This window comes from Enterobacter sp. AC1 (assembly GCF_050434705.1).
GTDB classification, from domain to species: Bacteria; Pseudomonadota; Gammaproteobacteria; order Enterobacterales; family Enterobacteriaceae; genus Enterobacter; species Enterobacter cloacae_L.
Genome location: NZ_JBNDIZ010000002.1, coordinates 288,358 through 403,700, shown reverse-complemented (window position 1 = coordinate 403,700; position 115,343 = coordinate 288,358). Strand labels below are relative to the sequence as shown.

The window sequence follows — 115,343 nt, the reverse complement described above, 5'->3', positions numbered from 1 at the left end:
TACTCTGAGCCAGCCGCAAGGTTGGCTTTTTTTTTTCCTGTTTTCAGGCATAAAAAAGCCCGGTAAGCTTAGCGCCACCGGGCATGATAACAGCAGGTTAATTACTGTTACTGCTGCGGATCTCTTTCCAGATCTGGTCGCAACGCTTCGCCACTTCCTGATCGTTACCGGTTTTACGCGCCTGGATACAGGCCTGGTAATCCATCACGCGAACATTTTCCTGCGTTGCGAACTGTTCATGCGCTTTCTCTTTTTTCAGCACATTCAACACGCTCTGGCAGGCCTGAATTTTCTCCGGCGAGCCTTCAGCGGTATTGATGCACGCGCTGTAGGCCTCCTTGAGACGGGAGTCTTCTTGAGGGGCCTGAGTCTGAGCACACGCCACCAGCCCCGACGCCAGCAGCGCGACAATTACGATTTTTTTTATCATGTGCAGTCTCCGGTCCGGCGGGCGCTAACCCGCCGGACGATTCATCAGAAGATGGTGAACGGTGCGATAACCATGAATTTCACGTCACGTTCGTCCTGGAAGATGTTGCCGTAACCGCCCGCATAGCTCGGGATATCGGAGTGGTTGTCATACTGGGTGAAGTGCAGTTTGAACATCGTGCCTTTCGCGCGACCATCCTGCAGGGTATAGATAGCATCCAGGCTGTAGGAGGACTCTTTCAGACGATAGTTTGGATCGTAGTAGGCATCCGGTGTTGCCATATCGGCAGGTTTTGCATCCCAGGCGTAAGCGTAAGAGGCACCCACGGCCCAGCCAGGCAGATTCCAGTTTTTGAGGTCATACATTGCGCCGAAGAAGACCGCTTTCTCGCCGTCGGCGTTGAAGTCGGAACGGTTATCCCACCAGATATCCAGGCGGCCGTTGGACGATGCATAGGTCGGGGTCATACGCTGCAGGAAGTACCCCTGCTGCCCTTCCGCCTTAACCCATGTGCCTTCCAGGCGCAAATCAACCTGACCGACCTTGTAGCCGAAGGTCAGCGCCTGTAACCACGCGGTGCCGTCATAAATATCATTGACGCCACCGTTGCTGACCTTGTCGCGCGTACCGTAGAACTGGTAGCTGGTGCTCAGCGGGCTACCCGCGACATCAAACTTATAGCTGGCCTTGGCAAAGTACTGATCGACATAATCTTGCGCCTGGCCAAATGCGGCTTCGAGAACCAGATCGTTTTTGAAGTCGTATTTCGCACCCAGCGAGTGCAGATAATCTACTTTGGTTTTCTTATCGTTCTGGTAGAACTTGTCCATTTCGATGTGCCATGGTGCTTTATACTCGTTGGTCCACATATAAGAGAAGCTCAACGCACCCGCATCACCGTAGTCAAAGTTCGCCCCGGCTTCTGCCCCCTGATAGGTACCCGGCATAAAGCTCCAGTGCGGCGCTAACAGCGTCTGGCCGGTTGGCTGAATATAGCCACCGCGCGCCCATACCGGGCCGTATTTAAATTTCGCTGCGGCCTTATAAAGGCTGATTCCGCTCTTATCCCCGGACCAGTCTTCTTTATAGGCTTTGTTGCTGGAGGAGAAGGCAATTTCGTTCGGGTGGCCGCTGTCGCCGTTTTCCGCCATTTCGATTGCGGTGAACGCAGCAATATCCAGACCGAACATATCCGCGGCATAACCCGACTGGAAGTCCAGGTTGGCGTTCCAGGTGGAGTGAGAAAGGTTAGTTTTGTATTTGTCTTCAGTGACGTCTTTACGGTCACGTTCACGCTGCCAGTAATAAATACCGCCCGTGAGGGTAGAATCTTCGATGAAACCCGCGGCTTTCGCCTCTGGTGTAACGACCAGGCCCGACATTGCTGTCACACCGGCAATAGCCAGCGCCAGCGCACTACGTTTGCCACTGAACGTACGCATAGATTATTCCTCTTTGACGAATTAAAACGCCTGAAACGGCGAAAATAAAAAAGACCAAATGGTCAGGGGTAGTTATAAATACCCTCGAATTAACTACCGTCTTTAGGTTATTTTTCGCGACGCGAATTATCAATGCTTTTCAGCGGACAAAAGTCAGGATTATGACGAAGTGCACATAATTGGTAGTGCTTTGTAACATTTACCGGAGGGCGAGATTTGGCGGGGCAAGCCATTAAATTTCAGAGGGTAAGATCGTTAATTGCTGTTACTTTTTACAAATTGCGTATTGATGATAAAAAACAAACTTTTTTCAGAAAAATAAGTAGCACCACATTGACCTGATATTTTCCACGATATTATTACCCCCCTGCTTTAACGATATGATCGTTAAATAAAAAAACGCCGCAATAAGCGGCGTTTGTCTCTCATTGACCAATGCAGCGTTATTATTCGCCGATTTTGGTCCAGGTATCACGCAGACCCACGGTACGGTTAAATACCGGTTTTTCCACCGTGCTGTAACGGCTGTCCAGGCAGAAGTAACCTTCACGCTCGAACTGGAACGCTTTACCCGCTTCAGCGGCTTTCAGGGAAGGCTCCGCATAACCCTGCTTGATCACCAGAGATTCCGGGTTGATGGTCGCCAGGAAGTCTTCAGCAGCACCCGGGTTTGGCACGCTGAACAGACGATCGTACAGACGAATTTCCACCGGCAGCGCGTGGGATGCGCTCACCCAGTGAATAACGCCTTTCACCTTGCGGCCGTCCGCCGGATCTTTACTCAGCGTTTCAGCGTCATATGAACAGAAGATGGTGGTGATGTTACCTTCCGCGTCTTTCTCTACGCGCTCTGCCTTGATGACGTAGGCATTACGCAGACGCACCTCTTTACCCAACACCAGACGCTTGTACTGCTTGTTGGCTTCTTCGCGGAAGTCAGCGCGGTCGATCCAGATTTCACCGCTGAACGGCACGTCACGGCTGCCCATTTCCGGCTTATTCGGATGGTTAGGCATGGAGACCAGCTCGCTTTCACCCTGCGGATAGTTCTCGATAACCAGCTTCACCGGATCGATGACCGCCATCGCGCGCGGTGCGTTTTCGTTGAGGTCTTCGCGAATGCAGGATTCCAGAGAAGCCATTTCAATGGTGTTGTCCTGCTTGGTCACGCCGATACGTTTGCAGAACTCACGAATAGACGCGGCAGTATAACCACGACGACGCAGACCAGAGATGGTCGGCATACGCGGGTCGTCCCAGCCCTCAACGTGCTTGTCGGTCACCAGCAGGTTCAGCTTACGCTTGGACATCACGGTGTATTCCAGATTCAGACGAGAGAACTCGTACTGACGCGGATGCACAGGAATGGTGATGTTATCCAGTACCCAGTCATACAGACGGCGGTTGTCCTGGAACTCCAGCGTACACAGGGAGTGGGTGATGCCTTCCAGCGCATCGCTGATGCAGTGGGTGAAGTCGTACATCGGGTAGATGCACCACTTGTTACCGGTCTGGTGGTGTTCAGCAAATTTAATACGGTACAGCACCGGATCGCGCATCACGATGAACGGAGACGCCATATCGATTTTGGCACGCAGGCAGGCTTTGCCCTCTTCGAAGCCACCGGCACGCATTTTTTCAAACAGCGCCAGGTTCTCTTCCACGCTGCGATCGCGGAACGGGCTGTTTTTGCCCGGTGCGGTCAGCGTACCGCGATATTCACGGATCTCGTCAGCAGACAGCTCGTCGACGTACGCCAGACCTTTGTTGATAAGCTCTACCGCATAGGCGTACAGCTGATCAAAATAGTCAGAGGAGTAGCAGATATCGCCAGACCAGTTGAAGCCCAGCCATTGCACGTCGTTCTTAATGGACTCAACGTATTCGATGTCTTCTTTTACTGGGTTGGTGTCATCGAAACGTAGGTTGCACTGCCCCTGATAGTCCTGGGCAATGCCAAAGTTCAGGCAGATAGATTTTGCATGCCCGATATGCAGGTAGCCATTTGGCTCCGGCGGGAAGCGGGTATGAATTGTGGTGTGCTTACCACTGGCCAGATCTTCATCGATGATCTGACGAATAAAGTTACTCGGGCGGGCTTCTGCCTCACTCATCGTGGATTCCTCAAAGCGTAAACAACGTATAACGGCATATGATCTTATAAGCCGGACGTAGTGACAACCCTTAAAACGGCTCTGAAGAAAATAATGGGGGCATTTGCTGCAAAAAAAAGCGGCGGAGGATATCCCCCGCCGCTTAAGGCATGACTCTACTCAGGAGCGATTACTTGCCTTTAATCTCATACAGCGGCGTTTGACCCGCAACCACCTGACCTTTCGCCTGGATGACCAGGCCACTGAAGTCGTCGATGTTGCTGCAAACCACCGGGCTTATCATGGAGCGCGCGTTGGCGTTCAGGAAGTCCAGATCCATTTCCAGAACCGGCTGACCGGCCACCACTTCAGCGCCCTCTTCCACCAGGCGAGTAAAGCCCTGACCGTTCAGCGCAACGGTATCGATACCCATGTGGACAACGATCTCCGCGCCATTTTCGGTTTCGAGGCAGAACGCGTGGTTGGTGTTGAAGATTTTCACGATGGTACCGGCAGCAGGAGACACAACGGTTTTGTCCGTTGGTTTCACCGCAACACCGTCACCGACCGCTTTGCTGGCGAACGCTTCATCAGGCACCTGCTCAATCGCAACGACCTCACCGGTGACGGGAGATACCAGCGCGGCAACCGTTTTGGCGTTAGGTACCGCCTGCGGTTTTGCAGCAGCAGGGGCCGCAGCGGGCGCAGCGCTTGCTTCAGCGGCTGCAACCGGGCCGGTCGTTTTCATTGCGTTGGCAATTTTTTCCGCAACGAAGCCGACGATAATCTGCACGCTGGTTTTGTTCAGGCGGATAACACCGGACGCGCCCAGGCGTTTTGCCAGCGCTTCGTTTACCAGAGAAGAATCTTTCACGTTCAGACGCAGACGGGTGATACAGGCATCAATGCCGGTCAGGTTGTCAGAACCGCCAACAGCTGCAATGTACTGACGCGCCAGGCCTGATACGTCCTGATCCTGAACACCGCTCACGTTCACATCCTGACCATCCGCTTCGCTACCGGCCACGGCCAGTTCACGACCCGGGGTCATCAGGTTGAATTTGGTGATAGTGAAACGGAAGACCATGTAGTAGATGGCGAAGAACACCAGACCTTGTGGGATCAGCATCCACCAGTGGGTTGCCAGCGGGTTACGGGAAGAAAGCACCATATCCACCAGACCCGCACTGAAGCCAAAGCCCGCAATCCAGTGCATGCTTGCCGCGATAAACACGGAGATACCGGTCAGCACAGCGTGGATCACGTACAGCACAGGGGCCACGAACATGAAGGAGAATTCCAGCGGCTCGGTGATACCGGTGAAGAAGGCCGCAAACGCGCCCGCCATCATAATACCCAGCACTTTCGCTTTGTTTTCTGGACGCGCGCAGTGGTAGATAGCCAGCGCAGCGCCTGGAAGACCAAACATCATGATTGGGAAGAAGCCTGCCTGATAACGACCGGTAATACCGACAACCGCTTTACCTGCTTCGATGGACTGTGCGCCACCCAGGAAGTTAGGGATATCGTTAATACCCGCAACGTCGAACCAGAACACGGAGTTCAGCGCGTGGTGCAGACCAACCGGGATCAGCAGACGGTTGAAGAACGCGTACACGCCCGCACCGACGGAGCCCAGTTTCTGGATGTGTTCACCGAAGTTCACCAGACCGTCGAAGATCACCGGCCAGATGTACATCAGGATGAACGCAACAAAGATCATCACAAAGGAGGTCAGAATAGGCACCAGGCGACGACCGCTGAAGAACGACAGCGCTTTTGGCAGCTCTACGCTACTGAAGCGGTTGTACAGTTCGGCAGAGATGATACCCACAAGGATACCGACAAACTGGTTGCTGATCTTACCGAATGCCGCCGGAACCTGGTCCGCCGGAATTTTTTGGATCATGGCCACCGCTGCAGGCGAGCAGAGAGTGGTTAACACCAGGAAACCGACAAAACCGGTCAGCGCAGCGGCACCGTCTTTGTCTTTGGACATACCGTAAGCCACACCAATTGCAAACAACACGGACATGTTGTCGATAATGGCGGAGCCTGACTTGATAAAGAACGCCGCCAGCGCGCTGGTGTTACCCCAGCCGTTGGGGTCGATCCAGTAGCCGACACCCATCAGGATGGCTGCGGCAGGCAGCGTGGCGACCGGCACCATCAGTGCGCGACCAACCTTTTGTAAATAACCTAGAATACTCACTTTCTTCCCCCTATGAGACCCCGTTTAAGGCATGTTCTCAGCTCTGTTTTTTATTGTGTCACGAACTCTATATACAGTTGATGATTCACTGGCATTGTGAGTGTGTGAAAAATTAATTCGTATCGCAAATTAAACGCGTACTTTTTGTGATTTTTGTCACCAAATATCGTTTATTACCCTCCCTTTCACTGGCTAACAACGAAAACTTATTTTATCATTCGAAAAATCAAGACGGATTGATCCGGCCTGAAAGGTTCCAGGTTACGCTTAAGCATCAGGTTCCGATAGCCATCCGCCCACTCTTCTACTTTAACTCTTGAGGTGAACAATGAGACTGATTCCCCTGGCAACTGCTGAACAAGTCGGCAAATGGGCCGCTCGCCATATCGTTAACCGCATTAACGCGTTCAAACCGACCGCCGATCGTCCTTTCGTACTGGGTCTCCCGACGGGGGGTACTCCGCTGACCGCGTATAAAGCCCTGGTAGAGATGCACAAAGCAGGCCAGGTTAGCTTCAAACATGTTGTGACCTTCAACATGGACGAATACGTCGGCTTACCGAAAGAACATCCGGAAAGCTACCATAGCTTTATGCACCGCAATTTCTTTGATCACGTTGATATTCCATCTGAAAATATTAACCTGCTGAATGGAAACGCGCCGGATATTGACGCAGAATGCCGTCAGTATGAAGAAAAAATCCGTTCCTACGGTAAAATCCACCTGTTCATGGGCGGTGTAGGCAACGACGGTCATATCGCGTTTAACGAACCGGCGTCATCTCTCGCTTCCCGTACGCGTATTAAAACGCTGACCCATGACACACGCGTGGCAAACTCCCGCTTCTTTGACGGTGACGTTAACCAGGTTCCAAAATACGCTCTGACCGTAGGCGTAGGCACCCTGCTGGATGCCGAAGAAGTGATGATTTTGGTCCTGGGCGGCGTGAAAGCGCAGGCGCTGCAGGCTGCCGTTGAAGGCAACGTGAACCATATGTGGACCATCAGCTGCCTGCAGCTGCATCCTAAATCAGTCATCGTTTGCGACGAGCCGTCCACGATGGAGCTGAAGGTGAAAACGCTGAAATACTTCAACGAGTTAGAAGCTGAGAACATCAAAGGTCTGTAATTGAATAACCGCCTCTTCATCAAGAGGCGGCCGCTTTTTTTAACCGGGGGTCGTTATGTACGCTTTAACCCACGGTCGGATTTATACCGGCCATGATATTCTGGATGACCATGCGATTGTTATCGCCAATGGCCTGATTGAACGTGTTTGCCCGCTGGCAGAGCTGCCGCCGGAGATTGAACAGCGCTCACTCAATGGAGCAGTAATCTCCCCCGGTTTCATCGACGTACAGCTGAACGGCTGCGGCGGTGTGCAATTTAATGACTCCGCCGATGCGGTAACGGTCGAAACGCTGGAGATCATGCAGAAAGCCAACGAGAAATCAGGCTGCACCAGCTATCTGCCAACGCTCATTACCAGCAGTGATGACCTCATGAAGCAGGGTATCCGCGTGATGCGCGAATACCTGGCCAAATATCCGAATCAGGCGCTGGGTCTGCACCTTGAAGGGCCATGGCTGAATATGGTCAAGAAAGGGACGCATAACCCGAATTACGTGCGTAAACCTGATGCGGAACTGGTTGACTACATGTGCGCGAATGCCGACGTCATCACCAAAGTGACGCTGGCGCCTGAAATGACCGGCACTGACGTCATCAGCAAACTGGCCGCCGCCGGGATTGTTGTATCAGCGGGCCACTCTAACGCCACGCTGAAAGAGGCCAAAGCCGGCTTCCGCGCGGGCATTACCTTCGCGACGCACCTTTATAACGCCATGCCGTACATCACGGGACGTGAACCGGGTCTGGTCGGCGCGATTCTGGATGAGCCAGACGTTTACTGCGGCATTATCGCGGACGGTTTACACGTCGATTACACCAACATTCGCAATGCCAAGCGGCTGAAAGGTGACAAACTCTGTCTGGTAACGGATGCCACCGCCCCGGCAGGTGCAAATATTGAGCAGTTCATTTTTGCCGGTAAAACAATATACTACCGCAATGGACTGTGTGTGGATGAAAACGGTACGCTGAGTGGTTCCTCTTTGACCATGATTGAAGGGGTGCGTAACCTGGTTGAGCATTGCGGGATTGCGCTTGATGAAGTCCTGCGTATGGCCACCCTTTATCCAGCTCGCGCTATGGGCGTGGATAAACAGCTTGGCGGAATTGCACCAGGTATGGTTGCAAACCTGACGGCATTCACACACGATTATAAAATTATTAAGACCATCGTTAATGGTAACGAGGTCGTCACTGAGTAAGTAAAAGTATGACACCTGGCGGACAAGCTCAAATTGGTAATGTCGATCTCGTTAAACAACTTAACAGTGCGGCGGTATATCGTCTGATTGACCAACACGGGCCAATCTCACGTATTCAAATAGCCGAACAAAGCCAGCTTGCTCCCGCCAGCGTGACAAAAATTACCCGCCAGCTCATTGAGCGCGGTCTGATCAAAGAAGTCGATCAGCAGGCTTCCACCGGGGGCCGCCGCGCGATCTCCATTATTACCGAAACCCGCAATTTTCAGGCAATTGGCGTCCGGCTGGGTCGCCATGACACCACGCTCACGCTCTACGATCTGAGCAGCAAAGCCATTGCGGAAGAGCACTATCCCCTTCCGGAGCGCACCCAGGAGACGCTGGAGCATGCGCTGCTGAATACCATCGCGCAGTTTATTGAAAGCTGTCAGCGCAAGATCCGCGAACTCATCGCCATCTCCGTCATTCTTCCCGGCCTGGTCGATCCGGAAAGCGGCGTGATCCGCTATATGCCGCACATTCAGGTTGAAAACTGGGGGCTGGTCGACGCGCTGGAGAAACGTTTCAAAGTGACCTGCTTTGTGGGCCACGACATTCGCTCACTGGCGCTGGCTGAGCACTACTTTGGTGCGAGCCAGGATTGCGAAGACTCTATTCTGGTGCGCGTTCACCGCGGTACGGGCGCAGGCATTATCTCTAACGGCCGAATTTTTATCGGTCGCAACGGTAACGTCGGTGAGATTGGCCACATTCAGGTTGAACCCCTCGGTGAGCGCTGCCACTGCGGCAACTTCGGTTGCCTTGAAACCATTGCTGCCAACACGGCCATCGAGCAGCGCGTTCGCCATCTGCTGGAGCAGGGTTATCAAAGCCGCGTCACGCCCGACGATTGCAAGATAGGCACCATCTGCAAAGCCGCCAATAAGGGCGACGCGCTGGCCTGTGAAGTGATCGAGCAGGTGGGGCGCCATCTGGGGAAAACCATCGCCATCGCCATTAACCTGTTTAACCCGCAAAAAGTGGTGATCGCGGGTGAAATTGTGGAGGCAGAAAAGGTGCTGCTGCCCGCCATTGAAGGCTGTATTAACACCCAGGCGCTGAAAGCATTCCGCCAGAACCTCCCGGTGGTTCGATCAAAGCTTGACCATCGCTCGGCGATTGGCGCGTTCGCGCTGGTCAAACGCGCCATGCTCAACGGGATCCTGCTCCAGCATTTGCTGGAAAGTTGATCGGGACTTATAGTAACGCCTTCTTTTTTTGATGCCGGATTGTCCATGACCATTAAGAATGTAATTTGTGATATCGACGGCGTGCTGATGCACGACAACGTTGCCGTGCCGGGTGCTGCGGAGTTTCTTCACCGCATCATCGACAAAGGAATGCCTCTGGTTCTTCTCACGAACTACCCTTCCCAAACCGGTCAGGATCTGGCAAACCGCTTTGCCACGGCGGGCGTCGACGTTCCGGACAGCGTGTTTTATACCTCGGCGATGGCCACGGCGGATTTCCTGAAGCGTCAGGAAGGGAAAAAAGCCTACGTCGTCGGTGAAGGCGCGCTGATCCACGAGCTGTACAAAGCGGGTTTTACCATCACCGATGTTAACCCGGACTTTGTGATTGTGGGTGAAACGCGCTCCTATAACTGGGAGATGATGCATAAGGCATCCTTCTTTGTGGCTAACGGCGCGCGCTTTATTGCGACCAATCCGGATACCCATGGCCGTGGTTTTTATCCGGCCTGCGGCGCGCTGTGCGCCGGTATTGAGAAGATCTCCGGGCGCAAACCATTCTATGTTGGCAAGCCAAGCCCGTGGATTATCCGCGCCGCGCTCAACAAGATGCAGGCCCACTCCGAAGAAACCGTTATCGTCGGCGACAACCTGCGCACCGATATTCTGGCCGGTTTCCAGGCGGGTCTGGAGACGATTCTGGTCCTCTCCGGCGTCTCTCAGCTTGATGACATAGACTCGATGCCGTTCCGGCCAAGCTGGATCTACCCCTCCGTCGATGAAATTGACATCATCTGATACCGAACCACGCCTCAGGGCGTGGTTCTTTATTTTTACGCCTGCAAAACACAACCCCATCTAACAAAAAAGCACTTTCATTGCATAATCATCAATAAATGTGCTCATGGCATACGCATTTTTCACCGATCCGCAACCGCCATTGCACTATTTCCGCTTTTACCCGTAAAACGCTTGCGCGCCCTGCCCCTTTGCGGCATTTTCATAAGCAAGCAACATTACAAAGCAACAGGGTTAACGGAGAAGGTTATGTGTTCAATTTTTGGCGTACTGGATATTAAAACTGACGCGGGCGAACTGCGTAAAAAGGCACTCGAACTGTCCCGCCTGATGCGCCATCGCGGTCCGGACTGGTCCGGCGTTTACGCCAGTGACAAAGCGATTCTGGCTCACGAACGTCTGTCTATTGTTGACGTCAACGCCGGTGCACAGCCGCTGTATAACGAGAAAAAAACGCACGCGCTGGCCGTCAACGGTGAGATCTACAACCACCAGGTGCTGCGCGCCGAGTACGGCGACCGCTACGCCTTCCAGACCGGCTCTGACTGTGAAGTCATCCTGGCGCTGTATCAGGAGAAAGGCCCCGAGTTCCTGGACGACCTGCAGGGCATGTTCGCCTTCGCCCTGTACGACAGCGAAAAAGACGCCTGGCTGATTGGCCGTGACCACATTGGTATTATCCCGCTGTACATGGGCCACGATGAACACGGTAACTTCTATGTTGCGTCTGAAATGAAAGCCCTGGTACCGGTCTGCCGTACTATTAAAGAGTTCCCGGCGGGAAGCTACCTGTGGAGTAAAGACGGCGAGATCCGTCAGTATTATCAGCGTGACTGGTTCGACTACGACGCGGTGAAAGACAACGTCACGGACAAAGCCGAGCTGCGTCAGGCGCTGGAAGATTCCGTTAAAAGCCACCTGATGTCTGACGTGCCATACGGCGTGCTGCTCTCCGGCGGTCTGGACTCCTCCGTGATCTCCGCGATCACCAAGAAATTCGCCGCGCGCCGCGTGGAAGATCAGGAGCGTTCAGAAGCCTGGTGGCCACAGCTGCACTCCTTTGCCGTGGGTCTTGAAGGGGCACCTGACCTGAAGGCCGCGCAGGAAGTGGCAAACCACCTGGGTACTGTGCACCATGAAATTCACTTCACCGTGCAGGAAGGCCTGGATGCGATCCGCGATGTGATCTATCACATTGAAACCTATGACGTAACAACAATTCGCGCCTCCACGCCGATGTACCTGATGTCGCGTAAGATCAAAGCGATGGGCATCAAGATGGTGCTCTCCGGTGAAGGTTCTGACGAAGTGTTTGGCGGCTACCTGTATTTCCACAAAGCGCCGAACGCTAAAGAGCTGCACGAAGAGACCGTGCGTAAGCTGCAGGCCCTGCATATGTTTGACTGCGCGCGCGCCAACAAAGCGATGTCGGCATGGGGTGTTGAAGCGCGCGTTCCGTTCCTGGATAAGAAATTCCTCGACGTGGCGATGCGCATCAACCCGCAGGATAAAATGTGCGGCAACGGCAAAATGGAAAAACATATCCTGCGTGAATGTTTTGAATCCTACCTGCCGGCAAGCGTTGCCTGGCGTCAGAAAGAGCAGTTCTCTGATGGCGTCGGCTATAGCTGGATCGATACCCTGAAAGAGGTGGCGGCAAAACAGGTTTCTGACCAACAGCTGGAAACCGCAAGCTTCCGCTTCCCATACAACACGCCAGGCTCGAAAGAGGCGTATCTGTACCGCGAAATTTTTGAAGAGCTGTTCCCGGTTCCGAGCGCTGCGGAGTGCGTACCGGGTGGTCCTTCCGTCGCCTGCTCTTCTGCTAAAGCGATTGAATGGGATGAATCGTTCAAATCCATGAACGATCCATCAGGACGTGCGGTAGGCGTTCACCAGTCAGCCTACAAGTAATCACTCAAATCGCACCAGGGCCCCTCAGGGGGCCCTATTTTTTTGCCTCACATTTCATCGCCAAAAACCGATTAATAACCAATAATTGCCGAATATTCGGTCACGCTGTTCGCAACCTAACCAAACAGTCACATTCCGGCTATTTTCGTTGAAAAAGGTGTTGACGCTGCAAGGGTCTATACGCATAATGCGCCCCGCAACGCCGATAAGGTAACGCGAAAAAAGATGGCTACGTAGCTCAGTTGGTTAGAGCACATCACTCATAATGATGGGGTCACAGGTTCGAATCCCGTCGTAGCCACCATCTTTTTTGCGGGAGTGGCGAAATTGGTAGACGCACCAGATTTAGGTTCTGGCGCCGCAAGGTGTGCGAGTTCAAGTCTCGCCTCCCGCACCATTCCCAGGTAAGCGTTGCACGGATGGGGTATCGCCAAGCGGTAAGGCACCGGTTTTTGATACCGGCATTCCCTGGTTCGAATCCAGGTACCCCAGCCATATTTCTTCGATTTTGCGGTTCTCCGCGGTATTGGGGTATCGCCAAGCGGTAAGGCACCGGTTTTTGATACCGGCATTCCCTGGTTCGAATCCAGGTACCCCAGCCATCGAAGATTGCAGTACTGGCTACGTAGCTCAGTTGGTTAGAGCACATCACTCATAATGATGGGGTCACAGGTTCGAATCCCGTCGTAGCCACCAAATTTAGATTGTCGATTTTTCGGTAATCAAGACAAATTGTTGGGGTATCGCCAAGCGGTAAGGCACCGGATTCTGATTCCGGCATTCCGAGGTTCGAATCCTCGTACCCCAGCCAATTTAAAAAGTCGTTAAGCAGTTTGTTTAACGCAATTGGGGTGTCGCCAAGCGGTAAGGCTCTGGTTTCTGATACCAGCATTCCGGGGTTCGAATCCCTGCACCCCAGCCACTTAGTAACAAACAAGCCCGCTCTGCGGGCTTGTTTGTTTTTGTTGTTCGACATTGTGCGGCCTGATTCCCCCTCACCCTAACCCTCTCCCCAAAGGGGCGAGGGAATAGTCGGAGCAAAGATTAGAGGCCGAGGGCGTACTTCAGGGCCTGACGCTTCAGACCACCGGCGCGTTCCGCCGCCATTAAACCAATATTACGCAGAATGCGCACCGGGGCTAAATCATTGCTGAACCCGGCATAGAACAGATCCATTCCCGACTGCATGATAAAGTTATCCGCCATGCGACGCGTCTGGTAACGCTTCAGAACCTGATGGCTGGACCAGTTTTCCGCATGCCCGCGGGCGCTGCTCAACACATCCAGCAACGCCTCAACGTCACGATATCCCAGGTTCACACCCTGCCCGGCCAGCGGGTGAATGGTGTGTGCCGCATCCCCCACCAGCGCCAGCCCTTCACGGGCATACTGCAAAGCGTGACGACGCGTGAGCGGGAATGCCCCTGCAGCGACCGGCGTAACGTTGCCCAGACGGCTCGGGAAGTTCAGATGGATTTCCCGCTGCAATTGCTCCATTGAAAGCCCCTGCAGCTGGCGAATGCGCGCCGGTTTGTCGTACCACACCAGCGACGCCCAGTTATCGAACAGCGGTAAAAAGGCGTGCGGACCATTCGGGGTAAAGTGCTGCCAGGTGCTCTCACCGGGCGCATTTTCACACTGAACGGTGATCAGCATGCAAGACTGCTGATACTGCCAGGCATGAACGCCAATGCCCGCCATCTGTCTGACCTGCGAATTGGCACCATCCGCCCCCACCACCAGCTTCACGGCCAGCTCATCGCCATTATCCAGCGTCAGCACATATCCACCCGGTTGATGATGCAACGCCTTGAGTGAGTCAGGAACTCGCAGCGTTACCTTCGGGTGCGCCTCCAGCGCCTGCCAGAGCGCCCGCTGGAGCACGTTGTTTTCCACCATATAGCCCAGGCGCGGTAGCTTCAGCTCAGCGGCATCAAACGCGACGTGGGCATTTTCCCACTCCCAGGTTTCAAGACGGCTGTAAGGATGGGCGCGCATCGCCAGCACCGCCTCCCATACGCCCAGCCCGCGCAGAAGATCAACGGAGGCGGCGCTGATAGCGGAGATGCGCACATCCGGATTGGCCGCCGGGTCGTATTGCGCAGGCACCGACAGTTCAATTACCGTTACCTCAAATCCCTGCTGCGCCAGCCCCAGCGCCAGCGCGCCGCCGACCATACCGCCGCCGACAACGGCAACTTCGGTGTGTTGGAGTGTCATGGTCAATTTTCCTTATTGGAGAATCCCTTAAGTTTACCGGATTTTTTCGGTCCTGAGACACATAACCTTCATACTGGTCACAACCCCACCAAAGCATTACAATACGCGGCTTGCAATCCTGAGCTGAGCAAGTCGATGACTAAAAAACTCCATATAAAAACCTGGGGCTGTCAGATGAACGAATACGATTCATCCAAGATGGCCGATCTGCTGGATACCACCCACGGATACCAGCTGACTGAAAATGCGAAAGAAGCGGACGTGCTGCTGCTGAACACCTGTTCCATTCGTGAAAAAGCGCAGGAAAAAGTCTTTCACGTATTAGGTCGCTGGAAACTCCTCAAGCGAAAAAATCCGGACCTGATCATCGGCGTGGGTGGCTGCGTCGCATCGCAGGAAGGCAAGCTGATTCGCCAGAGAGCCCCCTATGTGGATATTGTCTTTGGGCCGCAGACCCTGCACCGTCTGCCTGAGATGATCAATCAGGTTCGCGGCAATCGCAGCCCGGTCGTTGACGTCAGCTTCCCGGAAATCGAAAAATTTGACCGCCTGACGGAGCCGCGCGCCGATGGCCCGACCGCCTTCGTCTCCATCATGGAAGGCTGCAACAAATATTGTACTTACTGCGTGGTGCCGTACACCCGCGGTGAAGAGGTCAGCCGCCCGGCAGATGACATTCTGTTTGAAATCGCGCAGCTTGCCGCACAGGGCGTCCGCGAAGTGAACCTGCTGGGCCAGAACGTTAACGCCTGGCGCGGAGAGAACTACGACGGCACCACCGGCAGCTTTGCTGAACTGCTGCGTCTGGTGGCCGCGATTGACGGCATCGACCGCATTCGTTTTACCACCAGCCATCCGATGGAATTTACCGACGACATCATCGACGTCTATCGCGATACGCCAGAGCTGGTGAGCTTCCTGCACCTGCCGATTCAGTGCGGCTCTGACCGCGTGCTGAACCTGATGGGCCGCCCTCACACGGTGCTGGAGTATAAGTCGACCATCCGTAAGCTGCGTGAAGCCCGTCCGGATATCCAGATAAGCTCTGACTTTATCGTCGGCTTCCCTGGCGAAACCGCTGATGACTTCGAGCGCACCATGAAGCTCATCGGCGAAGTGAACTTTGACGTCAGCTACAGCTTCATCTTCTCCGCGCGTCCGGGAACGCCCGCGGCCGACATGGTTGACGATGTGTCTGAAGAAGAGAAGAAGCAGCGTCTGTATATTCTGCAGGAGCGCATCAACCAGCAGGCCAACGCCTGGAGCCGCCGCATGCTCGGCACCGTTCAGCGCATTCTGGTAGAAGGCACTTCGCGCAAGAGCATTATGGAACTCTCTGGCCGCACCGAGAATAACCGCGTGGTGAACTTTGAAGGCACCCCGGACATGATCGGTAAATTTGTGGACGTTGAGATTGTCGACGTGCTGACCAACTCGCTGCGCGCAAAAGTGGTACGCACCGAAGACGAAATGGGCCTGCGTATTGCAGAATCGCCGGAATCCGTGATTTCGCGTACCCGCAAAGAAAACGATTCTGGCGTGGGAATTTACCAGCCTTAATCCTCATGGCCTGCCTTTCCGGCAGGCCTTGTATTTCCTCTTATCGTCCCCAATATCATCCGCAACGCTTGCGCCTTTATTCTATGGCGTGAATAATTTCGGTAATGACCGTTTTATTACGCCCTGTCGCAACGGATCAGTTAACCAATCAAAGAGGAACAGTTTGAACATAGATACGCGTGAAATTAGCCTTGAGCCAGCAGACAACGCTCGCCTGCTGAGCCTGTGCGGGCCGTTTGATGACAACATCAAACAACTGGAGCGACGTCTGGGTATCGAAATCAATCGTCGCGATAATCATTTCAAACTTACCGGACGCCCTATCTGCGTCAATGCCGCCGCGGACATCCTGCGTAGCCTGTATGTCGATACCGCCCCGATGCGCGGCGAAATTCAGGATATTGAACCGGAACAGATCCACCTCGCCATTAAAGAGGCGCGCGTGCTGGAACAGAGCGCGGAAAGCGTGCCGGACTATGGCAAAGCCATTAACATCAAGACCAAACGTGGCGTGATTAAGCCGCGCACCCCAAACCAGGCGCAGTACATCGCCAACATTCTTGACCATGACATCACCTTTGGCGTGGGTCCGGCAGGTACGGGTAAAACCTATCTGGCCGTTGCCGCTGCGGTTGATGCGCTGGAGCGCCAGGACATCCGGCGCATCCTGCTGACCCGCCCTGCCGTTGAAGCAGGTGAAAAGCTGGGCTTCCTGCCGGGCGACCTGAGCCAGAAGGTCGACCCGTATCTGCGCCCTTTATACGATGCGTTGTTTGAGATGCTGGGCTTTGAGAAGGTCGAGAAGCTCATTGAGCGTAACGTTATCGAAGTTGCTCCGCTTGCCTACATGCGTGGCCGTACGCTGAACGATGCGTTCATCATCCTCGATGAAAGCCAGAACACCACCATCGAACAGATGAAGATGTTCCTGACGCGTATCGGCTTTAACTCTAAGGCAGTCATTACGGGTGACGTGACGCAGATTGACCTGCCGCGCAGCACCAAATCGGGCCTGCGCCACGCCATTGAGGTGCTGGCCGAGGTCGACGAAATCAGCTTTAACTTCTTCCACAGTGAAGACGTGGTACGCCACCCGGTGGTCGCGCGTATCGTTAACGCTTATGAAGCCTGGGAAGAGGCGGATCAGAAGCGTAAGGCCGAACTGGCCGCAGAACGTAAGCGCGAAGCGCAGGAGCAAGAACAGAAATGAGTCAGGTGATCCTCGATTTACAGCTGGCCTGTGAAGATAATTCCGGCATGCCGGATGAGGCACAGTTTCAGAAATGGCTGGATGCCGTTATCCCCCAGTTTCAGGAAGAATCAGAAGTCACGATTCGCCTGGTGGATGAAGCAGAAAGCCACGAGCTTAACCTGACCTACCGCGGGAAAGATAAGCCGACCAACGTGCTCTCTTTCCCGTTCGAAGCGCCGCCGGGTATCGAGATGCCGCTGTTGGGCGATCTGATCATCTGCCGTCAGGTGGTTGAACAGGAAGCCAAAGAGCAGCAAAAACCCCTTGAGGCCCACTGGGCGCACATGGTGGTACACGGCAGCCTGCATCTGCTCGGCTACGATCATATCGAAGACGACGAAGCGGAAGAGATGGAGTCCCTCGAGACAGAGATAATGCTTGCTCTGGGCTATGAGGATCCGTACATTGCCGAGAAAGAATAGTCCGTCACCTGACGGACTAACATGCCGCCACGAAAGGACATCGCGTGGCGGTAAACGTTGAACTAACAAGAGAACCCTTAACAAACGCCATGAGCGACGACAATTCACACAGTAGCGACACGACAACCAGTAAAAAGGGATTTTTCTCCCTCATTCTGAACCAGCTTTTCCACGGCGAACCGAAAAACCGTGATGAACTGCTGGAGCTGATTCGTGATTCCGGGCAGAACGACCTTATCGACGAAGATACGCGAGAAATGCTCGAAGGGGTTATGGACATTGCCGACCAGCGCGTCCGCGATATCATGATCCCCCGTTCGCAGATGATTACCCTGAAACGCAACCAGACCCTGGACGAGTGCCTCGATGTGATCATCGAATCCGCCCACTCGCGTTTCCCGGTCATCAGCGAAGACAAAGATCACATCGAAGGGATTTTGATGGCGAAAGATCTGCTGCCGTTTATGCGCAGCGATGCCGAAGCCTTCAGCATGGAAAAAGTGTTACGCCAGGCCGTGGTCGTGCCGGAGAGTAAACGTGTGGATCGGATGCTGAAAGAGTTCCGCTCTCAGCGTTACCACATGGCGATTGTTATTGATGAATTTGGTGGCGTGTCCGGTCTTGTCACGATCGAAGATATTCTTGAGCTGATCGTGGGCGAAATCGAAGATGAGTATGATGAAGAAGAAGATATCGACTTCCGTCAGCTCAGCCGCCACACCTGGACCGTGCGCGCACTGGCCTCGATTGAAGACTTCAACGATGCCTTCGGTACCCACTTCAGCGATGAAGAGGTTGATACCATTGGCGGGCTGGTGATGCAGGCCTTTGGCCATCTTCCGGCGCGCGGCGAGACCGTTGACATTGACGGTTACCAGTTCAAAGTGGCAATGGCCGACAGCCGACGTATTATACAGGTTCACGTCAGAACGCCGGATGATTCACCGGTGCCAAAACTGGAAGATTAATGTAAATGGCATTTGCCTCACTTCTTGAACGCCAGCGCGTCCGTTTGCTGCTGGCGCTATTACTCGGAGCCAGCGGTACGCTGGCTTTTTCTCCTTACGACATCTGGCCTGCGGCCATTCTCTCCCTGATGGGGCTACAGGGTCTGACCCTGAATCGTCGTCCGGTACAGGCTGCCGCCATCGGCTACTTCTGGGGGCTGGGGCTGTTTGGTTCCGGCATCAACTGGGTCTACGTCAGCATCGCCCAGTTTGGCGGTATGCCGGGCCCGGTTAACGTCTTCCTTGTGGTGCTGCTCGCTGCATATCTCTCGCTGTACACCGGTCTGTTCGCAGGCATCCTTTCTCGCCTGTGGCCAAGAACGACCTGGCTGCGCGTCGCTATTGCCGCGCCGGTGGTCTGGCAACTCACCGAGTTCCTGCGCAGTTGGGTGCTGACAGGCTTCCCATGGCTGCAGTTCGGCTACAGTCAGATTGACGGCCCGCTGAAAGGGCTGGCGCCAGTGATGGGCGTTGAGGCCATCAATTTCCTGCTGATGGTTGTCAGCGGCCTGCTGGTCCTGGCGCTGGTCAAGCGCTGCTGGAAGCCGCTGGTTGTGGCGCTGGTGCTGTTCACTCTGCCCTTCCCGCTGCGCTATATCCAGTGGTTCACCCTTGAGCCCGAACGCGCCACGCAGGTTTCTATGGTTCAGGGAAATATCCCGCAATCCATGAAGTGGGACGAGAAAGAGCTGCTGAATACGCTGAAGATCTACGCCAACGCCACGGAAGAGGTGATGGGTAAATCACAGCTGATTATCTGGCCAGAGTCGGCGATCCCCGATCTGGAGATTAACCAGCAGCCGTTCCTCAACATGATGAACGACCTGCTGCTCTCGCGTGGCAGCACGCTGATCACCGGGATTGTTGATGCGCGTCTCAATCAGCAGAACCGCTACGACACCTACAACACCATCATTACGCTCGGCAAAGACAGCGAGTACAGCTACAACTCCACTGACCGGTACAACAAGAACCACCTGGTGCCGTTTGGTGAGTTTGTTCCGCTGGAGTCGATTCTGCGCCCGCTGGCACCGTTCTTTGACCTGCCGATGTCCTCTTTCAGCCGCGGGCCATACGTTCAGCCCCAGCTGCATGCGCATGGTTTTGCTCTGACGGCGGCCATTTGCTATGAGATTATCCTCGGCGAGCAGGTGCGCGATAACTTCCGCCCGGACACGGACTTCCTGCTGACTATCTCTAACGATGCCTGGTTTGGTAAGTCAATTGGCCCGTGGCAGCACTTCCAGATGGCGCGGATGCGCTCCCTTGAGCTGGCGCGTCCACTGCTGCGCAGCACCAACAACGGCATCACCGCCGTGATTGGACCGCAGGGTGAAATTCAGGCCATGATCCCGCAGTTCACCCGGGAAGTGCTGACCACAAAAGTCACGCCGACATCCGGCCTGACGCCATACGCCCGTACCGGTAACTGGCCGCTGTGGATTTTGACCGTGCTGTTCGGCTTTGCCGCAGTGCTGATGAGCCTGCGTCAGCGTCGTAAATAACCTTACCTCCTTTGCCGGGTGGCGCTGACGCTTACCCGGCCTACATTTCGTTCCCGTAGGTCGGGTAAGGCGTAGCTGCCACCCGACAGTTCCCTCCAAAGTTCAATTCTGGCACGCCTATTGCTTTGTTTATTCAGGTAAACGCAGTTTGGCTTAATGTGCAACTTAGTCGCACCAGCGTAGATCATCGGTAGCACCGAAACGGTGCAACGGGAGATATTTGCCTCTGAATGGTGCGGCGCGCTTCGCAAAAATAAACAATAACGCAGCAAAATCTTTACATTAAGCCAGACTAAATGTTAACAAGCTTGCATAACACTGCACTCGCATTGCGCGAGATATAACAACATCACAATGGGTATCAAAGCGTCACTGGCGCTGATAAAAAAAGGAGTTGGGTATGCAATTACGTAAACTGGCCACAGCAATGCTGGTTATGGGAATGTCTGCAGGCGTGGTTCACGCTGAAGATGCTCCGGCAGCAGGCAGCACTCTCGACAAGATTGCCAAAAACGGCGTCATCGTGGTCGGCCACCGTGAATCTTCTGTCCCGTTCTCTTACTACGACAACACGCAAAAAGTCGTGGGCTATTCACAGGATTACTCCAACGCCATCGTTGAAGCTGTGAAGAAAAAGCTGAACAAACCTGACCTGCAGGTGAAGCTGATCCCAATCACTTCACAGAACCGTATTCCACTGCTGCAAAACGGCACCTTTGACTTCGAATGTGGCTCCACCACCAATAACCTCGAGCGTCAGAAACAGGCTGCCTTCTCGGATACCATCTTTGTTGTGGGCACCCGCCTGCTGACCAAGAAAGGCGGTGAGATCAAAGACTTCTCTGACCTGAAAGGCAAAGCGGTCGTTGTCACTTCCGGTACCACCTCAGAAGTGCTGCTGCACAAGCTGAACGACGAGAAGAAAATGGATATGCGAATCATCAGCGCGAAAGACCATGGCGACTCCTTCCGTACTCTGGAAAGCGGTCGTGCCGTCGCGTTTATGATGGATGACGCCCTGCTGGCGGGCGAGCGTGCGAAAGCGAAAAAACCGGACAACTGGGATATCGTCGGTACCGCGCAGTCGAAAGAAGCCTACGGCTGTATGCTGCGTAAAGACGATCCGCAGTTCAAAAAGCTGATCGACGACACCATCTCTCAGGTGCAGACCTCCGGCGAAGCGGAAAAATGGTTCGACAAGTGGTTCAAGAACCCGATTCCACCCAAAAATCTCAACATGAACTTTGAACTGTCTGAAGACATGAAAGCGCTGTTCAAATCTCCAAATGACAAAGCTCTTAACTAATTAGAACAACAGGGGCGGGATCTCCTGCCCTCTCGATTGTCGGGAAGCATGGACAGACTATACGTTGAGTGGTCGTTCCCCACTCAGCGCGAAAAATGAGCTTCTCACCAATCTTCGAGGGTAGCGCTGCTACCCTTTTTTTTCTGGAGTTTATTATGTCAATAGACTGGAACTGGGGCATATTCCTGCAACAAGCCCCGTTCGGCAACACCACCTATCTTGGCTGGCTGTGGAGCGGCTTTCAGGTTACCGTGGCATTATCGATAACGGCGTGGATTATCGCGTTTCTTGTCGGTTCTCTGTTCGGTATTCTGCGCACCGTCCCTAACCGTTTTCTTTCAACACTTGGCACCCTGTATGTGGAACTGTTCCGTAACGTTCCGCTGATCGTGCAATTCTTTACCTGGTATCTGGTTATCCCGGAACTGCTGCCGGAAAATATTGGCATGTGGTTCAAGTCGGAACTGGATCCGAATGTACAGTTCTTTGTTTCCTCCATGATGTGTCTGGGGCTGTTTACCGCTGCGCGCGTTTGCGAGCAGGTGCGTGCCGCCATTCAGTCATTACCCCGTGGACAAAAAAATGCAGGCCTGGCAATGGGCTTGACCCTGCCGCAAACCTACCGCTATGTGCTGCTGCCTAACGCCTACCGCGTTATCGTTCCACCGATGACCTCTGAGATGATGAACCTGGTGAAAAACTCGGCCATCGCCTCAACCATCGGACTGGTCGATATGGCTGCACAGGCGGGCAAGCTGCTGGATTACTCCGCGCACGCGTGGGAATCCTTCACCGCGATCACGCTCGCGTATGTTCTGATTAACGCTTTCATCATGCTGGTGATGAACCTGGTTGAACGCAAAATCCGCCTGCCGGGTAATCTGGGGGGCAAATAATGTACGAATTTGACTGGAGTTCTATCGTTCCATCCATGCCATACCTGCTTGATGGCCTGGTGATTACCTTAAAAATCACCGTTATTGCCATCATCATTGGTATCGTCTGGGGCACCCTGCTGGCCGTCATGCGCCTGTCGAGCTTTAAGCCTTTCGCCTGGTTTGCGACCGCCTACGTTAACGTGTTCCGCTCCATCCCGCTGGTGATGGTGCTGCTGTGGTTTTACCTGATTGTGCCCGGCTTCCTGCAAAACGTGCTGGGTCTGTCGCCGAAAACCGATATCCGCCTGATCTCCGCGATGGTGGCGTTCTCGATGTTTGAGGCTGCTTACTACTCGGAAATTATCCGTGCGGGCATTCAGAGTATCTCCCGCGGGCAATCCAGCGCCGCACTGGCGCTGGGGATGACGCACTGGCAGTCCATGCAGCTCATTATTCTGCCGCAGGCGTTTCGCGCCATGGTTCCGCTCCTGCTGACCCAGGGTATCGTGCTGTTCCAGGATACCTCCCTGGTCTACGTTCTGAGTCTGGCGGACTTCTTCCGTACCGCGTCAACCATCGGTGAACGTGATGGTACGCAGGTCGAGATGGTGCTCTTCGCGGGTGCGGTCTATTTTGTGATTAGTTTAAGCGCGTCGCTGTTGGTCAGCTGGCTGAAGAAAAGGACGGTATAATGATTTCCCTGAAAAATGTTTCTAAATGGTATGGGCACTTTCAGGTGCTGACCGACTGCTCCACCGAAGTGAAAAAAGGTGACGTGGTGGTAGTGTGCGGGCCGTCCGGTTCCGGTAAATCGACGCTGATCAAAACCGTTAACGGCCTGGAGCCGGTGCAGCAGGGTGAGATCGTTGTCAACGGCACCAAAGTCAACGACAAGAAAACCAATCTCGCCCAGCTTCGCTCTCACGTTGGCATGGTGTTCCAGCACTTTGAGCTGTTCCCTCACCTCTCCATTATTGAGAACCTGACCCTGGCGCAGGTGAAAGTGCTTAAGCGTGATAAAAAAGCGTCGCGCGAGAAAGGCCTGAAGCTGCTGGAACGCGTTGGGCTCTCTGCGCATGCCGATAAGTTCCCGGCGCAGCTTTCTGGCGGCCAGCAGCAGCGCGTGGCGATCGCCCGTGCGCTGTGCATGGATCCCGTTGCAATGCTGTTTGATGAGCCAACGTCGGCGCTCGATCCTGAGATGATCAACGAGGTGCTGGACGTCATGGTCGAGCTGGCGCACGAAGGGATGACCATGATGGTGGTGACCCACGAGATGGGCTTTGCCCGTAAGGTGGCTAACCGCGTGATCTTTATGGACGAAGGGAAAATTGTGGAGGACTCGCCGAAAGAGGAGTTCTTCGCGAACCCGAAATCCGAGCGCGCAAAAGACTTCCTCGCCAAAATCCTGCATTAATCTTCCCGGTGCGCAATCTGCGGATTGCGCACTGCTTCACGCTTTAGATTTCTTCCTCTATTCGGCGTCACATTGCAGCGTTAACCTTGTCACAAAATAACGCTATGAATGGAGAACGCTATGGCACAGCCGATCATTCTCGATTGCGATCCGGGTCATGATGACGCGATCGCACTCGTCCTTGCAGTTGCCTCCCCTGAACTCGACGTAAAAGCCGTCACCTCTTCTGCCGGAAACCAGACGCCGGACAAAACCCTGCGTAACGTTTTGCGCATGCTGACGCTGCTTAACCGTCCCGATATTCCCGTCGCCGGCGGAGCGGTCAAGCCCCTGATGCGCGAGTTAATTATCGCGGATAACGTGCACGGTGAAAGTGGGCTGGACGGTCCCGCGCTGCCGGAGCCAGGCTTCGCACCGCAAAACTGCACCGCGGTAGAGCTGATGGCAAAAATTCTGCGCGAAAGCGCCGAGCCCGTCACGCTGGTGGCGACCGGGCCGCAAACCAACGTCGCGTTGCTGCTGAACAGCCACCCTGAACTGCACAGCAAAATCGCCCGTATCGTCATCATGGGCGGGGCCATGGGTCTGGGAAACTGGACGCCGGCTGCCGAGTTCAACATCTTTGTCGACCCGGAAGCCGCCGAGATCGTCTTCCAGTCCGGTTTGCCCGTCGTGATGGCGGGGCTGGACGTGACCCATCGCGCGCAGATTATGGCGGACGACATTGAACGCTTCCGTGCCGTGGGTAATCCGGTCGCGACAACCGTGGCTGAGCTGCTCGATTTCTTTATGGAGTATCATAAAGCCGAGAAGTGGGGATTCCACGGCGCACCGCTGCATGACCCCTGCACGATTGCCTGGCTGTTAAAACCGGAGATGTTTACCACGGTGGACAGATGGGTTGGCGTTGAGACGCAGGGAAAATACACCCAGGGCATGACGGTGGTGGATTACTACTCGCTGACGGGGAATAAACCGAATACGACGGTGATGGTGGATATTGACAGGCAGGCGTTTGTGGATTTACTGGCGGAGAGACTGGCTTACTATAGTGCGGCCTGATGCCCTCACCCCAACCCTCTCCCACGGGGAGAGGGTGCAAACAGTTTTGCTTTTACCTAGGGTTCAAACGGCCGACGCTGGAACTGGTCGTGCCCGCACTTCGGACACAGCGGCAATACATCCGGCGTATAGACCGCAATATGGTGATGGCACTTCTCACACACCAGGTTGCCCAGCCCCACCACTTCGCCACTCTGGTAGACGCCGTGGTGGTTCAAATCCTGGAATACCTCGCGCCACTCCAGCTGCGTTTTATCGGTGATATCCGCCAGCTCCTGCCACAGACTCTCTTTAATCACCCGCATAAACACGCTGTCCGCGACCTCGTCCTGGCTCTCCTCGTAACTGCGCGCGAACTCTTCCAGGTCACGACGCACGGCGCGGGTCACCTCTTCCACTTCGGTTCGCGTTAACTCACCCGTTTGCGTCACGCGGGCACGTGCCTGCTCAACCAGCGCGTCAATATCGCGCTCGCCGTTACGCAGCCGTTCCGTCAGTGTCGCCACCAGTTCGCGGTAAAATTGAGCAACCTTGTTCATCATTTTGCCTCCCGGGTAAGTAACTATTTCTAATAATAGACCTTATTTCATCACCGCTTTGTCAGGTGAAGCACAGACCCGGTAAATTCCTGCAAAGCGCATTTGTGCGAAAGGCTGTTTTGACGCGGGCGTTTGGGCTATGCTATGCGGATCTGAATTACTACATCCATTGGCTACATTTGTAGCTGTATTGAAAACAGGACCACTGGCTGCCATGCAAGAGCAATACCGCCCGGAAGAGATAGAATCAAAAGTCCAGCAACACTGGGACGAGAAGCGCACCTTTGAAGTAACCGAAGACGAGAGCAAAGAGAAGTATTACTGCCTGTCGATGCTTCCCTATCCTTCTGGTCGACTACACATGGGCCACGTGCGTAACTACACCATCGGTGATGTGATTGCGCGCTACCAGCGCATGCTGGGCAAGAACGTTCTGCAGCCTATCGGCTGGGATGCGTTCGGTCTGCCTGCAGAAGGCGCAGCGGTAAAAAACAATACGGCGCCAGCCCCGTGGACCTACGACAACATCGCGTACATGAAAAACCAGCTCAAAATGCTGGGCTTTGGCTATGACTGGAGCCGCGAGCTGGCAACCTGTACCCCGGAATACTATCGCTGGGAACAGAAATTCTTCACCGAGCTGTATAAAAAAGGCCTGGTGTACAAGAAGACCTCTGCCGTTAACTGGTGCCCAAATGACCAGACCGTTCTCGCAAACGAACAGGTTATCGATGGCTGCTGCTGGCGCTGCGACACCAAAGTTGAACGTAAAGAGATCCCGCAGTGGTTTATCAAAATCACCGCTTACGCTGATGAGCTGCTGAACGATCTGGATAATCTGGACCACTGGCCAGATACCGTTAAGACCATGCAGCGCAACTGGATCGGCCGTTCTGAAGGCGTGGAAATCACCTTCAACGTTGAGAACTATGACCAGACCCTGACCGTCTATACCACCCGTCCGGATACCTTCATGGGCGCGACCTACCTGGCCGTGGCCGCAGGTCACCCGCTGGCGCAGAAAGCGGCAGAAAACAATCCAGAACTGGCCACCTTCATCGACGAGTGCCGCAACACCAAAGTGGCCGAAGCCGACATGGCAACGATGGAGAAAAAAGGGGTTGATACCGGCTTTAAAGCCATTCACCCACTGACTGGCGAAGCCATCCCTGTCTGGGCCGCCAACTTCGTTCTGATGGAGTACGGCACGGGCGCCGTAATGGCCGTACCGGGTCACGATCAGCGCGACTACGAATTTGCCACCAAATACGGTTTGACTATCAAACCGGTTATTCTGGCCGCCGACGGTTCTGAACCAGACCTGTCCGAACACGCACTGACCGAAAAAGGCACCCTGTTCAACTCCGGCGAGTTCAGCGGTCTGAGCTTCGAAGAAGGCTTCAACGCCATCGCCGATAAGCTGGCCTCCCTTGGCGTGGGCGAGCGTAAAGTTAACTTCCGTCTGCGCGACTGGGGCGTTTCCCGTCAGCGTTACTGGGGTGCGCCAATCCCAATGGTGACGCTGGAAGATGGCACCGTGATGCCAACGCCGGAAGATCAGCTGCCGGTGATCCTGCCGGAAGATGTGGTCATGGACGGCATCACCAGCCCGATCAAAGCCGATCCTGAGTGGGCAAAAACCACCGTCAACGGCCAGCCTGCGCTGCGTGAAACCGACACCTTTGATACCTTTATGGAGTCATCCTGGTACTATGCGCGTTATACCTGCCCGCAGTATCAGGACGGTATGCTGGACTCCGATGCGGCAAACTACTGGCTGCCGGTAGATATCTACATCGGTGGTATCGAACACGCCATCATGCACCTGCTCTACTTCCGCTTCTTCCATAAGCTGATGCGCGATGCCGGCATGGTGAACTCTGACGAACCGGCTAAACAGCTGCTGTGCCAGGGCATGGTGCTGGCGGATGCCTTCTACTACGTTGGCGCAAACGGCGAGCGTAACTGGGTTTCTCCGGTTGATGCTATCGTTGAGCGTGACGAAAAAGGCCGTATCGTGAAGGCCAAAGACGCCGCAGGTCATGAGCTGGTCTATACCGGCATGAGCAAGATGTCCAAGTCTAAAAACAACGGCATCGATCCGCAGGTAATGGTTGAGCGCTACGGCGCGGATACCGTGCGTCTGTTCATGATGTTTGCCTCTCCGGCAGACATGACTCTGGAATGGCAGGAGTCTGGCGTTGAAGGTGCGAACCGCTTCCTGAAACGCGTCTGGAAACTGGTGTACGAACATACCGCTCTGGGCGATGCCCCGGCACTGAACGCCGCCGCGCTGACGGAAGATCAGCAGGCGCTGCGTCGTGATGTTCATAAAACGATTGCGAAAGTGACCGATGATATTGGTCGTCGTCAGACCTTCAATACCGCAATTGCGGCTATTATGGAACTGATGAACAAGCTGGCGAAAGCCCCGCAGGACGGCGAGCAGGATCGCGCCTTAATGCGCGAAGCGCTGCTGGCGGTTGTTCGCATGCTGAACCCGTTCACTCCGCACGTCAGCTTCACCCTGTGGCAGGAGCTGAAAGGCGAAGGCGATATCGACAACGCGCCGTGGCCACAGGCTGACGAAGCAGCGATGGTGGAAAACACGACGCTGGTCGTAGTCCAGGTCAACGGCAAAGTCCGCGGTAAAATTACCGTGGCGGTCGATGCAACCGAAGAACAGGTTCGCGAGCGCGCGGGCCAGGAAACTCTGGTCGCAAAATATCTTGAGGGCGTTACCGTGCGTAAAGTGATCTACGTACCGGGTAAACTGCTGAATCTGGTCGTTGGCTAAGCGCGGGAGGAAACGTGCGACAACTGGCAACAATACTCTTATCTCTGGCGGTGCTTGTCACCGCTGGCTGTGGCTGGCACCTGCGCAATACTACGGCGGTGCCTGCTCAGATGAAAACAATGATCTTTGACTCTTCGGATCCAAATGGTCCGCTCAGCCGGGCAATCCGTAATCAGCTGCGTCTGAACGGCGTTGAGTTGATTGAGAAAGACACGCTGCGCCAGGATGTTCCGTCTCTGCGTGTTCTGGGGATGACGCTCGGCAAAGATACGGCCTCTATCTTCCAGGATGGCCGCACCGCAGAGTATCAAATGGTCATGACGGTTAACGCAGCCGTGCTGATCCCGGGTAAAGACATTTATCCAATCAGCACAAAAGTGTACCGTTCGTTCTTTGATAACCCGCAGACGGCGCTGGCAAAAGATGCCGAACAGCAGATTATCATCAACGAAATGTACGACAAGGCGGCGGAACAGCTGATCCGTAAACTGCCGACTGTTGCAGCGTCTAAGAAAGAAGGCTCTGACATCATCGAAAAACCGGACGCTAACACAGCTCCTGTTTCTACCTCCATGGGTAACTGATGATCAGGCTGTATCCTGAACAACTCCGCGCGCAGCTCAATGAAGGGCTGCGCGCGGCGTATCTGCTTCTTGGGAACGATCCGTTATTACTTCAGGAAAGCCTGGATGCCGTGCGCCATGCGGCGGCGGCGCAGGGCTTTGATGAACACCATACCGTCCAGATCGATAACAACACCGACTGGAACGCCCTCTTCTCACTGTGTCAGGCGATGAGCCTTTTTGCCTCGCGCCAGACGATTCAAATCCTGCTGCCGGATAACGGTCCTAACGCGGCCATTAATGAACAGCTCGCCACGCTGGTCAGCCTGTTACACAGCGATCTGCTCCTCATTGTGCGTGGCAATAAGTTGACCAAAGCCCAGGAAAACGCAGCATGGTTGACCCAGCTCGCCACCCACGCGGTGCTGGTCACCTGTCAGACGCCTGAGCAGGCGCATCTACCAAAGTGGGTGGCAGCGAGAGCGAAGCAGAACAACCTTCAGCTGGATGATGCGGCAAATCAACTGCTCTGCTACTGCTATGAAGGTAACCTGCTGGCCCTGGCGCAGGCGCTGGACCGACTCTCCCTGCTGTGGCCGGACGGCAAGCTGACCTTACCACGCGTTGAGCAGGCCGTTAACGACGCGGCGCACTTCACGCCCTTCCACTGGGTGGACGCGCTGCTGTCGGCGAAAAGCAAACGCGCCCTGCATATTCTGCAGCAGCTGCGTCTGGAAGGGAGCGAACCCGTCATTCTGCTGCGTACGCTGCAGCGCGAACTGCTGCTGCTGGTGACGCTCAAGCGACAGTCTGCCCATACGCCGTTGCGCTCGCTGTTTGATAAACATCGGGTGTGGCAAAACCGCAGGGCGATGACCACCGAGGCCGTTAACCGCCTGAGTCATGAACAGCTTCGTCAGGCTGTACAGCTTCTGATGCGCGCTGAGCTCACGTTAAAACAAGATTATGGTCAGTCGGTCTGGGCAGAGCTGGAAAGCCTTTCTCTGCTGCTTTGCCATAAGGCGCTGGCAGACGTTTTTATTGATGGATAGTATGCATTCCTTACAGGCCTTGTATGGCGGCACCTTCGACCCGGTACATTACGGGCATCTGAAGCCGGTTGAAATTCTGGCGAATCTGATCGGCCTTCAGCGCGTCATCATTATGCCCAATAATGTCCCGCCCCATCGTCCGCAGCCCGAGGCAACCAGCGAGCAGCGAAAAGAGATGCTCGCCCTTGCCATCACAGATAAACCGCTCTTCACACTAGATGAGCGTGAGTTGCGTCGTGACACGCCCTCCTGGACGTCTCAGACGCTTCAGGAGTGGCGAGCCGAACAAGGACCAGACCAGCCGCTGGCCTTTATTATCGGTCAGGATTCCCTGCTGAATTTCCCGACATGGCATCAGTATGAAACCATTCTGGAGAACAGCCACCTGCTTGTCTGCCGCCGTCCGGGCTATCCGCTGACCATGCGCGAAGCACAGTACCAGCAGTGGCTGGAAGACCATCTCACGGATAATGTTGAGGATCTCCACAATCAGCCTGCCGGGAAGATTTATCTGGCGGAAACGCCGTGGTTCGATATCTCTGCAACACTCATTCGCGAGCGTTTACAACAAGGTTTAGCATGTGACGATATGCTACCGGCCCCGGTGCTGGCGTATATCCATACACACGGTTTGTATCAGAAAAGCGCAGATGAATAGCCGGAGGGCATAAAAAGTGGCTTATTGTTTATCCTGCCTTGACAGGTTAAGCCATACTGTTATCCTCCGCTGCCAGACTTTCCCGCCGATCATTGCTTTACAGAAATTGTTTTACAAAAATGGCGATGCAATCTCAGGCGGAGGGTGGGATGATACCCGCCTTCAAAAGCCTGGCCGGAGACAGTTGTCCCGATACAGGCGTGAGTTCAGGTATACTGCCTGGCTACGAATTCAACGTTTTATAATCTCATTCACCCCAGGGGGAAAACTTGCAGGGTAAAGCACTCCAGGATTTTGTTATTGACAAAATTGATGACCTGAAAGGTCAGGACATCATCGCTATCGACGTTAAGGGTAAATCCAGTATTACCGACTGCATGATCATCTGCACCGGTACTTCTACGCGTCATGTGGTTTCGATTGCCGATCACGTGGTTCAGGAATCGCGTGCAGCAGGGCTGTTACCGCTGGGTGTTGAAGGTGAAGCGACGGCTGACTGGGTAGTTGTCGACCTCGGCGATGTGATTGTCCATGTCATGCAGGACGAGAGTCGTCGCCTGTATGAGCTGGAAAAACTCTGGGGTTAATGCGTGAAGTTGCAGCTGGTCGCCGTCGGCACCAAAATGCCGGACTGGGTACAAACCGGTTTTACTGAATATCTGCGTCGTTTTCCAAAAGACATGCCGTTCGAACTGGTGGAAATTCCCGCCGGAAAGCGCGGCAAGAACGCTGATATCAAACGTATTCTCGATAAAGAGGGTGAACTGATGCTGGCTGCCGCAGGCAAAAACCGCATCGTTACCCTCGATATTCCAGGGAAGCCCTGGGATACGCCGCAGCTGGCGCACGAACTTGAGCGCTGGAAGCAGGATGGCCGTGACGTCAGTCTGTTGATTGGCGGGCCTGAAGGGTTATCCCCTGCCTGTAAAGCGGCAGCAGAACAAAGTTGGTCTCTCTCCGCGCTGACGCTTCCCCACCCGCTCGTTCGGGTTCTGGTAGCGGAAAGCCTGTATCGCGCGTGGAGCATTACTACCAACCACCCCTATCACCGCGAGTAATGACTGACCAGGGTAGATTAAGCAGCGGATGAAACTACAGAATTCTTTTCGCGACTATACGGCTGAGTCCGCGCTGTTTGTGCGCCGGGCGCTGGTCGCCTTTACGGGGATTTTGCTGCTTACCGGCGTGCTGATCGCCAACCTTTATAATCTGCAAATTGTCCGCTTTACCGACTACCAGACGCGTTCAAACGAAAACCGCATTAAGCTGGTGCCTATCGCACCCAGCCGCGGCATTATTTACGATCGTAACGGCACTCCGCTTGCGTTAAACCGCACCATCTATCAAATAGAGATGATGCCGGAAAAAGTCGATAACGTTCAGGATACGCTGGAAGCGCTAAAGAGCGTTGTCGATCTTAACGATGACGATATCGCCGCCTTCAAAAAAGAGCGCGCTCGCTCTCACCGCTTCACCTCAATTCCGGTTAAAACCAATCTGACGGAAGTTCAGGTGGCCCGCTTTGCGGTGAATCAGTACCGTTTCCCCGGCGTGGAAGTGAAGGGTTACAAGCGTCGCTACTACCCTTACGGCTCCGCGCTGACGCATGTGATTGGCTACGTTTCCAAGATTAACGACAAAGACGTCGACCGCCTCGATAAAGACGGCAAGCTGGCCAACTACGCGGCAACGCACGATATCGGTAAGCTGGGGATTGAACGCTACTACGAAGATGTTCTGCACGGGCAAACCGGCTATGAAGAGGTTGAAGTTAACAACCGTGGCCGCGTTATTCGCCAGCTGAAAGAAGTGCCGCCGCAAGCGGGACATGACGTCTATCTGACGCTCGATCTGAAACTGCAGCAGTATATTGAAACCTTACTGGCGGGCAGCCGTGCAGCCGTGGTGGTGACCGATCCGCGTACCGGTGGCATCCTGGCGATGGTGTCAATGCCAAGCTATGACCCGAACCTCTTTGTTGACGGCATCTCCAGTAAAGACTATTCCGGCCTGCTTAATGACCCCAATACGCCGCTGGTGAACCGCGCGACGCAAGGGGTTTATCCTCCGGCATCCACGGTTAAACCGTACGTGGCGGTCTCGGCACTGAGTGCCGGCGTCATCAACCGTAATACCAGCCTGTTTGACCCGGGCTGGTGGCAGTTGCCAGGTTCAGATAAGCGCTATCGTGACTGGAAAAAATGGGGCCACGGCCATTTGAACGTCACCAAATCGCTGGAGGAGTCTGCGGATACCTTCTTCTATCAGGTGGCTTATGACATGGGGATCGACCGCCTGTCAGAGTGGATGAGCAAATTCGGCTACGGACATTACACCGGCATTGACCTTTCAGAAGAACGTTCTGGCAACATGCCAACGCGTGAATGGAAGCTGAAGCGCTTTAAAAAACCGTGGTATCAGGGTGACACCATTCCGGTGGGTATCGGCCAGGGCTACTGGACGGCAACGCCGCTTCAGATGAACAAAGCCATGATGATCCTCATCAATGACGGTGTGGTGAAAGTCCCTCATCTGCTGCAAAGTACGGTTGAAGACGGCAAAAAGGTGCCCTGGAACCAGCCGCACGAAGCGCCTGTGGGTGACATTCACTCCGGCTTCTGGGAAATCGCGAAAGACGGTATGTACGGCGTGGCAAACCGCCCGAACGGTACCGCGCATAAGTACTTTACCGGCGCACCGTACAAGGTGGCCGCGAAATCCGGTACCGCGCAGGTGTTTGGCCTGAAAGCCAACGAAACCTATAACGCACACCGCATTGCTGAACGTCTGCGTGACCATAAGCTAATGACGGCGTTTGCCCCTTATGATAACCCGCAGGTCGCGGTGGCGATGATTCTGGAGAACGGCGGTGCCGGGCCAGCGGTAGGGACCATCATGCGCCAGATCCTGGACCACATTATGCTGGGTGATAACAACACCGAACTGCCGGCTGAAAACCCGGCCGCCGCTGCGGCGGAGGACCAATAATCATGACGGATAATCCAAATAAAAAATCGCTGTGGGATAAAATCCACATCGACCCAGCCATGCTGCTGATCCTGCTGGCTCTGCTGGTTTACAGCGCTCTGGTTATCTGGAGTGCCAGCGGTCAGGATATCGGCATGATGGAGCGCAAAATCGGCCAGATCGCGATGGGTCTGATCATCATGGTGGTGATGGCGCAGATCCCGCCGCGCGTCTACGAAGGCTGGGCGCCCTATCTCTACATCTTCTGTATTATTTTGCTGGTTGCGGTAGATGCGTTTGGCGCCATTTCAAAAGGGGCGCAGCGCTGGCTGGATCTGGGTATTGTCCGCTTCCAGCCTTCGGAAATTGCCAAAATCGCCGTTCCATTGATGGTGGCTCGCTTTATCAACCGCGACGTCTGTCCGCCGTCGTTGAAAAATACCGCCATCGCGCTGGTGCTGATTTTCCTGCCGACGCTGCTGGTTGCGGCACAGCCTGACCTTGGCACCTCAATCCTTATCGCCCTCTCCGGCCTGTTTGTCCTTTTCCTGTCGGGACTGAGCTGGCGTCTGATTGGTATCGCGGTAGTGCTGATCGCGGCGTTCATTCCTATCCTCTGGTTCTTCCTGATGCATGATTACCAGCGCCAGCGCGTCATGATGCTGCTCGATCCGGAAACCGATCCGCTGGGCGCGGGCTATCATATTATTCAGTCCAAGATTGCGATTGGCTCCGGCGGTCTGCGCGGTAAAGGCTGGCTGCACGGCACGCAGTCGCAGCTGGAATTTTTACCGGAACGCCACACCGACTTTATCTTCGCCGTACTGGCGGAAGAGCTGGGGCTGGTTGGCATCTTAATATTGCTGGCACTGTACGTCCTGCTGATCATGCGGGGATTGTGGATTGCAGCACGCGCGCAAACCACCTTTGGTCGCGTCATGGCGGGCGGGTTGATGCTGATTTTATTCGTTTATGTCTTCGTAAATATTGGTATGGTGAGTGGTATTCTGCCGGTGGTAGGCGTACCGCTGCCGCTGGTGAGCTACGGAGGCTCGGCACTGATCGTGTTGATGGCCGGGTTTGGTATCGTAATGTCGATCCATACCCACAGAAAAATGTTGTCAAAAAGCGTATAAAAATAAGGGGATCGGAATGCGTAAGCAGTGGCTGGGGATCTGCATCGCGGCAAGTTTACTTGCGGCCTGCACAAGTGATGATGGTCAGCAACAGGCAACCGTCGCGCCGCCGCAGCCTGCGGTGTGTAATGGCCCGAACGTTGAAATCAGCGGTGCCGATCCCGTTTATGAACCGCTGAATGCCAGTGCGAATCAGGATTACGAGCGCGACGGCAAAAGCTACAAAATTGTTCAGGATCCTTCCCGTTTCAGTCAGGCTGGCTTTGCCGCCATTTATGATGCCGAGCCAGGCAGTAACCTGACGGCCTCCGGGGAAGCGTTCGACCCAATGCAGCTGACTGCGGCACACCCAACGCTGCCGATTCCAAGCTACGCTCGTATCACCAACCTGGCGAACGGCCGTATGATCGTCGTGCGCATCAACGACCGCGGCCCGTACGGGAATGACCGGGTGATTTCCCTGTCTCGCGCGTCCGCCGATCGCCTGAACACCTCGAACAATACCAAAGTCCGTATTGACCCGATTATCGTGGCGCAGGATGGCTCGCTCTCCGGGCCGGGCACCGCGTGTACGACGGTGGCGAAACAGACCTATGCCCTTCCCGACCGTCCAAATCTTGACGGCGGAATGGGAAGCGCCTCGTCTCCGGCAGCACCTTCACAGCCGGGTGGCGAAATCCGTCCGATCAGTAATGACACCCTGCAAAGCGATGATTCAACCGGCGCACCGGTAAAGAGCAGCGGTTTTCTGGGTGCACCGACGACCTTAGCCTCGGGCGTGCTTGAAGGCAGCGAACCTACACCAGCCCCTGCTCCAGTTACAGCTCCTGTTACAGCACCAGCGACCCAACCGGCTCCCGTAACGGCGCCGGCGACTACGCAAAGTGCAGCGGTGGCGGCTCCGGCAGCGGCCAGCGGCAGCTATGTGGTTCAGGTTGGCGCAGTGAGCGATCGGGCGCGGGCTCAACAGTATCAACAGCGTCTGAGCCAGCAGTTCGGGGTACCAGGACGCGTTGAACAGAACGGTGCGGTGTGGCGTATTCAGATGGGGCCGTTTGCCAGCAAATCGCAGGCAACGACCCTTCAGCAGCGCCTGCAGAATGAAGCTCAGCTTCAGTCATTTATCGCTGTTGCTAAGTAATTAATCGGCGGTATCCGAAATGTCAGTTTGTGTAAAACACATTCACAAACTCATGCTTAAAGTCGGATGCCTGCCTGAATAGCATTTGCTATAGTAAGGCACTTTTTTTAATTCCATCACGGATGTCGTAGTTCTGACCATGAAGACCACCTTTTCTGCTCGTTTTGTGCAGCGCATGGCGCTGACCACGGCCCTTTGCGCTGCTGCACTTTCTGCAGCTCACGCCGATGACCTGAATATCAAGACCATGATCCCTGGCGTTCCGCAAATCGACGCGGAATCCTACATCCTGATCGATTACAACTCTGGCAAAGTGCTGGCAGAACAGAATGCCGATGCCCGCCGTGACCCGGCCAGCCTGACCAAAATGATGACCAGCTACGTTATCGGCCAGGCGATGAAGGCAGGTAAATTCAAAGAGTCGGATCTGGTCACCATCGGTAACGATGCGTGGGCAACCGGGAACCCTGTCTTCAAAGGTTCTTCTCTGATGTTCCTGAAACCGGGTATGCAGGTTCCTGTTTCTCAGCTGATTCGCGGTATCAACCTGCAGTCAGGTAACGATGCCTGCGTGGCGATGGCCGATTTCGCTGCCGGTAGCCAGGATGCCTTCGTGGGTCTGATGAACAGCTACGTGACCGCGCTGGGTCTGAAAAACAGCCATTTCCAGACCGTACACGGCCTGGATGCAGACGGTCAGTACAGCTCCGCACGCGACATGGCCCTGATTGGTCAGGCGCTGATCCGCGATGTACCCAATGAGTACTCTATCTACAAAGAGAAAGAGTTCACCTTCAACGGTATTCGTCAGACAAACCGTAATGGCCTGCTGTGGGATAACAGCCTGAACGTTGACGGCATTAAAACTGGCCATACCGACAAAGCGGGCTACAACCTGGTGGCATCTGCCACTGAAGGTCAGATGCGTCTGATCTCAGCCGTGATGGGCGGTCGTACCTTTAAAGGTCGCGAAACCGAAAGCAAGAAACTGCTGACCTGGGGCTTCCGTTTCTTCGAAACCGTGAATCCACTGAAGGCAGGCAAAGAGTTTGCTTCTGAACCCGTCTGGTTTGGCGACAACGACCGTGCTTCCCTCGGCGTTGATAAGGATCTGTACCTGACCATTCCTCGCGGTCGTATGAAGGATCTGAAGGCCAGCTACGTCCTGAACAGCACCGAGCTGCATGCCCCGCTGCAGAAAAACCAGGTCGTGGGTACCATTAACTTCCAGCTGGATGGCAAGACGATCGATCAGCGTCCGCTGGTTGTTCTGCAAGAAATTCCTGAAGGCAATTTCTTCGGCAAAATCATTGATTACATTAAATTGATGTTCCATCACTGGTTTGGTTAAAAATTGAACACTTGAAAGTGTGATTTTGATCCCCATATACTAAGTATCCTGATAACTCCCACCTGACGTGGGAGTTATTCTTTTTGACGTTACGCCGGAGCTGACATGAAAACCAAACTTAACGAACTGCTTGAATTCCCTACCTCATTTACCTACAAAGTAATGGGTCTGGCGAAACCTGAGCTGGTTGATCAGGTGGTTGAAGTGGTACAGCGCCATGCGCCGGGTGACTACTCTCCGTCAGTAAAACCAAGCAGCAAGGGCAACTACCACTCGGTTTCTATTACCATCACTGCGACACACATTGAGCAGGTTGAGACGCTGTACGAAGAGCTCGGCAATATCGAAATTGTTCGTATGGTGCTGTAGTCCCTTTGCGGTTACCCGCTTTGCCGGGTAACCCCTCTTCCCCGCTGTGATATACTCCCGCACACCTTTTGTCCCTCGTCTTCGGAGACGCAGTTTTGTATCAGGATAAAATTCTGGTCCGTCACCTCGGGCTGCAACCCTATGAGCCTGTCTCCCAGGCTATGCATGACTTCACCGATTCACGCGATGACAGCACCCCGGATGAGATCTGGCTGGTGGAACACCTGCCGGTATTTACGCAGGGTCAGGCGGGAAAAGCGGAACATTTATTGATGACGGGAGATATCCCGGTTATTCAGAGCGATCGCGGTGGGCAGGTCACTTACCACGGGCCCGGACAGCAGGTAATGTACGTCCTGTTGAATCTGAAGCGCAGAAAGCTTGGCGTGCGTGAACTGGTTACCTTACTGGAGCAAACCGTCGTCAACACGCTGGCGGAATACGGTATTGACGCGCACCCACGGGCCGATGCGCCGGGTGTCTACGTTGGGGAAATGAAGATCTGCTCTCTGGGACTGCGTATCCGTAAAGGCTGCTCCTTCCACGGCCTCGCATTGAATATTAATATGGATCTCGCGCCTTTCCTGCGCATAAACCCCTGCGGCTACGCCGGCATGGAAATGACGCACATGCGCCAGTGGGTTGAAACTGCGACGCCAGAAACTATTCGTCCCGTATTTTTGAAGAACGTGTTAGCACTACTTAACAATCCCCCGCACGAATATATCCCTGCTTAATATATCGTACAACATGGCTCGCTAATTTGACGGGCCACTGTTTATTTACCGCTTTTGCGCTTTACAATAAACCCCAGATTCTATATTTTCGAAGCGCCCGAATATTACCGTTACATATTATTTAGCCTTACGCAAACGCGGCAAACACGGCCTAAGTAACGTGAGTGATAATCACACAACTGTTTGTTTTCGATAAACAAGTGAAACAAAACCAACACTTTACGAATCTCTACAAGCATAATAAATAAATTCAACTATCATTCATATTGTGAATGTATACGGAGTGAAAGCGTGGAGTATAATAATTTACCAGCCAAACGCCTGAATGACTCTGGTGGCGAAGACAAGCCGCAAATTTTTCGGACTTTACGTAATATTGATCTCAATTTACTGACTATTTTTGAGGCAGTATATGTCCATAAGGGTATCGTTAACGCTGCGAAAATTCTTAATCTCACGCCATCAGCAATAAGCCAGTCAATTCAAAAGCTACGCGCTATATTCCCCGACCCGTTATTTATCCGTAAGGGCCAGGGTGTAACGCCGACGGCTTACGCCACGCACCTCCATGAGTTCATCAGCCAGGGGCTGGAGTCGATTCTGGGCGCTCTGGATTTAACCGGAAGCTACGATAAGCAGAGAACCATCACCATCGGCTGTTCGCCTTCTGTGGGTGTACTGGTGATGCCTGCAATCTTCCAGGCCGTGAAAGAGCATGCGCCACAGCTTCTGCTTCGCAATGTGCCGCTCAATGAACCTGATATTCAGCTTGCCCAGTTCCAGACGGACCTGATTATTGAAAGCGGTAGCTTCAGTGCCAGAGCGCTGGGGCAAAATGTGCTCTATGCGGATAACCTGGTTCTGGTGTGCCGCCAGCAGCATCCCGCGCTCAGCGAGCCGTTGACCCTCGAAAACCTGCGCAACTACGACCACTCTTCTTTCATCACTGAGGGGCAGTCTAATCATGCTCTGCGCCAGCGTATCGATGAAATTTTCCCTGAGCGTCAGATCAGCTTCAGTAGTTACAATATGTTCACCACTGCATCCCTGATCGGCAGCAGCGACATGCTGTGCATCATGCCGGCACGCCTGTTTAGCCTGCTGCGGAAATGCTGGCCGCTGGAAAGCATCCCGCTAGGGCAACTGAATGCGGAATCTGTCGAGATTTCACTGCATTACAACAAACTGAGTTTACGCGATCCGGTACTGGAAAACGTCATCCGCATTATCCGTCAGGCCTTCTGACAGGTTATGCCAGCACAAGCCCCTGCGCTATGCAGGGCAAAAGGCACAAAACAACAACTATTTTACAAATTGGCGACGTGGCAGGCTGCTTTAACGACCGTTTCAATGATATACTGCCTGTCGTTCGTTCAAAAATAGTTGATAAATACAACATTCCCTTGAATTGAAACGCTTTCCTTCGATATTCGCAACTGGAACACGCACGCTATGAGTAAACCCATTGTGATGGAACGCGGTGTTAAATACCGCGATGCCGATAAAATGGCCCTTATCCCGGTTAAAAACGTGGCTACAGAGCGCGAGGCGCTGTTAAGAAAACCGGAATGGATGAAAATCAAACTTCCGGCAGACTCTTCGCGTATCCAGGGGATCAAAGCGGCGATGCGCAAAAACGGCCTCCACTCCGTCTGTGAAGAAGCCTCTTGCCCGAACCTTGCTGAATGTTTCAACCACGGTACCGCGACGTTTATGATTCTGGGTGCTATCTGTACCCGTCGCTGCCCGTTCTGCGATGTAGCTCATGGCCGTCCAGTTGCACCCGATGCTAACGAACCCCAAAAACTGGCGCAAACCATCGCTGACATGGCGCTGCGTTACGTGGTTATTACGTCCGTTGACCGTGACGATCTGCGTGATGGTGGTGCTCAGCACTTCGCTGATTGCATTACGGCCATTCGCGAGAAAAGCCCGAACATTAAAATTGAGACGCTGGTTCCAGACTTCCGCGGCCGTATGGACCGTGCGCTGGACATCCTGACCGCGACGCCACCAGATGTGTTTAACCACAACCTGGAGAACGTGCCGCGTATTTATCGCCAGGTGCGTCCGGGTGCAGATTATAACTGGTCTCTGAAGCTGCTGGAGCGTTTCAAAGAAGCGCATCCGCATATCCCGACCAAGTCAGGTCTGATGGTGGGTCTGGGTGAAACCAATGAAGAAATCATCGAGGTAATGCGCGATCTTCGCCGCCACGGTGTAACCATGCTGACCCTGGGACAGTATCTGCAGCCAAGCCGCCACCACCTGCCGGTACAGCGCTACGTGAGTCCGGACGAGTTTGATGAAATGAAAGCCGAAGCGCTGGCGATGGGCTTTACCCACGCAGCATGCGGCCCATTTGTTCGCTCCTCATACCATGCCGATATGCAGGCAAAAGGCGAAGAAGTTAAATAATGCTGTAATATTCGCTTACACTAATACAAAAAAACCGGCCTCATGAGCCGGTTTTTTTTCGCAAGCCCTCAGGCATTGCCGTCACTCTTTGTGGGAAAGCTTATCTGCCGGGACGGCATCCTCGGCGCTTTTCTTCGCAGCCGCATCATCGTCGTTCATCGCTTTCTTGAAGCCTTTAATGGCCGCGCCCAGGTCACCACCCAGCGTACGTAACTTCTTGGTACCAAACAGCAGGACGACCAGTGCGGCAACCACCAGCAGTTTGGTAATACTAATCTCACCCATAGATACCTTCTTTACTTAAAACAGGCTGCATTCAGCGCCAAAACCTGATTGTATTAACGGTCATTTAGCGCGTGCACACAATAGCAATCTGTAACAAGGTGAATCAAGCATTGTTGAAAAAAACATCACAATAATTGCGGTGGCGCAAATCGACGATTGCGAAGAACGGGTAATTGCTGACGGGCAAGCGCAATTCTGTCTAAGTTTATCTCCGCTATCAGCAAAACCGGGACTTCAGCGGCGGCGGCGATCGTCACTCCCAGCGGATCAACCACCCTGCTTTGCCCAATGTTTTTAGTACCACACTCTCCTGCGGCAACGACATAACAGGTTGTATCCAGCGCGCGCGCCGCGATCAGCGTTGACCAGTGGTGCTCTTTTGACGGTCCTTTGACCCACGCGGCAGGCAATACCAGCACGTCCGCGCCCTGTAGCGCCAGATGAAGCGCCAGCTCCGGAAAACGCAGGTCGTAGCAGGTCATCAACCCAACCTTCAACCCGTCAATCTCCAGCAGCGGTGGAATATGGTCTCCGGGGTCAACGCGCCGCGACTCCTGAATGCTGAAGGCGTCATAGAGATGCAGCTTGGCGTAACGTGCAACAATTGCCCCGCCACGAATCGCCACGAGCGTATTCACCGCACGACCCGGCGTAGAGGGAACATGCACCGTAAAAATAGTTGTCATCTCGTTGCCGACGCTCTCGGCCAGTAATTGCTGTAAAAACCCGCCGTCCAGAGGCTGTGCCGACTTCACCGACAGATCCGGGTCATTATCATCCCTTGCCAGCAGCGCTTCGGGGAGAACTAACAGCGACGCGCCCTTCTGCCGGGCCTGCATCATCAGGTTGACGCATTGGCTTGCGTTCTCATGCCAGTCAGGCGTGACCGCAAATTGCCCTACCGCTACATACATATTTGTCCCCTCATCATAATCGGCGTTAAACTCGCTACTCTAACAATCAAATAGCAGGTATTAAGCGTGTTACAACTACTTTTAGCCGTTTTTATTGGTGGGGGAACGGGTAGCGTTGCGCGATGGTTTCTAAGTATGCGGTTTAATCCCCTGCATCAGGCGATTCCAATGGGAACGCTTGCTGCAAACCTGATTGGTGCCTTTATCATTGGCATGGGCCTGGCCTGGTTTAACCGAATGACGCACATCGACCCCATGTGGAAGGTCTTGATTACAACAGGTTTCTGCGGCGGGTTAACCACCTTCTCCACGTTCTCTGCCGAAGTGGTATTTCTCTTTCAGGAAGGCCGTATCGGCTGGGCGCTGGCGAATATCGCGATTAACATGCTCGGTTCCTTTGCGATGACGGGGATCGCATTCTGGCTGTTTTCTACGGCAAGTACACATTAACGGACGGGACGTTAATGTTGGCTTAATTTTTCTCTGTCACTCTGAATGCAGTACTGAACGAGGGTGACAGAATGAAACAGAGTCTGATGAGCGCAGGAATGGTGTTGTTGAGCGTGCTGATCGTTGCCAGCTTCCTGAAAATGTATCTGCTTGGCTGATTCAAAACGAAAAAAACCCGCTCAGTGAGCGGGTTTTGAAATTCTTGCTGACGCGTCTGAATTACAGAGCGATTACGTTAGCAGCAGAAGGGCCTTTGGCACCGTTAGTGATTTCGAACTCTACACGCTGACCTTCAGCCAGAGTTTTGAAACCATTAGACTGGATTGCAGAGAAGTGTACGAACACGTCTTTGCTGCCATCTTCAGGAGTAATGAAACCGAATCCTTTGGACTCATTAAACCACTTAACGTTACCTTTAATCTTAGACATCAAAATTACCTTTACATTAAAAAACGACACAAATGCTGTGTCGGTTACCAGTACATCAATTGTGGAACCTTTTGTCCAGCGGATCTTTGATAAAAAGTGACTAAAGTCGCGTTAATTTTCACTGACAGATTTTTATCGTTTATGAATCAACGACTGCGCGTTTTTTCACCACCATGTAAAGTTTTTTCAGTTAAAACTGAAAACGCATCCAGGCGAAGTAAACGTTACCGTTGTTATAGGTACCCGGGATATAGGTCATCTGGAACGTTGCAGGGCCGTAGCCAATAGAGGCCAGCGGCAGCAGCACCGGAATCGGAATGTAGTTCCAGTTGTCACGTGCAGTGACCCCGGCGGTATAGCCCAAACCGACGTGGAAGTTCTCGTCCGCTAATGGTCGCCAGGTTTTCTCCCAGCCATAACCCCCAATCGGTTCCCATTTATTAAACGAGTCTTTAAAGGCCATCAGATAGATGCCATGCCAGTTTCCCTTTTCATCCCAGCGCGACTGGCCAAAACCCGCCCCCCAGGGACGCTCGTTGTATTTATCTGTTTTCTCTTTGTCATAAGCAAAACGCGCATGCCACGTTATCGCCGGAACATAGAGGTCATAATGTTCAGGAGCCGTCCAGGTTTGAGAAACATGATCAGTAAAGGTTGAGAACCAGCCTTTATCCGTCGCGTCGTCACCTGCCTGTGCAACAGAAGAAAACGTTAACTGCCCAAAAATAAACAACAAAATAGAGAAAAATGTATTACGTACGATCACAATGCAATTACCATTCTTAGTATTCGAGGCAAAGTTTACCATAAAGTAGTTGAATCAAAGCTTAACGACATCGGCGTTATTCCTAATTATTCGCTCTCTTTTCTGGAATATTCTTAATAAATCCGGGCAGTAAGTCTGAATACGCGCATACAAGGTGTGCCTTTTGCCGCTTTAACCTTCTTTATCAGTAACATGCCAAATTACACAAAGCATTAACAATCTGTTATCATTGTAAAGACATGTTGCGCTATTTCTGCTGGTCAAGGCTCTCATGACATAAATGTCTGGGCCATGGCAAAAACACGATTGTTCTGTTCTCTAGTCGTCTGTTTATTGATTTTAATCAGCAAGAACAGCCCATTTATTGGGCACATTTCATCCTTCTTTTTTTATTGATTTTTTGTGCTCCAGTGCAGCAAAGATACAGGGGAAATCATGCTTACGTTAATCGAACTCCTTATTGGAGTCGTCGTCATTGTCGGTGTCGCACGCTACATCATTAAAGGCTACTCGGCCACGGGCGTATTATTTGTTGGCGGGTTAACACTGCTGATTATTAGCGCAATAATGGGGCATCAGGTATTACCTGCCAGCGCAGCCAGCACCGGTTATACCGCCACTGATATTGTTGAATACATTAAAATATTGCTCATGAGCCGCGGTGGCGACCTGGGTATGATGATCATGATGCTGTGCGGTTTTGCGGCCTACATGACCCATATCGGCGCCAACGACATGGTGGTTAAGCTTGCCTCAAAACCCCTGCAGTACATCAACTCGCCGTATCTGCTGATGGTCGCTGCCTATTTCCTCGCCTGCCTGATGTCGCTGGCCGTGTCGTCCGCAACCGGACTTGGCGTGCTGCTCATGGCCACGCTGTTCCCGGTCATGGTGAACGTCGGTATCAGCCGTGGTGCGGCAGCGGCAATTTGCGCATCTCCGGCAGCCATTATTCTCTCCCCGACCTCAGGCGACGTTGTGCTGGCAGCCAAGGCTGCGGAGATGTCACTCATCGACTTCGCCTTTAAAACCACGCTGCCGATCTCGATTGTTGCTATTGTCGGGATGGGCATCGCGCATTTCTTCTGGCAGCGCTATCTCGATAAGAAAGAAAACATCAGCCATGAAATGATGGACGTGAGTGAAATCACCACAACCGCTCCCGCCTTCTACGCCATCCTGCCGTTCACGCCGATTATCGGGGTGCTGATTTTTGACGGCAAATGGGGTCCGCAGCTGCACATCATTACCATTCTGGTCATCTGTATGCTGCTGGCCGCCGTGCTGGAATTTGTGCGCGGCTTTAACACGCAAAAAGTGTTCACGGGTCTGGAAGTGGCGTATCGCGGGATGGCGGATGCCTTCGCGGGCGTGGTTATGCTGCTGGTGGCAGCTGGCGTCTTCGCTCAGGGTCTGAGCACGATTGGCTTTATCCAGAGCCTTATCTCCATTGCCACCTCGTTCGGCTCGGCCAGTATTATCCTGATGCTGGTTCTGGTGGTGCTCACTATGCTGGCGGCCATGACCACCGGTTCCGGTAATGCGCCATTCTACGCATTCGTGGAGATGATCCCAAAACTGGCCCACTCCTCCGGTATTAACCCGGCGTATCTCTCCATTCCCATGCTGCAGGCCTCAAACCTGGGTCGAACCATTTCGCCGGTATCGGGTGTAGTCGTCGCCGTTGCCGGGATGGCGAAAATATCGCCATTCGAAGTGGTAAAACGCACCTCAGTGCCTGTTCTTGTTGGGCTGATTATCGTGATTATCGCCACGGAAGTGCTGGTTCCTGGCGCAGCCTAAGCTAAATTACTGATATCCAAAAAGCGCCTGCGGGCGCTTTTTGTGCTTTAATAACCTCCAGAAATTAATCGTGTTCATTCGATCAGGAAATCATATGTTCAGGAAGGATATCGTTATCCCATCTGGCGCGATGGCGCTTGCACTCAGTGTCTTCTCCGCCCAGGCCGAACCGCTCAAGGCAACGCAGTATGGCGATTTCGATCGCTATGTTCTGGCGCTGTCATGGCAAACCGGTTTTTGTCAGAGCATGGTCGAGCGCAACCGCAATGAACCTGACGAGTGTCGCCTGCAAAAAGAGGCCGAAAACAAAGCCGATTTTCTGACCGTGCACGGATTATGGCCAGGTCTGCCGAAATCTATTGCCTCGCGCGGCGTGGATGAACGTCGGTGGATGCGCTTTGGCTGTGCCACGCGTCCCATCCCGAACATGCCGGAAGTGAAGGCCAGCCGCAAATGTGCCGCCGCCGAAACCGGACTGTCGCTCTCCGGCGCCGCAAAGCTCAACGAGGTGATGCCAGGCGCGGGGGGGAATTCCTGCCTGGAACGTTACGAATATGCCAAACATGGCGTCTGCTTTGGTTTTGATCCCGACGCCTATTTCGGCACGATGGTGCGGATGAATCAGGAAGTTAAAACCAGTGCGGTGGGTAAATTCCTCGCCAATAACTACGGAAAAACCGTCAGTCGTAGCGACTTTGACAATGCCGTTGCCAAAACCTGGGGCAAAGAGAACGTCAAAGCGTTCAAGTTAACCTGCAACGGCAATCCGGCGTATCTGACCGAGATGCAAATTTCGCTGAAGGCAGACACCATTAATAACCCACTTTCAGCGACGTCGTTTGCACCGCAGCCACATCCGGGTAACTGCGGAAAACAATTCATAATTGATAAAGCCGGTTACTGATCCGCCCCCGGTCGTACCATATCAAACCGGTTTTCATCACTGATGCCATAGTAAGCCGTCGGCCCACCCGCACGCAGGATGGGCTGCGCTTTCGCCGTCTGGTATATCCCCTCTTCCAGCAGCGTTTCGGCAATATGAATACCGACCACTTCCCCCAACACCAGCCACGTATCCACCGGCGTGCCGTCGGCTCCGGTAAGCTGAATGCACTGCGACAGGCGGCACTCAAAGTTCACCGGGCTTTCTGCGACACGGGGCGCATTAACCAGCTGGCTGGCCGCTGGCGTTAACCCGGCAAAGCTAAATTCATCCCGATCGTGGGGAAGCATTGCAGAGGTTTGATTCATGGCCTGGGCGAGGTCGCGCGTCGCCAGGTTCCAGACAAACTCTTTTGTCTCGGTGATATTACGCACGCTGTCCTTCCAGCCGTTACTGGAAAAACCGATGATCGGCGGGCGATAGTTAAAGCAGTTAAAGAAGCTATACGGTGCGAGATTCAACTGACCGGCACTATCGCATGAGGAGATCCAGCCGATCGGGCGTGGACCAATAATGGCGTTCAGCGGGTCATGCGGCAGGCCGTGTCCCTGAGACGGTTGGTAGAAATACATAGTTCTCTCTCGTTGGTGGGCAACGCCCGGGTTCAGGACGTTCAGCGTAACGCAATCCGCCTGGAATACAGACTGAATAAATTTCAGTGAAAATTCATATGGACCATGAATGTGACCTTCATCACTTCAAACTTGCGCGCTCAGCCAGTATCATCGGGAGAGTTAAACCCTCGCTGCCAGACGGCGAGGGTTTTCTTTTGGATTGGTTTCTGCGTGACACGCAGCATTAACGACATGGAGTAAAAATGTCCAGACCTACAATTATCATCAATGAGCTCGACGCAGAACGTATCGACAGGCTGCTGGAAAAAGCAGAGTTTGCTTCACTTCCGGTGGCCGACGCCCTGAATGAGGAGCTTGACCGGGCGCAGATGTGCACCCCTGAGTCAATGCCGCATGACGTGGTCACCATGAACAGCCAGGTAAAATTCCGCAACCTGACCACCGGTGAAGAGCTGACCCGCACGCTGGTTTATCCGGCACAGATGACGGACAGCAGCGAACAGCTTTCCGTTCTTGCTCCCGTGGGTGCCGCACTGCTGGGGCTGCGCACGGGCGATACCATCCACTGGGAATTGCCGGGCGGCACCTCTACCCATCTGGAAGTGCTGGCGTTGCTTTACCAGCCAGAAGCCGCGGGCGATTACCTGCGTTAACCTCTTCTGAACAAGCGCCCCCGCTTTGCACAGAGGATGCAGCCGCATCCTCTTTCCGCAAATTCACCCCATTTTCCTATATCGCGCGAAAAGGCCTTAATCCACGCTTAATCTGTTTTGGTGCCGCGGGGACGGTCATGAGTGAAATACTGGCTATCACACTCATTTTTCTGATTTTTGTGGCGATTATCGTCACGGCCGTACTCTACCTGGAACGCCACTGGTAAGCGGGCATTCTCACGCAACGCCCCCCGGAAAAGCATTGACCAGGCCTTTCACTTTTTGCTCTGCGGCCTCAGGCGTTTCTGCGCCAGGAACCAGAATGACCTTCCGGCACTCCTCCTCCCGTTTTTCAAAAATCTTATAGGCACGTTCCGCATCCGCAAGGGGGAGATAGTGGGTCACGATCTCTTCCGGCGTAAGCAGCCCTTTTTCGATAAGCGGCAGCAGCTCACCCAGCCAGGCGTGGACGTGCGTCTGGCCCATCTTAAACGTCAGCCCCTTATCAAACGCATCGCCAAACAGGAAGCCATGAATAAACCCGGCGTATACGCCAGGTACGCTGACCACCCCGCCGCGCCGAACGGCCGCAATGCACTGACGCAACGCTTTGCCGCTGCTGCCTTCAATTTTCAGATTGCTGAGGATCGTTTCCGTGGTGCTGCCTTTCGCTTCGAACCCTACCGCATCGATCACGGCATCAACGCCGCGCTGGCCAGCGGTCTGCCCGATGATTTTTTCCGCTGCATCATCGTCATCATCAAAGTTGATGGGGATCGCCCCGTAACGCGCCTCGGCAAATTGCAGCCGGTACGGGTGGTGATCGATAACAAAGATTTGCTCAGCTCCTAACAGCCGCGCGCAGGCAATGGTCAGTAGCCCCACCGGCCCGGCGCCAAACACGGCTACGCTTGAGCCTTTTTGAATCTGCGCATTTTTTGCCGCCTGCCATGCCGTAGGCAAAATGTCGGACAGGAAAAGCGCCTTATCATCAGAAAAAAGCTGCGGGACCTTAAACGGTCCAACGTTACCTTTTGGCACGCGAACGTATTCCGCCTGCCCCCCCGGCACGCCTCCGTAGAGATGGCTATAGCCAAACAGCGCGGCCGGCGCGGGGATTTGCTTTTTATTCAGCGCCGCGCCCTGTCCGGCGTTGGTGTTCTCGCAGGCCGCGTACTGCTGCAGGCGGCAAAAAAAACAGTCCCCGCAGGCGATGACAAAGGGGATCACCACCCGATCGCCTTTTTGCAAATTCTTCACCCCGGCACCGCACTCAACGATTTCTCCCATAAATTCATGGCCAAAAATGTCACCGTGCTGCACCTTCGGGATTTTTCCGCGATAGAGATGCAAATCGGAGCCGCAGATAGCGGTGGCCGTAACGCGCAGAATGATATCGTCGGGCTGTTCAATGATGGGGTCGGGGACATTCTCGACGCGAACATGGTGCGGACCGTGATACGTAAGTGCTTTCATGCGACCTCCGAAAGGTTCCAGGTAAGTGTATAAGGGTAGCTACCCCTGAAGCTCTCCCCGGGAATATGGGTCTTTTGAGATTTATCCTGGCGAGATAAGAAAACTGCCGGGGCGCTTACAGAAACCATTTGTATTTTGTGGTTGAATAAGTTCAGCGTTTATAAACAAGGAGAAACGGGTATGTATCAGAGAATCATAATGCCGGTTGATGTTTTTGAGATGGAGCTGAGCGACAAGGCCGTACGCCATGCGGAGTTCCTGGCGCAACAGGACGGCGTCATCCATCTATTGCACGTGCTGCCGGGTTCCGCCAGCCTGAGCCTTCACCGCTTTGCCGCCGACGTGCGTCGCTTCGAGGAGCATTTGCAGCACGAAGCGGAAACGCGCCTGCAAACCATGGTCAGTCATTTCAGCATCGACCCTTCGCGCATTAAAACGCACGTCAGGTTTGGCAGCGTACGCGATGCGGTAAATGAACTGGCGAACGAGCTGAAAGCAGACGTGGTGGTCATCGGTTCGCGCAACCCTTCCATTACCACGCATCTGCTGGGATCTAACGCCTCCAGCGTGATCCGCCACACCCACATACCGGTGATGGTCGTAAGATAAAAAAAGAGGCCACCTTTCGGTGGCCTCTCGCTCTTGCAGGTGTAGTCTTACTTTCTTTTATTATGCGGTTTTGGTGCGAATCAGATAGTCAAACGAACTCAGAGACGCCTTCGCACCTTCGCCGGTGGCAATGATGATCTGTTTGTACGGCACGGTGGTACAGTCGCCGGCGGCAAACACGCCCTTCACGCTGGTCTCACATTTCGCATCGATGATGATCTCGCCCATGCGGTTGCGCTCAATCGCCCCTTCCAGCCAGGTGGTGTTTGGCAGGAGGCCGATCTGCACGAAGATCCCCGAAAGCTGAACGCTGTGAACATCGCCGCTCACGCGGTCGCGGTATTCCAGACCCGTCACTTTGCTGCCGTCGCCCTTCACTTCCGTGGTCTGCGCGTTCAGTACGATGTCGACGTTTTTCAGGCTGCGTACTTTATCCTGCAGAACCTGGTCCGCTTTCATCTCCGGGGCAAATTCCAGCAGGGTAACGTGTTCAACAATACCCGCCAGGTCGATTGCCGCTTCCACGCCGGAGTTACCGCCGCCGATCACCGCCACGCGCTTGCCTTTGAATAGCGGGCCGTCGCAGTGCGGGCAGTAGGTCACGCCTTTGGTGCGATACTGATCTTCACCCGGGACGTTCATGTTGCGCCATTTCGCGCCGGTGGCAATGATAATGCTGCGTGCTTTCAGCACCGCGCCAGAGGCGGTTTCAATCTGGTGTAAACCACCCTCGACCGCTGCCGGTACCAGCCTGCTGGCGCTCTGGCTGTCGATCACGTCCACGTCGTAATCGCTGACGTGCGCCTTCAGCGCGCCGGCCAGCTTCTGGCCTTCGGTTTTCGGTACAGAGATGTAGTTTTCGATATCCACGGTATCGAGCACCTGACCGCCAAAGCGTTCGCCCATCAGGCCGGTGCGAATTCCTTTACGCGCGGAGTAAACCGCTGCCGCCGCACCCGCAGGGCCGGAACCGACAATCAGGACATCATACGCATCACGCTTGTTCAGCTCTTCTGCGGCACGTTTTTCAGCGCCGGTGTCCACTTTGGCCACGATTTCCGTCAGGGTCATACGGCCCTGGCCGAACTCTTTGCCGTTCATGTAAACAGCCGGAACGCCCATCACGTTGCGATCGGTGATTTCATTCTGGAAGGTACCACCGTCAATCGCCGTGTGCTTGATGCGCGGGTTCAGAACCGACATCAGGTTCAGCGCCTGCACTACGTCCGGGCAGTTGTGGCAGGAGAGTGAATAATAGGTTTCAAACTCGAAATCGCCGTCGATATCGCGGATCTGCTCCAGCAGCGCCTGGGCCTCTTTCGACGGATGGCCGCCGGTCCACAGCAGCGCCAGCACCAGCGAGGTAAATTCATGCCCCAGTGGAGAACCGGCAAAGCGCGGCCCCTGGTCAGAGCCTGGGTTAGTAATCAGGAAAGAAGGCTTACGAACGGCCAGCGCGTTATCTTCCTTGAACGTCACTTTCGGTGACAGTTCAGCGATCTCCGCCAGCAGTTCCTTGATCTCTGCCGATTTCGCGCTGTCGTCCAGCGTGGCAATCAACTCAACGGGTTTGGTCAGTTTCTCAAGGTAGGCCTTGAGCTGGGTTTTCATGTTTGTGTCGAGCATTGTTCTTCCCTCTCTTAAAACGTCATCATGCAAGCTGCCTTATACGGGCGGCCTGAATGCAACTTGCATCATGGTGCTGGAATGAAATGGGCGCGGGTGCGCCCATTGATTGCCGGGTGGCACTTCGTTTACCCGGCCTACGATACTGTAGGCCTGTGCAAGCGCAGCGCCGCCAGGCTTTACAGACTTAGATCTTGCCGACCAGGTCCAGAGAAGGAGCCAGCGTCGCTTCGCCTTCTTTCCATTTCGCCGGGCACACTTCGCCTGGGTGAGACGCTACGTACTGAGCGGCTTTCACTTTACGCAGCAGGTCAGATGCGTCACGGCCGATACCTTCAGCGGTAACTTCGATAGCCTGGATAATGCCCTGCGGGTCAACAACGAAGGTCGCGCGGTCTGCCAGGCCTTCATCTTCACGCATGTTGTCGAAGTTACGGGTCAGGGCGCCAGTCGGGTCACCGATCATCGCGTATTTGATTTTCGCGATGGTTTCAGAGCTGCCGTGCCATGCTTTGTGGGTGAAGTGGGTATCGGTAGACACAGAGTAAACGTCTACGCCCAGCTTCTGCAGTTCGTCGTAGTGGTCTGCCACGTCACCCAGTTCAGTCGGGCAAACGAAGGTGAAGTCAGCAGGATAGAAGAAGAACACGCTCCAGCGGCCTTCGGTATCTTTCTCAGTGACTTCAATGAACTCACCGTTTTTGAACGCCTGGTTTTTGAAAGGTTTAATTTTGGTATTAATCAAAGACATCTGTACTTCCTCCGTGTTTTCGTTGAGATGTAAGGTAACCAACTTTGCTCATCGGGGCTAATGCGTATGCTTTATCAAATCAATCAGCCAAACCTTACAACCTGAACAAGACAACGTGGTGAACTGAATAAACAAAAGCCCGAAAGTAAAAAGGCCGCCCTGGTGGGCGGCCCTGATACCTGAACTTTCCACAGGAACTTTCAGTGCCGGTAGTACTACCAGCGTTGCGTTGCGCTCTACTTACCTTTATATCAAGGTCGTAACAGCGACCCGATTACACCACCCGCAGCGTCACAGGGCAATGCAATAGAGAGGTAATCGTATCTATGGCTGCGATAGGTTTTATCGAACATTGTTGCAATCGGCGGAGAGCTCCCCCCATCGAAGAATAAAAACGAATGATAATTAAGTGGCGACATATAAATAAAAGTATTTTTACTCAAATTCAGATGACGTTTTAAAGATAAAATTATCTTAATGCCTGGTGAAGTTCTATTTCATTAATCCGCCATCATGATATATTAAGTTAGCGTGCAAATTAAATTAAGCGAATTAATCACAAGGATGGTAAATGGTTAACTTCGTTCTATAGTTATCAGTGATGTGATAACGCAATGCAACTCACTCTGGATGAAATATGGCAAATCTTTATGATCTCAAAAAATTCGACCTTAATCTGCTGGTGATTTTCGAGTGTATCTACCAGCACCTGAGCATCAGCAAAGCGGCTGAAACGCTCTATATCACACCTTCGGCAGTCAGCCAGTCGCTCCAGCGACTGCGTAATCAGCTCAACGACCCGCTGTTCATTCGTTCCGGGAAAGGGATCACACCGACCACTGTCGGGGTCAATCTGCATCATCATCTTGAGCAAAACCTGAACCAGCTTGAGCAGACCATTAACATTATGCATGGCTCAGATCTGAAGAAGAATTTTATCATCTATTGCCCTCAAGTCCTGACCACAGACAATCTCCTCAACCCTATGAAATTGTTGATGAGAGAGCATAATTACGAGATTATTCTCCATGATATGCTGCTCACCGCTGACTCGGCAGAAGATCTCCTTGCGTATCGTAAAGCAGACTTAATATTTTCTATTGCTCCGATCAACAACCGCTCGATGGTGTGTGTTCCCTATACTCAATTCGACATGATACTGGTGTGCAGCCAGGATCACCCCCGGATAAAAGATGCTGCCACCCTGGAAGAGCTTCAGAACGAGAAGTTTTCGATATTTCTCAGTGATGATACGGGGATCAGAGACTATCAATCCAGAACTGAGCAGGTCCACGCCAACCGAAACATCGGTTTCCGCTGCGACTCTTTGTTCTCCATTATTGCAATGATCAGTGCATCACATTTGCTTGGATATATTCCCAGGGTGCTTTTTGAGAAATACAGTGAGGTGCTAAGGCTTCAAAAGATTGATGCGCCCTTTTCTCTTCCTATCCTGGAAATATTCATGATTTATAATCGATCCGCGCTGAATAGCTCGATTTTTTCGAAATTCATAGGGCAAGTCTCCACCCAATAAATACTAAAGGCTGTGTTAATCACAGCCATTCACGCCGTCAAAAATATACACCGTAATTATAGATTGTAAAAACGGTACTTTTTTTTCATTTACCTGCCTTTATTTTTCACTACTATTACTCTCTTCTTGTATTGACACACCCATCCGGTATTTATTTCCAGGAGGAGCTTGCTTTTGTCAATGTACAAATATCCACTTGATAAAAACGTCCTTGAGGCCGCCACAGAGCGTATTGCCTGGGCTTTAGATAATTTGCCCAGAGTCTGCGTTTCGTTTTCTGGCGGAAAGGATTCCACCATTATGCTGCATTTAACGGCTCAACTGGCCCGGAAAAAGGACAAGAAAATACATCTGTTATTTATCGACTGGGAGGCGCAGTTCACGTTCACTATTCAGCATGTGAATAACATGAAGCAGCAATACGCCGATGTTATTGAGCAATGCTGGTGGGTGGCATTGCCGCTTACCACGCAAAATGCGCTGTCTCAGTATCAACCCGAATGGCAGTGCTGGGAGCCGGGCGTAACCTGGGTGCGCCAGCCCCCGGAAGAGGCGATTACCGATCCCGACTATTTTGCTTTCTACCAGAAAGGGATGACCTTTGAAGCCTTCGTTCGTGAATTTTCCGACTGGTTTTCCCAGAATCGCCCCGCGGCGGTTTTGGTCGGCATTCGCGCTGATGAGTCCTATAACCGCTTTCTGACTATCGCAAACGCGCGTAAACAGCGTTTTGCCGACGATAAACCCTGGACCACCACCGCGCCTGGCGGCCATGCCTGGTATATCTATCCGATCTATGACTGGAAAACGGCGGATATCTGGACGTGGTTTGCGAACACAGGCAACTGCTACAACCCGCTCTACAATCTGATGTTTCAGGCGAGGGTTCCGCCGCGTTATATGCGCATTTGTGAACCTTTTGGCCCCGAGCAGCGCCAGGGATTATGGCTCTACCATGTTGTCGAGCCGGAACGCTGGGCCGCCATGTGCGAACGGGTCAGTGGCGTACGTAGCGGTGGCGTCTACGCCGGGCAGGATAGCCACTTCTATGGCCACCGCAAAATCCTCAAGCCTGACCATCTCTGCTGGCGAGAGTACGCCATGCTGCTGCTTGACAGTATGCCGCAAAGAACCGCCGAGCATTACCGCAACAAAATCGCCATCTACCTGCACTGGTACCAAAAGCGAGGGATGGAAGATATTCCCGACACCCAGGAGGGCGACATCGGCACAAAAGATATCCCCTCCTGGCGACGTGTCTGCAAAGTCCTTCTGAATAACGACTACTGGTGCCGGGCGCTCTCGTTTAGCCCGAACAAACCCAGGCATTACAAGCGCTACAGTGAACGGATGAAATTAAAACGCCAGGAATGGGGGATCTTATGCAACAACGATTGATCAAAGAAATGGAAAGCTACCTGCAATCGCTCCCGGAAGAGGAGCGCATCAATGCCATCAACGCCTTTCGCCAGGCCATCCATGAACACAGCCCTTTTCGCGAGCAGCCTGTCGACTGCGTGCTGTGGGTCAAGCAAGAAAGCATTACCGCGAATGATTACAACCCCAACAACGTTGCGCCGCCTGAAATGCGCCTGCTCAGCACGTCGCTGGAGCTCGACGGTTTCACGCAGCCCATCGTGGTGACGGAAAATGGACTGCAGCATTACGAAATAGTGGACGGTTTTCACCGCCATGAGATCGGTAAAAACAGGGCCGCGATGAAGCGCCAGCTGAAGGGATATCAGCCGATCGCCTGCCTGCGTAAAGAGCGTCAGCAAAAACTCGACCGGATTGCAGCCACCGTTCGCCACAACCGCGCTCGCGGACGCCATCAGATCAACGCCATGTCAGAGCTGGTACGCGAGCTGGCGTTACTGGGCTGGAACGATGCGAAAATCGGCCAGGAGCTGGGAATGGACGACGACGAAGTATTACGTCTGAAGCAAATCAACGGTCTGCTGGAGCTCTTTGCAGACCGTCGTTACTCCGAAGCCTGGACGGTGAAATAATCAGAGCGCGTTAAGACGCTCTGCCGCCGCCAGCAGCGTCGATTCCTGTTTCGCAAAGCAGAGGCGAATCAGCTTATGCGGGAAGGGATCGGCGCAAAAAACGGATAGCGGGATCGCCGCAACGCCCGCCTCTTTGGTCAACCACTGGCAGAAGCTGACGTCATCCAGATCGGAAATGGCGCTGTAGTCCGCCAGCAGGAAGTAGGTCCCTTCCGAAGGCAAAATCTCCAGACGGCTTTTGCTCAGCGCAGACACGAACAGGTCCCGTCGTTCACGGTAGAAACGCGGCAGCTCGCGATAGTGCTCGGGTTCCGCACGCAGCATATCCGCCAGCGCCAGCTGGGCCGGCGTATTCACGGCAAACGTCAGGTACTGGTGCACTTTGCGCAGCTCCGCGCTAATGGCGGCCGGCGCCACGCTATAGCCCACTTTCCAGCCGGTCATATGATAGGTTTTACCAAATGACGACACGGCAATTGCGCGCTCGCGAAGCTGCGGATGGGCCAGCACGCTGGCGTGCCCTTCCTCAGCAAAGCAGATGTGCTCGTACACTTCGTCGCTCAGAACATAAATTTCACGCTCGGCAATGGCCTGCCACAACGCGGCGAAATCGGCTTTCTGCCACACCGTAGCGGACGGGTTGTGCGGCGTGTTCAGAATCACCAGACGGGTCTTATCGCTCAGCAGCGCGGTAAACGCCTGCCAGTCCGGGCGGAAATGCGGTGGCTTTAACGCCACGCGCTTCACCACGCCGCCGGAAAGTTCAACCGCAGGCGCATAGCTGTCGTAGCTCGGGTCAAAACAGATAACCTCATCGCCCGCGCGCACCAGCGCGGTGATGGCCGCATACAGTGCTTCGGTTGCCCCTGCGGTCACCGTAATGTCGGTGTTCGCATCGGGCTTATGGCCATAGAGCTCCGCCGTTTTATCTGCAATGGCTTCCCGCAGCGCCTGCACTCCGGTCATCGGCGCATACTGATTCGCCCCCTGCGCAACGTGGTACGCCAGGCGCTCCTGCAAATATGACGGTCCGTCAAAATCCGGGAACCCCTGCGAAAGATTTATCGCATTGTGCTGCTGCGCCAGGGCGCTCATCTGCGTAAAGATAGTCGTACCGAGATTCGGGAGTTTACTCTGCGGAATCAATGCGTTATTACTCATTGTGTTGTGCCTGCTTGTAATACTTATGTTGCTGCCACTATAACACGATGTTAGTCTTTGGCAATCAAGACGCTTAGACGTCTAAACAATATGAATATTCCTGGCCGAGAGGGTAAAAGGAAAATGACAGACAACCTGCAACTCACGCATCTGGTCGACGCCTGCCGCTGGATTGGCGCCAAAGGCTGGGCTCCCGCCACCGGCGGCAACATGTCGGTGCGCCAGGACGAACGCCTGTGCTGGCTCAGCGAATCCGGCAAAGACAAAGGTAGCCTGACGACAGCGGATTTTCTGCAGGTCGAGATCGCCACCAACCGTGCGCCGTCTGGCCGCACGCCCTCGGCGGAGACCGGGCTGCACACCCTCATCTATCGTCTGTTCCCGCAGGCCAACGCCGTTCTGCACGTTCACACGGTGAACGCCACGGTGCTGTCGCGCCTGGTGAAAGAGGCCGAACTGACCATCAGCGGCTTCGAGATGCAAAAATCCCTTAGCGGGCAGACCACACATCAGGCTACGGTGGCTATCCCGGTGTTTGATAACGACCAGGATATCGACGCCCTCGCCTCGCGAATCGCCCATTACGCGCGGGAACGCACGCTTAATTATGGTTTTCTTCTGCGCGGTCATGGCTTAACCTGCTGGGGACGCGATGTGGCCGAAGCCCGCCGTCATCTGGAAGGACTAGAATTCCTATTTGAATGCGAAATGCGTTTACGACAACTGGAGAGAGTATGATTCGCGCCATTGTGACGGATATTGAAGGGACCACCAGCGATATCCGTTTTGTCCACGATGTTTTGTTCCCCTACGCGCGTGAGCGGCTGGCGGCTTTCGTGACCGCCCAGCAGTACGCCGAGCCGGTCAAATCCATTCTGGGCAATCTGCGTGATGAAATTGACGCTCCGCAAGCCAGCGTCAGCGACCTTATCAATACGCTGTTCACCTTTATGGATGAAGACCGTAAGTCGACGGCGCTGAAGGCCCTTCAGGGAATTATCTGGCAGGACGGCTACGTCAACGGCGACTTTACCGGCCACCTCTACCCGGACGTGCTGCCTGCGCTTGAAAAATGGAAAGCGCAAGGCATTGATCTCTATGTTTATTCCTCTGGCTCCGTCGCCGCGCAGAAACTGTTATTTGGCTACAGCGACGAAGGTGATATTACTCATCTGTTCAGCGGCTATTTTGATACCCACATCGGCGCCAAGCGCGAGGTGCAGTCTTATCAGAACATTGCGACCCAAACGGGCATTGCCCCGTCGCAGATCCTGTTCCTGTCGGATATTCATCAGGAGCTGGACGCGGCTGAACAGGCAGGCTTTCGTACCCTGCAGCTGATTCGCGGTGATGATGACGGCGCAAGCCACCACCATCAGATCCACCAGTTTGACGAGATTAATCCGGAGCAGATCCCTTCATGAGCGCATTAACGATTTACTCTGATAAAGACGGCAGCAAGCATCAGTGGCACAGCACTAACGCGGACGAAATAGCCCAACAGCTCAACGCTAAAGGGGTGCGGTTTGAACGCTGGGCGGCCGATCGGGATTTAGGCCAGGATCCTGCGCCTGAGGTGGTGATCGAAGCCTACCAGCATGCGATCGACAAGCTGGTAGCGGAAAAAGGGTACCAGAGCTGGGACGTGATTAGCCTTCGCGCCGACAACCCGCAGAAAGACGCGCTGCGCGCGAAGTTCCTGAACGAGCACACCCACGGCGAAGATGAAGTGCGCTTCTTCGTAGAAGGCGCGGGGCTGTTCTGCCTGCACATTGGCGATGAGGTGTATCAGGTTCTGTGCGAGAAAAACGACCTGATTTCCGTGCCCGCGGGCACGCCGCACTGGTTTGATATGGGTTCAGAGCCGAACTTTACGGCGATTCGTATTTTCGACAACCCGGAAGGCTGGGTGGCGCAGTTTACCGGCGATGCGATTGCGGATGCGTATCCACGCCTGGCATAGGTGAAAGCAAAACGGCAGCTAAAGCTGCCGTTTTTAGTGTTTGCTCCCTCTCCCTGTGGGAGAGGGCTGGGGTGAGGGCATCAGGCCGCTCGAGCTTCAACGCTTCAATCCCTTCACATACCCCACCAGCTGATCCAGCACAATGCCCCACCCTTCGTGGAAGCCCATCTGCTCATGCTGCTCGCGGATGTCCTTCGTCGGATGGCGTGCAATCGCCGTGTAGCGGGTTTTGCCCTCGCCGACGTCTTCCAGCAGAAGGATCGCCGTCATAAACGGTTTCTCGGCCGGTTTCCAGCCTTCGGTATAACCGTCGGTAAAGACCAGCTTTTTACCGGGATCGATTTCAAGGAAGACGCCGCGGTTATCCATACGCTGACCGTCCACCTCAAACACGGTGTTGAACCGCCCGCCCACGCGGAGATCGAGATCGCACTCGGTCACCTTATGGGGAGCAGGAATGAAGAAGTTTTTGATGTGCTCCGGCGTGGTCCAGCACTGCCACAGCAGGTCGCGCGGGGCATCCACCACGCGCTCCAGTTTTAAGTCAGTTTCAGGATCGAGCGTCACGATATTGTCCTCTTAAGGGAAACCCTTAAAGGATAGCCGGACTCAGGCGAATTTCCCTTCCGCCACCTCTTGCGGCGTGACCACGCCCGTATCCAGTACCCAGCCGCTAATCAGCGAGGCAGGCGTAACGTCAAAGGCCGGGTTATAGACCCGTGCGTTTTCCGGCGCCCACTGCACCGCGCCAAAGCTCCCCGCCACGCCCGTGACTTCGCTGGCGGCACGCTGCTCGATGGGGATCGCGTCCCCGTTCGGGCAGGCCGGATCGAGCGTGGTATGCGGCGCGGCGACGTAGAACGGAATGCCGTGGAACTTCGCCAGCACCGCCAGCGAATAGGTGCCAATTTTATTTGCCACATCGCCGTTGGCGGCAATACGGTCTGCGCCCACCCACACGGCGTCTACCTCGCCTTTCGCCATCAGGCTGGCGGCCATGGAATCGGTGATGAGCTGATACGGCACGCCCAGCTCGCCGAGTTCCCAGGCGGTCAACCTACCGCCCTGCAGCAGCGGACGGGTTTCATCGACCCAGACGTTGCTGACGTTACCTTCCTGATGCGCACGGGCAATGACGCCAAGCGCGGTGCCGACGCCCGCGGTTGCCAGCCCGCCGGTATTGCAGTGGGTCAGCAGACGGCTGCCGGGTTTGACCAGCGCGCTACCGGCTTTCGCAATCGCGTCGCAGAGCTGTTTATCTTCTTCAACCAGGCGCAGCGCCTCAGCCACCAGCGCCGGCACAAAGTCTTCCTGCCACAGCGCCTGCTTCATGCGGTCAAGGTTGTTCATCAGGTTCACGGCCGTGGGGCGCGACGCGCGGAGGGTATTCAGCGCCACGGTCAGCTCGTCGCGGCTTTTGCCGCTTTCCGACAGCAGCGCCAGCAGCAGGCTTGCAGAGAGACCAATCAGCGGCGCGCCGCGCACCCGCAGGGCGTGAATATGCCCCACCAGCGCCTCTACCGTAGAGGAGTCCAGCCAGCGTTTATCCTGCGGAAGGGCCTGCTGGTCGAGAATAAAGAGCTGATTATCCGTCACCCGCAGGCTGGTCGTCTGTAATGTCTGCATGTCGTTAATTCCCTGTTGCGTTGTTGTAGCACATTGTGTCAGGATGAAATCCAGATGTATAGACGTCTACATGTCTTTATTAGCAAACCCGTGAGGAACAGGCCATGTCGCAATACCGTACCTTTACCGCCCAGGACGCCGTGGAGTATGCAAAGCAGTTCGGCGGCCTTGACGATCCTTCATCGCTGGTAGAGGCGCAGGAGGTGGGCGACGGTAACCTCAATCTGGTGTTTAAAATATTCGACAGCACGCGCGTGAGCCGCATTATCGTCAAGCAGGCGCTGCCCTACGTGCGCTGCGTCGGTGAGTCCTGGCCGTTAACGCTGGATCGCGCCCGCCTGGAGGCACAAACCCTGGTCGAGCACTACCGGCACAGCCCGCAGCACACCGTGAAAATTCACCACTTTGACCCGGAACTGGCGGTAATGGTGATGGAAGACCTCTCCAGCCATCGCATCTGGCGCGGCGAGCTGATTAAAAATAATCACTACCCGCAGGCCGCGCGCCAGCTGGGGGAATACCTCGCGCACGCGCTGTTCCACACCAGCGATTTCTCCCTGCACCCGCACGAGAAAAAAGCGCAGGTGGCGAAATTCATTAACCCGGAGATGTGCGAGATCACCGAAGATCTGTTCTTTAACGATCCGTACCAGATCCACGAGCGCAACAGCTACCCGGCCGAGCTGGAAAATGACGTAGCGGCCCTGCGCGACGACGCCCAGCTTAAGATTGCCGTGGCCTCCCTGAAGCATCGCTTCTTCTCGCACGCCGAAGCGCTCCTGCACGGCGATATTCACAGCGGGTCGATCTTCGTGGCGGACGGCAGCCTGAAGGCCATCGACGCCGAGTTTGGCTACTTCGGCCCGATTGGCTTTGACCTGGGCACCGCCATCGGCAACCTGCTGCTCAATTTCTGCGGCCTGCCGGGGCATCTGGGCATTCGCGATGCCGCTGCCGCACGCGAGCAGCGCCTGACCGATATTCAGGAACTGTGGAACACCTTTGCGGAACGCTTCCAGGCGCTGGCAAACGAGAAAACGCGCGATGCGGCGCTCAGCGCACCGGGCTATGCCTCCGCGTTTCTGAAAAAGGTCTGGCACGATGCCATTGGCTTCTGCGGCACCGAACTGATTCGCCGAAGCGTGGGGCTTTCTCACGTGGCGGATATCGATACCATTGCGGATGACGCCATGCGCCACGAATGCCTGCGCCACGCCATTACGCTCGGCAAGGCGCTGATTGTCATTGCCGACCGTATCGACAGCGCGGAAGAGCTGGTGGCAAGGGTGCGCCAGTACAGCTGATTTTCTCCCTCTCCCCGTGGGAGAGGGCCGGGGTGAGGGCATCAAACCGCACTCACCCCAGATACTCAATCACCGACAGCCCGCCGTTATAGTCCGTGCTGTAAATAATCCCCTGCGCATCCACAAACACGTCGCACGACTGGATCACCTGCGGGCGATTGGGCCGCGTGTCCATCATTCTCTCCGGCGCGGCGGGCACCAGTGCGCCGGTTTCCACCGGGCGATACGGATTGGAAATGTCGTACGCGCGCACGCCCGCGTTCTGATAGGTAGCAAAAATCAGCGTTGAGCTGACGAAGCTCCCCGGCCGGTTCTCGTGCAGGTTGTGCGGGCCGAAATGCGCCCCTTTCGCCACGTAGTCGGTTTCATCCGGCTGCGGGAAGGTAGAAATGCTCACCGGGTTCGCCGGCTCGCGGATATCAAACAGCCAGATCAGCTTTTCGCCGTCCTCCTGGTTATCCAGCACCGCCTCGTCGAGCACCACCAGCAAATCGCGATCCGGCAGCGGTAGCGCGGTGTGCGTCCCGCCGCCAAACGGCGGGCTCCAGTTGCGATGGCTAATCAGCGTCGGCTGCGCGCGGTCCTTCACGTCCAGCAGCGTCAGCCCGCCGTCGCGCCAGCTGCCGTAGGCGGTATCCCCGGCGATAATCGCATGGTGCAGCGCGTAGCGTTTGCCTTCCGGCCAGCCCGGCTGCTCGCCTTCGGCCTGGTTCATGCCCGGCAGCCACCAGCGTCCCGCCACTTCGGGCTTACGCGGGTCCGCAAGATCGATGGTCAGGAAGATGTAGTCGGTAAAACCGTCGATCAGCGCCGAGACGTACGCCCAGCGCCCGCCGACGTACCAGATGCGGTGAATGCCGATGCCGCTCAGCGACAGAAAGCCGATTTCACGCGGCCTGTCCGGGGTGGAGATATCAAAGACGCGCAGCCCGGCGCTCCAGCCTTTTTCCTGCACGTCGCTGACGGTCTCGCCCACCTGCCGTGTGTAGTAGACCTTCTCGTCGGCAAAACGCGCATCGGCAAACAGATCCCGGGCGTTGATCACCAGCAGCAGATCGTCATGCGCCTGAAGGTGCACGTTCCAGGTGCCGGGCGGCGCGGGCACATAGCCCGCGGGTTTCGGATTCTTCGGGTCGCGCACGTCCACAATGGAAAAGCCCTGCGACACCATATGGCCGATATAGGCAAAACCACGATGCACCATCAGCTGCACGCCGTCAGGGCGACCGCCCTGGTCGCTATGGCCAATCAGCCGCATATTGCGGCTGTATTCTGGAGGGGGTACTTGCGTCACCGTTAGCTCCTGTTGGTTTTCCCCCTCTCCCTGTGGGAGAGGGCCGGGGTGAGGGCATCAGGCCACACCTGACGCTACCCGGCTTGGTTTTATTTATTTTTCGCTTCCAGCGTCGCAAACCACGGGGCGATAAAATCTTCCGTCTGGCCCCAGCCCGGAATAATTTTACCCAGCGACGCCACGTTCACCGCCCCCGGCTGGGCGGTCAGCAGCGCCTGTGGAATGGCTGCCGCTTTGAAATCGTACGTCGCAGGCGTCGCTTCCCCGGCAATCTTGTTCGCCACCAGACGCACGTTGGTCGCACCAATCAGCTTCGGATCCACCGCCACGCTCACCTTCCACGAACTGCCCGGTTCGCGCATCAGCTGCAGATCCTGGTTGGAGATGTCGATGCTGTAGAGCTTGATCTCGGTGCGGCCGTTCTCTTTCAGCGCCTTATACGCGCCCTGGCTGAAGGCGTCCCACGTGCCCCAGATGGCGTCAATTTTGCCTTTCGGGTATTTCGCCAGGATCGCGCCCACCTTGTTGGCGGTGTCGCCCTGCACGTCAGAGGAGACGGCACCGATAGACTCCAGCTCTTTGATGTCCGGATACTGCTTTTGCAACTCTTTATACGCCGCCTGACGACGCTCCATCGGCGGGAAGCCCGCCACCCACAGCTTGACGATATTGGCCTTGCCGTTGAAATCTTTCGCCAGCTGGCCGAAGGAGAGATTCGTCAGGGAGGCATCGTCCTGCTGGGTCACGGTCACGCCCGGGATCTCGCCGTTCACGGCGGTATCAAATACCGAGACTTTGATCCCGGCATCCACCGCTTTCTTCACCAGCGCGGTGGAGTACGGATCGCGCCCCTGGGAGAGAATAATCCCGTCATATTTCTGGCTGATCGCCTGGTTCACGAAGTCCTGGAATTTGGCATCGTCCCCGTTGCTTAAAAAGGTGCTGACCTTAAAGCCGAGCTTCTTCCCTTCCTGAATTGCCCCGGCAATAAACTGCGTGGTGTTGTCGTCTGAGCCAAGGTTACGGATCACCGCGATGCGGATCGGGCCGTCATGGTTCGCAATGGCAGCCGGAAGCGGCGCGGGCGTAGCCGCGAAGCCTGGCAGAGCCGTGAGCAGTCCAAGCGCCACTAAAGAGAGTGCAATCTTTTTCATTTTTTATCCCGTTGTGTTGTCAGCGTTTTTGTATGTAGGTAATCGCCAGCGCTACCGCGAGCACCAGCCCTTTTATAATGTCCATGGCGTAATACGGTACGGAGAGCATCACCAGCCCGTTCGACAGCACGCCAAGAATGACCGCCCCGACCAGCGTCCCCAGCGCATTGGGCTTGCCGGACCCGGCCAGCGAGAAGCCGATCCAGGCCGCGGCTACCGCGTCCATCAGATAGCCGCCGCCCGCATTCACCTGCGACGACCCGATGCGCGACGCCAGCAAAATCCCGCCCAGGCCCGCCAGCAGAGAGGCAATCACGTAGGCCGCCACCTTGTAGCGTGTGGTCCGAATGCCGGAGAGGCGCGCCGCTTCCGGGTTACCGCCAATGGCGTACATCCGACGACCGTGGGTAGTGAGCGAAAGCCCAAGCTGCGCCAGAATCGTCACCACCAGCATGATGATGACGATGGTTGGCACCTGCCCCAGCAGGCTGAACGCCGCCGGAATAGTGCCTTCCGCCATGTCGCCGCTCGGCAGCACCATGTTTTCGGTAATCGACCCGCCGTAGCTGTAGGTCATCGCCACGCCCTGGATCACAAACAGGCTGGCAAGCGTCGCGAGCATGTCCGGAATACGCAGGATGACGATCAGAAAGGCATTAAACAGCCCCACCAGCGTGCAGAGCGCGAGGGTGATCAGAATCGACTCGGTGGTGCCGAAGCCGTGCCAGACGAAAAGCGAAATCACCAGCGCGTTCGCCAGCGACGCCGTTGACCCCACGGAGAGATCGAACCCGCCGATGGTCAGGGAAATCGACACGCCAATGGCTATCACCGTCACGATGGCAATCGAGCGCAGAATATTGATGATGTTGTTCGGGTCGAGGAAGTTGTCCGACGCCAGGCCAAAAACGGCCACCAGCGCGACGACGGTAAGCAACATGCCCCACCTGTAGAGAAAATCGAAAATCTGCTGACGGCCAGACGCCGCCGCGTTCACTGAAAGGGCCTTGCTCACGACGCCGTTCCTCCGGTTGAATAATAAAGTAATGTCTCTTCGCGGGCCTCGGCCCCGGCGATTTCCGCCACGATGCGCCCGTCCCACAGCACGCAGATGCGATCGCACAGCCCCACCAGCTCGGCAAATTCGCCGGAGGCGTAAATGACCCCTTTGCCCTCGCGCGCCAGGCCGTCAATCAGCTGGAACAGGTCGGTTTTAGCCTTCACGTCCACGCCCTTGGTCGGCTCGTCGAAAATCAGCACGCTGGCGTCATTGCGCAGCCATTTGCCGATGGCGACCTTCTGCTGGTTACCCCCGGACAGACGGCGCAGCACCTGCCCCGGCCCGCGCGCCCGAACGCCAACGCGGGCTATCACCTCTTCCGCCCAGCGCCACGCCTGACGATGGCCAAACAGGCTCCAGCGCGAAAAGCTGTTATCGGCGCACACGGCAAGGTTCATGCTCACCGGCTCGTCGATAAAGATCCCCTCTTTGCGCCGCTCCTCCGGCACCAGCGCCAGCCCGCGCAGTACGGAATCCGCCGGGTCGCGCGGTTTCCAGGATTGATGATTCAACTCGCCGTTTGCCACGCGACTTCTGGTGGCGCCAAACAGCGCCTTGCAGAGTTCGGTTTTGCCCGCGCCCGCCAGTCCGGCAATACCGAGAATTTCGCCTTTGCGCAGGTGCAGGGAGATATCTTTCAGCAGCGCGTCGTCGTGCAGTCCCTCCACGCGCAGCAGCGTTTCGCCGCCGTGCGGAGGGCGCGCGGGCGGATAGATATCGCTCAGCACGTGGCCGAGCATCTTCTCGACGATAGCCTCGCCGCTGAGGTCCGCCATCGGGCCGGACTCGATCAGCTTGCCGTCGCGCAGCACCGTCAGGGTGTCGCAGATGGCTTTCAGCTCGTGAATGCGATGCGAGATAAATACCACCCCGATGCCCTGCTGCTTTAAGCGCCTTACCACCGCAAACAGGCGCTCGCTTTCGTGCGCGTCCAGCGGCGCGGTGGGTTCATCAAGAATCAAAAAACGGCAGTGGTGGGACAAGGCGCGTGCCAGCAAAATCTGCTGCTTTTCGGCCAGCGAACAGCTGTCGATGGAACGGCGTACGTCCAGAGAGACATCCAGCTGCGCCAGCGCCTGTCTCGCCTGCTGGCGAACGCTGCGCCAGTTGAAGCGATGTCCCGGCTGCGCCAGCTGGTCGAGCATGATGTTCTCGGCGATGCTCAACCCCGGGATCAGGGCCACATCCACCTCCTGCTGCACGAGGTGGATCCCCAGCCGTTTGGCGTCCAGCGGTTCGCGGATCGTCACCGGCTGGTTGTTAATGCAAATCTCGCCCTCATAGTGGTTGTGCGTGCCGCACAGCACCGCCATCAGCGTCGATTTTCCCGCGCCGTTGGCGCCGGTCAGCGCATGCACGGATCCGCCGGTTAAGGTGAAATTCACGCGCGACAGCGCCTGAAAGCCGGAAAAGGCCAGGCTGATACCGCGCATTTCAAGGCGACTGGAAACCATCCGCGTAAATCCTTCATTACTCTTCTGATTTATCGAATTTTTCACAGCTCCGGTTGACTGACAACGACGGAAAAGGCATAAGATAAAGCGAAATATTATTAGCCATCCGGATGTCCAGACATAACATCGGGTTAGCGCTTCCAAAAAAAGGATACCTCCATGAGCAACACCGACATCCGCGTCGTACCCGGCCCGGCGAACTATTTCTCCCATCCCGGAAGCCTTGCGCATCTGCATGACTTCTTTACCCCGGAACAACTTTCCCGCGCGGTGTGGATTTACGGCGAGCGCGCCATCGAAGGCGCGCGCCCTTTCCTGCCGGAGAGCTTTAACGCGCCGGGGGCGAAGCACCTGCTGTTTAAGGGCCACTGCAGCGAGCGCGACGTCACCCAGCTGGTGAATGACGCCGGTAGCGGTGCGAGCGTGGTCATTGGCGTTGGCGGCGGCGCGGTAATGGATACGGTGAAAGCCGTGGCGCGCCGTTTAGGCGTTCCGTTCGTGGGTATCCCCACCGTCGCTGCCACCTGTGCGGCGTGGACACCGCTCTCCGTCTGGTACAACGATGCCGGTCAGGCGCTGCAGTTTGAGATCTTCGACGACGCCAACTTCCTGGTACTGGTGGAGCCGCAAATCATCCTCAACGCGCCGGCGGAGTATCTGCTGGCGGGGATTGGCGATACGCTGGCGAAGTGGTACGAGGCGGTGGTGTTGGCACCTGAGCCGAAGAACCTGCCGCTGACCGTGCGGCTCGGCATCAACGGCGCGCTGGCGATCCGCGACGTGCTGCTGGAGCACAGCGAGGAAGCGCTGGCCGACCAGCAGCGCGGTGACCAGACGCAGGCGTTCCGGGACGTGGTGGATGCGATTATTGCCGGTGGCGGGATGGTCGGCGGTCTGGGCGAACGCTATACCCGCGTGGCGGCGGCGCATGCGGTGCATAACGGCTTAACCGTGCTGCCGCAGACGGAAAAATACCTGCACGGCACCAAGGTGGCCTACGGGATTCTGGTGCAGAGCGCCCTGCTCGGCCAGGACGACGTGCTGGGTCAGCTGGTCTCGGCGTATCGGCGTTTTAACCTGCCGACCACGCTTCGCGCGCTGGAGGTCGATATCCATAACCGCGACGAACTGGATAAGGTCATTGCCCACACCCTGCGCCCGGTCGAGTCGATTCATTATCTGCCGGTGACGTTAACGCCTGAGGTTCTGCGCGCGGCGTTTGAAAAGGTGGAATCCTTCAGCCGTTAATCGCCCCGACCGTCTATACCTAATGATGATTCTCACCACTCTCGCAACGAGGTCATCATGCAGATCGATTTAACAGGTAAGAAGGCGCTGGTTACCGGCGCCAGCCGTGGGTTGGGTCGCGCTATCGCGCTGTCGCTGGCGCGCGCCGGTGCCGACGTGGTTATTACGTATGAAAAATCTGCCGACAAAGCCCAGGCGGTTGTCGATGAAATAAAGGCGCTTGGGCGGCACGGTGAAGCCGTGCAGGCGGACAGCGCCAGCGCGCAGGCGATTCAGGATGCCGTCACCCATGCAGCGCGCTCCCTCGGCGGGCTGGACATTCTGGTCAACAACGCGGGTATCGCGCGCGGCGGCCCGCTGGAGTCCATGACGCTGGCGGACATCGACGCCCTTATCAACGTCAACATCCGCGGCGTGGTGATCGCCATTCAGGAAGCGCTGGTACATATGTCCGACGGCGGGCGCATCATTAACATCGGCAGCTGTCTGGCTAACCGCGTGGCCATGCCGGGCATTGCCGTTTACTCAATGACGAAGTCCGCCCTCAACTCCCTCACCCGCGGGCTGGCCCGTGATTTAGGGCCGCGCGGCATTACCGTTAATCTGGTACACCCCGGCCCCACCAACAGCGATATGAACCCGGAAGACGGGGAACAGGCGGAAGCCCAGCGCCAGATGATTGCGGTCGGTCACTATGGCCAGCCGGAGGACATCGCGGCGGCGGTCACCTTCCTTGCCAGCCCGGCAGCCGGGCAGATCTCCGGTACCGGTCTGGACGTAGACGGCGGTCTGAACGCCTGATCGCATATTTTCTGTAAGCCTCTGTCGCCTGGCAGAGGCGTTTTCGAGCCGCTTCGACGGTTTGCGTTTTGCCTCTTACCTGCGTTTTTTCTCCGCTCTACAGTACCCCATAAGAAATTCGGAATTTATCTAATAGCCTTATTATTTCCTTATATTTTGTGTGGGCGTACAGTGGAGGTATGGATGAAGATTGTCTGGTCCAATGGTGCAAAGAAGGCGTTTTCAAAGATTGACGAGCGGTATCAGCGACGCATTGAGGTAAAGCTTACTGAGCTGGATGACCGCTCAGCTCCCCGGCCTGATATCAAAAAAATATCGGCGACAGAAGATCATTTCCGGCTACGCGTTGGCGATTACCGCATCATCTATACGCTTCGGGACGATCCCGACAACCATTGTTATATTTTGGCCGTCAAGCGCAGAACTTCAACGACTTACCTGCATGAGGAGAGTGCCAACTATGGCTGTACAGCTAATCAAGGACGATAACGGGAAAACGCAGTACGTCGTTATTCCCTATCACGAATATTTTCGTATGCTTTTACAGATGGCAGAAATTGACGACGAAACCGATGACGATCTGGAGGATATTGAGGTCGAACACGATAGTCTGGATGACGTGGAATTGCCGGGAGAAGTGTGCAGCATTATGACCTGGCAGAACGTCAGCCTGCAGGCCGCATGGCGCATCCTGCGCGGCATGTCCCAGCAGGAGGTGGCAGAGAAACTCGGCATCAGCCAGTCTGCCGTGTCACAGCTGGAAGCGCTGGACTCCCGTCCGCAAAAGCGCACCCGCGAAAAGCTCGCGGCAATCTACGGCTGTAAGCAGGAACAGATCAGCCTCTATTTACCGAAAGAGGGTTAACAGCACTTCGCCCCGCCCTTGCCGCCGTAGCGGGCGTCCTGGCGGTCGCGGAAAAATTCTTCGTAGGTCATGGGCGTCTGGTCCGGATGGTTGACGCGCATATGCTCGACGTAGTTGTCGTAGTCCGGCACGCCAATCATCATTTTTGCGGCCTGGCCCAGGTACTTACCTGCTTTGGAAAGGGTGTCGAACATAGGTCATTTCTCGTTTGTTTCCCCCTCACCCTAACCCTCTCCCCAAAGGGGAGAGGGAACTTACAACACCCTCTCCCCTTTGGGGAGAGGGCCGGGGTGAGGGGTATGTTTGATTAAATTAATGCGCCCCTTTGGCCTGGGTGACAATCTCTTCCAGGTTTTCAGGCATCGGCTCGTAAGGTGTCTCTTTCGCCGTTGGCTTGTCGACTTTCAGCGCCGCCAGCGCGGTCTTCAGAGAATACAACGCCAGCACCACGACCACCACCATAAAGAAGATGGTCAGCCCGGCATCCAGACGGTTGTTAAACACCAGCTGCGACAGCTGTGATTCCGTATACTGCGCCGGGATCTTGGCGCTGTCGATCATCGCCTGGAACTTGTTGGCAATCGCCAGGAAGCCCACCTTGTTGTCCGGGCTGAAGGCCTTCTGCCAGCCCGCCGTCAGAGTACAAATCAGCAGCCATGCCGTTGGCACCAGCGCCACCCACGCGTAGCGCTGGCGCTTCATCTTGAACAGCACTACCGCGCAGAGCATCAGCGCCATGCCTGCCAGCATCTGGTTGGCGATACCGAACAGCGGCCACAGGGTGTTAATCCCACCCAGCGGGTCGACCACGCCCTGATGCAGGAAATAGCCCCACGCCAGCACGCACAGCGCCGTCGCCAGCAGGTTAGCCGGGAGTGAATCGGTACGCTTCAGGTTCGGGGAGATCACGCCCAGCAGATCCTGCAGCATAAAGCGCGCCGCACGGGTGCCTGCGTCCACCGCCGTCAGGATAAACAGCGCCTCGAACAGGATGGCGAAGTGATACCAGAAGGAGACGTCCATCAGCCCGCCCAGCGCGCCGTGGAGAATGTAGGCCATTCCCACCGCAAGCGTAGGCGCCCCACCCGCACGGGAGATGATCGACTGCTCGCCCACCTCATTAGCAATGTGCGTGAGCGTTTCAGGGGTAATCGCAAAGCCCCAGCCACTCACCACCTGCGCGGCAGACGCCACGACGTCAACGGTGCCGGCAGGGGCCAGTACCGCCATCGGGCTGTTCATCGCGAAGTAGACGCCCGGGTCGATAATGCAGGCGGAGACCAGCGCCATGATGGCAACAAAGGACTCCATCAGCATGCCGCCGTAGCCGATCAGGCAGGCCTGATTTTCATTCGCCAGCATCTTCGGCGTGGTGCCGGAGGCAATCAGGGCGTGGAAGCCCGACACCGCACCGCAGGCGATGGTGATAAACAGGAACGGGAACAGGTTGCCGGTCCAGACCGGGCCGGTGCCGTCGATGAATTTAGTCAGCGCGGGCATGGTCAGGGTCGGGCGCATAATCAGAATGCCGATCGCCAGCCCGACGATGGTGCCGATTTTCAGGAAGGTAGAGAGGTAGTCGCGCGGGGCCAGCAGCAGCCACACCGGCAGCACCGCCGCCACGAAGCCGTACCCCACCAGCATCCAGGTGAGCTGTACGCCGGTAAAGTCGAAGAACGGGGCCCAGGTCGGGCTTTCCGCAACCCAGCCGCCGGAGATAATAGCGAACACGAGGAACACCAGGCCAATCACCGACACTTCACCAATGCGGCCCGGACGCAGATAGCGGATGTAGATCCCCATAAACAGCGCCAGCGGAATGGTGAAGGCAACGGTGTACGTCCCCCACGGGCTGTGGGTCAGCGCTTTCACCACGATCATCGCCAGCACCGCGAGGATGATCACCATGATCATAAAGGTCGCCACCAGCGCAATCACTCCGGCCGTCGCCCCCATCTCCTCTTTCACCAGCTCGCCCAGCGAACGCCCGTCGCGGCGGGTGGAGACGAACAACACCATAAAGTCCTGCACCGCGCCCGCCAGCACCACGCCGGCGAGGATCCAGATCATCCCCGGCAGGTAGCCCATCTGCGCCGCCAGTACCGGCCCCACCAGCGGGCCTGCCCCGGCAATCGCCGCAAAATGGTGACCGAACAGCACTTTTTTGTCGGTCGGCACGTAGTCCAGCCCGTCGTTATGACGCACGGCCGGCGTCATGCGCGTGGCATCGACCCCCAGGACGTTCTTCGCGATATAGCGGCCATAAAAACGATACGCGATCAGATAAATGCAGACGGAGGCGACAACGATCCACAGCGCGTTGATCTGCTCCCCCCGGTTGAGGGCGATATAGCCCAGGGCAAAGGCTCCCACAACGGAGAGCCCTGCCCATGTAAGGTATTTCCCTGAGTTGTTCATCGTGGTTATCCGTTGTTGTGAAACAGTGAGATGTTACATTTTGTTTCTAGAACAACCGGAAAAATTTAACAACTTTGAAACGCAATAATGCGTGGTCAAACCAGACATTTACACCACATTGTTAAGCCGATCACTTTCGTGGCGTCACCGGTCACACTTTTGCCTTTTTCATCCGTGCGCCGCCTTACGGAATGATTTGTATCATTTTTTTTGTTCATAACCTCGCCAGAATGATCCTGCGCAATCGCGTACATACAAGGAAAAGGATATGAACAGTTCAGTACCTCAGGAGAGTCAGGTCGGGCCGGGCGCGTACTTCGCCCTGGCGTTTGCAGCCGTTTTCTTCTCCGGCCTGTTAGGCGGAAAAGAGTGGTACGGCGTTTTTGATTTCACCACCCTTAACGGCGCGTTTGGCAAAGTGGTCAGTAAAGCCAGTCTGGATGACGGTACGTTAACCACAGCCAGCAGCGCCTTTCGCGGCACCGGCGGCAGCGGCGCGATGGACGGGTTTCTCTTCGCGCTCGGTTTAATTCCGGCCGTGATGTTCGCGCTGGGGATGATCAACGTGCTGGAACACTATGGCGCGCTGCGTGCCGCCCGCAAACTCTTAACCCCTCTGCTGCGCCCGCTCCTGGGCATTCCCGGCACCACCGGGCTGGCGCTGATAGGCAGCCTGCAAAGCACCGACGTCGGTGCTTCCCTCACCCGAAACCTGTCTGATGAGGGGCAAATCAGCGAAAAAGAGAAAGACGTTTTCGCCATGTTCCAGTTCTCTGCCGGGGCGATGATCACCAACTTTTTCTCTTCCGGCGCCATCCTCTTTACGCTGGTCGCCGTTGACGGCACGGCTGCAGTGCCCACCTCCATCGGGGCCTGCATCGCCGTCATGTTCATTATGAAAATCGTGGGCGCCAATCTGCTGCGATTGATCCTGTCTTTCACCGGTAAAGGAGGTGCCGCATGAGTGCCCCACAGTCCAATCCCGTCATTACCGATGTGTTTATCGAAGGCGCGCGCAAAGGCTGGAGCATCGCCACCAGCAGCACCCTGCCCAACGTGGTGATGGCCTTTATCATCATCAAGGCGCTGGAAATTACCGGCGCGCTAAAAGGGCTGGGCACGATCTTCGCCCCGCTGATGGGCCTGTTTGGCCTGCCGGGCGAAGCGGCCGCCGTGCTGATTGGCGGCTGGATGTCGATGGGCGGCGGGATCGGCGTCGCCATCGGCCTGTTTGATAAGGGCATCCTCACCGGCGAGCACCTGGCGATTCTGGCCCCCGCCATCTACCTGATGGGCTCGCAGGTGCAGTACCTGGGCCGCATTCTGGGGGTGATCGGCACCCGCGCCAAACGCATTCCGCTGATGATCGCCATCTCGGTCGTCAACGCATTTTTAGCCATGCTGCTGATGCGCATTATTCTCTGAACAGGACGTAAACATGAATCTTGACCACTACATTGAAGAACTGAAAACCCTGGTGAACGTGGACTGCGGAACCCAGACGATTGACGGCGTAACAGCCGTCGCAGGCATCATGCAGCAGCTCTGGCAGCGCGAGGGCTGGCACACGGAGCAGGTGAATTTGGGCGACAAGGTGGGCCCCGGCGTATTCGTCAGCAACAAACCGCAGGCAGAACGGTTCGACGTGCTGCTGGTCGGCCATCTGGATACCGTGTTTCCCGCTGGCACCGTGGCCGGGCGTCCGCTGAGCGAGGACGATACCCGCCTGTACGGCCCCGGCGTGTCGGATATGAAGAGCGGACTTCTGAATATTTTGTGGGCAATGCGCGGGCTTGACGCCGCAGACAACGAGCGTCTCGCGATTGCCGTCGCGATGAACCCGGACGAAGAGACCGGCTCTGTCCATTCCCACGAATGGATTGGCGAGCTGGCTAAGCGTTCCCGCTGCGTGCTGGTGTGCGAAGCCGCCCGCGCCGACGGCTCGCTGGTGAAAGCGCGTAAAGGGATGGCGGGCTATCACCTCACCTTCAGCGGCGTGGCGGCACACGCGGGCAACGACCCGGAGAAAGGTCGCTCGGCAATTACCGCGCTGGCAAACAGCGTCATCGCCATTAATTCGCTAACCGACTGGGATCGCGGCACCACGCTCAACATCGGGGTGATTCACGGCGGCAGCGCGGCGAACGTGGTCGCGGACAGCGCCGTGGCAGAACTGGACGTTCGCTTCTGGGAAAACGACGAGTACGACCGGGTGAACCAGGCGCTGGAGGCGTTATGTGAAAAAGGCTTTTTAGACGGCGTCACCACTACGCTTGCGCGGGTGAATCACAAGCCAGCGATGGCAGCAAGCATTGCGACCCAGGCCCTGATGCAGCAGGTAGAAGCTGCAGGAAAAGCGGAGGGTATCGACATTACCTGGCAGGCGGTCGGCGGCGGCAGCGACGCCAACCACACCGCCGCGCTCGGCATCCCGACGCTCGACGGCCTGGGGCCGGTTGGCGCCGGGTTCCACAGCCCGGCGGAGTGGCTGGATAAGGCGTCGATTGAGCCGAGGATTCGATTACTCAGACGTGTAGTCTCTATGCTCTAATTTTGCACTAAACCGTCCCCTCTCCCTGTGGGAGAGGGTTAGGGTGAGGGCAACAGACCGCACAAAATCAACCCAGCACCATCGTACTCAACCGACACGTACAGCACCGCCGCCCCTGCTCGTCGAAGACCACAATCTCCCAGCTCTGGCTGGAACGCCCCAGATGCAGCGGCTGACATACCCCGCGCACCTTGCCGTGCGACACCGCCCGGTGGTGCGTGGCGTTAAGCTCCGTTCCCACCACGCTCTGCCCGTCGCGGGTCATCAGATACCCGGCCATCGAGCCGAGCGTTTCCGCCAGCGCCGCCGAGGCCCCGCCGTGCAGCAGGCCAAACGGCTGGTGGGTACGCGCATCCACCGGCATCTCCGCTTCCAGCGTGTCGTCACCGATGCGGGTATAGACGATACCCAGATGCGCCACCAGGGTATTCAGGCTTGTCGCGTTCAGCTCCTCGAGCGGTAAGTGACGTTTCCAGATCATCTACGCCCCCAGCGTGGACCCGCCGTCCACCACGATATCCTGCAGGGTGATATGGCTGGCGGTATCGGAGGCGAGGAACAGCACCGTACTGGCAATCTCCTGCGGGCGGGCGATTTTGCCCAGCGGAATGCCGAGCTTAAACTGCTCGCCAAAGCCGCGAATGCGCTGCTGCTCCGCGTCGTCGCTTTTCCACAGGGTGCGCTGCATGTCGGTATCCGTTGAGCCCGGCGACACCAGGTTACAGCGCACGCCGCTGCTCGCCAGCTCCAGCCCGACGGTCAGGGCCAGGCTCTTCAGCGCCGCTTTCGACGCACCGTAGGCGCTCATGCCGATGCGCGGCGTATGTGCCGCGTCAGAGGCTACCGTCACAATCGCCCCACCCTGCTGACGGCGGAACTGGCCCATCGTCTGCTGGAACAGGTTGAACGCGCCGCCGACGTTGACCGCGAAGGTCTGCTGCCAGTCCGCATGCGAGAGCTGGTCCGTCGCCCCCATGCGCAGAATGCCCGCCGCGTTGACCAGCACGTCCAGACGCTCAAGGGTATTAAGCAAACGGCCACACACATCGCTGACCTGAGCAAAATCTGCCACGTCCAGCGTTTCGATGGCAAACGGATAATCTTCCTGCGGGAAGGCCAGATCGAAGCCGGTCACCTGCGCGCCGGCTTCGGCAAACGCCAGCGCCGTCGCGTAGCCAATCCCCTTTCCCGCGCCCGTCACCCAGACGGTTTTGCCGGTAAAATCAAAACCCATCACTTCACCTCGCGGGAGAGCAGCGCCCACCAGGCGTCGAGGGTGGGATTTTTGGCCAGCATCACGAAGTCGATATCGCCATGCACTTTGCGCCAGCGCGCGGCCAGCGCCATCATGCGTACCGAGTCCAGGCCGTAGTCGATCAGGTTTTCGTCATCCATCGGCTCGTCGGACTCGTCCAGCAGCGGCAGGATCAGCTCGCGCAGCGCGGCCTTCGAAGCCGGCACCGACGGCAGCAGCTCGTCGGTCATCACCACGCGGCCAGAGCGCCCGGCGACGTAGTTAAGGGACATCAGATGCTCGTCGCGGGTGAAATCCGCCAGCGCGTCGGCAATAAAGAACGGTTTGATGTCGCGCATAAAGGCATCGGTGGCGGTGGTCATGCAGCCGATGTGGGCGTAAACGCCGGTAATCAGCAGCTGGTTGCGGCCCGTCTCTTTCAGCATCTGTTCCAGCGGCGAGCGGTGGAACGCGCTGTAGCGCCACTTCACCAGCACGGTATCCGCTTCGTCCGGCGTCAGCTGAGCGACGATACGCTGCTGCTCCGGCGAGCGGGTCAGGCCCGGCCCCCACATGTCGTTCAGCAGGGCGCGGTCTTCGTCGCTCTGCTCTTTCGGCTGGGCGGTGTAATAGACCGGAATATGGTGCGCTTTGCAGTAATCGCGAAGTTTAGCGATGTTCGCCACCACCTGCTGCATCATCGTGCTATTTTCGCCCCAGAAGTTCAGGAAGTATTCCTGCATATCGTGGATCAGCAGCGCGGCGCGTTCAGGCTCAAACGCCCAGTTCACTTTACTGGTCGGCAGCTCTGCGGCGGTTGGCAGCGCGTAAGCGGTTAATTTTGGGATAGCCATACTCTTTTCCTCAGCCCCGGGCGCGTTCAGCAAGCCACAGGCGCAACTGTTTCTTATCGACTTTGCCGACCGGCGTCAGTGGGAGCGCATCCACGCTCTCCACGCGGTCCGGCAGCTTAAATTCGGCAACGCCCTGCTCGCGCAGGAAGCGACGCACCTCGACCGCGCGCAGGGGCTGTTTCACCACCAGATACGCGCAGCTTTTTTCGCCCAGCAGGTTGTCCTCCATGCTCACCAGCGCGGCGTGGATCACCGCCTCGTGGCGCAGCAGCAGGTTCTCGATCTCCTCGGCGGCGATCTTCTCCCCGCCGCGGTTGATCTGATCCTTCTCGCGCCCCTGCACGGTGATGTAGCCCTGCTCATCGATGGCGATCAGATCGCCGGAGCAGTAAAAGCCGTTGGCGTCGAAGGCGCTGGCGTTGTGTTCCGGACTGTTGAAATAGCCGCGGAAGGTATAGGGCCCGCGCGTCATCAGACGCCCGACCTCGCCGTGCGGCAGCGGGTTGCCGTGCTCGTCCGCCACCCACACCTCGTCGTCCGGGCACATCGGGCGGCCCTGGGTGTTGATGATGCGCTCCGGCGCGTCGTCGAGCGCGGTGTAGTTCACCAGCCCTTCCGCCATGCCGAACACCTGCTGCAGCTGGCAGCCAATCTCGGCCGGAATGCGCGCCGCCAGCGTGGCGGACAGGCGCGCGCCGCCCACCTGCAGCAATTTGAGCGATTTAAGCTGCGCGTTGCCCGCGCCGTCGGCGATGGCCTGCAGCCACAGGCTAACCGCCGGGGGCACCAGCGAGGTGACGTTAACCTGATGCCGTTCAATCAGCGGGAAGCAGAGCGTCGCACTCGGATCGTTCGCCAGCACCACGCACCCGCCCGCGGTAAAGACGCCTAACGATCCCGGGGAGCTCATGGCGTAGTTATGCGCCGCAGGGAGCGCGTTCAGGTAACGGGTTTCGGCGGTAATGCTGCAGATCTCGTTGCTGCGGCGGATGCTGTAGTCGTAATCGTTATGCGTGCGCGGGATAAGCTTGGGCGTGCCGGTGCTGCCGCCGGAAAGCTGGAAAAACGCCACCTCGTCCGCAGGGGTCGGGTTGGCAATAAAATTGTCCGCCGGGCGGGAAATCGCCGCCTCCAGCGCATGCTCGCCCCCGTCACCGCGCAGCAGGACGACGCGTACCGAACGGTGTTCATCCACGAAAGCGTTGAGGAAGTCATCGCCCACAAACAGCGCGTGGTCGCGATCGGCAATCAGCACGGCGGGTTTGATTTGCAGGGCGTAAGCGTTCAGCTCGCTGCGCTGGTGGCTAAAGAGCGCGTTCACCGGCGCCACGCCAATTTGCAGCAGCGCGAAGAAGGTGATGTAGAACTCGGCCACGTTGCCAAGCTGCACCAGCGCCGTCTCGCCGCGCTGCAGCCCCTGCGCCTCAAGGGCGGACGCCAGGTTGTTCACCGCCTGATTAAACGCGCGGTAGGTGATGTGCCGCTCGCCGTCGATTATCGCCACGGCATCGCTGTCCGCGCGATCCGTCAGGATGTGGGTCAGCGGCAGATCCTGCCAGTAGCCTTTTTCACGGTAGCGCCGGGCAAATTCCTCAGGCCAGCGGGTAAAGGGAATGGTCATCAGTCTTCCTTAGTGCAAACCAAAAACGTTGAGCATGGTGGAGAGCTTCACGCCGGTCTCGCGCCACTCGCCCACCGGGGAGGAGGCGGGCACAATGCCCGCACCGGCAAACAGGCGAACGCTATTTTTATGCAGACGCGCGCAGCGGATGGTCACCACCCACTCGCCGTTGCCTTCGCTGTCGCACCAGCCGACGATGCCGCCGAACAGCTCGCGGTCGAACGGCTCCAGCTCGGCAATCAGCTCTTTTGCCGCCTGATGCGGGAAGCCGCTCAGCGCCGGCGTCGGGTGCAGCAGGCAGGCCAGGGTCAGGGCGTTCTCGTTTTCACGCGCCTCGCCCTCCACGGGCGTCGCCAGATGCCACAGCGTCGGCGTGGTAATCAACTGAGGAGAATCCGGCATGCTGAGATGGTGGCTGCGCGGTGCCAGAATGGCCTTCATCGCCTGGGTCACCAGGTCGTGCTCGTGACGGTCTTTTTCGGACGCCAGCAGCTTGTTGCCCGCCTCGCGATCCAGCACGTCATCCGGCTGGCGGCGCGCGGAACCCGCCAGCGGCAGCGAGCTAAAGTGCGCGCCCTCTTTGCGCAGCAGCAGCTCCGGGCTTGCCCCGAGCAGCACGCCGCCGTCTTCCAGCGGCACGTGAAAGTTGAAGCTCGATGGGTTCTGGGCAATAAGGCGCTCCAGCAGGGCGCCGCTGTCCATGCGTTTGTCGGTCGCGATATCAATCAGGCGCGATAGCACCACTTTGTTCACCTGCGGCGTGGCGGTGAGTGCCGCGGCGCGGGCGACCATCTCTTCAAACACGGGCTGCGGCGGGATCTCGGTGCGTTGTTCCACCTTCAGCGCCTGCGAGCCGGAAAAATAGCGTGATGACTGCTGACGCGCGGGACGGGAAAAGGTCTGCCAGCGCTGCGGAATAAACAGCGACGAGGGCTTGCGGGTATCAAATGGGATCGCCCCCACCATCACCGGGTGAGCAATGCCGCTGGCTTTTGCATTCCGGAAGGCCTGGGCTAATTTTTGCTGGAACGGACCCGCCGGATCGTCGCCGCCGACGGCGGGTTCATTGAAGCGGGCAAAACAGCCGGACGCGGTAAAACTGCGGTAAGGCGACATAAAGAAAAAGCTGTCTGATTGCAGCGTAGTTGCGGTGTGCTGAACTTCCTCAGCCAGGGACGTATCCATATCATCCTCCTCAAAATGATAAAAGAAGCAATAATGATTATCATTTATATTTTCGTCGGCTAACCTAATCCCACAGCGCCCCGCTGTCAACCGTCGGTCAAACAACTTGTGCGACAAACGCTTGCATCCCTTCCCGGCAATCATGAAAATGAGAAGCATTAACTTCAACGATAACAGGATGCCGCTCAGTGAAATTCCCTGCCCTTTGCCGTAATGCCTTTCTTCTGACAGGCCTTTTTGTTTTAGGACTAACCTCAGCGACCGCCGCCGACTGGCCGCGCCAGGTGACCGACAGCCGCGGCGTGCATACCCTGGAGAGCAAGCCGACGCGCATCGTCTCAACCAGCGTGACCTTAACCGGCTCCCTGCTGGCAATTGACGCCCCGGTCGTCGCCAGCGGCGCCACCGCGCCGAACAACCGCGTGGCGGATGGGCAGGGTTTCCTGCGCCAGTGGGGGGATATTGCGAAACAGCGCAAGGTTGCGCGGCTGTACATTGGCGAGCCGAGCGCCGAAGCGGTTGCCGCCCAGATGCCGGATCTGATTTTGATCAGCGCCACCGGCGGGGATTCCGCGCTGGCGCTGTACGATCAGCTCTCCGCCATCGCGCCGACGCTTATCATCAACTACGACGACAAGAGCTGGCAGGAACTGCTGACGCAGCTCGGCACCCTTACCGGCCAGGAAAAGCAGGCCGCAGAGCGCATTGCCGCTTTTGATAAGCAGCTCGCGCAGGTAAAAGAGCAGATGAAGCTGCCGCCGCAGCCTGTGAACGCCATCGTCTACACCGCCGCCGCGCGCAGCGCCAACCTGTGGACCGCTGAATCGGCCCAGGGCAAGCTGCTGCACCAGCTGGGCTTTACGCTGGCGGAGCTGCCCGCCGGGCTGCAGACCTCTAAAAGCCAGGGCAAACGCCACGACATTATTCAGCTGGGTGGGGAAAACCTGGCGACGGGGCTGAACGGTGAAGGATTGTTTGTGTTTGCGGGCGATAAGAAAGACGTCGACGCAATTTACGCCAACCCGCTGCTGGCGCATCTGCCGTCGGTGAAAAACAAACGGGTTTGGGCATTGGGAACCGAGACGTTCCGCCTGGATTATTACAGCGCAATGCTGGTGTTAGACAGATTGAATGCGTTGTTTAAGTAGGCATTTTCCCTCCCTCTCCCTGTGGGAGAGGGTCGGGGTGAGGGCATCAGGCCGCACCGTCGTTCAACACACTCTCCTGCCTGAACCGCCGCAATTCCACCAGCGCCACGAACAACATCACGCCAACCATCGCTAACGCAAACCCGCAGCTGCTCGCCGAGGCCACCGGGGTCATCATCGCCCCCAGCCCGCCGAGGATCGCCGCGCCAATCGCATCCCCCGTCACGTTCTGCGCCGTCCACAGGCCGTTAATGCGCCCGAGCATCCCTTCCGGCGTCTGGGTCTGGATCAGGGTGTACTGCAAAAGCGAGCTGATGGCGCTCAGCCAGCCGAAGATCACCAGGCACAGCACGCCCAGCGCCCACACCGGCATCAGGCTAAAGAAGCCAATGGCGATAAACGACGCCAGCGTGGCAAGCAGCATAATCAACCCCGGCCGCGCGCTTTGCGCCAGGTTGCCGCTGGTCAGCGCTCCGCACGCCGCGCCGAGCGGAATGGCGGCGTACAGCACGCCAATCTCCGAGGCGCTCATCTGCCACTCTCCCGCCAGCGCCGGGTAGAGCACGCGCACGGCGCTCGCCATCGTCAGCAGGCCGCCGAGCAGCGCAATGCCGCCAATCAGCGGGTTGCTGAACAGGAAACGAATAGCGGCCATCAGCGATTTCAGCGGATGCTCGCGCGGCTGCGGCGGAGGCGGCAGCAGCGGCAGGCGCAGCAGGGTCAGGGTGGTGATAAAGGTCCCCGCCGCCGCCAGTCCGTAGTTCCACGCCACGTTGCCGGTCGCCAGCAGCAGCCCACCCACCATCGGCGAAATCACCGAGCCGAGGCGCACGGTGAGCATGGTGATCGCCCCCGCCTGCATCAGGTTCTCGCGCCCGACCAGCGCGGGCGTTGCCGCCAGCAGCGCCGTCACGCCCAGCGAGGCAAAGAAACCGTCCCACAGGCCAAGGGCGTAAATGGCAATCAGCGACGGCTCCGGCAGCAGGGCGTTCAGGCACAGCCCGATAAAGCCCACGCCGCAGGTGCCGCGCGCCAGCAGGATCAGCTTTTTACGCTCGTAGCGGTCCGCCAGCACGCCGCCGACCATCAGGCCGATGAACATCGCCCCGCCGGTTAAGGTGACGGATAACCCCACCAGCCAGCTGGAGTGCGTCAGGGTCTGGATCTGTACCGGCACGGCCACGCCGAGCAGCCCGAGGGACAAAATGGAGATAAAGCGAGCGATAAATACGGCGCGATACGCCGGGTGCGTTTTCAGCAGGCTGAGGTTGAGCAGCCAGGATTTTTGATTCATGACAAAGCCTTGAGTCTATTTCTACCCTTTCCATGGGCGCACATGCTAACATAGCCAAATAAGATAGATAACGATAATCACTATCATTATCAAATCATGGATGTTGCTATGTCGTTTTCCTCTTCTGCGGTGCGCGCCGTTGCCGTGCCCGTTTTACTGCTGCTCCTGAGCCTTGCGGTTGCACTCAGCCTGCTGGTTGGCGCGAAGCCGCTGCCCGCGTCCGTTATCGTTGATGCGCTCTCCGGCACCTGCCGGAGCGCTGACTGTATTATCGTGCTCGACGCCCGGCTCCCCCGCACGCTTGCCGGACTGCTGGCGGGTGGCGCGCTCGGCCTTGCCGGTGCCCTGATGCAAACCCTTACCCGTAACCCGCTGGCGGACCCCGGCATTCTCGGCGTTAACTCCGGCGCCAGCTTTGCCATCGTGCTCGGCGCGGCGCTGTTCGGGTTGACCTCACCTTCCGAACAGCTGGCGATGGCCTTCTGCGGCGCGCTGGCCGCCTCGCTGGTCGTGGCCTTTACCGGCAGCCAGGGCGGCGGCCAGCTGAGTCCGGTCCGCCTGACGCTGGCGGGCGTGGCGCTCGCGGCGGTGCTGGAAGGCTTATCCAACGGCATCGCCCTGCTCAACCCGGACGTTTACGACCAGCTGCGCTTCTGGCAGGCCGGTTCGCTGGATATCCGCACCCTTGAAACGTTAAAAGTGGTGGCGATCCCAGTCATTATCGCTGCCGCCGTGGCGCTGTTTTTAAGCCGCGCGCTCAACAGCCTGAGCCTCGGCAGCGATACCGCGACCGCCCTCGGCAACCGCGTGGCGCGCACGCAGCTGATTGGTCTGCTCGCCATCACCGTACTGTGCGGCAGCGCGACCGCGGTGGTCGGCCCGATCGCCTTTATTGGCCTGATGATGCCGCACATGGCGCGCTGGCTGGTGGGGGCGGATCACCGCTGGTCGCTGCCGGTGACGCTGCTGGCCACCCCTGCCCTGCTGCTGTTTGCCGACGTGCTGGGCCGCCTGCTGGTGCCCGGCGAGCTGCGCGTCTCGGTGGTCAGCGCCTTTATCGGCGCGCCAGTGCTGATCTTCCTCGTGCGCCGTAAGCGCGGAGGTGGCGCATGATGGCCCCGTCCCGGCGTTTAGTCGCCTGCGTCTCGCTGCTGCTTATCGCCATTCTGCTGCTGGCGGTCTGGAGCCTGCGCAGCGGCGCGGTCACGCTCGATTTTGCGCAGGTCTTTAACGCCCTGCTCGGCAGCGCGCCGCGCAACATCACTATGGTAGTGACGGAGTGGCGACTGCCGCGCGTGGCGATGGCCATTCTGGTGGGCGCGGCGCTCGGCGTGAGCGGTGCGATATTCCAGTCGCTGATGCGCAACCCGCTCGGCAGCCCGGACGTAATGGGCCTCAACACCGGGGCCTGGAGCGGCGTGCTGGTGGCGATGGTGCTGTTTGGTCAGCACCTGACGGCGATTACCTTTACGGCGATGGCGGGCGGCATTCTGACGTCATTACTGATCTGGGCGCTGGCCTGGCGCAACGGCATCGACACCTTCCGTCTGATCATCATCGGTATCGGCATACGCGCCATGCTGATGGCCTTTAACACCTGGCTTTTACTGCAGGCCTCGCTGGAAACCGCCCTCTCCGCCGGGCTGTGGTATGCCGGCTCGCTCAACGGCTTAACGTGTGGCAAAACCTGGCCCGCCGCGCCGCTGATTGTGCTGATGTTTATCGGCGCGCTGCTGCTGGTGCGACGCATGCGCCTGCTGGAGATGGGCGACGACAGCGCCTGCGCGCTGGGGGTGGGCGTCGAGCGCTCGCGCCTGATGCTGATGCTGGTCGCCGTACTGCTGACTGCCGCCTCTACCGCTATCGCCGGGCCGATTTCGTTTATCGCCCTCGTGGCACCGCACATCGCCCGCCGCCTTAGCGGGACGGCGCGCTGGGGATTAACCCAGGCGGCGTTCTGCGGCGCATTGTTGCTGCTGGCCGCCGATCTCTGCGCCCAGCGGCTGTTTATGCCTTATCAACTGCCGGTGGGCGTGGTGACCGTCAGCCTCGGCGGGATTTACCTCATCGTCTTGCTCGTTCAGGAGTCACGCAAGAAATGACAGATTCAACCACCCGCTTGCGCGGCGAAAATCTTACCCTCGGCTACGGCAAAAAAATTATTGCCCGTGACTTATCCGTCGCCATTCCGGACGGCCATTTTACGGCAATCATCGGGCCGAACGGCTGCGGCAAATCGACCCTGCTGCGCACGCTGAGCCGCCTGATGACGCCGGCTGAGGGTAGCGTGTTCCTCGACGGCGAGCAGATCCAGCGCTTCGCGAGTAAAGAGGTGGCGCGGCGCATCGGGCTGCTGGCGCAAAACGCCACCACGCCGGGAGACATCACGGTACAGGAGCTGGTCTCGCGCGGGCGCTATCCGCACCAGCCGCTGTTCACCCGCTGGCGTAAAGAGGATGACGAGGCGGTGAACCGCGCGATGCAGGCGACGGGGATTACCGATCTGGCCCAGCAGAGCGTGGACACCCTTTCCGGCGGGCAGCGCCAGCGCGCGTGGATCGCGATGGTGCTGGCTCAGGAGACTTCCATCATGCTGCTGGACGAGCCGACGACCTGGCTCGACATCAGCCATCAGATTGACCTGCTGGAGCTGCTGAGCGAGCTGAACCGCACGCAGGGCTACACCCTGGCAGCGGTGCTGCACGATTTAAACCAGGCGTGCCGCTACGCCACGCATCTGATTGCGCTACGCGACGGCGAGATTGTGGCGCAGGGCGCGCCGAAAGAAATTGTGACGCCGGAGCTGATCGAGCGGATCTACGGCATGCGCTGCATGATTATTGACGATCCGGTGGCGGGCACGCCGCTGGTGGTGCCGCTTGGAAAGCGTGCGGTCTGATGCCCCCTCACCCTGACCCTCTCCCCTATGGGGAGAGGGCTGGGATGAGGGGCTGTTAACGTTACCCCAATATCTCCTTCAACACCGGCCCTATCTTCTCAAACGCCTGCGGTGAAATGATATCCACGTGGGCGCAATCCTGACTATACACCTCAAGCTCCGCCACCCACGGCGACCAGGCCTGCTGCGGATCCATCGTGCGCGTGCGCTCGGCGACAAACAGCGTCGCTTTGCCCTCAAACCGCGCGCTGTGGGTCGTGGTGAGCAGCCGCACCGCGTCGGCGTAGTTGCCCTCAATGGCGTTAAACAGCTCGCTGGAGCCCTGCCCCTGCTGCGCCGCGATAAACGCCTGACGCTCGCGCTCGATTTCCGCCAGCACCTCCGGGTCGAGACCGTTGGCCTCTTTCTCCGCCCAGTTCTGGGTTTCGGGCGGCCAGGTATCCAGCAGGCCGAGGAACGCGACCGCTTCACCCTGCGCGCGCAGACGCGCCGCAATACCCTGCGCCAGCGTGCCGCCGAGGGAATAGCCGAACAGGTAATACGGCCCTTGTGGCTGCTGCTTTCGCAACGTCTTCAGATGATGTTCGATTACTCCATCCAGGTCCGCGCACTGCTGCATCGGCCCTTCCGGGCGCGGTGACTGAATGCCCATGATGGACCAGCGCGGGCTGAGGTAGCGCGCCAGGACGCTGAACTGCCACGCGAACCCGGACGCCGGATGGAAGCAGAACAGCGTCGGGCCGTCGCTCTCGCGCAGCGGGAGCAGGGTTTCATACCCCAGGCGTTGCGCCTGCTCGTCGCTCATCTGCGAGTCCAGCAGCGTGCTGAGCTTGCTCACCGTGGAGGCGACCATAATCTGCCCCGGCGTGACCTTGCGGGCAAACGCGCGGCTGAGCTGTGCCGCGAGGCGCATCGCCAGCAGCGAATGACCGCCGAGGGCAAAGAAGTCGGCTTCGATATCGTTCACCTCGCAGCCCAGCAGCGCCGAGAACGCCTGCGCGACAGTGATTTCGGTTTCGCTTTCCGGCGAGCGGCCGGATGTTTTGCGGGTCAGCTCCGGCAGCGGCAGCGCCTTGCGGTCAAGCTTGCCGTTAGCGCTGAGCGGCAGCGCGGTGATTTGCAGCAGCACCACCGGCACCATGTGCGGCGGCAGCTGGGCTTTGAGCGACGCCAGCAGCGCGTCGCGATCCAGCGGTAAGCCGGATTCAGAGACGACATACCCTACCAGCTGACGGGCATCGCCGCCGGTTGCCGCCGCCTGGTTGAACACGCAGGCGTGGGCGACGGCCTGGGCGACGTCCGGCAGCGACAGCATCGCCCGGTCGATCTCGCCCAGCTCGATGCGCTGGCCGCGAATTTTCAGCTGATCGTCGCTGCGGCCGAGATATTCCACCGCGCCGTTGTCCAGCCAGCGGGCAACGTCGCCGGTGCGGTACATCCGCTCGCCGGGGGCAAACGGATCGGCGATAAAGCGGCTGGCGGTGAGGTCCGGACGGCCCAGATACCCCTGCGCCAGCTGGATGCCGGTGAGATACAGATCGCCCGCCACGCCGAACGGCACCGGGCGCATCATCGCGTCAAGGATGCGCAGCCCCGTGTTCCACACCGGGAAGCCGATCGGCACGCTGTTGCCTTCAACGGCCGCCAGCTCCGGGCCAAACGCCGGATACCAGCTGACGTCCACCGCCGCTTCCGTTGGACCATAGAGGTTATGCAGCGGCACATGGGTGAGCTGTTCCCACTCGCGGCATAGCCCGGTGGGCAGCGCCTCGCCGCTGCAGAACACCTGCTTAAGCGACGCGCAGCACGCGACGTTTTCCGGCGCCAGCGAGGCGACAAACGCCGCCAGCATCGACGGCACGAAGTGGGTGGTGGTCACGCCGTACCGCGCGAAGAAGCTCTGCATTGCCTGCGGATCGCGGTGCGCGTCCGGCTCGGCCATCACCAGCTTCGCCCCGGCGATAAACGGCCACCAGAACTCCCACACCGACACGTCAAAGCTGCACGGCGTTTTCTGCGCCACCACGTCAAACGCCGTCAGAGGGTAATGGTCCTGCATCCACTTCAGGCGGTTAACGATGGCGGTATGACCGACCATGACCCCTTTCGGGCGTCCCGTCGAACCGGAGGTAAAGATGATGTACGCCGTCTGCTCCGGCGTCGCCAGGCGCAGCGGTTCAGCATTCTCAGCCGGTAACAGTGTGTTGTAACTAAACGTCGTAATCGATAGGTCGCTAAAGCGCGGGAGCTGCTCGTCGGTGGTAATGAGCAGGGAAGGCTTCGCGTCCTCCAGCATCATCCGCAGGCGGTCGTCCGGGTAGCCGGTATCCAGCGGCAGCCACGCGGCACCGGCCTCGACGATGCCGTGCAGCGCCAGCGTCAGGAACACCGAGCGCGGGAGTGCCACCGCCACGCTGTCGCCCGGCTTCACGCCGCGCTCGCGCAACAGGTTTGCCAGCGCGACGACCTGCTCGCGCATCTGGCGATAGTTCAGCTCGATGTGCGCATCCGCCAGCGCAGGGGCGTCCGGCGTTTTGCTCGCCTGCTCCGCCACCAGATCCGCCAGCGTGGTAGACGGCAGCGCCAGCCCGGTATCGTTGATGCGGGCGAGCTTCGCGTATTCCTGTTCTGAAACGGTTTCCACTTCGCCGCAGCGCAGGTCCGGATTAGCCGAAAACTGCAGCAGCATCGCGTTCAGGCGCGAAACGTGGCGGGCGAGCGTGGCTTCGTCGTAACGCTGCTTATTGGCGAGGATCTCAATGCTTAATCCGCCCTGCTCGTCCGGGAACAGCGCCAGCTCGAGATCGTTCACCGGGCCGGTTGCCAGCGTGTGGGTGATGGCCTCCACGCCGTCGATATCCAGCTGATAATCGAAAACCTTAACGTTCAGCACCGGGCCAAACAGCGCTTCGTCGCCCGCGGCACGCCCGCTGTCGCGCACGATCTGCTCGGCGTCGTAGCGCTGATGGCGGCGCATTTTTTTCAGCTGGTTAGCCAGTCGCAGCGCCAGTGCGGGCAGGCTCTCCTGCGCGTCGATATTGACCGCCAGCGGCAGCACGTTCAGCACCGGCCCGGTCGCGGTGAGCGCCGCAGAACCCATGCGGCGCATAAAGATAAACCCGGCGGCGTAGTCCAGCCGTCCGGTGAGGCGGCCCAGCCACAGCGCCACCAGCGCAAGCGCCAGATCGGTGCGCTGCGCCTGCCCTGCCGCCTGCGCAAGCTGGCTAAAGGCCCGGCCGTCCATTGCAATTTTCAGGCGCAGAATGTCGGTAGTGGCGGCGCGTCCCGGCAGCGGCGCTGAAGAGAGCGAGACCGGAGAAGGAAGCTGCCTGCGCTGCTCTGCCCAGAAGGCACCGTCGCGCGCGTATGCCTCGCTGTCGCGATAGCGCTGATACTCGTCCACCACTTCGGCAAACGGTGTAAACGGGGATGCAGGCGTCGGTTCACCCTTTTTCCAGGCGGTATAAATCGCGGCGATCTGGCGGGTAATGGCCGGGAAGCTGAAGCCATCCACCACCAGATGGTGATAGCGCTGATACCAGTACCAGTGGCTTTCCCCCACCTGAATCAGCTGGTGAAACGCCAGCGGCTGGCCGCTGTCAACGCGCAGGTCCTGGTTGAGATCGGCCTCCATCAGCGCCACGGCGTCGTCGTGAGAGGTAGCGCGAACGATGGACGGCTCCGGCAGAACGAAGGTGTCATCCACCCACTGCCACACCTCGCCGTTATCCTCGGCGAAACGCATCCGCAGGGTATCGGCCTGCATCATGCCTTCCGCAATCGCTTTTGCCAGCAATGGCGCGTCAATGTCGCCTTTCAGTTCGGTGTAGTGCGCCACGCTCCAGGCGTTTGGCAGGGAGGAAAGCTGCTCCGCCATCCAGATACCCGGCTGGGCGGCAACGAGAGGAAGACGGTTCATGCGCTCCCCTCCGCAAAATGGGACGGGACAAGCGTTTGCCAATGCCCGGCAAGCCACTGCTGGCACGCCTCCTGGGACTGCGGCTCGCAGACAACGCGCCAGCCTGCGGGCAGTTCGCACTGCTGCGGCCACAGGCTGTACTGCCCCTGGTCGTTTTGCAGAATGGCGAACTGTCCCTGCGGATTATCGAAAGGATTGCTGAATTCCATACAGACTCCGTTAGTGAATAAGCGGCTGCCAGAGGGTCATCAGCCCCTGCGTCAGCCCACCGCGCCAGCAAAGCGCATCGTGCCCGCCGTCAACCTGACGCCAGAAAATCGGCTGCTGCGTGTGTAGTTCGGCGAAAATCGCCTGATTCGCGCGGAAGATAAGCGGCTCGTTGCGCCCGGCCTCGAGGACAATGCGCAGCCCGCGTGCGGTTTTTTCACCCGCTTTAAGTTGTTCGACGAGCAGCCCGTCCTGCTGCGCGCCGCGGTGCGGCCACCAGTAGGAGCCGGACTGGCTGAGGATGCAGCCAAAACGCTGCGGCCAGTTGAGGCCAGCATAAAGCGCAGAGAGGCCACCAAAGCTCTGGCCCGCCACGATGGTCCGATCGGCACGGTCGCTGAACGAGGCGGTTGTTTTCACAAGGGGAAGGAGTTCTTCCTGCACCGCCAGCCAGAAATCGGGATTACAGGGCAGTTCCCGGCTGCGATGTTCTGTGTCGATCGCATCAATTAAGACGAAGACCGCAGGCGGCAGTTTTCCCTCGCGGGTCAGCGACGCCAGCGCAGGCCAGACGGGCATGCTTTCGGCCCAGAACTGCCCGTCGAGCAGCACCGCCAGCGGGCGTTCCGGGTTATCGTCTCCGGTGGTGAAAATCCATACGCGACGGCGGTTTTTCAGGCGCGCGCTTTCCCATTCAATGCAGACCGGCGCGCTATGGGGTGTATCCGGATGATGCCAGCCCGGCTGAACCGGGGCTTCCGGCATCTCCAGCGCCGAGACGGCATGTCCGCGCCCGCCGCGCCAGCTCTGCGGATTCAGCGGGTCAGACACCGCGTGCGGCAGCAGCCTGCGCCAGCCTTCGCGCAGCGCCATACGGTCCGGCTGCTGGCCTTCGAATACCGCGTCGGCAAAATCGTTTTCATTCACGGAGGGTATAAAACAGTAGCTTCCGCGCCATTCGGGGCTGAACTCGCCCTGCCATTGCCAGACGTCGGTATCAGGAATGCGTTCGAGGGATTGCGGGCGGGCATTTTGATGGTGATCGGTCACGCCGGTGATATAGAGCCAGACGCGTTTGGTCGGTGACGAACGTTGGGTTCCTGCCGGGTCACGCCACCAGAACGTGACGCAATACTTTCCCTTTTCCGGCGTCCATTCAGGCCCGTTTTTCGACTGCCACCACGCTTCACTTCCCGTTGTTAACGTCGTCACCCTTATAACCTCATGTTTAGCGGTCTTTTTTGTCTCAGGACAAATTTTATTGATAATATTATTGATAACTATTTGCATTTGCAATAGCGTAGTGCCCGCGCTGTGGGAAGCGCGCTCAAAAAACAATCATGCCCACTTGCGGGTGACACCATGCCGCCTCCTCTCCCCTTCGGGAATGGAGCCAGGGGACGCGGCGCGAAAAGCAGGACATACAATGAATAAGAAGATTCACTCCCTGGCCTTGCTGGTCAACTTAGGGATTTACGGCGTCGCGCTGCCAGCCCTGGCAGACGACAACACCGCCTCCGCGCAGCACGAAGATACGATGGTCATCACCGCCGCCGAGCAGAACCTGCAGGCGCCGGGCGTGTCGACCATCACCGCCGACGAGATCCGTAAAAACCCGCCCGCGCGCGACGTGGCTGAAATCATCCGAACCATGCCGGGCGTTAACCTGACCGGGAACTCCACCAGCGGCCAGCGCGGGAATAACCGTCAGATTGACATTCGCGGCATGGGCCCGGAAAACACCCTGATCCTGATCGACGGCAAGCCGGTGACCAGCCGTAACTCCATCCGCCTGGGCTGGCGCGGCGAGCGTGATACCCGCGGCGATACCGGCTGGGTGCCGCCGGAGATGATCGAACGCATCGAAGTGATCCGCGGCCCGGCCGCGGCGCGCTACGGTAACGGCGCGGCTGGCGGCGTGGTGAACATCATCACCAAAAAATTCGACAACCAGTGGCACGGTTCCTGGAATACCTACCTGAATGCGCCAGAACACAAGGACGAAGGTTCCACCAGGCGCACCAACTTCAGCCTCAGCGGTCCGCTGGGCGGCGATTTCAGCTTCCGCATGTTCGGCAACCTGGACAAAACCCAGGCCGACGCGTGGGACATCAACCAGGGCCACCAGTCTGACCGTACCGGCGCCTACGCCGACACGCTGCCCGCAGGCCGTGAAGGTGTGGAAAACAAAGACATCAACGGCGTGGTGCGCTGGGACTTCGCGCCAATGCAGTCTCTGGAGTTTGAAGCCGGCTACAGCCGCCAGAACAACCTGTACGCAGGTGACACGCAGAACACCAACAACGACAACAGCTCCAGCGGGCTGGTGAAGAAAAACTACGGCAAAGAGACTAACCGTATCTACCGCCAGAACTTTGCGGTGACCTGGAACGGCGGCTGGGATAATGGCATTACCACCAGCAACTGGGCGCAGTACGAACACACCCGCAACTCCCGTCTGGGCGAAGGGCTGGCGGGCGGTCTGGAAGGATTGTTCAACAGCAATAAATTCACCGACACCGACCTGGCCGACGTGATGCTGCACAGCGAAATCAACCTGCCGATTGATTTCATCGTCAACCAGAACCTGACGCTGGGCACCGAGTGGAACCAGCAGCGCATGAAGGATTCCACCTCTAACACCCAGGCCCAGCAGGGCGGCACCATTCCGGGCATGAGCGACGACCGCAGCCCGTACTCCTCGGCGGAGATTTTCTCCCTGTTCGCCGAAAACAACATGGAGTTGACCGACAGCACCATGCTGACCCCTGCCCTGCGCTTCGATCACCACACCATCGTCGGCAACAACTGGAGCCCGTCGCTCAACCTCTCGCAGGGCCTTGGCGATGAATTCACGCTGAAGATGGGGATCGCGCGCGCCTACAAAGCACCGAGCCTGTACCAGACTAACCCGAACTACCTGCTCTACAGCAAAGGTCAGGGCTGCTACGCAAGCTCCGACGGCGTGGGCTGCTACATGATGGGTAACGACGATCTGAAAGCTGAAACCAGCATCAACAAAGAGATCGGCCTGGAGTGGAAACGTGACGGCTGGCAGGCGGGTGTCACCTGGTTCCGTAACGACTATCGCGACAAGATTGAAGCAGGCTACGCGCCGATTGGCCAGACGTCCACCAGCAAAGTCACCACCGATATTTACCAGTGGGAAAACGTGCCGAAGGCGGTGGTCGAAGGTCTGGAAGGCTCCCTGAACGTGCCGGTCAGCGACACCATTAACTGGACCAACAACATCACCTACATGCTGCAGAGCAAAAACAAGGAGACCGGCGACCGTCTGTCGATCATTCCTGAGTACACGCTGAACTCGACCCTGAGCTGGCAGGTTCATCAGGACGTGTCGCTCCAGTCGACCTTCACCTGGTACGGCAAGCAGCAACCGAAGAAGTACAACTACAAAGGTCAGCCGGTGACCGGGTCTGAGAAAGACGAAGTCAGCCCGTACAGCATCGTGGGCCTGAGCGCGACCTGGGACGTGACCAAAAACGTCAGCCTGACCGGCGGCGTAGACAACGTCTTCGACAAGCGCCAGTGGCGCGCGGGTAATGCCCAGACCACCGGGAACACCACGACCGGAGCGTATATGTACGGTGCGGGTGCGTATACGTATAATGAGCCGGGCCGGACCTGGTATATGAGCGTGAATACGCATTTCTAGGTAAAAGCAAAACGGCAACCCTGTTGCCGTTTTTAGTGTTTGCTCCCTCTCCCTGTGGGAGAGGGGCGGGGTGAGGGCGAGGTAAAAGCAAAACGGCAGCCCCATTGCCGTCTTTAGTGTTTGCTCCCTCTCCCTGTGGGAGAGGGTCGGGGTGAGGGCATCAGGCCGCACTATTCGTTGTTAAAGGAAATCCCATGCACGCTACCCACCGCACGTTTGCTCTCGCCAACCTCACCGTCCACCGCATTACCTTCGACCCCACCACCTTCACCGACGCCGATCTCCTCTGGCTTCCGCATCACGCGCAGCTCGGTGATGCCGGACGCAAACGCAAAGCCGAGCACCTGGCGGGTCGTATCGCTGCCGCGCACGCCTTACCGGATCACCCCATTCCCGGCATTGGCACCAGCGGCGAACCGCTCTGGCCGGACGGTATTTCCGGCAGCATCACCCACAGCGGCACGCAGGCCATGGCGGTCGTGGTCCGTGAGCGACAGGCGCTTATCGGCATCGATTGCGAAGCTATACTTCCCGAAAACGAAGCCAGAGAAATAAAGGATGGGATCATCGATGTGCAGGAAGAGCCTGTGCTTTCCCGCTCGGGATACCCGTTCGCCCTTGCACTGACGCTGGTGTTTAGCGCCAAAGAGAGCCTGTTTAAAGCCCTCTTTCCACGGGTGCAGGCTTATATGGGGTTTGACAGCGCCCGGGTGACAAAGCTTGACGATAAGACGCTTACGCTGGCGTTGACTCGTCAACTGGCAGGCTTTAACGAAGGCGCAGCCTTCACCCTTCACTGGCAACAGCAGGGTGAACAGGCGATCACCCTGCTGTCACGCTCTCCTGCCGACGGGCCTTCACGCTGGTGACCCCGAACGTCACGATAAACACCATTGCGAACAGCACTACGATGGTCGGCGCAGGCGCGCTGTCGAGATAAAACGACGCATATACACCGCTTACCGACACGAGGGCTGAAACGGCGACCGCGACCAGCAGCGCCATGTGAAAGCGTCGGGTGATCAGCACCGCCACCGCGCCGGGGGCAATCAGTAGCGAAATCGACAGAATAATACCCACCGCCTTCAGCGTCGCCACGATGGTTAGCGAGACCATGCACAGCAAGCCGTAGTGCAGCCAGCGGGTGCGCAGCCCGCTCGCCTGCGCCTGCTGGTAATCAAAGCAGAACAGCAGAAAGTCGCGCCACTTCAGGCCAATCACCAGCGCGATCAGCCCCGCCACGATCCCGCTTTGCAGAATGTCCATCCCGTTAATGCCCAGCATATCGCCGAACAGAATGTGGTCGAGATGCACCTCGGGTTTGACGGCGATATAAAGGATCAGGCCCGCGCCGAACATGCCGGAAAACACGATCCCCATGACCGTATCCTGCTTGATTCGGCTGTTATCCTTCAGGTATCCGGTGGCGACCGCGCAGAACAACCCGGCCACAAACGCCCCCAGCGCCAGCGGCAGGCCCATCATCCACGCCAGCACCACGCCGGGAAACACCGCGTGGCTCATGGCGTCGCCCATCAGCGCCCAGCCTTTCAGCACCAGAAAAACCGACAGCAGCGCGCAGGGCACGGCCACCAGGAGTGAAATCAGCAGCGCGTTGTTCATAAACGCAAACTGGAAGGGTTCAAGGAGCAGCGCCATCATGGGTGTGCCTCCTGTGCGAGACGTGCGCGACGGCGGCTGGCGAGCAGCCCGTGCTTCGGCGCAAAGACGAACGCCAGCAGGAACAGCAGCGTCTGGGCCACGACGATAATACCGCCGGTCGCGCCGTCCAGATAGTAGCTGGCCCACGCGCCGAGGAAGCTGGTGATGCTGCCAATGGCGACCGCAATCATCAGCAGGCGCGGAAAGCGGTCGGTCAGCAGCCACGCGGTCGCGCCGGGGGTGACCACCAGACAGATCACCAGAAACGCGCCGACGGTTTGCAGCGCCGCCACGGTAGAGACCGCCAGCAGGGTAAAGAAGAGGATTTTCAGGCGTTCAGGACGCAGGCCGATGGCGCGGGCGTGGTTCTCATCAAAAAAGGTCACCATCAGATCTTTCCATTTGAACAGCAGGATAGCCATCGACACCACGCCGATAATCGCCAGTTGAACGATATCCTCCGGGGCGATAGCCAGAATATTGCCGAGCACGATGGTCTGAATGTTCACCGAGGTCGGGTTGAGCGAGACCATAAACAGCCCGAGCCCGAAAAAGGAGGAGAAGATCAGCCCGATGATGGCATCCTCCTTCAGGCGGCTGCGCTGGTTGAGAAACAGCATGCTGCCCGCCGCCAGCCCGCCCGACAGGAACGCCCCCAGCGAGAACGGCAACCCGAGCATGTAAGCGCCCGCCACGCCGGGCACGATGGAGTGCGACAGTGCATCGCCGATCAGCGACCAGCCTTTAAGCATCAGATAGCAGGAGAGAAACGCGCACAGCCCGCCCACCATCGCCGAGACCCACATCGCGTTGAGCATGTACTCGTAGCCGAAGGGTTCGAGAAGCGCGTTCATTTTGCCTCCTGTCGGTGCGTCACGAAGGGGCGTTCATCGTCGGTAATAATGCGATCTTCCGAGCCGCTGAGCACCACGTGGCGCAGCACGCCGCTAAAGGCGCGCTCGAGATTCTCGGCGGTAAAGGTGGTTTCCGTCGGGCCGCTCGCCAGAACGGTGCCCTTGACCATCACCGTGTAATCACAAAACTCCGAGACCGAGCCCAGGTTATGGGTCGAGACCAGCATCGTTTTGCCCTCGTCGCGAAGCTCGCGCAGCAGGCTGATGATCCTGGCTTCGGTTTTGACGTCCACGCCGGTAAACGGCTCGTCGAGCAGGATCACCTCGCCCTGCTGGGCAATCGCACGGGCCAGAAACACGCGCTTCTTCTGCCCGCCGGACAGCTCGCCAATCTGCCGATGGCGCAGCTCGAGCATATCCACGCGCTTCAGGGCGTCGGTCACGATTTGTCTGTCGCGATCTGTGGGCCGACGCAGAAACCCCATGTGCCCGTAGCGGCCCATCATCACCACATCTTCGACCAGCACCGGAAACGACCAGTCAACCTCTTCCGACTGCGGCACGTAGGCGACCAGGTTCTGGCGCAGCGCCCGGTGAGGCGGCAGCCCCAGAATGGTGATAGTGCCGCTCGCCGCCCGCACAAAGCCCATCACCGCCTTAAACAGCGTGGATTTGCCGGAACCGTTCACGCCAACCAGAGCGGCAATCGATCCGCCCGGCACGCTGAACGACGCGTCGCGCAGCGCCGTGTGGCCGTTGCGGTAGGTCACGGTGACGTCTGAGACAACAATCCCCTCGTGCATGGTTACTCCTTCATGCCGTCACGGATGCCCTGCACCAGCGTGCGGGTGGTGACGTTCAGCAGATCGATATAGGTCGGCACCGGGCCGTTTTCCGCGCTCAGTGAGTCGACGTACAGCACGCCGCCGTAGTGGGTGTCGGTTTCCCGCGCCACCTGACGCGCGGGCTTATCGGAGACCGTATTTTCGCTAAACACCGCCGGGATATGATGTTTTATCACCTGGTCGATCACCTTGCGCACCTGCTGGGGCGTGCCCTGCTGATCGGCGTTGATCGGCCACAGGTAAAGCTCTTTCATCCCCAGATCCCGCGCCAGATAGGAGAAGGCACCTTCGCTGGTTACCATCCAGCGCTTGTCTTCCGGGATCTCTGCCACCTGCTTACGCAGCGGTTCGAGAGTGGCGGTGATCTTCTGCTTGTAGGCTTCAGCGTTGCGCTGATAGGTCTGTGCGTTGGCCGGATCGTACTTCACCAACGCGTCGCGGATGTTATCGACGTAAATCAGGGCGTTATCCGGCGACATCCACGCGTGCGGGTTGGGCTTGCCGTTATACGGCCCCTCGCCGATCCCCATCGGCGTAATGCCGTTAGTGACAATCACTTCCGGCACGCCGTTCAGGTGCTGATAAAAGCGCTGGAACCAGAGTTCCAGATTCATGCCGTTCGCCAGAATCAGCTGTGCCTTCTGTGCGCGTTTTATATCGCCCGGGGTGGGCTGATACTCGTGAATTTCAGCGCCCGGCTTAGTGATGGACGTCACGTCTGCGGCGTCACCCGCCACGTTTTTCGCCATATCAGCGATAACGGTAAAGGTGGTTATAACCTGAAACTTTTCAGCCGCCAGCGCGCCGGTCGTGGTCGCAGTCATGAGCAGCGCGCCGAGCAACAGACGCTTCAATCCTTGCCGTGGGTGCATCGCAGAAGTCTCCTGAGGTGATTAAATTCAAAGCAAAATTAGCCCCTGCTATAAGGTATAGCACAGGCTATATTTAAATGAAAATGGTTATCATTAAAGTTATGTCAACCTGGACTGTCAGGCGGAATTTTTAGGAAATGTGCTTTCTTTTTTCTCTCACGGTCAGGAGTATTATTTACGGCCAATACTCATACTAACATAAGGGAATTGACATGCCGGTTAATGAAAGAATTCATCCCACTTCAGGAACCCCGATTAATCCGGGCGGGATCCGACAGCTCACAATTGGTGAAATCGCCCTGGCGAAGACGCTTTACGGTTACAGCATCCGTTATCATCTGGTGTGGGTACACAGGGAAAGCTATCTTCCTTTTAATCTGCAACCCGTTGATGTGGCGATGAGTCCCAATGGGGAGATGTGGTACAGAGAGGAAACGTATTCGCCGGATTTTTCGCTAGAAGATGACATTGTTAAAAAACATCGATTCATGCATGAAATGATGCATGTCTGGCAAACTCAAAAAGGGATGTTTGTCAGAACAAGAGGCTTATTTTCAGGCATTGCTGACTATACATATAGTTTAGATAAAGCAGATTTACAGCACTATGGCTTAGAACAGCAGGCATCTATTGTAAGTGATTACTGGCTATTGAAATACTTTGGTTTGGAGAGGAATCAAGAATTATTACAATACAGAGACTTAAAACTTAGGGAAAGCTTGTATTTCCTTCTGCAGAAATACAAAAATATCTTAAAGGGATTTCCAGGATGAAAAACACATTCATCATCTTTATCCTCTGCATTTTAATAACTGGATGCCCAGGAGGTAATCGCGCCCCCAAAAACAGATTTACGTTTATTAATGGCAACCACTTATGTTTTAGTATCGATAAAAATGATGTCTTGAACTTTTACACTATTTATTCAAGCAAAGATCATAAAATTACTATCATAACAGGTTCGGAATATAAAAATTTAAACATCTCCTACCCGGGCACATGTTTAAATATAAAATTGGAAAATGGACGTACTTACGTTATTCATTACGGATTAAACAATAAAAAATATGTACACCAATTTGATGTCGATAATAACGGAAAACAAATCAACTTAGGAGAATTATAATGTCATTACCCGCTTACTTATTTCTCTACGATGAGCACGGAATGCAGGTTCAGGGCGACTGTATGATGCCTGGCCGGGTAGGTGCTATCGAAATTATGAACAGCAGTTACGGTATAAAACAGGCAGTGGACAGTCATACCGGAAATATGACCGGAACTCGACAGCATGGCCCTGTTACTCTGCATAAGCAATTGGATAAAGTGAGCCCTTATCTTGCCGTTGCCGCCTGCGAGGGCAGACGGCTGCAAAAAGCCATTATCAAATATTATGAAATTGTTGAAGCGGGAGCAGAAAGGGAGATCTACACCATTACGCTTGATAGCGTAGTGATCTCATCTCTGGATTTCACGCACGTTTATTACCCGGGCAGCTCAGCCCCGAATATGCATGAAGTTGTTGGGCTTCGATTCCGGGGCATTCAGTGGAATTATGTGAAAGGTAATATTCTTTATGGCGATGCATGGATGAAACCCGCTCAGAAAGAGAAGAGTAACGCATAATTTACCTGGCTCATAAAGATCAATGCATGCTGCCGCTCAGAAACGGCGATCCTGGCATTCCCTGGATCGCCTCGTTAATTTTTACCACTACTATTTTCTACTTTCGTTCACGGGCAAATCCCCCGTATCAATCAATGCTCCCGGAAATGTCTCCAGCCACTTCATCACCTTCAACTTATTGGTATACGTTGCGCTGACGCCTTCCAGACAACCCCACAGCTCACGGGAATTTTGCGGCGTGATCACAATGCAATCCGGCATCACGCGGATCTTCACGGCTATTCCTGCTTTAAACCCTGCTCGGGTTAACCACGCGCCGGTTAACGGCAGATAGTTGCGCTCCATTCGAGTATAAAGTTCTACACAGGCGGAACCCACCTCTCCTCTTTCATGAAGATACGCGGAGTGCACTGGCTCGTCATGCAACGCCCGGATGCGTTTTTTGCGTAGCTTCTCGCGATTTTCTTGCTGAATCTCTAAATCTGCATTTTGTGTTTGGGCAATAGCCCGCTCTGGCATAGAATTCTTCGCAGCCATAATCAACTCCGTATTAGTTGTTAGTGGTTAGCGGTATGGAGGTGGTCGCACACCTTTGTACCGCGATTCCTCTTCTTACCTTTTTACATATTCTTTCAAGATCTCAGTGCTGGCTTAACTGCCGCTATTATACTGCCATGGATAAATGTACAGAGGTCGAATATTAGGGAAATGCGAGGCGGCTCGAGTAAATAAAGAAAAATAAAATGGTGAATATAAAGAAATGAAATATTGCCCTTCAGATCCAATGCTCATTAAACGCCTGATGGCGCTTCGCTTATCAGGCCTACGATAAACCGGTTTTGTAGGCCGGGTAAGGCATCGCCGCCACCCGGCATGAGGGCAGCGGCGATGCCTTTGTGCGTTCTTCAGATCAAGCCTCAAACATCCGGGAACATCACGCTATTCCCAGGCGCTTCCCTGTGCAGATGGATAAAGTTCAGGTGCCGTTCATACTGATCCAGAATGTCCGTAATCACCTGCTCCTTGCTGTAATCCATCAAATCATTTCCCTGGCTCCCTTCCAGCAGGAAGGTCTCCAGCCGGTAGTAGGTCGACTTCCCGCTGCGCGCACGGTAGGTAAAGCCGGGAACCGAATACTGCTGTGGCCAGATCTGATAGACAAAGTTCTGCTCGTCGCCCATGTGCACCAGCAGATCCAGGTGCCCCAGGTTCTCGCCCTCGTCCGGCGGCAGGTTTTTCAGCTCCACGTAGGCACCGCGCAGCTTCAGCTCCTGCGCCACCTCTTGCATGGCCGGGTAACACACCGTCTCCATCATCTGTCGGGTATAGCGCGTGCCGGGGTAGTTCATCAGGCGTGAGAGGCGTTTCTTCCAGCTCAGCCTGTCCTGCGCCCCCATCGGTCGCGGCGCGGTGTCGCGGTTGGCGCTTTCGCGGCGGTAATCTTCCACCTTGAGGGATTTATACAGCCCGGCCATCACGAAGAAGATCACGAAGCTGAACGGCAGACCCATGATCACCGTGGTGTTCTGCAGCGCAGAGATACCGTTGGTCATCAGCATGCCGAGCGTCAGCAGGCCGATGGCGACGGACCAGAAGATGCGCAGCCAGTTCGGCGCGTCGCTGTAGATGTCCTTCAGCTTCGAGGTGAAGTTCCCCAGCACCAGCGCGCCGGAATCCGCCGAGGTGACGTAAAACAGCAGGCCGGTGATGGTCGCCACCGAGGCGCTAAACGTAAACGCCGGGTACTGCGCCAGCAGGCTATAGAAGCCGCGCTCCGGGTGCGCCATCGCTTCCTGCGCGAAGGTCGCATTGCCGTGGATAATTTCGTGCAGCGCGCTGTTGCCGAAAATCGATAGCCACAGCAGGGTAAAGGTGAACGGAATAATCAGCGTACCCATTACGAACTGACGAATGGTGCGGCCACGCGAAATGCGCGCCAGGAACAGGCCAACGAACGGCGACCACGCCACCCACCACGCCCAGAAGAACAGCGTCCAGTTGTTCATCCACTCTACCGGGCGGTCGAAGGCGAAGCTGTTCAGCGTCATGCCCATAAAGCGGTTCACGTAGTCGCCCACGTTCAGCACTAAGGCATTGAGCAGAAACGAGGTGTCGCCCATAAATAGCACGAACAGGATCAGGCCCAGCGCCAGCGCCACGTTCAGCTCGGACAGCACGCGGATGCCCTTATCAACGCCAGACGTCACCGAAATGGTGGCGATAATGACGGAGAGCGCAATCAGCGCCGCTTTGGCGGCCATCGAATCCGGGATATCAAACAGCACGCTCAGCCCGTAGTTGAGCTGCACCACACCAATCCCGAGCGTCGTCGCGATACCGAAGATGGTGCCGATCACCGCCGCAATGTCGACGCTGTGGCCAATCGGGCCGTTAATTTTTTTCCCGAAAATCGGATACAGCGCAGAGCGGATGGTGAGGGGCAAATTATAACGATAGCTAAAGTATCCGAGCGCCATGCCCATCAGGGCGTACATCGACCAGCCGGTCAGACCGTAGTGGAACAGCGTCCAGACCATCGCCTGGCGCGCGGCCTCCATCGTCTGCCCTGCCCCTTCCGGCGGCTGCATATACTGCGTGACCGGTTCCGCCACGGAGAAGAACATCAGGTCGATGCCGATGCCCGCGGCAAACAGCATCGCGGCCCAGCTCAGCAGGCTGAACTCGGGCTTGGACTGCTCCGGCCCGAGCTTCACCGACCCGAAGCGGGAGCAGGCAATGCAAACCACGAAGACAATATAGAGCGTTGCCGCCAGCAGATAGTACCAGCCGAAGGTCTTCGACACCCAGTTCAGGGTGCGCCCAATCCACTCGGCAGAAAAATCACGAAAGAAAATGGTCGTCAGGGAAAACAACAAAATCAGCCCGGCGGAAGTATAAAAAACGACCGGGTTGATTTTGTCTTTTTCTCTGTCCTGTGAAAGGTCTGTCATCCAGTATCCCCACTGTTTTTGTAACTATTGAAATCCAAATCCGCAACAATTAAGACACATTTTATATTGAACGTCCAATCAAAAACCGCTTTAATGGTTAACCAACGCTGATGAATGGAGTGGCAAAAATGCCCAAAGTGGGGATGCAGCCGATCCGGCGCAGGCAGCTTATTGACGCCACGCTGGAAACAATAAATGAAGTGGGTATGCATGACGCGACGATCGCGCAGATCGCCCGTCGGGCGGGCGTTTCCACGGGGATCATCAGCCATTACTTCAAAGACAAAAACGGTCTGCTGGAAGCAACCATGCGCGACATCACCGGCCAGCTTCGCGACGCGGTATTGAGTCGTCTGCACGCCCTGCCGGACGCCAGCGCGGAGCAGCGATTGCAGGCGATTGTCGGCGGCAACTTTGATGAAACCCAGACCAGCGGCGCGGCAATGAAGGCCTGGCTGGCCTTCTGGGCGAGCAGCATGCACCAGCCGATGCTCTACCGCCTGCAGCAGGTGAGCAGCCGCCGTCTTCTGTCGAACCTGGTGTGCGAGTTCCGCCGCGAGCTGCCCCGCGAACAGGCCGAAGAGGCAGGCTACGGGCTGGCGGCGCTGATTGACGGCCTATGGCTGCGCGCCGCGCTGAGCGGCAAACCGCTGGATAAGACGCTGGCCCAGTCGCTTACCAGCCACTTTATCAGCCAGCATTTACCGACCGTATAACCGAGGAGGATTTATGTCCCGAATGGCAGAACAGCAGCTTTATATCAATGGTGGTTATACATCCGCCACCAGCGGTCGCACCTTCGAGACCATCAACCCGGCCAACGGTGAAGTTCTGGCGACCGTACAGGCCGCCGGGCGAGAAGACGTCGACCGCGCCGTGGAAAGCGCACAGCGCGGGCAAAAAATCTGGGCGGCGATGACCGCCATGGAGCGCTCGCGCATTCTGCGTCGCGCCGTCGATATCCTGCGCGAGCGCAACGACGAACTGGCGAAGCTGGAAACCCTCGACACCGGTAAAGCGTATTCCGAAACCTCAACCGTCGACATCGTCACCGGCGCAGACGTGCTGGAATACTACGCGGGGCTGATCCCGGCGCTGGAAGGCAGCCAGATCCCGCTGCGTGAGACCTCGTTCGTCTACACCCGCCGCGAACCGCTGGGCGTGGTGGCGGGTATCGGCGCGTGGAACTACCCGATCCAGATCGCCCTGTGGAAATCCGCCCCGGCGCTGGCGGCGGGCAACGCGATGATCTTCAAGCCGAGCGAAGTGACCCCGCTCACCGCACTCAAGCTTGCCGAGACCTACACCGAAGCGGGCCTGCCGGACGGCGTGTTTAACGTCCTGCCGGGCGTGGGCGCGGAGACCGGCCAGTTCCTGACCGAGCATCCGGGCATCGCCAAAGTCTCCTTCACCGGCGGCGTCGCCAGCGGCAAAAAGGTGATGGCCAACTCGGCGGCCTCGTCCCTGAAAGAGGTGACGATGGAGCTGGGCGGCAAATCCCCGCTCATTATTTTTGACGATGCGGATCTGGATCTCGCGGCGGACATCGCCATGATGGCGAACTTCTTCAGCTCCGGCCAGGTGTGCACCAACGGCACCCGCGTGTTCGTGCCCGCGAAATTTAAAGCCGCGTTTGAGCAGAAAATCGTTGAGCGCGTGGGCCGCATCCGCGCGGGCGATCTGTTCGATGAAAACACCAACTTTGGCCCGATGGTCAGCTTCCCGCACCGCGACAGCGTGCTGCGCTACATCGCCAAAGGCAAAGAGGAAGGCGCGCGCGTGCTGTGCGGCGGCGACGTGCTGAAGGGCGAAGGCTTTGACAGCGGCGCGTGGGTTGCCCCGACCGTCTTCACCGACTGCACCGACGAGATGACCATCGTGCGCGAGGAGATCTTCGGCCCGGTGATGTCCATCCTCTCCTATGAATCCGATGAAGAAGCGATCCGCCGCGCCAACGACACCGACTACGGTCTGGCGGCGGGCATCGTCACGGCCGACCTGAATCGCGCGCACGGCGCCATTCATCAGCTTGAAGCGGGCATCTGCTGGATCAACACCTGGGGTGAATCCGCCGCAGAGATGCCGGTGGGCGGCTACAAGCACTCCGGCATTGGCCGCGAGAACGGGGTGATGGCGCTCCAGAGCTACACCCAGGTGAAGTCCATCCAGGTTGAGATGGGTAAATTCCAGTCCATATTTTAACCGGGAGGTTTATTTGCAATTTGACTACATCATTATCGGGGCCGGCTCTGCCGGCAACGTACTGGCAACGCGACTGACCGAAGATCCGAACACCACCGTCCTGCTGCTAGAAGCGGGCGGGCCGGATTACCGCTTTGACTTCCGCACCCAGATGCCCGCCGCGCTGGCGTTCCCGCTGCAGGGCAAGCGCTACAACTGGGCATATGAAACCGAGCCAGAGCCCTTCATGAATAACCGCCGCATGGAGTGCGGGCGCGGCAAAGGGCTGGGCGGCTCGTCGCTGATCAACGGCATGTGCTACATCCGCGGTAACGCCATGGATCTGGACAACTGGGCCAAAGAAACGGGCCTTGAACACTGGAGCTACCTCAACTGCCTGCCCTACTACCGCAAGGCAGAGACGCGCGACGTGGGCCCGAACGACTACCACGGCGGCGACGGCCCGGTGAGCGTCACCACCTCGAAACCGGGCGTGAACCCGCTGTTTGAAGCGATGGTCGAAGCCGGCGTGCAGGCGGGCTATCCGCGCACCGACGATCTTAACGGCTATCAGCAGGAAGGCTTCGGCCCAATGGACCGCACGGTGACGCCGCAGGGTCGACGCGCCAGCACCGCACGCGGCTATCTGGACCAGGCGAAACCGCGTCCGAACCTGACCATCCGCACACACGCCATGACCGATCATATTGTCTTTGACGGCAAACGCGCCGTGGGCGTCGAGTGGCTGGAAGGCGAAAGCACTATCCCAGCCAAAGCGACGGCGAACAAAGAGGTGCTGCTGTGCGCAGGCGCGATTGCCTCCCCGCAGATCCTGCAGCGCTCCGGCGTGGGCAACGCGGAGCTGCTGAAGCAGTTTGATATTCCGCTGGTACACGACCTGCCCGGCGTGGGCGAAAACCTGCAGGATCACCTGGAGATGTACCTCCAGTACGAATGCAAAGAGCCGGTATCCCTCTACCCTGCCCTGCAGTGGTGGAACCAGCCGAAGATTGGCGCGGAGTGGCTGTTTGGCGGCACCGGCGTGGGGGCGAGCAACCACTTCGAAGCGGGCGGGTTTATCCGCAGCCGCGAAGAGTTTGAGTGGCCGAACATCCAGTACCACTTCCTGCCGGTGGCGATTAACTACAACGGCTCGAACGCGGTAAAAGAGCACGGCTTCCAGTGCCACGTTGGCTCCATGCGTTCCCCGAGCCGCGGCCACGTGCGGATTAAATCCCGCGATCCGCACCAGCATCCGGCGATCCTCTTCAACTATATGTCTCACGAGCAGGACTGGCAGGAGTTCCGCGACGCGATCCGCATCACCCGCGAGATCATGCACCAGCCCGCGCTGGACAAGTACCGCGGTCGCGAAATCAGCCCGGGCGTCGAGTGCCAGACCGACGACCAGCTGGACGAGTTCGTGCGCAACCATGCCGAAACCGCTTTCCACCCGTGTGGCACCTGCAAAATGGGTTACGACGAGATGGCGGTAGTCGACGGCGAAGGCCGCGTTCACGGACTGGAAGGGCTGCGCGTGGTGGATGCGTCAATTATGCCGCAGATCATCACCGGCAACCTGAACGCCACCACCATTATGATTGGCGAGAAGGTTGCCGACGCCATTCGCGGGCGCGAGCCGCTGGCGAAGAGCACGGCGGCGTATTATGTGGCGAACGGGGCGCCGGTGAGGCGCTGAAAATATTTCCCCTCACCCTGGCCCTCTCCCCATAGGCTGAAGGATCCCCAGTAATTTTTAAGCAGCATCAATAACGTTGTTTAAGAACGACTGAAGCCTTTCAGCGATGCCCTGGTCCGGCTGTAAATCGCTGAGGCGTTTCCTGCAGGCCGGGGCGAGGCGCATGGATGCGCCGAGAGGGCGGGCTTTACAGGGACGTTACCTCCGCCCGTCCCCGATAAGCCGGAAGGAATAAGCCGAGGGCACCGCGTAGCGGCGATTTACCGCCGGGAGCCCGGGTCGCCAGGGTGGTGGCGACTGAGCCAGCCTGGCACGTTCACCGGTTATGGGGTTACAGAGTAGCAAGGAACATAAAGTGAACGGAATGACCACTACAGCTGTATGTTCCCCTCACCCTAACCCTCTCCCCGGAGGGGCGAGGGGACTGTTCCGTGCTGGCATTACTTTGTGGGGCCCCCCTCAGCCCCATAGGGGAGAGGGGATTAACCTACCCCTTCAAAAATTTATTTTCATTTCCCTGCATCCAGTTTTCACCCTGCCCTCGTATGTGAGTATGTGAGCAACGCCTTTGCTCCCTAATCCGAGGATAAATGATGAAAAAGCTACTCAGTGTTGCATTCGTATCCAGCGCTTTACTCTTCTGTGCAGGCGCATCAGCAGCCATGACGTCAGGCTCCGTGATGGTGGGTGGAGCGGCAATGTTCCCGAGCAAAAACATTGTTGAGAACGCCGTGAACTCGAAAGATCACACCACCCTGGTGGCGGCGGTCAAAGCGGCCGGGCTGGTGGATACGCTTCAGAGCAAAGGGCCCTTCACCGTCTTTGCGCCAACCGATGCGGCGTTTGCTAAATTGCCTGCGGGTACGGTCGACAATCTGGTGAAGCCGGAAAATAAAGCGCTGCTCACCAGCATCCTGACCTATCACGTGGTCGCCGGTAATTACGATATGAAAGCGCTGGAGCAGAAAATTAAACAGGGCGGCGGTCACGCGGAGCTTAAGACCGTAAACGGTCAGCCTCTGTGGATCATGAGCAACGGCCCGCACAATATTCAGCTCAAGGACGGTAAAGGTAACGTGGCGAACATCAGCACCTATGACGTCCATCAGAAAAATGGCGTGATCGATGTGATTGATACCGTCCTGATGCCTAAGTAGTTGTCTATACTTCGGAAGTGTGACGTTGCCTTCCGGGAAAAACATGGATAACGCGCTGGCTGAACAGCAGTTGAAATTAATGCAGGCGGTCGCAAACGGCGATCGCCGCGCATTTGAACAACTATACCGACTCACTTCACCGCATCTGTTTGCCGTCGCGCTGCGCATGCTGCGTCATCGCGCCTGGGCAGAAGAGATCCTTCACGACTGTTTTGTCACCGTCTGGAGTAAAGCTGAAACCTATAACGCCGCCCTGAGTTCTCCGATGACCTGGCTTACGCATATTGTGCGCAACCGCTGTATTGACTGGCTGCGCAGCGGGCAAACCCGTGCTGCCGCCCGCGAGGAGTCGTATTCAGAAGATATTCTGTTGAGCGAAAGCGACGAGCCGAACAGCTGGCACGACGACGCGCAGGCAGCACGGCTCAGGCATTGTCTGGAACACCTGAGCCACGAACAGCGTCAGAGCATTACGCTCGCCTACTATCAGGGCATGTCCCACAGCGACATTGCAGACTGGCTTCAGCAGCCTGTGGGCTCAGTAAAAAGCTGGATCCGCCGCGCAATGGATCATCTTCGGGAGTGTGTAGGGCTATGAATGACGCTGAAAAACGCGACGACATGCTGGCAGCAGAATATGCCCTCGGCACCCTGCGGGGAGGGGCGCGGCTTCAGTTTCAGAAAAGGCTTGCCGATGAACCCGCCCTGGCCGCCCGCGCTGCGTACTGGCAGAACATGTTCAGCGCGCTCGATAGCCATCTTGCGCCAGTTCCTCCGCCAGAAACGGTGTGGAAGAGAATCGCCCTCGATCTGCCCTCTACAATGCCTTTGCGTAAAAGCCGTCCTTATATCGGCTGGATGGCCGCGGCTTCCCTCGCCGCCGTTACCGTCATTGCCTGGTATTCCACCCGCACGCCGGAACTCGCTCCGCTGATGGTGCTTAACGATGCCCGGCAGCATGGGGAGTGGGTAGTCAGTGCGGACGCCAGACGCGAGCATCTGAGCATTACCCCGCTCAGACCGAACGCCATTGCGGCGCAACATAGCCTGCAGCTTTGGCTGATCCCTGACGGTCAGGCACCGATATCGCTGGGGCTGCTGCATACCGCCATACCGACACGCGTTACGCTCAGGAATACAGCGCTGACTCCTGACGCCACGATAGCGATAAGCCTTGAACCAGAGGGAGGCTCACCCACCGGCCTTCCCACAGGGCCCGTGCTTTACAGTGGAAAAATATAACCCTCCAGCCTTATTCGCAGGGACGCGAGGACCACCCAATTTCATTCTGTTTATATGACAGTTACATATAAGAATTAAATATTAGGCTTGCAATTAATTTTATTATTATAAAACGTCATTGACATACTCTCCCGGACTCCATTAAGTTTTAAATGAACCTTATTCCATGTCAGATATACAATATATCAAAAACGAGAATTAAAGAATTCACCGTTATTCTTTAATCCTTCCCTGCCTTTTATTTTTTGAATCACACAACAGTGAGATAAGATCATGAATAATAGTGCAAACAAGGTTGTCGTTATCACCGGAGCCAGCAGCGGGATTGGTGAGGCCATAGCCCTCCATTTAGCGAATAACGCGTATTCGCTGGTCCTGGTGGCGCGCCGTCAGGACCAAATTAATGCCCTCGTGGACAGGATAATCCAGCAAGGCGGTAAGGCCATCGCCGTCAAGGCCGATGTGACCCGTCAGGAAGAGGTCCAGCGCGCCATTGAGGCCGCCCTCTCCGCATACCAGCGCGTGGACGTGCTGATCAACAACGCTGGCTTTATGGCTATCGCCCCCCTCAGCGAGCTGAAAACCGACGAATGGGACAAGATGATTGATACCAACCTGAAAGGGGTGCTGTACGGCGTCGCGGCCGCATTACCGGTGTTCCAGCGCCAGGGAAGCGGACACTTTATTAACGTTGCCTCGGTGGCGGGCATCAAGGTCCTTGCCCCCGGCGGCGTGGTGTACAGCGCGACAAAATTCGCCGTTCGCGCGCTGAGCGAGGGTCTGCGCCAGGAAGCAGGTAAAACGATACGCACCACGCTTATCTCTCCCGGCGCGGTCGAAAGCGAGCTGCAGTTCGGCAGCTCAGACGAAGAGAGTAAAAAATTTCTCCATGAATTTTATAAGCAAGCTATTTCGGCTGACGCGATTGCCCGCTCCGTTTTATTTGCTATCGAACAGCCAGGCGATGTTGATATTAATGAAATTGTTGTTCGTCCGACGCAGGAAGAATTTTAGCATGCCTTAAATAATACTGAATGAGGTGTCATTATGATTAAATCATTAACGTCCTTATCAGATTTAAATATGCGCTCCGGCGCCGATATTCTCCTTGAGGTACTGGGGAGTGAAGGCGTGGAATATATTTTTGGCAATCCCGGCACCACCGAACTTCCGCTCATCGATGCTCTGCTTCGGCATGAAAATATTCACTATGTTCTGGCGCTCCAGGAGAGCAGCGTGGTTGCCATTGCCGACGGCTACGCAAAAGCCTCTGGCAAAACCGGCTTTATCAATTTGCATACCGCCAGCGGTCTGGGGCACGGCATGGGGAACCTGATCAATTCGCGGATCATGAAAACCCCGCTGGTGGTCACCGTCGGACAGCAGGACACGCGGCACTATGTCCGCGACCCGCTTCTGTATGATGACATTGTCTCCATTGGCTCACCGGTGGTTAAGTGGGCGCAGGAGGTTACCAGCGCCGACCAGCTCCCGGTGCTGGTGCGCCGCGCGTTTCACGCGGCCAGCTATCCTCCGGGTGGCCCGGTCCTGCTCTCTCTGCCGATGAACGTCATGGAAGAGCTAAGCGACGCCGGGATACAGACGGCATCCAGAGTGGACTATCACACCGTCGCGGGCTCGCTGGACGAGCTGGCGCAGTCGCTGAGCGCGATTTCCCCCGGCAGGCTCATGATTGTGGCGGGCGATGAAGTTCACTCCAGCGGCTCGACGCAGGAGATTGTCCAGCTTGCAGAAGCGCTCAGCGCCCACGTATACGGCTCATCCTGGCCGCTGAATTTGCCTTTTCCCACCCAGCACGCGCTCTGGCGGGGCAACATGCCCACCACCGCAGGAGAAATTGCCAGCATTATCAACGCCTACGATGCCGTATTTATCATCGGCGGCAGAAGCCTGATCGCCATTTTGTATAGCGAGGGCGAGGCCATTCCGGACAGCTGCGCGGTGTATCAGCTCTCGGCGGATATGAACGAGCTTGGCCGCTCGTATGCCACTCGCCTCTCGGTGATGGGTGACATCAAGCTCTCTCTGCGCGACCTGCTGCCGAGACTGGACCAGCACCGGGCTGCCAGCAAGCTGCTCCACCAGCAACTGCTGGCTCAGGCGCGCGAGGAGCGGGAAAACGAGTGGCGGCAGCAGGAAGAACGCCTGGCCGCCGAACGGTTGCGCCCGGCTATCTCACCGATGGTGGCGGCCTGGGAAGTCATCCGCGCCATTCCGCCGGGCACGACGATTGTCGATGAGGCCATTGCCACGGCCAGACATGTCCGCAAGTTTATTTCCGATCGTCAGCATCAGCGTTACTACTTTATGCGCGGCGGCGGTCTGGGCTGGGGGATGCCCGCAGCAGTAGGCCACTCGCTGGGGCTGGGGCGCGAGCCGGTAGTGTGTCTGGTTGGCGACGGCGCCTCGCTGTATTCACCGCAGGCGCTCTGGACGGCAGCGCATGAAGCGTTGCCCGTCACCTTTATCGTGATGAATAACCTGGAGTACAACATCCTGAAGAACTTTATGAAAGGTCAGCCGGGCTACAGTTCGACGAAGCTGGGGCGTTTTATCGGGATGGATCTGATTAACCCGCAAATTGATTTTCAGTCGCTGGGCACCGCGTTGGGCATCCGCTGCTGCCGGGTCACCCAGGCCGCGGATATCGCCACGGCGGTGACGCAGGGGCTGCAGTCCGGAAAAACCAATTTGATTGAAATTGCCATTTCCGCAGATTGATCGACCGTTTCAGATGTACCCTACACAACACTTATAACCGAAACGCCTCTAACCGCTTAATCTGCCGCCCTTCGTCGTCAAAATTCTCCGCCGCCAGCCACGCGCGCAGCTCTACGTCTCTTTGCGGCCATTCGCCGTCAATAATAGAAAGCATATCGCTGTCGCGGTTGCGCCCTTTGCGCACCAGCTTCTGGCGCAGCCGTCCCTCCCAGACAAACCCCAGCCGCTCCGCCGCCCTGCGCGACGCCACGTTCATGGAATCGCACTTCCACTCCAGCCGACGGTAGCCGTGCTCAAAGGCATTTTTCAGCAGCAGCCACACCGTTTCGGTGCCGATGCGGGAGCCTTTCATCTTCCGCGACCAGGTCACGTGGCCGATTTCGACCGACCCCAGCAGACGTTCGTTGGCCATATAGCTCACCAGCCCCACCGCCCGCTCGGTGCGTAAATCAATGACGGCAAACGGTACCAGCTCATCGTCCATCACCTTCGCCACGATCCAGTGCGCGGTGGCTTCCACGCTCGTCGGCAGCGTGCTGGCAAGCCACGTCCAGTCGCTGTCATCGCCCAGGGCATACGCCTCATAGAGATCGGCCGCGTGGCGATCGGCATCCAGCACCTCCAGACGGCAGTACTGGCCAAACAGCGGCGTGCGGGTTAAGACGCGCGCGCCCGTCCAGCCAGGCACGATATCGTTAACGGTTTGACCATGTTGATTGATTTCTGGCACGGCGTTGACTCCCTGAAAGGTAAGGAGTTTGTTATAGCAGGTTAAAAAGCGGGCGAAAAGCAGCGTATTTTAATAGCCCGAGCGCATGCATTATTCCAGAAAGGCATAAGGAAAGCTGAATTTCGACTTTGCGTAATTTCAGAGACCACCTAACGTAGCGGAGCATAAAACAATCACAATATATTCTTCTCAGGGATCGCTATGACTAAAAAATTGCTGCCGTTACTGGTGCTGGCTGCGCTCTCAAGCGCTGCCCACGCCGCTACCCCGCCTAACACCCTGGTTGTTGCCCAGGGGCTTGATGACATCGTGAGCCTCGACCCGGCGGAAGCCAACGAGCTCTCCAGCATCCAGACCGTGCCGAGCCTGTATCAGCGCCTGGTGCAGCCGGACCGCGATAACCCGAAAAAAATCACCCCGATTCTGGCGGAAAGCTGGGACGCCGACGCGGCAGCAAAAACCCTGACCATCAAGCTCAAGCCCGATGCAAAATTCGCCTCCGGCAACCCGCTGCGCCCGGAAGACGTGATTTTCTCGTACACCCGCGCCGTGACGCTGAACAAATCCCCGGCCTTTATCCTCAACGTGCTGGGCTGGGACGCCAGCAACATCGCCAGCCAGCTGAAAAAGGTGGATGACCATACCCTCCAGCTTCACTGGACGGCGGACGTGAGCCCGGCGGTGGCGCTGAATATTCTCTCCACGCCGATTGCCTCCATCGTGGATGAAAAGCAGGTTGCGGCGAACGTGAAGGATAACGACTTCGGCAACGCGTGGCTGAAAATGCACTCGGCGGGCAGCGGCGCGTTCAAAATGCGCGTCTATCAGCCGCATCAGGCCATCGTGCTGGAAGCCAACGACTCCGCCCCTGGCGGTGCGCCGAAGCTGAAAAGCATCATTATTAAAAACGTCCCCGATCCGGCCTCCCGCCGCCTGCTGATCCAGCAGGGTGACGCGGACGTTGCGCGCGATCTGGGTGCAGATCAGATTAGCGCCCTGGACGGCAAGCCGGGCGTGAAGGTGCTGAGCATCCCGTCCGCCGAGCAAAATTACCTGGTGTTTAACACCGGCAACAGCGCCAACCCGCTGCTGAACAACCCGGCATTCTGGGAGGCCTCGCGCTGGCTGGTGGACTACGACGGCATCACCAAGAACCTGCTGAAAGGCCAGTATTTTGTGCATCAGAGCTTCCTGCCGGTCGGCCTGCCGGGCGCGCTGGAAGACAATCCGTTTAAATTTGACCCGGCGAAGGCGAAAGCGATCCTCGCCAAAGCGGGTATTAAAGACGCGCATTTCACCCTCGACGTGGAGAACAAGCCGCCGTTTATCACCATCGCCCAGTCGATGCAGGCGAGCTTTGCCCAGGGCGGCGTGAAGGTGGATCTGCTGCCCGCGGCCGGTAGCCAGGTGTACGCCCGCGTGCGCGCCAAGCAGCATCAGGCGGCGATCCGTCTGTGGATCCCGGACTACTTCGACGCGCACTCCAACGCCAGCGCGTTCGCGTGGAACGACGGTAAATCCAGCACCGTGGCGGGCCTGAACGGCTGGAAAATTCCGGAGCTGAACAAAGCCACGCTGGCGGCGGTAGCCGAGCCGGATCCGGCGAAGCGTCTGGATCTCTACAAGAAAATGCAGGAACAGCTGCAGCATAGCTCGCCGTACGTGTTCGTCGATCAGGGAAAAACCCAGATCGTGGTGCGCGATAACGTGAAGGGGTATCAGCAGGGGCTGAACGCGGATATGGTCTGGTACGATCGCGTTACGAAGTAGCTTTTCCCCCTCTCCCAACGGGAGAGGGAGCCGTCCGTGCATATTTTCAGGATAACGGTTTTCCCATGCCACATCTTTCCACCCGCGTGCTCCAGGGTCTACTGACCCTGCTGCTCACGCTTTTCGGGCTGCTGCTCGTCACGTTTGCGCTTTCGGCGTTTTCCCCGGTCGATCGCGTGCTGCAGATCGTCGGCGATCACGCCAGCCAGTCAACCTACGATCAGGTTCGCCACCAGCTCGGGCTGGATCGGCCCCTGCCCGTGCAGTTCTGGCACTATCTGCAAAACCTCGCCCACGGTGATTTAGGCACCGCCAGCGCCACCGGACAGCCGGTGCTGCAGGATCTGCTGCACGCCTTCCCCGCCACGCTGGAGCTGGCGACCCTTGCCTTGATCATCGGTGCCGTACTCGGCGTGATTGCCGGAGTGCTGTGCGCCCGCTACGCCGGTTCACCGCTCGATCTCGTCATCAGAACCCTCACCCTGCTCGGCAACTCGGTGCCGATCTTCTGGCTCGGCCTGCTGATGCTGGCCCTGTTCTACGCGAAGCTGCAGTGGAGCGCGGGTCCCGGCAGGCTGGACGATATCTGGCAGTTCACCGTCGAGCCGCGCACCGGCTTTGCGCTGGTGGATACCTGGCTTTCCGGCGATCGGGAGGCGTTCCGCAACGCCATCAGCCACCTGGTGCTGCCGGTGATGCTGCTGGCCTACTACTCGCTGGCGAGCATTACCCGCCTGACGCGCTCCGCCTGCCTGAGCGAAATGAACAAAGAGTACATTCTGCTCGCCCGCGCCAAGGGTGCCGGGGAGATGTCCATCCTGCTGCGTCACGTGCTGCCGAACATTCGCGGTACCCTGCTGACGGTGATCGCGCTGGCCTACACCAGCATGCTGGAGGGCGCGGTATTAACCGAAACCGTCTTCTCGTGGCCGGGTATCGGGCGCTACCTCACCACCGCCCTGTTCGCCGGCGATACCACCGCGGTGATGGGCGGCACGCTGCTGATTGGCGTCTGCTTTGTGCTGATCAATAACCTTACCGACCTGCTCGTGCGGGCAACCGATCCCAGGGTGCGCTGATGCCGTTTTATCTTTTCTTACGCCGCCTGCGCCGCTCCCCTGCCGCGTTTTGCGGGCTGGTTGCCATCGTACTGCTGGTGCTGATCGCCCTGTTCGCGCCGTGGCTCGCGCCGCTTGACCCGAACTGGCAGGACGCGGCCGCGCGCCTGCAGGCACCAAACGGCCAGCACTGGCTGGGCACCGACAGCTACGGGCGCGACCTGCTTTCGCGCCTGATTTACGGCACGCGACCGGCGCTCGGACTGGTGGCATTAGTCACCGTTATCACCCTGCCCGCCGGGCTGCTGGTGGGGATTTTGTCCGGCTACTACGGCGGCTGGATGGAGCGCATCCTGATGCGCTTTACCGACGTGGTGATGTCGATGCCGCGCCTGATCCTCGCCTTCGCGTTTGTGGCGATGCTTGGCCCGGGGCTGGTCAACGGCGCGCTGGCGCTGGCCTTAACCACCTGGCCCGCCTACGCGCGTCAGGCCCGGAGTGAAATTCAGCGCCTGCGCCACAGCGACTACCTCGCCGCCGCCGGGATGATGGGCATTCGCGGCCCGCGCCTGCTGGTCGACCATATTCTGCCCCTGTGCCTGCCGTCCGCAATTGTGCGGCTGGCGCTGGATCTTGCAGGCATTATTCTGGCGGCCGCCGGGCTGGGCTTCCTCGGCCTTGGCGCACGTCCGCCGATGGCCGAATGGGGTGCGATGATTGCCGACGGCATGCAGGTGATTTTCGACCAGTGGTGGATTGCCGCCATTCCGGGCGGAGCGATCCTGTTTGCCAGCCTGGCCTTTAACCTGCTGGGCGACGGCCTGCGCGACGTACTGGAGCCACAGCATGACTGAACACCGCGTCATCGTCGATGCGCTGAATATCGACTACCCCGCCGCGCGCGTGGTCAACAACCTGAGCTTCACGCTTGGCAACGAGCGGCTGGCGCTGGTGGGGGAATCCGGCTCGGGCAAGTCGATGTCCGCCCGCGCCCTGATGGGTCTGGTGCGTAAGCCCGGCATCGTAAGCGCGAACCGGCTTAACGTGCTCGGCAACGACCTGCTGACCCTGAGCACACGCCGCTGGCAGGCGCTGCGCGGCAACGGAATTGCGATGGTCCTGCAGGATCCGCGCTACGCGCTGAATCCGGCGAAAAACGTCGCCGCCCAGCTTGATGAGGCGCTGACCCTGCATCAGCGCCTGCCCCGCGCTGAACGCCTGGCGCGCATTCACGACATCATCCGCGCCGTCGGACTCAACGAACATGTCCTCCAGCGCTACCCCGGCGAACTCTCCGGGGGCATGGGCCAGCGCGTGATGATTGCGATGGCGCTGATCAACAACCCGCAGGTGCTGATTGCCGACGAACCCACTTCCGCACTGG

General features: G+C 57.0%; 109 protein-coding genes and 7 tRNA genes (1 of these 116 running past the window's edge). 77 read left to right on the top strand and 39 right to left on the bottom strand.

Annotated features, from left to right (window positions below; all coding sequences use genetic code 11):
• Nucleotides 1-97 precede the first annotated feature (97 nt).
• From chiQ to nagE, 4 genes are all read right to left on the bottom strand, one after another.
• Complete coding sequence (chiQ, locus tag M2433_RS06810) at nt 98-427, bottom strand: ChiQ/YbfN family lipoprotein (RefSeq protein ID WP_429053810.1); 330 nt, start codon at nt 425-427, stop codon at nt 98-100.
• Nucleotides 428-474: 47 nt separating this feature from the next.
• Nucleotides 475-1,872 carry a chitoporin ChiP gene (chiP, locus tag M2433_RS06805; protein WP_429053394.1) on the bottom strand — a complete coding sequence of 466 codons (1,398 nt, stop codon included), beginning with the start codon at nt 1,870-1,872 and terminating at the stop codon, nt 475-477.
• A gap of 446 nt (nt 1,873-2,318) precedes the next feature.
• Entirely contained in the window at nt 2,319-3,986 is a 1,668-nt protein-coding gene (glnS, locus tag M2433_RS06800; RefSeq protein WP_429053395.1) for a glutamine--tRNA ligase, read from the bottom strand.
• A gap of 169 nt (nt 3,987-4,155) precedes the next feature.
• Nucleotides 4,156-6,177, bottom strand: coding sequence for an N-acetylglucosamine-specific PTS transporter subunit IIBC (gene nagE, locus M2433_RS06795; RefSeq protein ID WP_429053396.1), 2,022 nt, complete (start codon nt 6,175-6,177; stop codon nt 4,156-4,158).
• A 328-nt stretch (nt 6,178-6,505) separates the two neighbouring features.
• Between nagE and nagB the strand changes: the two genes are divergently transcribed.
• The 12 genes from nagB to M2433_RS06735 all read left to right on the top strand — a co-directional run bounded on the left by nagB (nt 6,506) and on the right by M2433_RS06735 (nt 13,373).
• Nucleotides 6,506-7,306 (top strand): glucosamine-6-phosphate deaminase, encoded by an 801-nt coding sequence (gene nagB / locus M2433_RS06790; RefSeq protein ID WP_047347090.1) that lies wholly within the window; start codon nt 6,506-6,508, stop codon nt 7,304-7,306.
• Nucleotides 7,307-7,361: 55 nt separating this feature from the next.
• A complete protein-coding gene (gene nagA / locus M2433_RS06785; protein WP_063955515.1) occupies nt 7,362-8,510 on the top strand; it encodes an N-acetylglucosamine-6-phosphate deacetylase in 1,149 nt (382 codons plus the stop codon).
• 8 nt (nt 8,511-8,518) lie between these two features.
• Nucleotides 8,519-9,739: a DNA-binding transcriptional regulator NagC gene (gene nagC, locus M2433_RS06780; RefSeq protein WP_429053397.1), complete on the top strand. Its 1,221-nt coding sequence runs from the start codon at nt 8,519-8,521 to the stop codon at nt 9,737-9,739.
• Nucleotides 9,740-9,784: 45 nt separating this feature from the next.
• The gene (gene nagD, locus M2433_RS06775) at nt 9,785-10,537 is read left to right on the top strand and encodes a ribonucleotide monophosphatase NagD (protein ID WP_008501057.1); all 753 of its coding nucleotides are present in this window, start codon (nt 9,785-9,787) and stop codon (nt 10,535-10,537) included.
• 249 nt (nt 10,538-10,786) lie between these two features.
• Complete coding sequence (asnB, locus tag M2433_RS06770) at nt 10,787-12,451, top strand: asparagine synthase B (RefSeq protein WP_429053398.1); 1,665 nt, start codon at nt 10,787-10,789, stop codon at nt 12,449-12,451.
• Nucleotides 12,452-12,678: 227 nt separating this feature from the next.
• Nucleotides 12,679-12,755, top strand: a tRNA-Met gene (locus M2433_RS06765).
• Between the two features lie 8 nt (nt 12,756-12,763).
• Nucleotides 12,764-12,848 (top strand) — tRNA-Leu (locus M2433_RS06760).
• 23 nt (nt 12,849-12,871) lie between these two features.
• Nucleotides 12,872-12,946, top strand: a tRNA-Gln gene (locus tag M2433_RS06755).
• Nucleotides 12,947-12,978: 32 nt separating this feature from the next.
• A tRNA-Gln gene (locus M2433_RS06750) sits at nt 12,979-13,053 on the top strand.
• Nucleotides 13,054-13,070: 17 nt separating this feature from the next.
• Nucleotides 13,071-13,147: transfer RNA gene (locus M2433_RS06745), tRNA-Met, on the top strand.
• Between the two features lie 40 nt (nt 13,148-13,187).
• Nucleotides 13,188-13,262, top strand: a tRNA-Gln gene (locus tag M2433_RS06740).
• 36 nt (nt 13,263-13,298) lie between these two features.
• Nucleotides 13,299-13,373 (top strand) — tRNA-Gln (locus M2433_RS06735).
• 122 nt (nt 13,374-13,495) lie between these two features.
• Here M2433_RS06735 and ubiF read toward each other — a convergent pair.
• Nucleotides 13,496-14,671 carry a 3-demethoxyubiquinol 3-hydroxylase gene (gene ubiF, locus M2433_RS06730; RefSeq protein ID WP_429053399.1) on the bottom strand — a complete coding sequence of 392 codons (1,176 nt, stop codon included), beginning with the start codon at nt 14,669-14,671 and terminating at the stop codon, nt 13,496-13,498.
• Nucleotides 14,672-14,806: 135 nt separating this feature from the next.
• On the opposite strand from ubiF, the gene miaB reads away from it, so the two are divergent.
• The 10 genes from miaB to rihA all read left to right on the top strand — a co-directional run bounded on the left by miaB (nt 14,807) and on the right by rihA (nt 25,080).
• Nucleotides 14,807-16,231, top strand: a complete 1,425-nt coding sequence (miaB, locus tag M2433_RS06725) for a tRNA (N6-isopentenyl adenosine(37)-C2)-methylthiotransferase MiaB (RefSeq protein ID WP_429053400.1) — start codon at nt 14,807-14,809, stop codon at nt 16,229-16,231.
• Between the two features lie 163 nt (nt 16,232-16,394).
• Nucleotides 16,395-17,441, top strand: a complete 1,047-nt coding sequence (locus tag M2433_RS06720; protein ID WP_047347093.1) for a PhoH family protein — start codon at nt 16,395-16,397, stop codon at nt 17,439-17,441.
• A complete protein-coding gene (gene ybeY / locus M2433_RS06715) occupies nt 17,438-17,905 on the top strand; it encodes an rRNA maturation RNase YbeY (RefSeq protein WP_008501052.1) in 468 nt (155 codons plus the stop codon). The genes M2433_RS06720 and ybeY overlap by 4 nt, the downstream gene beginning before the upstream one ends.
• Nucleotides 17,906-17,994: 89 nt before the next feature.
• Complete coding sequence (gene corC, locus M2433_RS06710; protein ID WP_021242574.1) at nt 17,995-18,873, top strand: CNNM family magnesium/cobalt transport protein CorC; 879 nt, start codon at nt 17,995-17,997, stop codon at nt 18,871-18,873.
• 5 nt (nt 18,874-18,878) lie between these two features.
• Complete coding sequence (gene lnt, locus M2433_RS06705; RefSeq protein ID WP_429053401.1) at nt 18,879-20,417, top strand: apolipoprotein N-acyltransferase; 1,539 nt, start codon at nt 18,879-18,881, stop codon at nt 20,415-20,417.
• 400 nt (nt 20,418-20,817) lie between these two features.
• Nucleotides 20,818-21,723, top strand: coding sequence for an amino acid ABC transporter substrate-binding protein (locus M2433_RS06700; RefSeq protein WP_429053402.1), 906 nt, complete (start codon nt 20,818-20,820; stop codon nt 21,721-21,723).
• Between the two features lie 155 nt (nt 21,724-21,878).
• The gene (locus M2433_RS06695) at nt 21,879-22,619 is read left to right on the top strand and encodes an amino acid ABC transporter permease (protein WP_023310756.1); all 741 of its coding nucleotides are present in this window, start codon (nt 21,879-21,881) and stop codon (nt 22,617-22,619) included.
• Nucleotides 22,619-23,293 carry a glutamate/aspartate ABC transporter permease GltK gene (gene gltK / locus M2433_RS06690; RefSeq protein ID WP_023334900.1) on the top strand — a complete coding sequence of 225 codons (675 nt, stop codon included), beginning with the start codon at nt 22,619-22,621 and terminating at the stop codon, nt 23,291-23,293. Before M2433_RS06695 ends, gltK begins: the two co-directional genes overlap by 1 nt.
• Complete coding sequence (locus M2433_RS06685) at nt 23,293-24,018, top strand: amino acid ABC transporter ATP-binding protein (protein ID WP_014883001.1); 726 nt, start codon at nt 23,293-23,295, stop codon at nt 24,016-24,018. Before gltK ends, M2433_RS06685 begins: the two co-directional genes overlap by 1 nt.
• A 120-nt stretch (nt 24,019-24,138) precedes the next feature.
• Nucleotides 24,139-25,080 (top strand): pyrimidine-specific ribonucleoside hydrolase RihA, encoded by a 942-nt coding sequence (gene rihA, locus M2433_RS06680; protein ID WP_429053403.1) that lies wholly within the window; start codon nt 24,139-24,141, stop codon nt 25,078-25,080.
• A gap of 56 nt (nt 25,081-25,136) precedes the next feature.
• Here rihA and M2433_RS06675 read toward each other — a convergent pair whose 3' ends face one another.
• Nucleotides 25,137-25,619: a zinc ribbon-containing protein gene (locus M2433_RS06675; RefSeq protein ID WP_047347386.1), complete on the bottom strand. Its 483-nt coding sequence runs from the start codon at nt 25,617-25,619 to the stop codon at nt 25,137-25,139.
• A gap of 214 nt (nt 25,620-25,833) precedes the next feature.
• On the opposite strand from M2433_RS06675, the gene leuS reads away from it, so the two are divergent.
• From leuS to lipA, 14 genes are all read left to right on the top strand, one after another.
• On the top strand, nt 25,834-28,416 hold the full coding sequence (leuS, locus tag M2433_RS06670; protein WP_429053404.1) for a leucine--tRNA ligase: 2,583 nt from the start codon (nt 25,834-25,836) through the stop codon (nt 28,414-28,416).
• Between the two features lie 14 nt (nt 28,417-28,430).
• Nucleotides 28,431-29,000, top strand: coding sequence for an LPS assembly lipoprotein LptE (lptE, locus tag M2433_RS06665; protein WP_429053405.1), 570 nt, complete (start codon nt 28,431-28,433; stop codon nt 28,998-29,000).
• A complete protein-coding gene (gene holA, locus M2433_RS06660; protein WP_429053406.1) occupies nt 29,000-30,031 on the top strand; it encodes a DNA polymerase III subunit delta in 1,032 nt (343 codons plus the stop codon). The genes lptE and holA overlap by 1 nt, the downstream gene beginning before the upstream one ends.
• Nucleotides 30,024-30,689, top strand: coding sequence for a nicotinate-nucleotide adenylyltransferase (gene nadD / locus M2433_RS06655; RefSeq protein WP_429053407.1), 666 nt, complete (start codon nt 30,024-30,026; stop codon nt 30,687-30,689). Before holA ends, nadD begins: the two co-directional genes overlap by 8 nt.
• A gap of 269 nt (nt 30,690-30,958) precedes the next feature.
• Entirely contained in the window at nt 30,959-31,276 is a 318-nt protein-coding gene (rsfS, locus tag M2433_RS06650; protein ID WP_023334893.1) for a ribosome silencing factor, read from the top strand.
• A gap of 3 nt (nt 31,277-31,279) precedes the next feature.
• On the top strand, nt 31,280-31,747 hold the full coding sequence (gene rlmH / locus M2433_RS06645; RefSeq protein ID WP_003858701.1) for a 23S rRNA (pseudouridine(1915)-N(3))-methyltransferase RlmH: 468 nt from the start codon (nt 31,280-31,282) through the stop codon (nt 31,745-31,747).
• 28 nt (nt 31,748-31,775) lie between these two features.
• Nucleotides 31,776-33,677, top strand: coding sequence for a peptidoglycan DD-transpeptidase MrdA (mrdA, locus tag M2433_RS06640; protein WP_059310819.1), 1,902 nt, complete (start codon nt 31,776-31,778; stop codon nt 33,675-33,677).
• A 2-nt stretch (nt 33,678-33,679) separates the two neighbouring features.
• On the top strand, nt 33,680-34,792 hold the full coding sequence (gene mrdB / locus M2433_RS06635; RefSeq protein WP_008501037.1) for a peptidoglycan glycosyltransferase MrdB: 1,113 nt from the start codon (nt 33,680-33,682) through the stop codon (nt 34,790-34,792).
• A gap of 16 nt (nt 34,793-34,808) precedes the next feature.
• Entirely contained in the window at nt 34,809-35,933 is a 1,125-nt protein-coding gene (gene rlpA, locus M2433_RS06630; protein ID WP_264438056.1) for an endolytic peptidoglycan transglycosylase RlpA, read from the top strand.
• Between the two features lie 139 nt (nt 35,934-36,072).
• Entirely contained in the window at nt 36,073-37,284 is a 1,212-nt protein-coding gene (dacA, locus tag M2433_RS06625) for a D-alanyl-D-alanine carboxypeptidase DacA (protein ID WP_014069323.1), read from the top strand.
• 105 nt (nt 37,285-37,389) lie between these two features.
• Nucleotides 37,390-37,653, top strand: a complete 264-nt coding sequence (ybeD, locus tag M2433_RS06620; protein ID WP_006177135.1) for a DUF493 family protein YbeD — start codon at nt 37,390-37,392, stop codon at nt 37,651-37,653.
• Nucleotides 37,654-37,748: 95 nt separating this feature from the next.
• The gene (gene lipB, locus M2433_RS06615) at nt 37,749-38,390 is read left to right on the top strand and encodes a lipoyl(octanoyl) transferase LipB (protein ID WP_429053411.1); all 642 of its coding nucleotides are present in this window, start codon (nt 37,749-37,751) and stop codon (nt 38,388-38,390) included.
• Between the two features lie 291 nt (nt 38,391-38,681).
• Nucleotides 38,682-39,635, top strand: coding sequence for a YbeF family transcriptional regulator (locus M2433_RS06610; protein WP_429053413.1), 954 nt, complete (start codon nt 38,682-38,684; stop codon nt 39,633-39,635).
• A 207-nt stretch (nt 39,636-39,842) separates the two neighbouring features.
• Nucleotides 39,843-40,808, top strand: coding sequence for a lipoyl synthase (gene lipA, locus M2433_RS06605; RefSeq protein ID WP_047347107.1), 966 nt, complete (start codon nt 39,843-39,845; stop codon nt 40,806-40,808).
• Between the two features lie 81 nt (nt 40,809-40,889).
• On the opposite strand, the gene tatE is transcribed toward lipA, so the two are convergent.
• Together tatE and M2433_RS06595 are read right to left on the bottom strand one after the other, a co-directional pair.
• Nucleotides 40,890-41,093: a twin-arginine translocase subunit TatE gene (tatE, locus tag M2433_RS06600; protein ID WP_045402135.1), complete on the bottom strand. Its 204-nt coding sequence runs from the start codon at nt 41,091-41,093 to the stop codon at nt 40,890-40,892.
• Between the two features lie 125 nt (nt 41,094-41,218).
• A complete protein-coding gene (locus M2433_RS06595; RefSeq protein WP_429053414.1) occupies nt 41,219-42,007 on the bottom strand; it encodes a deaminated glutathione amidase in 789 nt (262 codons plus the stop codon).
• A 66-nt stretch (nt 42,008-42,073) separates the two neighbouring features.
• On the opposite strand from M2433_RS06595, the gene crcB reads away from it, so the two are divergent.
• On the top strand, nt 42,074-42,457 hold the full coding sequence (gene crcB, locus M2433_RS06590; protein ID WP_429053416.1) for a fluoride efflux transporter CrcB: 384 nt from the start codon (nt 42,074-42,076) through the stop codon (nt 42,455-42,457).
• A gap of 219 nt (nt 42,458-42,676) precedes the next feature.
• Here the strand turns inward: crcB and cspE are convergent, their stop codons facing one another.
• Nucleotides 42,677-42,886, bottom strand: a complete 210-nt coding sequence (gene cspE / locus M2433_RS06585; RefSeq protein ID WP_002439184.1) for a transcription antiterminator/RNA stability regulator CspE — start codon at nt 42,884-42,886, stop codon at nt 42,677-42,679.
• A 190-nt stretch (nt 42,887-43,076) separates the two neighbouring features.
• Nucleotides 43,077-43,694, bottom strand: coding sequence for a lipid IV(A) palmitoyltransferase PagP (gene pagP / locus M2433_RS06580; RefSeq protein ID WP_429053417.1), 618 nt, complete (start codon nt 43,692-43,694; stop codon nt 43,077-43,079).
• Nucleotides 43,695-44,087: 393 nt separating this feature from the next.
• Here pagP and dcuC point away from each other — a divergent pair, with 393 nt between their 5' ends.
• The gene (gene dcuC, locus M2433_RS06575; protein WP_429053418.1) at nt 44,088-45,455 is read left to right on the top strand and encodes an anaerobic C4-dicarboxylate transporter DcuC; all 1,368 of its coding nucleotides are present in this window, start codon (nt 44,088-44,090) and stop codon (nt 45,453-45,455) included.
• Nucleotides 45,456-45,549: 94 nt separating this feature from the next.
• Nucleotides 45,550-46,359, top strand: coding sequence for a ribonuclease I (gene rna, locus M2433_RS06570; RefSeq protein ID WP_429053420.1), 810 nt, complete (start codon nt 45,550-45,552; stop codon nt 46,357-46,359).
• Here the strand turns inward: rna and M2433_RS06565 are convergent.
• A complete protein-coding gene (locus tag M2433_RS06565) occupies nt 46,353-46,970 on the bottom strand; it encodes a flavin reductase family protein (RefSeq protein WP_429053421.1) in 618 nt (205 codons plus the stop codon). The two genes, rna and M2433_RS06565, sit on opposite strands and share 7 nt — an antisense overlap.
• Before the next feature lie 245 nt (nt 46,971-47,215).
• On the opposite strand from M2433_RS06565, the gene rnk reads away from it, so the two are divergent.
• Nucleotides 47,216-47,626, top strand: a complete 411-nt coding sequence (gene rnk, locus M2433_RS06560; RefSeq protein WP_429053422.1) for a nucleoside diphosphate kinase regulator — start codon at nt 47,216-47,218, stop codon at nt 47,624-47,626.
• A gap of 137 nt (nt 47,627-47,763) precedes the next feature.
• Entirely contained in the window at nt 47,764-47,853 is a 90-nt protein-coding gene (gene yldA, locus M2433_RS06555; protein WP_278184542.1) for a small membrane protein YldA, read from the top strand.
• Between the two features lie 10 nt (nt 47,854-47,863).
• Here the strand turns inward: yldA and M2433_RS06550 are convergent, their stop codons facing one another.
• Complete coding sequence (locus tag M2433_RS06550) at nt 47,864-49,102, bottom strand: zinc-dependent alcohol dehydrogenase (RefSeq protein ID WP_429053424.1); 1,239 nt, start codon at nt 49,100-49,102, stop codon at nt 47,864-47,866.
• Nucleotides 49,103-49,282: 180 nt separating this feature from the next.
• Here M2433_RS06550 and uspG point away from each other — a divergent pair, with 180 nt between their 5' ends.
• Nucleotides 49,283-49,711 carry a universal stress protein UspG gene (uspG, locus tag M2433_RS06545; protein ID WP_023310731.1) on the top strand — a complete coding sequence of 143 codons (429 nt, stop codon included), beginning with the start codon at nt 49,283-49,285 and terminating at the stop codon, nt 49,709-49,711.
• Between the two features lie 60 nt (nt 49,712-49,771).
• Here uspG and ahpF read toward each other — a convergent pair whose 3' ends face one another.
• The gene (ahpF, locus tag M2433_RS06540) at nt 49,772-51,337 is read right to left on the bottom strand and encodes an alkyl hydroperoxide reductase subunit F (RefSeq protein ID WP_059310808.1); all 1,566 of its coding nucleotides are present in this window, start codon (nt 51,335-51,337) and stop codon (nt 49,772-49,774) included.
• A 187-nt stretch (nt 51,338-51,524) separates the two neighbouring features.
• Nucleotides 51,525-52,088, bottom strand: coding sequence for an alkyl hydroperoxide reductase subunit C (gene ahpC, locus M2433_RS06535; protein ID WP_032638815.1), 564 nt, complete (start codon nt 52,086-52,088; stop codon nt 51,525-51,527).
• Between the two features lie 637 nt (nt 52,089-52,725).
• Between ahpC and citR the strand changes: the two genes are divergently transcribed.
• The 3 genes from citR (at nt 52,726) to M2433_RS06520 (ending at nt 55,634) form a co-directional block, all read left to right on the top strand.
• Entirely contained in the window at nt 52,726-53,625 is a 900-nt protein-coding gene (citR, locus tag M2433_RS06530) for a DNA-binding transcriptional repressor CitR (protein WP_429053428.1), read from the top strand.
• 174 nt (nt 53,626-53,799) lie between these two features.
• Nucleotides 53,800-55,023, top strand: coding sequence for a phosphoadenosine phosphosulfate reductase (locus M2433_RS06525; protein ID WP_429053429.1), 1,224 nt, complete (start codon nt 53,800-53,802; stop codon nt 55,021-55,023).
• Entirely contained in the window at nt 54,996-55,634 is a 639-nt protein-coding gene (locus M2433_RS06520) for an IbrB-like domain-containing protein (RefSeq protein ID WP_429053431.1), read from the top strand. Before M2433_RS06525 ends, M2433_RS06520 begins: the two co-directional genes overlap by 28 nt.
• Here the strand turns inward: M2433_RS06520 and M2433_RS06515 are convergent, their stop codons facing one another.
• The gene (locus M2433_RS06515; RefSeq protein ID WP_429053433.1) at nt 55,635-56,795 is read right to left on the bottom strand and encodes a pyridoxal phosphate-dependent aminotransferase; all 1,161 of its coding nucleotides are present in this window, start codon (nt 56,793-56,795) and stop codon (nt 55,635-55,637) included. It lies immediately after the preceding gene.
• A gap of 123 nt (nt 56,796-56,918) precedes the next feature.
• On the opposite strand from M2433_RS06515, the gene M2433_RS06510 reads away from it, so the two are divergent.
• The 3 genes from M2433_RS06510 to M2433_RS06500 are packed head-to-tail and all read left to right on the top strand — an operon-like array spanning nt 56,919 to nt 58,758.
• Nucleotides 56,919-57,533 carry a methylthioribulose 1-phosphate dehydratase gene (locus tag M2433_RS06510; RefSeq protein WP_429053435.1) on the top strand — a complete coding sequence of 205 codons (615 nt, stop codon included), beginning with the start codon at nt 56,919-56,921 and terminating at the stop codon, nt 57,531-57,533.
• A complete protein-coding gene (mtnC, locus tag M2433_RS06505) occupies nt 57,530-58,219 on the top strand; it encodes an acireductone synthase (protein ID WP_429053437.1) in 690 nt (229 codons plus the stop codon). Before M2433_RS06510 ends, mtnC begins: the two co-directional genes overlap by 4 nt.
• Nucleotides 58,216-58,758 (top strand): 1,2-dihydroxy-3-keto-5-methylthiopentene dioxygenase, encoded by a 543-nt coding sequence (locus M2433_RS06500; protein ID WP_429053439.1) that lies wholly within the window; start codon nt 58,216-58,218, stop codon nt 58,756-58,758. The genes mtnC and M2433_RS06500 overlap by 4 nt, the downstream gene beginning before the upstream one ends.
• Before the next feature lie 96 nt (nt 58,759-58,854).
• On the opposite strand, the gene M2433_RS06495 is transcribed toward M2433_RS06500, so the two are convergent.
• Nucleotides 58,855-59,325, bottom strand: a complete 471-nt coding sequence (locus M2433_RS06495; protein WP_429053441.1) for an SRPBCC family protein — start codon at nt 59,323-59,325, stop codon at nt 58,855-58,857.
• Between the two features lie 42 nt (nt 59,326-59,367).
• Nucleotides 59,368-60,384, bottom strand: a complete 1,017-nt coding sequence (mtnA, locus tag M2433_RS06490) for an S-methyl-5-thioribose-1-phosphate isomerase (RefSeq protein ID WP_429053443.1) — start codon at nt 60,382-60,384, stop codon at nt 59,368-59,370.
• A 104-nt stretch (nt 60,385-60,488) separates the two neighbouring features.
• Here mtnA and mtnK point away from each other — a divergent pair, with 104 nt between their 5' ends.
• On the top strand, nt 60,489-61,688 hold the full coding sequence (gene mtnK, locus M2433_RS06485) for an S-methyl-5-thioribose kinase (protein ID WP_429053445.1): 1,200 nt from the start codon (nt 60,489-60,491) through the stop codon (nt 61,686-61,688).
• Nucleotides 61,689-61,740: 52 nt separating this feature from the next.
• Here the strand turns inward: mtnK and M2433_RS06480 are convergent, their stop codons facing one another.
• The 4 genes from M2433_RS06480 to M2433_RS06465 all read right to left on the bottom strand — a co-directional run bounded on the left by M2433_RS06480 (nt 61,741) and on the right by M2433_RS06465 (nt 66,650).
• Entirely contained in the window at nt 61,741-62,982 is a 1,242-nt protein-coding gene (locus M2433_RS06480; RefSeq protein WP_429053447.1) for an LVIVD repeat-containing protein, read from the bottom strand.
• An 89-nt stretch (nt 62,983-63,071) separates the two neighbouring features.
• Complete coding sequence (locus M2433_RS06475) at nt 63,072-64,136, bottom strand: sugar ABC transporter substrate-binding protein (RefSeq protein ID WP_429053449.1); 1,065 nt, start codon at nt 64,134-64,136, stop codon at nt 63,072-63,074.
• Nucleotides 64,137-64,155: 19 nt separating this feature from the next.
• Nucleotides 64,156-65,151 (bottom strand): ABC transporter permease, encoded by a 996-nt coding sequence (locus M2433_RS06470; protein ID WP_429053451.1) that lies wholly within the window; start codon nt 65,149-65,151, stop codon nt 64,156-64,158.
• On the bottom strand, nt 65,148-66,650 hold the full coding sequence (locus M2433_RS06465) for a sugar ABC transporter ATP-binding protein (protein WP_429053452.1): 1,503 nt from the start codon (nt 66,648-66,650) through the stop codon (nt 65,148-65,150). The genes M2433_RS06470 and M2433_RS06465 overlap by 4 nt, the downstream gene beginning before the upstream one ends.
• Nucleotides 66,651-66,809: 159 nt before the next feature.
• On the opposite strand from M2433_RS06465, the gene M2433_RS06460 reads away from it, so the two are divergent.
• The 4 genes from M2433_RS06460 to M2433_RS06445 all read left to right on the top strand — a co-directional run bounded on the left by M2433_RS06460 (nt 66,810) and on the right by M2433_RS06445 (nt 69,564).
• A complete protein-coding gene (locus M2433_RS06460) occupies nt 66,810-67,898 on the top strand; it encodes an oxidoreductase (protein ID WP_429053453.1) in 1,089 nt (362 codons plus the stop codon).
• Between the two features lie 57 nt (nt 67,899-67,955).
• A complete protein-coding gene (locus M2433_RS06455) occupies nt 67,956-68,699 on the top strand; it encodes an SDR family NAD(P)-dependent oxidoreductase (protein WP_429053454.1) in 744 nt (247 codons plus the stop codon).
• Nucleotides 68,700-68,882: 183 nt separating this feature from the next.
• Nucleotides 68,883-69,188 carry a type II toxin-antitoxin system RelE family toxin gene (locus M2433_RS06450; protein ID WP_429053455.1) on the top strand — a complete coding sequence of 102 codons (306 nt, stop codon included), beginning with the start codon at nt 68,883-68,885 and terminating at the stop codon, nt 69,186-69,188.
• On the top strand, nt 69,160-69,564 hold the full coding sequence (locus M2433_RS06445) for a helix-turn-helix domain-containing protein (protein ID WP_010428455.1): 405 nt from the start codon (nt 69,160-69,162) through the stop codon (nt 69,562-69,564). Before M2433_RS06450 ends, M2433_RS06445 begins: the two co-directional genes overlap by 29 nt.
• Here the strand turns inward: M2433_RS06445 and M2433_RS06440 are convergent.
• Together M2433_RS06440 and cstA are read right to left on the bottom strand one after the other, a co-directional pair.
• A complete protein-coding gene (locus tag M2433_RS06440) occupies nt 69,561-69,758 on the bottom strand; it encodes a YbdD/YjiX family protein (protein ID WP_006809671.1) in 198 nt (65 codons plus the stop codon). The two genes, M2433_RS06445 and M2433_RS06440, sit on opposite strands and share 4 nt — an antisense overlap.
• A 118-nt stretch (nt 69,759-69,876) precedes the next feature.
• On the bottom strand, nt 69,877-71,982 hold the full coding sequence (gene cstA, locus M2433_RS06435; protein ID WP_429053457.1) for a pyruvate/proton symporter CstA: 2,106 nt from the start codon (nt 71,980-71,982) through the stop codon (nt 69,877-69,879).
• A 268-nt stretch (nt 71,983-72,250) separates the two neighbouring features.
• On the opposite strand from cstA, the gene M2433_RS06430 reads away from it, so the two are divergent.
• From M2433_RS06430 to M2433_RS06420, 3 genes are read left to right on the top strand one after another with little or no spacing between them, the layout of a single operon-like run.
• A complete protein-coding gene (locus tag M2433_RS06430; RefSeq protein WP_429053458.1) occupies nt 72,251-72,946 on the top strand; it encodes a nucleoside recognition domain-containing protein in 696 nt (231 codons plus the stop codon).
• A complete protein-coding gene (locus M2433_RS06425) occupies nt 72,943-73,407 on the top strand; it encodes a YjiG family protein (protein ID WP_047347137.1) in 465 nt (154 codons plus the stop codon). Before M2433_RS06430 ends, M2433_RS06425 begins: the two co-directional genes overlap by 4 nt.
• 13 nt (nt 73,408-73,420) lie before the next feature.
• A complete protein-coding gene (locus M2433_RS06420) occupies nt 73,421-74,533 on the top strand; it encodes a M20 family metallopeptidase (RefSeq protein ID WP_429053460.1) in 1,113 nt (370 codons plus the stop codon).
• A 67-nt stretch (nt 74,534-74,600) separates the two neighbouring features.
• On the opposite strand, the gene entH is transcribed toward M2433_RS06420, so the two are convergent.
• From entH to entC, 5 genes are read right to left on the bottom strand one after another with little or no spacing between them, the layout of a single operon-like run.
• Nucleotides 74,601-75,014 carry a proofreading thioesterase EntH gene (entH, locus tag M2433_RS06415; RefSeq protein WP_429053461.1) on the bottom strand — a complete coding sequence of 138 codons (414 nt, stop codon included), beginning with the start codon at nt 75,012-75,014 and terminating at the stop codon, nt 74,601-74,603.
• Nucleotides 75,015-75,767: a 2,3-dihydro-2,3-dihydroxybenzoate dehydrogenase EntA gene (entA, locus tag M2433_RS06410; RefSeq protein WP_429053462.1), complete on the bottom strand. Its 753-nt coding sequence runs from the start codon at nt 75,765-75,767 to the stop codon at nt 75,015-75,017.
• Nucleotides 75,767-76,621, bottom strand: a complete 855-nt coding sequence (locus M2433_RS06405; protein WP_429053463.1) for an isochorismatase family protein — start codon at nt 76,619-76,621, stop codon at nt 75,767-75,769. Before M2433_RS06405 ends, entA begins: the two co-directional genes overlap by 1 nt.
• 10 nt (nt 76,622-76,631) lie before the next feature.
• A complete protein-coding gene (entE, locus tag M2433_RS06400; protein WP_429053464.1) occupies nt 76,632-78,242 on the bottom strand; it encodes a (2,3-dihydroxybenzoyl)adenylate synthase EntE in 1,611 nt (536 codons plus the stop codon).
• 9 nt (nt 78,243-78,251) lie between these two features.
• Complete coding sequence (gene entC / locus M2433_RS06395) at nt 78,252-79,427, bottom strand: isochorismate synthase EntC (protein ID WP_429053465.1); 1,176 nt, start codon at nt 79,425-79,427, stop codon at nt 78,252-78,254.
• A gap of 188 nt (nt 79,428-79,615) precedes the next feature.
• On the opposite strand from entC, the gene fepB reads away from it, so the two are divergent.
• Nucleotides 79,616-80,575, top strand: a complete 960-nt coding sequence (gene fepB, locus M2433_RS06390; protein ID WP_429053466.1) for a Fe2+-enterobactin ABC transporter substrate-binding protein — start codon at nt 79,616-79,618, stop codon at nt 80,573-80,575.
• Between the two features lie 46 nt (nt 80,576-80,621).
• Here fepB and entS read toward each other — a convergent pair whose 3' ends face one another.
• The gene (gene entS, locus M2433_RS06385; protein ID WP_429053467.1) at nt 80,622-81,869 is read right to left on the bottom strand and encodes an enterobactin transporter EntS; all 1,248 of its coding nucleotides are present in this window, start codon (nt 81,867-81,869) and stop codon (nt 80,622-80,624) included.
• Between the two features lie 108 nt (nt 81,870-81,977).
• Between entS and fepD the strand changes: the two genes are divergently transcribed.
• The 3 genes from fepD to fepC are packed head-to-tail and all read left to right on the top strand — an operon-like array spanning nt 81,978 to nt 84,768.
• Nucleotides 81,978-82,982, top strand: a complete 1,005-nt coding sequence (fepD, locus tag M2433_RS06380) for a Fe(3+)-siderophore ABC transporter permease (RefSeq protein WP_420984901.1) — start codon at nt 81,978-81,980, stop codon at nt 82,980-82,982.
• On the top strand, nt 82,982-83,971 hold the full coding sequence (gene fepG, locus M2433_RS06375) for an iron-enterobactin ABC transporter permease (protein WP_429053812.1): 990 nt from the start codon (nt 82,982-82,984) through the stop codon (nt 83,969-83,971). Before fepD ends, fepG begins: the two co-directional genes overlap by 1 nt.
• On the top strand, nt 83,968-84,768 hold the full coding sequence (fepC, locus tag M2433_RS06370) for an iron-enterobactin ABC transporter ATP-binding protein (protein WP_096149780.1): 801 nt from the start codon (nt 83,968-83,970) through the stop codon (nt 84,766-84,768). The genes fepG and fepC overlap by 4 nt, the downstream gene beginning before the upstream one ends.
• Before the next feature lie 61 nt (nt 84,769-84,829).
• On the opposite strand, the gene entF is transcribed toward fepC, so the two are convergent.
• From entF to fes, 3 genes are read right to left on the bottom strand one after another with little or no spacing between them, the layout of a single operon-like run.
• Nucleotides 84,830-88,687, bottom strand: a complete 3,858-nt coding sequence (gene entF, locus M2433_RS06365; RefSeq protein ID WP_429053468.1) for an enterobactin non-ribosomal peptide synthetase EntF — start codon at nt 88,685-88,687, stop codon at nt 84,830-84,832.
• Nucleotides 88,684-88,896 (bottom strand): MbtH family protein, encoded by a 213-nt coding sequence (locus tag M2433_RS06360; RefSeq protein WP_221550594.1) that lies wholly within the window; start codon nt 88,894-88,896, stop codon nt 88,684-88,686. Before M2433_RS06360 ends, entF begins: the two co-directional genes overlap by 4 nt.
• 10 nt (nt 88,897-88,906) lie before the next feature.
• Nucleotides 88,907-90,106, bottom strand: a complete 1,200-nt coding sequence (gene fes / locus M2433_RS06355) for an enterochelin esterase (RefSeq protein WP_429053469.1) — start codon at nt 90,104-90,106, stop codon at nt 88,907-88,909.
• A 214-nt stretch (nt 90,107-90,320) separates the two neighbouring features.
• On the opposite strand from fes, the gene M2433_RS06350 reads away from it, so the two are divergent.
• Together M2433_RS06350 and entD are read left to right on the top strand one after the other, a co-directional pair.
• Nucleotides 90,321-92,570, top strand: a complete 2,250-nt coding sequence (locus tag M2433_RS06350; protein ID WP_429053470.1) for a TonB-dependent siderophore receptor — start codon at nt 90,321-90,323, stop codon at nt 92,568-92,570.
• Nucleotides 92,571-92,764: 194 nt separating this feature from the next.
• Nucleotides 92,765-93,439, top strand: a complete 675-nt coding sequence (gene entD / locus M2433_RS06345; RefSeq protein ID WP_429053471.1) for an enterobactin synthase subunit EntD — start codon at nt 92,765-92,767, stop codon at nt 93,437-93,439.
• Here the strand turns inward: entD and M2433_RS06340 are convergent.
• Genes M2433_RS06340 through M2433_RS06325 form a run of 4 tightly spaced genes read right to left on the bottom strand, consistent with a single transcriptional unit; the run spans nt 93,393 to nt 96,803 of the window.
• Entirely contained in the window at nt 93,393-94,232 is an 840-nt protein-coding gene (locus tag M2433_RS06340; protein ID WP_042713803.1) for a metal ABC transporter permease, read from the bottom strand. The two genes, entD and M2433_RS06340, sit on opposite strands and share 47 nt — an antisense overlap.
• Nucleotides 94,229-95,086, bottom strand: coding sequence for an iron/manganese ABC transporter permease subunit SitC (sitC, locus tag M2433_RS06335; protein ID WP_429053473.1), 858 nt, complete (start codon nt 95,084-95,086; stop codon nt 94,229-94,231). The genes M2433_RS06340 and sitC overlap by 4 nt, the downstream gene beginning before the upstream one ends.
• A complete protein-coding gene (sitB, locus tag M2433_RS06330; protein WP_410975131.1) occupies nt 95,083-95,889 on the bottom strand; it encodes an iron/manganese ABC transporter ATP-binding protein SitB in 807 nt (268 codons plus the stop codon). The genes sitC and sitB overlap by 4 nt, the downstream gene beginning before the upstream one ends.
• A gap of 2 nt (nt 95,890-95,891) precedes the next feature.
• On the bottom strand, nt 95,892-96,803 hold the full coding sequence (locus M2433_RS06325) for a metal ABC transporter substrate-binding protein (protein ID WP_429053474.1): 912 nt from the start codon (nt 96,801-96,803) through the stop codon (nt 95,892-95,894).
• A 212-nt stretch (nt 96,804-97,015) separates the two neighbouring features.
• Here M2433_RS06325 and M2433_RS06320 point away from each other — a divergent pair, with 212 nt between their 5' ends.
• From M2433_RS06320 to M2433_RS06310, 3 genes are read left to right on the top strand one after another with little or no spacing between them, the layout of a single operon-like run.
• Nucleotides 97,016-97,576: a type IV secretion protein Rhs gene (locus tag M2433_RS06320; RefSeq protein WP_429053475.1), complete on the top strand. Its 561-nt coding sequence runs from the start codon at nt 97,016-97,018 to the stop codon at nt 97,574-97,576.
• Complete coding sequence (locus M2433_RS06315; RefSeq protein WP_406549892.1) at nt 97,573-97,929, top strand: putative T6SS immunity periplasmic lipoprotein; 357 nt, start codon at nt 97,573-97,575, stop codon at nt 97,927-97,929. Before M2433_RS06320 ends, M2433_RS06315 begins: the two co-directional genes overlap by 4 nt.
• Nucleotides 97,929-98,429 carry an Hcp family type VI secretion system effector gene (locus tag M2433_RS06310; protein ID WP_083021341.1) on the top strand — a complete coding sequence of 167 codons (501 nt, stop codon included), beginning with the start codon at nt 97,929-97,931 and terminating at the stop codon, nt 98,427-98,429. The genes M2433_RS06315 and M2433_RS06310 overlap by 1 nt, the downstream gene beginning before the upstream one ends.
• A gap of 90 nt (nt 98,430-98,519) precedes the next feature.
• Here M2433_RS06310 and M2433_RS06305 read toward each other — a convergent pair whose 3' ends face one another.
• Together M2433_RS06305 and betT are read right to left on the bottom strand one after the other, a co-directional pair.
• Nucleotides 98,520-98,966 (bottom strand): SymE family type I addiction module toxin, encoded by a 447-nt coding sequence (locus tag M2433_RS06305; protein WP_256459958.1) that lies wholly within the window; start codon nt 98,964-98,966, stop codon nt 98,520-98,522.
• Between the two features lie 380 nt (nt 98,967-99,346).
• A complete protein-coding gene (gene betT / locus M2433_RS06300) occupies nt 99,347-101,380 on the bottom strand; it encodes a choline BCCT transporter BetT (RefSeq protein ID WP_429053476.1) in 2,034 nt (677 codons plus the stop codon).
• 128 nt (nt 101,381-101,508) lie between these two features.
• Here betT and betI point away from each other — a divergent pair, with 128 nt between their 5' ends.
• The 8 genes from betI (at nt 101,509) to M2433_RS06260 (ending at nt 110,401) form a co-directional block, all read left to right on the top strand.
• A complete protein-coding gene (gene betI, locus M2433_RS06295) occupies nt 101,509-102,096 on the top strand; it encodes a transcriptional regulator BetI (RefSeq protein ID WP_429053814.1) in 588 nt (195 codons plus the stop codon).
• A gap of 13 nt (nt 102,097-102,109) precedes the next feature.
• The gene (betB, locus tag M2433_RS06290; RefSeq protein WP_429053477.1) at nt 102,110-103,582 is read left to right on the top strand and encodes a betaine-aldehyde dehydrogenase; all 1,473 of its coding nucleotides are present in this window, start codon (nt 102,110-102,112) and stop codon (nt 103,580-103,582) included.
• Between the two features lie 13 nt (nt 103,583-103,595).
• Entirely contained in the window at nt 103,596-105,260 is a 1,665-nt protein-coding gene (betA, locus tag M2433_RS06285; protein WP_429053478.1) for a choline dehydrogenase, read from the top strand.
• A gap of 593 nt (nt 105,261-105,853) precedes the next feature.
• The gene (locus M2433_RS06280; RefSeq protein ID WP_237848078.1) at nt 105,854-106,417 is read left to right on the top strand and encodes a fasciclin domain-containing protein; all 564 of its coding nucleotides are present in this window, start codon (nt 105,854-105,856) and stop codon (nt 106,415-106,417) included.
• A gap of 43 nt (nt 106,418-106,460) precedes the next feature.
• The gene (locus tag M2433_RS06275; RefSeq protein WP_237846193.1) at nt 106,461-107,015 is read left to right on the top strand and encodes an RNA polymerase sigma factor; all 555 of its coding nucleotides are present in this window, start codon (nt 106,461-106,463) and stop codon (nt 107,013-107,015) included.
• Nucleotides 107,012-107,659, top strand: a complete 648-nt coding sequence (locus M2433_RS06270; RefSeq protein ID WP_429053479.1) for an anti-sigma factor — start codon at nt 107,012-107,014, stop codon at nt 107,657-107,659. Before M2433_RS06275 ends, M2433_RS06270 begins: the two co-directional genes overlap by 4 nt.
• A gap of 273 nt (nt 107,660-107,932) precedes the next feature.
• Nucleotides 107,933-108,673: an SDR family oxidoreductase gene (locus M2433_RS06265; protein ID WP_429053480.1), complete on the top strand. Its 741-nt coding sequence runs from the start codon at nt 107,933-107,935 to the stop codon at nt 108,671-108,673.
• A 33-nt stretch (nt 108,674-108,706) separates the two neighbouring features.
• Complete coding sequence (locus tag M2433_RS06260) at nt 108,707-110,401, top strand: thiamine pyrophosphate-binding protein (protein WP_429053481.1); 1,695 nt, start codon at nt 108,707-108,709, stop codon at nt 110,399-110,401.
• A gap of 31 nt (nt 110,402-110,432) precedes the next feature.
• Here the strand turns inward: M2433_RS06260 and M2433_RS06255 are convergent, their stop codons facing one another.
• Complete coding sequence (locus M2433_RS06255; RefSeq protein WP_429053483.1) at nt 110,433-111,131, bottom strand: GNAT family N-acetyltransferase; 699 nt, start codon at nt 111,129-111,131, stop codon at nt 110,433-110,435.
• A gap of 201 nt (nt 111,132-111,332) precedes the next feature.
• On the opposite strand from M2433_RS06255, the gene M2433_RS06250 reads away from it, so the two are divergent.
• The 4 genes from M2433_RS06250 to M2433_RS06235 form a co-directional block, all read left to right on the top strand.
• On the top strand, nt 111,333-112,901 hold the full coding sequence (locus tag M2433_RS06250; RefSeq protein WP_429053484.1) for an ABC transporter substrate-binding protein: 1,569 nt from the start codon (nt 111,333-111,335) through the stop codon (nt 112,899-112,901).
• Nucleotides 112,902-112,966: 65 nt separating this feature from the next.
• Nucleotides 112,967-113,980 (top strand): ABC transporter permease, encoded by a 1,014-nt coding sequence (locus tag M2433_RS06245; RefSeq protein WP_429053485.1) that lies wholly within the window; start codon nt 112,967-112,969, stop codon nt 113,978-113,980.
• Nucleotides 113,980-114,813 (top strand): ABC transporter permease, encoded by an 834-nt coding sequence (locus M2433_RS06240; protein WP_429053487.1) that lies wholly within the window; start codon nt 113,980-113,982, stop codon nt 114,811-114,813. Before M2433_RS06245 ends, M2433_RS06240 begins: the two co-directional genes overlap by 1 nt.
• A protein-coding gene (locus M2433_RS06235) for an ABC transporter ATP-binding protein (protein WP_429053488.1) crosses the window boundary here: on the top strand, nt 114,806-115,343 show its 5' portion. The gene runs 299 nt beyond the window's last position; the window shows 538 of its 837 coding nt (coding positions 1-538); its start codon is at nt 114,806-114,808; its stop codon lies beyond the right edge, outside the window. Before M2433_RS06240 ends, M2433_RS06235 begins: the two co-directional genes overlap by 8 nt.

Coding starts and splice junctions, on each gene's coding strand:
- chiP (WP_429053394.1), bottom strand. CDS start 1,872: ATGCGTACGTTCAGTGGCAAACGTAGTGCGCTGGCGCTGGCTATTGCC.
- glnS (WP_429053395.1), bottom strand. CDS start 3,986: ATGAGTGAGGCAGAAGCCCGCCCGAGTAACTTTATTCGTCAGATCATC.
- nagB (WP_047347090.1), top strand. CDS start 6,506: ATGAGACTGATTCCCCTGGCAACTGCTGAACAAGTCGGCAAATGGGCC.
- nagA (WP_063955515.1), top strand. CDS start 7,362: ATGTACGCTTTAACCCACGGTCGGATTTATACCGGCCATGATATTCTG.
- nagC (WP_429053397.1), top strand. CDS start 8,519: ATGACACCTGGCGGACAAGCTCAAATTGGTAATGTCGATCTCGTTAAA.
- nagD (WP_008501057.1), top strand. CDS start 9,785: ATGACCATTAAGAATGTAATTTGTGATATCGACGGCGTGCTGATGCAC.
- asnB (WP_429053398.1), top strand. CDS start 10,787: ATGTGTTCAATTTTTGGCGTACTGGATATTAAAACTGACGCGGGCGAA.
- ubiF (WP_429053399.1), bottom strand. CDS start 14,671: ATGACACTCCAACACACCGAAGTTGCCGTTGTCGGCGGCGGTATGGTC.
- miaB (WP_429053400.1), top strand. CDS start 14,807: ATGACTAAAAAACTCCATATAAAAACCTGGGGCTGTCAGATGAACGAA.
- ybeY (WP_008501052.1), top strand. CDS start 17,438: ATGAGTCAGGTGATCCTCGATTTACAGCTGGCCTGTGAAGATAATTCC.
- corC (WP_021242574.1), top strand. CDS start 17,995: ATGAGCGACGACAATTCACACAGTAGCGACACGACAACCAGTAAAAAG.
- lnt (WP_429053401.1), top strand. CDS start 18,879: ATGGCATTTGCCTCACTTCTTGAACGCCAGCGCGTCCGTTTGCTGCTG.
- M2433_RS06700 (WP_429053402.1), top strand. CDS start 20,818: ATGCAATTACGTAAACTGGCCACAGCAATGCTGGTTATGGGAATGTCT.
- M2433_RS06695 (WP_023310756.1), top strand. CDS start 21,879: ATGTCAATAGACTGGAACTGGGGCATATTCCTGCAACAAGCCCCGTTC.
- gltK (WP_023334900.1), top strand. CDS start 22,619: ATGTACGAATTTGACTGGAGTTCTATCGTTCCATCCATGCCATACCTG.
- M2433_RS06685 (WP_014883001.1), top strand. CDS start 23,293: ATGATTTCCCTGAAAAATGTTTCTAAATGGTATGGGCACTTTCAGGTG.
- rihA (WP_429053403.1), top strand. CDS start 24,139: ATGGCACAGCCGATCATTCTCGATTGCGATCCGGGTCATGATGACGCG.
- M2433_RS06675 (WP_047347386.1), bottom strand. CDS start 25,619: ATGAACAAGGTTGCTCAATTTTACCGCGAACTGGTGGCGACACTGACG.
- leuS (WP_429053404.1), top strand. CDS start 25,834: ATGCAAGAGCAATACCGCCCGGAAGAGATAGAATCAAAAGTCCAGCAA.
- holA (WP_429053406.1), top strand. CDS start 29,000: ATGATCAGGCTGTATCCTGAACAACTCCGCGCGCAGCTCAATGAAGGG.
- nadD (WP_429053407.1), top strand. CDS start 30,024: ATGGATAGTATGCATTCCTTACAGGCCTTGTATGGCGGCACCTTCGAC.
- mrdA (WP_059310819.1), top strand. CDS start 31,776: ATGAAACTACAGAATTCTTTTCGCGACTATACGGCTGAGTCCGCGCTG.
- mrdB (WP_008501037.1), top strand. CDS start 33,680: ATGACGGATAATCCAAATAAAAAATCGCTGTGGGATAAAATCCACATC.
- rlpA (WP_264438056.1), top strand. CDS start 34,809: ATGCGTAAGCAGTGGCTGGGGATCTGCATCGCGGCAAGTTTACTTGCG.
- dacA (WP_014069323.1), top strand. CDS start 36,073: ATGAAGACCACCTTTTCTGCTCGTTTTGTGCAGCGCATGGCGCTGACC.
- ybeD (WP_006177135.1), top strand. CDS start 37,390: ATGAAAACCAAACTTAACGAACTGCTTGAATTCCCTACCTCATTTACC.
- lipA (WP_047347107.1), top strand. CDS start 39,843: ATGAGTAAACCCATTGTGATGGAACGCGGTGTTAAATACCGCGATGCC.
- tatE (WP_045402135.1), bottom strand. CDS start 41,093: ATGGGTGAGATTAGTATTACCAAACTGCTGGTGGTTGCCGCACTGGTC.
- M2433_RS06595 (WP_429053414.1), bottom strand. CDS start 42,007: ATGTATGTAGCGGTAGGGCAATTTGCGGTCACGCCTGACTGGCATGAG.
- cspE (WP_002439184.1), bottom strand. CDS start 42,886: ATGTCTAAGATTAAAGGTAACGTTAAGTGGTTTAATGAGTCCAAAGGA.
- pagP (WP_429053417.1), bottom strand. CDS start 43,694: ATGGTAAACTTTGCCTCGAATACTAAGAATGGTAATTGCATTGTGATC.
- dcuC (WP_429053418.1), top strand. CDS start 44,088: ATGCTTACGTTAATCGAACTCCTTATTGGAGTCGTCGTCATTGTCGGT.
- rna (WP_429053420.1), top strand. CDS start 45,550: ATGTTCAGGAAGGATATCGTTATCCCATCTGGCGCGATGGCGCTTGCA.
- M2433_RS06565 (WP_429053421.1), bottom strand. CDS start 46,970: ATGTATTTCTACCAACCGTCTCAGGGACACGGCCTGCCGCATGACCCG.
- rnk (WP_429053422.1), top strand. CDS start 47,216: ATGTCCAGACCTACAATTATCATCAATGAGCTCGACGCAGAACGTATC.
- yldA (WP_278184542.1), top strand. CDS start 47,764: ATGAGTGAAATACTGGCTATCACACTCATTTTTCTGATTTTTGTGGCG.
- M2433_RS06550 (WP_429053424.1), bottom strand. CDS start 49,102: ATGAAAGCACTTACGTATCACGGTCCGCACCATGTTCGCGTCGAGAAT.
- uspG (WP_023310731.1), top strand. CDS start 49,283: ATGTATCAGAGAATCATAATGCCGGTTGATGTTTTTGAGATGGAGCTG.
- ahpF (WP_059310808.1), bottom strand. CDS start 51,337: ATGCTCGACACAAACATGAAAACCCAGCTCAAGGCCTACCTTGAGAAA.
- ahpC (WP_032638815.1), bottom strand. CDS start 52,088: ATGTCTTTGATTAATACCAAAATTAAACCTTTCAAAAACCAGGCGTTC.
- citR (WP_429053428.1), top strand. CDS start 52,726: ATGGCAAATCTTTATGATCTCAAAAAATTCGACCTTAATCTGCTGGTG.
- M2433_RS06520 (WP_429053431.1), top strand. CDS start 54,996: ATGGGGGATCTTATGCAACAACGATTGATCAAAGAAATGGAAAGCTAC.
- M2433_RS06515 (WP_429053433.1), bottom strand. CDS start 56,795: ATGAGTAATAACGCATTGATTCCGCAGAGTAAACTCCCGAATCTCGGT.
- M2433_RS06510 (WP_429053435.1), top strand. CDS start 56,919: ATGACAGACAACCTGCAACTCACGCATCTGGTCGACGCCTGCCGCTGG.
- mtnC (WP_429053437.1), top strand. CDS start 57,530: ATGATTCGCGCCATTGTGACGGATATTGAAGGGACCACCAGCGATATC.
- M2433_RS06500 (WP_429053439.1), top strand. CDS start 58,216: ATGAGCGCATTAACGATTTACTCTGATAAAGACGGCAGCAAGCATCAG.
- mtnA (WP_429053443.1), bottom strand. CDS start 60,384: ATGCAGACATTACAGACGACCAGCCTGCGGGTGACGGATAATCAGCTC.
- mtnK (WP_429053445.1), top strand. CDS start 60,489: ATGTCGCAATACCGTACCTTTACCGCCCAGGACGCCGTGGAGTATGCA.
- M2433_RS06475 (WP_429053449.1), bottom strand. CDS start 64,136: ATGAAAAAGATTGCACTCTCTTTAGTGGCGCTTGGACTGCTCACGGCT.
- M2433_RS06465 (WP_429053452.1), bottom strand. CDS start 66,650: ATGGTTTCCAGTCGCCTTGAAATGCGCGGTATCAGCCTGGCCTTTTCC.
- M2433_RS06460 (WP_429053453.1), top strand. CDS start 66,810: ATGAGCAACACCGACATCCGCGTCGTACCCGGCCCGGCGAACTATTTC.
- M2433_RS06455 (WP_429053454.1), top strand. CDS start 67,956: ATGCAGATCGATTTAACAGGTAAGAAGGCGCTGGTTACCGGCGCCAGC.
- M2433_RS06450 (WP_429053455.1), top strand. CDS start 68,883: ATGAAGATTGTCTGGTCCAATGGTGCAAAGAAGGCGTTTTCAAAGATT.
- M2433_RS06445 (WP_010428455.1), top strand. CDS start 69,160: ATGGCTGTACAGCTAATCAAGGACGATAACGGGAAAACGCAGTACGTC.
- M2433_RS06440 (WP_006809671.1), bottom strand. CDS start 69,758: ATGTTCGACACCCTTTCCAAAGCAGGTAAGTACCTGGGCCAGGCCGCA.
- cstA (WP_429053457.1), bottom strand. CDS start 71,982: ATGAACAACTCAGGGAAATACCTTACATGGGCAGGGCTCTCCGTTGTG.
- M2433_RS06430 (WP_429053458.1), top strand. CDS start 72,251: ATGAACAGTTCAGTACCTCAGGAGAGTCAGGTCGGGCCGGGCGCGTAC.
- M2433_RS06425 (WP_047347137.1), top strand. CDS start 72,943: ATGAGTGCCCCACAGTCCAATCCCGTCATTACCGATGTGTTTATCGAA.
- M2433_RS06420 (WP_429053460.1), top strand. CDS start 73,421: ATGAATCTTGACCACTACATTGAAGAACTGAAAACCCTGGTGAACGTG.
- entH (WP_429053461.1), bottom strand. CDS start 75,014: ATGATCTGGAAACGTCACTTACCGCTCGAGGAGCTGAACGCGACAAGC.
- entA (WP_429053462.1), bottom strand. CDS start 75,767: ATGGGTTTTGATTTTACCGGCAAAACCGTCTGGGTGACGGGCGCGGGA.
- M2433_RS06405 (WP_429053463.1), bottom strand. CDS start 76,621: ATGGCTATCCCAAAATTAACCGCTTACGCGCTGCCAACCGCCGCAGAG.
- entE (WP_429053464.1), bottom strand. CDS start 78,242: ATGACCATTCCCTTTACCCGCTGGCCTGAGGAATTTGCCCGGCGCTAC.
- entC (WP_429053465.1), bottom strand. CDS start 79,427: ATGGATACGTCCCTGGCTGAGGAAGTTCAGCACACCGCAACTACGCTG.
- entS (WP_429053467.1), bottom strand. CDS start 81,869: ATGAATCAAAAATCCTGGCTGCTCAACCTCAGCCTGCTGAAAACGCAC.
- fepD (WP_420984901.1), top strand. CDS start 81,978: ATGTCGTTTTCCTCTTCTGCGGTGCGCGCCGTTGCCGTGCCCGTTTTA.
- fepG (WP_429053812.1), top strand. CDS start 82,982: ATGGCCCCGTCCCGGCGTTTAGTCGCCTGCGTCTCGCTGCTGCTTATC.
- fepC (WP_096149780.1), top strand. CDS start 83,968: ATGACAGATTCAACCACCCGCTTGCGCGGCGAAAATCTTACCCTCGGC.
- entF (WP_429053468.1), bottom strand. CDS start 88,687: ATGAACCGTCTTCCTCTCGTTGCCGCCCAGCCGGGTATCTGGATGGCG.
- M2433_RS06360 (WP_221550594.1), bottom strand. CDS start 88,896: ATGGAATTCAGCAATCCTTTCGATAATCCGCAGGGACAGTTCGCCATT.
- M2433_RS06350 (WP_429053470.1), top strand. CDS start 90,321: ATGAATAAGAAGATTCACTCCCTGGCCTTGCTGGTCAACTTAGGGATT.
- entD (WP_429053471.1), top strand. CDS start 92,765: ATGCACGCTACCCACCGCACGTTTGCTCTCGCCAACCTCACCGTCCAC.
- M2433_RS06340 (WP_042713803.1), bottom strand. CDS start 94,232: ATGATGGCGCTGCTCCTTGAACCCTTCCAGTTTGCGTTTATGAACAAC.
- sitC (WP_429053473.1), bottom strand. CDS start 95,086: ATGAACGCGCTTCTCGAACCCTTCGGCTACGAGTACATGCTCAACGCG.
- sitB (WP_410975131.1), bottom strand. CDS start 95,889: ATGCACGAGGGGATTGTTGTCTCAGACGTCACCGTGACCTACCGCAAC.
- M2433_RS06325 (WP_429053474.1), bottom strand. CDS start 96,803: ATGCACCCACGGCAAGGATTGAAGCGTCTGTTGCTCGGCGCGCTGCTC.
- M2433_RS06320 (WP_429053475.1), top strand. CDS start 97,016: ATGCCGGTTAATGAAAGAATTCATCCCACTTCAGGAACCCCGATTAAT.
- M2433_RS06315 (WP_406549892.1), top strand. CDS start 97,573: ATGAAAAACACATTCATCATCTTTATCCTCTGCATTTTAATAACTGGA.
- M2433_RS06310 (WP_083021341.1), top strand. CDS start 97,929: ATGTCATTACCCGCTTACTTATTTCTCTACGATGAGCACGGAATGCAG.
- M2433_RS06305 (WP_256459958.1), bottom strand. CDS start 98,966: ATGGCTGCGAAGAATTCTATGCCAGAGCGGGCTATTGCCCAAACACAA.
- betT (WP_429053476.1), bottom strand. CDS start 101,380: ATGACAGACCTTTCACAGGACAGAGAAAAAGACAAAATCAACCCGGTC.
- betI (WP_429053814.1), top strand. CDS start 101,509: ATGCCCAAAGTGGGGATGCAGCCGATCCGGCGCAGGCAGCTTATTGAC.
- betB (WP_429053477.1), top strand. CDS start 102,110: ATGTCCCGAATGGCAGAACAGCAGCTTTATATCAATGGTGGTTATACA.
- M2433_RS06280 (WP_237848078.1), top strand. CDS start 105,854: ATGAAAAAGCTACTCAGTGTTGCATTCGTATCCAGCGCTTTACTCTTC.
- M2433_RS06275 (WP_237846193.1), top strand. CDS start 106,461: ATGGATAACGCGCTGGCTGAACAGCAGTTGAAATTAATGCAGGCGGTC.
- M2433_RS06270 (WP_429053479.1), top strand. CDS start 107,012: ATGAATGACGCTGAAAAACGCGACGACATGCTGGCAGCAGAATATGCC.
- M2433_RS06265 (WP_429053480.1), top strand. CDS start 107,933: ATGAATAATAGTGCAAACAAGGTTGTCGTTATCACCGGAGCCAGCAGC.
- M2433_RS06260 (WP_429053481.1), top strand. CDS start 108,707: ATGATTAAATCATTAACGTCCTTATCAGATTTAAATATGCGCTCCGGC.
- M2433_RS06250 (WP_429053484.1), top strand. CDS start 111,333: ATGACTAAAAAATTGCTGCCGTTACTGGTGCTGGCTGCGCTCTCAAGC.
- M2433_RS06245 (WP_429053485.1), top strand. CDS start 112,967: ATGCCACATCTTTCCACCCGCGTGCTCCAGGGTCTACTGACCCTGCTG.
- M2433_RS06240 (WP_429053487.1), top strand. CDS start 113,980: ATGCCGTTTTATCTTTTCTTACGCCGCCTGCGCCGCTCCCCTGCCGCG.